Origin of the sequence: Streptomyces sp. B1I3 (genome assembly GCF_030816615.1) — a bacterium.
In the GTDB taxonomy this organism is placed as follows: domain Bacteria; phylum Actinomycetota; class Actinomycetes; order Streptomycetales; family Streptomycetaceae; genus Streptomyces.
Genome location: NZ_JAUSYD010000001.1, coordinates 225833 through 341175 on the forward strand (window position 1 = coordinate 225833; position 115343 = coordinate 341175).

General features: G+C 69.7%; 92 protein-coding genes and 4 pseudogenes (1 of these 96 cut by a window edge). 46 read left to right on the forward strand and 50 right to left on the reverse strand.

Going from position 1 to position 115343, the window contains the following annotated elements; genetic code table 11:
• Positions 1–593: 593 nt before the first annotated feature.
• A complete protein-coding gene (locus QFZ58_RS01170) occupies positions 594–1847 on the reverse strand; it encodes a PQQ-binding-like beta-propeller repeat protein (RefSeq protein ID WP_307122978.1) in 1254 nt (417 codons plus the stop codon).
• Positions 1848–2290: 443 nt separating this feature from the next.
• On the opposite strand from QFZ58_RS01170, the gene QFZ58_RS01175 reads away from it, so the two are divergent.
• Positions 2291–2698 carry a YciI family protein gene (locus QFZ58_RS01175; protein WP_307122979.1) on the forward strand — a complete coding sequence of 136 codons (408 nt, stop codon included), beginning with the start codon at positions 2291–2293 and terminating at the stop codon, positions 2696–2698.
• An 8-nt stretch (positions 2699–2706) separates the two neighbouring features.
• A pseudogene (locus tag QFZ58_RS01180) lies at positions 2707–2838 on the forward strand (RNA polymerase subunit sigma-24); the annotation flags it as partial.
• 212 nt (positions 2839–3050) lie between these two features.
• Here the strand turns inward: QFZ58_RS01180 and QFZ58_RS01185 are convergent.
• Entirely contained in the window at positions 3051–4538 is a 1488-nt protein-coding gene (locus tag QFZ58_RS01185) for a serine/threonine-protein kinase (RefSeq protein ID WP_307122980.1), read from the reverse strand.
• A 1696-nt stretch (positions 4539–6234) separates the two neighbouring features.
• Between QFZ58_RS01185 and QFZ58_RS01190 the strand changes: the two genes are divergently transcribed.
• A complete protein-coding gene (locus QFZ58_RS01190; protein WP_307122981.1) occupies positions 6235–7167 on the forward strand; it encodes a hypothetical protein in 933 nt (310 codons plus the stop codon).
• 423 nt (positions 7168–7590) lie between these two features.
• Here QFZ58_RS01190 and QFZ58_RS01195 read toward each other — a convergent pair whose 3' ends face one another.
• The 4 genes from QFZ58_RS01195 to QFZ58_RS01210 all read right to left on the reverse strand — a co-directional run bounded on the left by QFZ58_RS01195 (position 7591) and on the right by QFZ58_RS01210 (position 12536).
• Positions 7591–7956, reverse strand: coding sequence for a hypothetical protein (locus tag QFZ58_RS01195; RefSeq protein ID WP_307122982.1), 366 nt, complete (start codon positions 7954–7956; stop codon positions 7591–7593).
• Between the two features lie 1017 nt (positions 7957–8973).
• The gene (locus QFZ58_RS01200; protein ID WP_307122983.1) at positions 8974–9309 is read right to left on the reverse strand and encodes a MerR family transcriptional regulator; all 336 of its coding nucleotides are present in this window, start codon (positions 9307–9309) and stop codon (positions 8974–8976) included.
• Positions 9310–10617: 1308 nt separating this feature from the next.
• Positions 10618–11055, reverse strand: coding sequence for an SPW repeat protein (locus tag QFZ58_RS01205; RefSeq protein WP_307122984.1), 438 nt, complete (start codon positions 11053–11055; stop codon positions 10618–10620).
• 722 nt (positions 11056–11777) lie between these two features.
• Complete coding sequence (locus QFZ58_RS01210) at positions 11778–12536, reverse strand: DeoR/GlpR family DNA-binding transcription regulator (RefSeq protein WP_307128740.1); 759 nt, start codon at positions 12534–12536, stop codon at positions 11778–11780.
• Positions 12537–12585: 49 nt separating this feature from the next.
• Between QFZ58_RS01210 and QFZ58_RS01215 the strand changes: the two genes are divergently transcribed.
• Both QFZ58_RS01215 and QFZ58_RS01220 read left to right on the forward strand, forming a co-directional pair.
• On the forward strand, positions 12586–12954 hold the full coding sequence (locus QFZ58_RS01215) for a DUF4406 domain-containing protein (RefSeq protein ID WP_307122985.1): 369 nt from the start codon (positions 12586–12588) through the stop codon (positions 12952–12954).
• Positions 12951–13745 carry an NUDIX domain-containing protein gene (locus tag QFZ58_RS01220; RefSeq protein ID WP_307122986.1) on the forward strand — a complete coding sequence of 265 codons (795 nt, stop codon included), beginning with the start codon at positions 12951–12953 and terminating at the stop codon, positions 13743–13745. The genes QFZ58_RS01215 and QFZ58_RS01220 overlap by 4 nt, the downstream gene beginning before the upstream one ends.
• Before the next feature lie 891 nt (positions 13746–14636).
• Here the strand turns inward: QFZ58_RS01220 and QFZ58_RS01225 are convergent.
• Positions 14637–15761 carry a hypothetical protein gene (locus QFZ58_RS01225; protein ID WP_307122987.1) on the reverse strand — a complete coding sequence of 375 codons (1125 nt, stop codon included), beginning with the start codon at positions 15759–15761 and terminating at the stop codon, positions 14637–14639.
• Between the two features lie 126 nt (positions 15762–15887).
• Positions 15888–16265 (reverse strand): hypothetical protein, encoded by a 378-nt coding sequence (locus tag QFZ58_RS01230; protein WP_307122988.1) that lies wholly within the window; start codon positions 16263–16265, stop codon positions 15888–15890.
• 749 nt (positions 16266–17014) lie between these two features.
• On the opposite strand from QFZ58_RS01230, the gene QFZ58_RS01235 reads away from it, so the two are divergent.
• Both QFZ58_RS01235 and QFZ58_RS01240 read left to right on the forward strand, forming a co-directional pair.
• Positions 17015–18616 carry a hypothetical protein gene (locus QFZ58_RS01235; RefSeq protein WP_307122989.1) on the forward strand — a complete coding sequence of 534 codons (1602 nt, stop codon included), beginning with the start codon at positions 17015–17017 and terminating at the stop codon, positions 18614–18616.
• 267 nt (positions 18617–18883) lie between these two features.
• The gene (locus tag QFZ58_RS01240; RefSeq protein ID WP_307122990.1) at positions 18884–19570 is read left to right on the forward strand and encodes a GNAT family N-acetyltransferase; all 687 of its coding nucleotides are present in this window, start codon (positions 18884–18886) and stop codon (positions 19568–19570) included.
• Positions 19571–19796: 226 nt separating this feature from the next.
• Here the strand turns inward: QFZ58_RS01240 and QFZ58_RS01245 are convergent, their stop codons facing one another.
• The 3 genes from QFZ58_RS01245 to QFZ58_RS01255 all read right to left on the reverse strand — a co-directional run bounded on the left by QFZ58_RS01245 (position 19797) and on the right by QFZ58_RS01255 (position 21343).
• The gene (locus QFZ58_RS01245; RefSeq protein WP_307122991.1) at positions 19797–20084 is read right to left on the reverse strand and encodes a hypothetical protein; all 288 of its coding nucleotides are present in this window, start codon (positions 20082–20084) and stop codon (positions 19797–19799) included.
• A 39-nt stretch (positions 20085–20123) separates the two neighbouring features.
• Positions 20124–20858: a translation initiation factor IF-2 gene (locus tag QFZ58_RS01250; protein WP_307122992.1), complete on the reverse strand. Its 735-nt coding sequence runs from the start codon at positions 20856–20858 to the stop codon at positions 20124–20126.
• A 251-nt stretch (positions 20859–21109) separates the two neighbouring features.
• Complete coding sequence (locus QFZ58_RS01255; RefSeq protein ID WP_307122993.1) at positions 21110–21343, reverse strand: hypothetical protein; 234 nt, start codon at positions 21341–21343, stop codon at positions 21110–21112.
• 339 nt (positions 21344–21682) lie between these two features.
• Here QFZ58_RS01255 and QFZ58_RS01260 point away from each other — a divergent pair, with 339 nt between their 5' ends.
• Complete coding sequence (locus QFZ58_RS01260; RefSeq protein ID WP_307122994.1) at positions 21683–23515, forward strand: cholesterol oxidase substrate-binding domain-containing protein; 1833 nt, start codon at positions 21683–21685, stop codon at positions 23513–23515.
• A gap of 484 nt (positions 23516–23999) precedes the next feature.
• Here the strand turns inward: QFZ58_RS01260 and QFZ58_RS01265 are convergent, their stop codons facing one another.
• A complete protein-coding gene (locus QFZ58_RS01265) occupies positions 24000–25010 on the reverse strand; it encodes a MerR family transcriptional regulator (protein WP_307122995.1) in 1011 nt (336 codons plus the stop codon).
• A 94-nt stretch (positions 25011–25104) separates the two neighbouring features.
• Between QFZ58_RS01265 and QFZ58_RS01270 the strand changes: the two genes are divergently transcribed.
• Positions 25105–26628 carry an alpha/beta hydrolase gene (locus QFZ58_RS01270; protein WP_307122996.1) on the forward strand — a complete coding sequence of 508 codons (1524 nt, stop codon included), beginning with the start codon at positions 25105–25107 and terminating at the stop codon, positions 26626–26628.
• Positions 26629–26952: 324 nt separating this feature from the next.
• Here the strand turns inward: QFZ58_RS01270 and QFZ58_RS01275 are convergent, their stop codons facing one another.
• The 4 genes from QFZ58_RS01275 to QFZ58_RS01290 form a co-directional block, all read right to left on the reverse strand.
• A complete protein-coding gene (locus tag QFZ58_RS01275) occupies positions 26953–27471 on the reverse strand; it encodes a cupin domain-containing protein (protein ID WP_307122997.1) in 519 nt (172 codons plus the stop codon).
• Positions 27472–28836: 1365 nt separating this feature from the next.
• Positions 28837–29133, reverse strand: coding sequence for a hypothetical protein (locus QFZ58_RS01280; protein ID WP_307122998.1), 297 nt, complete (start codon positions 29131–29133; stop codon positions 28837–28839).
• Between the two features lie 18 nt (positions 29134–29151).
• On the reverse strand, positions 29152–30387 hold the full coding sequence (locus QFZ58_RS01285; protein ID WP_307122999.1) for a hypothetical protein: 1236 nt from the start codon (positions 30385–30387) through the stop codon (positions 29152–29154).
• Positions 30387–31094 (reverse strand): YwqG family protein, encoded by a 708-nt coding sequence (locus tag QFZ58_RS01290; protein ID WP_307123000.1) that lies wholly within the window; start codon positions 31092–31094, stop codon positions 30387–30389. Before QFZ58_RS01290 ends, QFZ58_RS01285 begins: the two co-directional genes overlap by 1 nt.
• Before the next feature lie 411 nt (positions 31095–31505).
• Between QFZ58_RS01290 and QFZ58_RS01295 the strand changes: the two genes are divergently transcribed.
• The 5 genes and pseudogenes from QFZ58_RS01295 (at position 31506) to QFZ58_RS01315 (ending at position 36638) form a co-directional block, all read left to right on the forward strand.
• The gene (locus tag QFZ58_RS01295; protein ID WP_307123001.1) at positions 31506–31727 is read left to right on the forward strand and encodes a DUF6000 family protein; all 222 of its coding nucleotides are present in this window, start codon (positions 31506–31508) and stop codon (positions 31725–31727) included.
• 388 nt (positions 31728–32115) lie between these two features.
• Complete coding sequence (locus QFZ58_RS01300; protein WP_307123002.1) at positions 32116–34626, forward strand: hypothetical protein; 2511 nt, start codon at positions 32116–32118, stop codon at positions 34624–34626.
• Between the two features lie 103 nt (positions 34627–34729).
• Positions 34730–35085 (forward strand): annotated as a pseudogene (locus QFZ58_RS01305) (transposase); the annotation flags it as partial.
• Between the two features lie 26 nt (positions 35086–35111).
• A complete protein-coding gene (locus tag QFZ58_RS01310) occupies positions 35112–35672 on the forward strand; it encodes a histidine phosphatase family protein (protein WP_307123003.1) in 561 nt (186 codons plus the stop codon).
• Between the two features lie 234 nt (positions 35673–35906).
• Positions 35907–36638 carry a maleylpyruvate isomerase family mycothiol-dependent enzyme gene (locus tag QFZ58_RS01315; protein ID WP_307123004.1) on the forward strand — a complete coding sequence of 244 codons (732 nt, stop codon included), beginning with the start codon at positions 35907–35909 and terminating at the stop codon, positions 36636–36638.
• A 411-nt stretch (positions 36639–37049) separates the two neighbouring features.
• Here the strand turns inward: QFZ58_RS01315 and QFZ58_RS01320 are convergent, their stop codons facing one another.
• The 3 genes from QFZ58_RS01320 to QFZ58_RS01330 all read right to left on the reverse strand — a co-directional run bounded on the left by QFZ58_RS01320 (position 37050) and on the right by QFZ58_RS01330 (position 39510).
• The gene (locus tag QFZ58_RS01320) at positions 37050–37778 is read right to left on the reverse strand and encodes a hypothetical protein (protein WP_307123005.1); all 729 of its coding nucleotides are present in this window, start codon (positions 37776–37778) and stop codon (positions 37050–37052) included.
• A gap of 524 nt (positions 37779–38302) precedes the next feature.
• On the reverse strand, positions 38303–38803 hold the full coding sequence (locus QFZ58_RS01325; protein WP_307123006.1) for a helix-turn-helix transcriptional regulator: 501 nt from the start codon (positions 38801–38803) through the stop codon (positions 38303–38305).
• Positions 38804–39099: 296 nt separating this feature from the next.
• Positions 39100–39510 (reverse strand): VOC family protein, encoded by a 411-nt coding sequence (locus tag QFZ58_RS01330; RefSeq protein ID WP_307123007.1) that lies wholly within the window; start codon positions 39508–39510, stop codon positions 39100–39102.
• 318 nt (positions 39511–39828) lie between these two features.
• Between QFZ58_RS01330 and QFZ58_RS01335 the strand changes: the two genes are divergently transcribed.
• A complete protein-coding gene (locus QFZ58_RS01335; RefSeq protein ID WP_307123008.1) occupies positions 39829–40038 on the forward strand; it encodes a hypothetical protein in 210 nt (69 codons plus the stop codon).
• A 387-nt stretch (positions 40039–40425) separates the two neighbouring features.
• Here QFZ58_RS01335 and QFZ58_RS01340 read toward each other — a convergent pair whose 3' ends face one another.
• From QFZ58_RS01340 to QFZ58_RS01365, 6 genes are all read right to left on the reverse strand, one after another.
• Entirely contained in the window at positions 40426–41565 is a 1140-nt protein-coding gene (locus QFZ58_RS01340) for an SGNH/GDSL hydrolase family protein (RefSeq protein WP_307123009.1), read from the reverse strand.
• A gap of 330 nt (positions 41566–41895) precedes the next feature.
• On the reverse strand, positions 41896–42156 hold the full coding sequence (locus QFZ58_RS01345; protein ID WP_307123010.1) for a hypothetical protein: 261 nt from the start codon (positions 42154–42156) through the stop codon (positions 41896–41898).
• Between the two features lie 279 nt (positions 42157–42435).
• The gene (locus QFZ58_RS01350) at positions 42436–43350 is read right to left on the reverse strand and encodes a poly-gamma-glutamate hydrolase family protein (protein WP_307123011.1); all 915 of its coding nucleotides are present in this window, start codon (positions 43348–43350) and stop codon (positions 42436–42438) included.
• A 154-nt stretch (positions 43351–43504) separates the two neighbouring features.
• Positions 43505–44080 (reverse strand): dihydrofolate reductase family protein, encoded by a 576-nt coding sequence (locus QFZ58_RS01355; RefSeq protein ID WP_307123012.1) that lies wholly within the window; start codon positions 44078–44080, stop codon positions 43505–43507.
• 1393 nt (positions 44081–45473) lie between these two features.
• Complete coding sequence (locus QFZ58_RS01360) at positions 45474–45701, reverse strand: DUF5133 domain-containing protein (RefSeq protein ID WP_307123013.1); 228 nt, start codon at positions 45699–45701, stop codon at positions 45474–45476.
• A 296-nt stretch (positions 45702–45997) separates the two neighbouring features.
• Positions 45998–46588, reverse strand: coding sequence for a DUF6328 family protein (locus tag QFZ58_RS01365; RefSeq protein WP_307123014.1), 591 nt, complete (start codon positions 46586–46588; stop codon positions 45998–46000).
• A gap of 320 nt (positions 46589–46908) precedes the next feature.
• Between QFZ58_RS01365 and QFZ58_RS01370 the strand changes: the two genes are divergently transcribed.
• A complete protein-coding gene (locus QFZ58_RS01370) occupies positions 46909–47511 on the forward strand; it encodes a GPP34 family phosphoprotein (protein WP_307123015.1) in 603 nt (200 codons plus the stop codon).
• A 788-nt stretch (positions 47512–48299) separates the two neighbouring features.
• On the opposite strand, the gene QFZ58_RS01375 is transcribed toward QFZ58_RS01370, so the two are convergent.
• On the reverse strand, positions 48300–48572 hold the full coding sequence (locus QFZ58_RS01375) for a DUF4873 domain-containing protein (RefSeq protein WP_307123016.1): 273 nt from the start codon (positions 48570–48572) through the stop codon (positions 48300–48302).
• 462 nt (positions 48573–49034) lie between these two features.
• Between QFZ58_RS01375 and QFZ58_RS01380 the strand changes: the two genes are divergently transcribed.
• Positions 49035–49304 carry a response regulator transcription factor gene (locus QFZ58_RS01380; RefSeq protein WP_307123017.1) on the forward strand — a complete coding sequence of 90 codons (270 nt, stop codon included), beginning with the start codon at positions 49035–49037 and terminating at the stop codon, positions 49302–49304.
• On the opposite strand, the gene QFZ58_RS01385 is transcribed toward QFZ58_RS01380, so the two are convergent.
• Complete coding sequence (locus QFZ58_RS01385; RefSeq protein WP_307123018.1) at positions 49283–50224, reverse strand: GNAT family N-acetyltransferase; 942 nt, start codon at positions 50222–50224, stop codon at positions 49283–49285. The two genes, QFZ58_RS01380 and QFZ58_RS01385, sit on opposite strands and share 22 nt — an antisense overlap.
• Before the next feature lie 590 nt (positions 50225–50814).
• Here QFZ58_RS01385 and QFZ58_RS01390 point away from each other — a divergent pair.
• The 3 genes from QFZ58_RS01390 (at position 50815) to QFZ58_RS01400 (ending at position 54152) form a co-directional block, all read left to right on the forward strand.
• Positions 50815–51330: a DinB family protein gene (locus QFZ58_RS01390; protein WP_307123019.1), complete on the forward strand. Its 516-nt coding sequence runs from the start codon at positions 50815–50817 to the stop codon at positions 51328–51330.
• Positions 51331–51645: 315 nt separating this feature from the next.
• Entirely contained in the window at positions 51646–53097 is a 1452-nt protein-coding gene (locus QFZ58_RS01395; protein ID WP_307123020.1) for a glycoside hydrolase family 76 protein, read from the forward strand.
• A 401-nt stretch (positions 53098–53498) separates the two neighbouring features.
• Positions 53499–54152, forward strand: a complete 654-nt coding sequence (locus QFZ58_RS01400; protein WP_307123021.1) for a LysE family translocator — start codon at positions 53499–53501, stop codon at positions 54150–54152.
• A 363-nt stretch (positions 54153–54515) separates the two neighbouring features.
• Here QFZ58_RS01400 and QFZ58_RS01405 read toward each other — a convergent pair whose 3' ends face one another.
• Entirely contained in the window at positions 54516–55172 is a 657-nt protein-coding gene (locus QFZ58_RS01405; RefSeq protein WP_307123022.1) for a TetR/AcrR family transcriptional regulator, read from the reverse strand.
• 262 nt (positions 55173–55434) lie between these two features.
• Here QFZ58_RS01405 and QFZ58_RS01410 point away from each other — a divergent pair, with 262 nt between their 5' ends.
• Genes QFZ58_RS01410 through QFZ58_RS01420 form a run of 3 tightly spaced genes read left to right on the forward strand, consistent with a single transcriptional unit; the run spans position 55435 to position 57692 of the window.
• On the forward strand, positions 55435–55779 hold the full coding sequence (locus tag QFZ58_RS01410) for a hypothetical protein (protein ID WP_307123023.1): 345 nt from the start codon (positions 55435–55437) through the stop codon (positions 55777–55779).
• 27 nt (positions 55780–55806) lie between these two features.
• Positions 55807–56460: a CatB-related O-acetyltransferase gene (locus QFZ58_RS01415; RefSeq protein WP_307123024.1), complete on the forward strand. Its 654-nt coding sequence runs from the start codon at positions 55807–55809 to the stop codon at positions 56458–56460.
• Positions 56461–56516: 56 nt separating this feature from the next.
• Complete coding sequence (locus QFZ58_RS01420; protein WP_307123025.1) at positions 56517–57692, forward strand: macrolide family glycosyltransferase; 1176 nt, start codon at positions 56517–56519, stop codon at positions 57690–57692.
• Between the two features lie 468 nt (positions 57693–58160).
• Here QFZ58_RS01420 and QFZ58_RS01425 read toward each other — a convergent pair whose 3' ends face one another.
• The gene (locus QFZ58_RS01425; protein WP_307128741.1) at positions 58161–59105 is read right to left on the reverse strand and encodes an NADP-dependent oxidoreductase; all 945 of its coding nucleotides are present in this window, start codon (positions 59103–59105) and stop codon (positions 58161–58163) included.
• Between the two features lie 105 nt (positions 59106–59210).
• On the opposite strand from QFZ58_RS01425, the gene QFZ58_RS01430 reads away from it, so the two are divergent.
• Positions 59211–60224 (forward strand): GlxA family transcriptional regulator, encoded by a 1014-nt coding sequence (locus QFZ58_RS01430; protein ID WP_307123026.1) that lies wholly within the window; start codon positions 59211–59213, stop codon positions 60222–60224.
• Between the two features lie 357 nt (positions 60225–60581).
• Positions 60582–62144 carry an FAD-dependent monooxygenase gene (locus QFZ58_RS01435; protein ID WP_307123027.1) on the forward strand — a complete coding sequence of 521 codons (1563 nt, stop codon included), beginning with the start codon at positions 60582–60584 and terminating at the stop codon, positions 62142–62144.
• Between the two features lie 445 nt (positions 62145–62589).
• Here QFZ58_RS01435 and QFZ58_RS01440 read toward each other — a convergent pair whose 3' ends face one another.
• Both QFZ58_RS01440 and QFZ58_RS01445 read right to left on the reverse strand, forming a co-directional pair.
• On the reverse strand, positions 62590–63438 hold the full coding sequence (locus QFZ58_RS01440; protein ID WP_307123028.1) for an aldo/keto reductase: 849 nt from the start codon (positions 63436–63438) through the stop codon (positions 62590–62592).
• Positions 63439–64075: 637 nt separating this feature from the next.
• Positions 64076–64405 carry a helix-turn-helix domain-containing protein gene (locus tag QFZ58_RS01445; RefSeq protein ID WP_307123029.1) on the reverse strand — a complete coding sequence of 110 codons (330 nt, stop codon included), beginning with the start codon at positions 64403–64405 and terminating at the stop codon, positions 64076–64078.
• Between the two features lie 202 nt (positions 64406–64607).
• Here QFZ58_RS01445 and QFZ58_RS01450 point away from each other — a divergent pair, with 202 nt between their 5' ends.
• Positions 64608–64916, forward strand: coding sequence for an STAS domain-containing protein (locus QFZ58_RS01450; RefSeq protein ID WP_373428502.1), 309 nt, complete (start codon positions 64608–64610; stop codon positions 64914–64916).
• A gap of 330 nt (positions 64917–65246) precedes the next feature.
• Here QFZ58_RS01450 and QFZ58_RS01455 read toward each other — a convergent pair whose 3' ends face one another.
• Entirely contained in the window at positions 65247–65516 is a 270-nt protein-coding gene (locus QFZ58_RS01455) for a nuclear transport factor 2 family protein (RefSeq protein ID WP_373428503.1), read from the reverse strand.
• Between the two features lie 377 nt (positions 65517–65893).
• Here QFZ58_RS01455 and QFZ58_RS01460 point away from each other — a divergent pair, with 377 nt between their 5' ends.
• The 3 genes and pseudogenes from QFZ58_RS01460 to QFZ58_RS01470 form a co-directional block, all read left to right on the forward strand.
• Positions 65894–66910, forward strand: a complete 1017-nt coding sequence (locus QFZ58_RS01460; RefSeq protein WP_307123031.1) for a zinc-dependent alcohol dehydrogenase family protein — start codon at positions 65894–65896, stop codon at positions 66908–66910.
• Between the two features lie 260 nt (positions 66911–67170).
• Positions 67171–67584, forward strand: coding sequence for a cupin domain-containing protein (locus tag QFZ58_RS01465; protein WP_307123032.1), 414 nt, complete (start codon positions 67171–67173; stop codon positions 67582–67584).
• Positions 67585–67646: 62 nt separating this feature from the next.
• Positions 67647–67886 (forward strand): annotated as a pseudogene (locus tag QFZ58_RS01470) (hypothetical protein); the annotation flags it as partial.
• A 102-nt stretch (positions 67887–67988) separates the two neighbouring features.
• On the opposite strand, the gene QFZ58_RS01475 reads toward QFZ58_RS01470, so the two are convergent.
• Positions 67989–68921, reverse strand: a complete 933-nt coding sequence (locus QFZ58_RS01475) for a LysR family transcriptional regulator (protein WP_307123033.1) — start codon at positions 68919–68921, stop codon at positions 67989–67991.
• Positions 68922–69049: 128 nt separating this feature from the next.
• Here QFZ58_RS01475 and QFZ58_RS01480 point away from each other — a divergent pair, with 128 nt between their 5' ends.
• From QFZ58_RS01480 to QFZ58_RS01520, 9 genes are all read left to right on the forward strand, one after another.
• A complete protein-coding gene (locus tag QFZ58_RS01480) occupies positions 69050–70048 on the forward strand; it encodes a fumarylacetoacetate hydrolase family protein (RefSeq protein WP_307123034.1) in 999 nt (332 codons plus the stop codon).
• Entirely contained in the window at positions 70045–71007 is a 963-nt protein-coding gene (locus tag QFZ58_RS01485; protein WP_307123035.1) for a cyclase family protein, read from the forward strand. The genes QFZ58_RS01480 and QFZ58_RS01485 overlap by 4 nt, the downstream gene beginning before the upstream one ends.
• A 24-nt stretch (positions 71008–71031) precedes the next feature.
• A complete protein-coding gene (locus QFZ58_RS01490) occupies positions 71032–72162 on the forward strand; it encodes an FAD-dependent oxidoreductase (protein ID WP_307123036.1) in 1131 nt (376 codons plus the stop codon).
• A complete protein-coding gene (locus tag QFZ58_RS01495) occupies positions 72159–73163 on the forward strand; it encodes an amidohydrolase family protein (protein ID WP_307123037.1) in 1005 nt (334 codons plus the stop codon). The genes QFZ58_RS01490 and QFZ58_RS01495 overlap by 4 nt, the downstream gene beginning before the upstream one ends.
• 13 nt (positions 73164–73176) lie before the next feature.
• Positions 73177–74115: a VOC family protein gene (locus QFZ58_RS01500; protein WP_307123038.1), complete on the forward strand. Its 939-nt coding sequence runs from the start codon at positions 73177–73179 to the stop codon at positions 74113–74115.
• Between the two features lie 281 nt (positions 74116–74396).
• Positions 74397–75368, forward strand: a complete 972-nt coding sequence (locus tag QFZ58_RS01505) for a fumarylacetoacetate hydrolase family protein (protein WP_307123039.1) — start codon at positions 74397–74399, stop codon at positions 75366–75368.
• Positions 75365–76141 (forward strand): SDR family NAD(P)-dependent oxidoreductase, encoded by a 777-nt coding sequence (locus QFZ58_RS01510; protein ID WP_307123040.1) that lies wholly within the window; start codon positions 75365–75367, stop codon positions 76139–76141. Before QFZ58_RS01505 ends, QFZ58_RS01510 begins: the two co-directional genes overlap by 4 nt.
• Positions 76142–76224: 83 nt before the next feature.
• A complete protein-coding gene (locus tag QFZ58_RS01515; protein WP_307123041.1) occupies positions 76225–77007 on the forward strand; it encodes a CoA transferase subunit A in 783 nt (260 codons plus the stop codon).
• On the forward strand, positions 77007–77672 hold the full coding sequence (locus tag QFZ58_RS01520) for a CoA transferase subunit B (RefSeq protein WP_307123042.1): 666 nt from the start codon (positions 77007–77009) through the stop codon (positions 77670–77672). Before QFZ58_RS01515 ends, QFZ58_RS01520 begins: the two co-directional genes overlap by 1 nt.
• A gap of 53 nt (positions 77673–77725) precedes the next feature.
• Here the strand turns inward: QFZ58_RS01520 and QFZ58_RS01525 are convergent, their stop codons facing one another.
• Positions 77726–78994 carry an MFS transporter gene (locus tag QFZ58_RS01525; RefSeq protein WP_307123043.1) on the reverse strand — a complete coding sequence of 423 codons (1269 nt, stop codon included), beginning with the start codon at positions 78992–78994 and terminating at the stop codon, positions 77726–77728.
• A 133-nt stretch (positions 78995–79127) separates the two neighbouring features.
• Here QFZ58_RS01525 and QFZ58_RS01530 point away from each other — a divergent pair, with 133 nt between their 5' ends.
• Positions 79128–80063, forward strand: coding sequence for a LysR family transcriptional regulator (locus QFZ58_RS01530; protein WP_307123044.1), 936 nt, complete (start codon positions 79128–79130; stop codon positions 80061–80063).
• Complete coding sequence (locus tag QFZ58_RS01535; RefSeq protein WP_307123045.1) at positions 80033–80224, forward strand: hypothetical protein; 192 nt, start codon at positions 80033–80035, stop codon at positions 80222–80224. Before QFZ58_RS01530 ends, QFZ58_RS01535 begins: the two co-directional genes overlap by 31 nt.
• Positions 80225–80315: 91 nt before the next feature.
• Here QFZ58_RS01535 and QFZ58_RS01540 read toward each other — a convergent pair whose 3' ends face one another.
• Positions 80316–81062: a DUF1838 family protein gene (locus tag QFZ58_RS01540; protein WP_307123046.1), complete on the reverse strand. Its 747-nt coding sequence runs from the start codon at positions 81060–81062 to the stop codon at positions 80316–80318.
• A 604-nt stretch (positions 81063–81666) separates the two neighbouring features.
• Positions 81667–82494, reverse strand: a complete 828-nt coding sequence (locus tag QFZ58_RS01545) for a glycoside hydrolase domain-containing protein (RefSeq protein WP_307123047.1) — start codon at positions 82492–82494, stop codon at positions 81667–81669.
• 475 nt (positions 82495–82969) lie between these two features.
• Between QFZ58_RS01545 and QFZ58_RS01550 the strand changes: the two genes are divergently transcribed.
• Complete coding sequence (locus QFZ58_RS01550) at positions 82970–84220, forward strand: hypothetical protein (protein ID WP_307123048.1); 1251 nt, start codon at positions 82970–82972, stop codon at positions 84218–84220.
• Between the two features lie 134 nt (positions 84221–84354).
• On the opposite strand, the gene QFZ58_RS01555 is transcribed toward QFZ58_RS01550, so the two are convergent.
• Together QFZ58_RS01555 and QFZ58_RS01560 are read right to left on the reverse strand one after the other, a co-directional pair.
• A complete protein-coding gene (locus tag QFZ58_RS01555) occupies positions 84355–85290 on the reverse strand; it encodes a hypothetical protein (protein ID WP_307123049.1) in 936 nt (311 codons plus the stop codon).
• On the reverse strand, positions 85287–86162 hold the full coding sequence (locus QFZ58_RS01560) for a hypothetical protein (protein ID WP_307123050.1): 876 nt from the start codon (positions 86160–86162) through the stop codon (positions 85287–85289). Before QFZ58_RS01560 ends, QFZ58_RS01555 begins: the two co-directional genes overlap by 4 nt.
• A 403-nt stretch (positions 86163–86565) precedes the next feature.
• On the opposite strand from QFZ58_RS01560, the gene QFZ58_RS01565 reads away from it, so the two are divergent.
• Positions 86566–87750, forward strand: a complete 1185-nt coding sequence (locus QFZ58_RS01565; RefSeq protein ID WP_307123051.1) for an MFS transporter — start codon at positions 86566–86568, stop codon at positions 87748–87750.
• A gap of 313 nt (positions 87751–88063) precedes the next feature.
• On the opposite strand, the gene QFZ58_RS01570 is transcribed toward QFZ58_RS01565, so the two are convergent.
• Entirely contained in the window at positions 88064–88438 is a 375-nt protein-coding gene (locus QFZ58_RS01570) for a VOC family protein (RefSeq protein ID WP_307123052.1), read from the reverse strand.
• A gap of 344 nt (positions 88439–88782) precedes the next feature.
• Between QFZ58_RS01570 and QFZ58_RS01575 the strand changes: the two genes are divergently transcribed.
• The 4 genes from QFZ58_RS01575 to QFZ58_RS01590 all read left to right on the forward strand — a co-directional run bounded on the left by QFZ58_RS01575 (position 88783) and on the right by QFZ58_RS01590 (position 92555).
• On the forward strand, positions 88783–90243 hold the full coding sequence (locus QFZ58_RS01575) for an amino acid permease (protein ID WP_307123053.1): 1461 nt from the start codon (positions 88783–88785) through the stop codon (positions 90241–90243).
• Positions 90244–90410: 167 nt separating this feature from the next.
• Positions 90411–91058, forward strand: a complete 648-nt coding sequence (locus tag QFZ58_RS01580; protein WP_307123054.1) for a class I SAM-dependent methyltransferase — start codon at positions 90411–90413, stop codon at positions 91056–91058.
• A 329-nt stretch (positions 91059–91387) separates the two neighbouring features.
• Entirely contained in the window at positions 91388–91771 is a 384-nt protein-coding gene (locus QFZ58_RS01585) for a VOC family protein (RefSeq protein WP_307123055.1), read from the forward strand.
• Positions 91772–91976: 205 nt separating this feature from the next.
• Entirely contained in the window at positions 91977–92555 is a 579-nt protein-coding gene (locus QFZ58_RS01590) for a TetR/AcrR family transcriptional regulator (RefSeq protein ID WP_307123056.1), read from the forward strand.
• 306 nt (positions 92556–92861) lie between these two features.
• On the opposite strand, the gene QFZ58_RS01595 is transcribed toward QFZ58_RS01590, so the two are convergent.
• From QFZ58_RS01595 to QFZ58_RS01645, 11 genes and pseudogenes are all read right to left on the reverse strand, one after another.
• Positions 92862–93200: an STAS domain-containing protein gene (locus QFZ58_RS01595; RefSeq protein ID WP_307123057.1), complete on the reverse strand. Its 339-nt coding sequence runs from the start codon at positions 93198–93200 to the stop codon at positions 92862–92864.
• The gene (locus QFZ58_RS01600; protein ID WP_307123058.1) at positions 93197–94474 is read right to left on the reverse strand and encodes a PP2C family protein-serine/threonine phosphatase; all 1278 of its coding nucleotides are present in this window, start codon (positions 94472–94474) and stop codon (positions 93197–93199) included. The genes QFZ58_RS01595 and QFZ58_RS01600 overlap by 4 nt, the downstream gene beginning before the upstream one ends.
• Positions 94474–95277, reverse strand: coding sequence for an alpha/beta fold hydrolase (locus tag QFZ58_RS01605; protein ID WP_307123059.1), 804 nt, complete (start codon positions 95275–95277; stop codon positions 94474–94476). Before QFZ58_RS01605 ends, QFZ58_RS01600 begins: the two co-directional genes overlap by 1 nt.
• Before the next feature lie 281 nt (positions 95278–95558).
• Positions 95559–96209, reverse strand: a pseudogene (locus tag QFZ58_RS01610) (alpha/beta fold hydrolase); the annotation flags it as partial.
• Positions 96206–96799: a TetR/AcrR family transcriptional regulator gene (locus tag QFZ58_RS01615; RefSeq protein ID WP_307123060.1), complete on the reverse strand. Its 594-nt coding sequence runs from the start codon at positions 96797–96799 to the stop codon at positions 96206–96208. The gene QFZ58_RS01615 and the pseudogene QFZ58_RS01610, both read right to left, overlap by 4 nt.
• Before the next feature lie 167 nt (positions 96800–96966).
• Positions 96967–98709, reverse strand: a complete 1743-nt coding sequence (gene ctaD / locus QFZ58_RS01620) for a cytochrome c oxidase subunit I (protein WP_307123061.1) — start codon at positions 98707–98709, stop codon at positions 96967–96969.
• Positions 98710–99014: 305 nt separating this feature from the next.
• Complete coding sequence (locus QFZ58_RS01625; RefSeq protein ID WP_307123062.1) at positions 99015–99821, reverse strand: alpha/beta fold hydrolase; 807 nt, start codon at positions 99819–99821, stop codon at positions 99015–99017.
• 280 nt (positions 99822–100101) lie between these two features.
• A complete protein-coding gene (locus QFZ58_RS01630) occupies positions 100102–101304 on the reverse strand; it encodes a cytochrome P450 (protein WP_307128742.1) in 1203 nt (400 codons plus the stop codon).
• 322 nt (positions 101305–101626) lie between these two features.
• On the reverse strand, positions 101627–103627 hold the full coding sequence (locus QFZ58_RS01635) for an NAD-binding lipoprotein (RefSeq protein ID WP_307123063.1): 2001 nt from the start codon (positions 103625–103627) through the stop codon (positions 101627–101629).
• A gap of 248 nt (positions 103628–103875) precedes the next feature.
• The gene (locus QFZ58_RS01640) at positions 103876–111462 is read right to left on the reverse strand and encodes a non-ribosomal peptide synthetase (RefSeq protein WP_307123064.1); all 7587 of its coding nucleotides are present in this window, start codon (positions 111460–111462) and stop codon (positions 103876–103878) included.
• Positions 111459–115343: the 3' end of a non-ribosomal peptide synthetase gene (locus tag QFZ58_RS01645; protein WP_307123065.1), read on the reverse strand. 10683 nt of this gene lie beyond the right edge of the window; the window shows 3885 of its 14568 coding nt (coding positions 10684–14568); the start codon falls outside the window, past its right edge; it ends in the stop codon at positions 111459–111461. The genes QFZ58_RS01640 and QFZ58_RS01645 overlap by 4 nt, the downstream gene beginning before the upstream one ends.

The following is a 115343-nucleotide window of genomic DNA, read 5'->3' on the forward strand; positions in this document are numbered from 1 at the left end:
GCGAGGGCGCGCCTGGTCGGCCTCCTGCGACACGGCGTCGCTGTTTTTCCGAGCGGTCGCGGCGAGCGGCCAAGGGAAAGCCCCGGCAGGTCCAGGTGGGCCGGCCGGGGTAGCACCAGGTGTGTTGTGGTCCAGGGCGGTCGCCCTTCGACGGAAGGCTCCACCGGGCTTGAGCCGAACCATCTTCCCCATGGGCGATAGGCAAGGCCCGGGACGCTGTCCGCCTCAGACGAAGATGAACGATCGCCTGCTCATGTCCATTCCCCGGGCCCGTCGGGCGACGGACCGCTCGAAGAACGGCTGCGAACCTCGCCGCTAACCACGCCGACCCTCCGGGGCACCGTGCGAGCTTGTAGGCGTTGACGCCTCCCGGCGGATGACCGGGCACGACGACCGGGCCGATGCCGACATGATCGAGAACGGCGACAGCCGTGTTCACTGCGCTGTCCCGCCTCTGATGGCCGTCGTTGAGCAGCACCTGTACCTTTCGCGCCTGGCACCACCGGTTCAGCAGTTCATCGACCCCGCTGAGCGCCAGGCTCGGAGGGAACAGCACCACGCACCCCGCGGACACCGCCGGGAAGCGCGCCGCCCTATCCCTTACCGAAGGCGATCAGGGCGCCCTCGGCGCCAGGAACGAACAACCGGGCCTTGGACGTGGCGATGCCAGGGACGACGAAACCGCGCCAGTCGTCCTCGGCGATGATGTTCGACGTCGGAAGGGGCGCGGGGTAACGCCGGTACGACCAGGCGGCCTTGCCGGTCTTCTGGTCGAGTACCACGAGACGTCCGTCGGCGTCCTCCACGTACACGTAGCCGTTGGCCACGAGGCGTACGGTGGCCGCATTCACAGAGCTGGTGTAGGTCCAAGCAGCCTTGTACGTGCTGGTGCTCAGTGCCCTGACCTTGCCGTGGTAAGCGACGTACACGCGGCCCGGGCCGAAGACCGGAGTCGCGTCCGCATGCAGCGTCCGCACGGCCGCACCAGTCTTCTGGTCATAGGCGGTGACCGTCTCGTCGTCGCTGTCACTGTTGCGCATCCAGGCCGCGCCCGCTCCCAGCACAACCGGGTTGCCGTAGGCGCCCGAGAGGTTGGGCACCTCGAAGCGGCCCAGTTCGGCACCGGTCTTGAGGTCGAGGCGGTGCCAGGCGATGTCGTCGAAGCCGATCCACACACCCGAGGCGTCGACGACGGTCGGGGCCCAGGCGTATTCCGAGAGGGAGGCAGCCCACACCTGGGCGCCTGTGTCGGCCCGCAGCGCCAGTGCCGTGCCACGGCCGTCCTGCAGGTAGAGCAGTCCGTCGTACCAGACGGGCGGGTACTGCATGGACGCCGAGCCAACGCCTACCGACCATTTCTGCCGTCCGGTGGCCGGGTCCCACGCGGCGATCGTGCCGCGCGACGTCTGCGTGTAGAGCAGACCGCCCCCGTACGACACACCGGCCTGGGGTTCGTTCTGCTCCAGGGAGACGGCTGGCCACAGGTCCTTGCCGGTGGCGGCCTGGAGCCCGACGAGCATCATGCGAGGGCCGCCCTCGGTGCCGTCGTCCGCGTTGACGACGGCGTACACCTTGTCGCCGACCGCGACGGGCGCCGAGACGACCGTCCCGAAATCCCGGGACCACAGCTTCTTGTAGGGCGGGGCCGCCGTGGCCCCCGCGACGAAGCTGTCCGCCCGGCTGTCGGCGCGGTAGCCGAGCGTCGCGTCCGCCAACTCGGCCACCGTGGCGGCCCGCCCGGGCACCGGATCCGCCGCCTGTGGCGAACCGGTGAAGGCCAGCAGCGTGACGGCGGCGACACAGACGACGCCAAGTCTCGTACGTGATAAGCGTGTTGTTGCCCGCAACGTGGTACCCCCAGTCGGAAGTCATCCGGTCAGGACGACCACGACCCACTACCCCCGCAGAATCGTCACATGCGTCGGAAACGGCCACGCGGAGCGCGCGCCCGGCGCAGCAGTCGGGGTTCACGCAGCCGGCGTCTTCGGGATGGGCGCAAGAGCCCGGCGCAGGGCAGGTCACCGGTTGTGTTCGAGGCCGCTGGGCGGCCGGGCGTGTGCCCGGAGCGGGCCCTGGATGCGAGGGGCGCTGCTGGGTTGTCTCGGCGTGATCGTCGGCCCCTTGGAACACCTCGTTCTGTCTGGCCCTCGCCACGCTGTGGGCCCGGATACAGGCTCGTCGACAAGAGAGAGCCAAAAAGACTGGCGGAGATGTCGAGAAACCGTGGCCGGCTCCGTCCCTGCTGTGAACGCGACCACAAGGGGTCGCGCCACCACCGAGGAGAACCACGATGGCCAAGTACTTGCTGCTCAAGCACTACCGTGGGGCCCCGGCTGCGGTGAACGACGTGCGGATGGACCGGTGGACGCCGCAGGAGATCTCGGCGCACATGCAGTACATGCACGACTTCGCGGCCCGGCTCGAGGGCACCGGCGAGTTCGTCGACGCTCAGGCGCTCGCCCCCGAGGGGGCGTGGGTGAGGTACGACGGTGAGGGGCGCCCGCCGGTCACCGACGGCCCGTTCGCCGAGACCAAGGACCTCATCGCCGGCTGGATGGTGATCGACGTCGACGACTACGAGCGCGCCGTCGAGCTGGCCGGAGAGCTCTCGGCCGCCCCCGGAGCAGGCGGGAAGCCGATCCACGAGTGGCTCGAGGTGCGCCCGTTCCTGTCCGCGCCGCCCACCGTCACGGAGTGAAGTCCGAGGTGAACGAGGTTCTGCTGAGGAGACTCACGCCGAGCGTCCTCGCCATCCTCGTCCGCCGCGGAGCCGACTTCGCGGCGGCCGAGGACGCGGTGCAGGACGCGCTGGTCGAGGCGGTCCACATCCGGCCCGCAGTCCAGGACGCGGAGTCCGCCGCCCTCTGCCGACCTCCCCACAGGGGTGGACATCCTGCTCGGACCGGCTTCGGCTGCCCCTGCAGAGAAGTCGCGACGACAGTCTCGGGCGCGGAGGCGAGATGAACCGCCTGTCACCGCCCGCCCGAATCGGCGTCGATGGTGGTGGCCGCCGCCTCTCCGTGTGGATCGTCGGTCAGAGACATGAGCGATCACCGTTCCCCGGTCGTCGGCCTCGCCTTCTTGTGCTCTGCCTTATCTTCGGCCACTTCTGTCTTTTTTGCCTGGCCGGGCGGTTGGTGGGGCTGCTGGGTCGCCGTGGTGCCCTGTGTTGCCGCTGCTGATGTACTCGTGCCGCTAGGTGGTGTTGGCGATGCTGAAGTGCTCGTGCCCCTAGGTGCGGTTTGCGCTGTCATGGCTGCTGAGTTGTGGACGCCTGGGCCGTCAGCGGATTCGGCGTCAGGACCAGGGGAAGCGGAGCGGACGCTCTGCCCGGGCGCATCGTCGGGAAGTGCGGCAGAAGTGCTGTGGTCAGAGGATCGCGCGGCCGACGATGTCGTGGCTGGTTTCGTCTGTCCTGCGTTGCCAGGAGTGTTCGTCTTTGCGGTGGGGGCACTGGTAGCCCTGATCGCGTTCCGGTCGCTGTCCTGGGGGGTGGAGTTGCCGGTTACGACAAACGCGCTTGCCATGACAGCGGCGAGTGCGACGGTCGTGCCGGCTATGAGGGTGCGCCCGCGCGCGGGCGTGCTTCGGTCAGCGTACTGTTTCCTGCCGCCCACCGGATTCACGTGCGTGTGGTCGGCTGTCTGCGGTGGCTCCTGGCTGACGACAGGGCGTGTGGTGAGCGCCGGCGGGCCGGCCTCGGCGCGGATTGTGTCGGCCAATGCCGTGAGCGTACGGGCGCAGTCGCGGGCCGTTGGGCGGTCCTGCTCGTCCAGGGCGGTCATGTCGCGCAGTAGACGACTCAGTGGTTGCGGCAGCCCGTCAGGCAGGACGGGCTGACGGTGCAGTCGTGCGATGGCGACTTCGAGTGGGCCGCCGTCGTACTCGAGCCTGCCCGTGAGGCATTCGAGGAGTACCAGGCCGAGGGCATAGATGTCGGTGGGCCGGCCGACGGGCTGGCCGAGGACCTGCTCGGGGGACAGGTAGGCGGCGGTGCCGATGAGTGTGCCGGTGGCGGTGCAGGTGGTGGCGTCCAGCAGCCGGGAGATGCCGAAGTCGGCCAGATGAGGCCGGTGGGCGGCATCCAGGAGAATGTTGGACGGCTTGACGTCTCGGTGGACAATGCCTGCGTCGTGAGCGTGAGTCAGTGCGTGGGCGAGGTCGGCCCCGAGTGCGACTGTCTCTTGCGGCGGCAGCGGGCCACTGGCGATGCGTTCCCTCAGCGTGGAGCCTTCGATCAGTTGCATGACCAGGAAGGCGCGTCCGTTGTGCTGTCCGGCGTCGAAGGCAGTGACGAGTCCGGAGTGGTGCAGCCGAGCCAAGATCACTGCTTCGTTGCTCAAGCTCTGCTCGGTGTCGATGCGGGCATCGGGCCGAAAGACCTTGACCGCAACCGGTCGCCGCAACCGCAGATCGAAGCCTCGGTGGACATCCGCGGCACCGCCGGAACCGAGCAGCCCATCCAGCCGGTACCGGCCGCTCAACACCTCGGCGGAACACCAGGGAGCTGTGGCCTGGGTGAAGTCGCGAAGCCTCATTCCATCTCCCACTGCATCAGAGGGCTTGAACCCTTGGCGAGCCGGGGCCGACGCGCCTTCAAACGCGGGTACCCACGAGAAGCTGGAGTAGCCCTGCGTTTTCGCAGGCAGAGGTGCTCCCAGGAGCGCGGTGCGTAGTCCGTCGTCGAGTTCGCCCGCCTGGGCGGAACCGCTTGCGGAACCTGGTCCCGGCGATCGTCCGCGGCGAATTCCGCCCTCTCAAGGACGTAGCACCTCCGCGTCGGCGGGGAAAACACTTCGCGCATGATCTGCGGTTCGGCCTCAGCCGGAGCACCCCCGCATCGGCGGAACATCAAGGTCACCGACCAGTCCATCTGCCTGCAGGAGGGTTCATGCAGCCGCTGTGCGAGAACCGCGTGACAACCATCCCCATCGCCTTGCTGGTCACGCCGATGAGGGCCGTCGCATGTGCAAGGCCTCGGTATCGCCGTTGCACACACCCCGAGCCCACTCCCCCGCTCCTTGTCCCCGGCGGAGAAGGGCCGGATCGATCAGGTGATCATTACCTCCCGTCCGACCGCGAGGATCCAAGGGATACCGAAGAGATCCAGCCGCTGTTGGACAGCGTGTACGTCCGATGTAATCGGGACTGCGTCCCAGTCTTGTGATGGGCGGGTCGGCTGAAAGCCCCCCGGTCCGGGCAACCCACACCTGACCGAGGAGGTCAGCTTCAAGTACGAGCGGCGGCCATGAAGGCGCTCTCGCGATCTTCGAGGTACTCATTGGCTTCCGTGCCGCCGATCTCCCGCCATACCGCCTGATTGAGCGCGCGCCCGTACGCACGTGCAGGGGCCTCCAGGGCTGGGTCGCAGAGCAGGACGATCCTGCGGGGCTTGCGACTGCGGACCCTCCCTCATGTGACCGCCCCGCCCCGCCCCGTTCCCGGATCGGCATCCGGTGACAAACCAGGCCGTCCGGCCTGCACCGAGCCCAGCTACACGGAAGGGCGCGCCGTCGACCTCCCCAGGTTTCAGGCGCGCCCTCTCACCCCTGCTCAGAGGAGTGATCGTCATGGTTCCTGCCCCGCGAAAGCCCGCACACACCTGCCGCCCACCCCCGACCTTCCCCGGTGCCCGCCGCCCTTTCCCGCCACGCCACCGGCCCGGCCCGACCCGGCCCGTAGAGCGCGTCATGAACGGCCAGGGGACGACCGCCGTCGACGTGTACGCAAAGGCGTCGTCTGCGACTGTCGAAACCTATGATCGACAGCCTCCCCGGGGGACCTGGCCACGCGCCACCAGCTACGGGCGCGGGCGCTCGGCGTTGTGGCACGGTGACCACGAGCCCGTCGCACAGCTGCGGTGCTACTCCTGCCGGACGAAGCCGACCCACACCTGTACACGGGTGCCCCGCCTCGGAAGCCGAGCTGGACCCGGGGATGGCGAAGCGGTCCGCGTGCCCGCAGAGTGTCGGCGTAGATATCGCTTCTCTTTGCCGCTCCGGACGATCGGCTCGTGCCGTATCCGAACTACTGGGATCGGTGACGGTGTCCTAGGGATCTCTGCCATCGACCAGGGCCGCCTGGCGCCTCACCCGGTCCTCCGTTGAAGCGAGCGGGGAACCTCAACGGGCACCGCGAGTGTCTCCGGCCGGGGCCACCCACTTACGGCGTGTGCGGATCGAGTCGACCGCCCAGTGGCATCGGTGCGCTGTAGCCGCCGTCTACGCTTTTGCCATGCAGCGCAGCGATGTCACGCGGGACGACGGCACGTGGGTGGGTCTGTCCTTGGATGTACAGGGCCGCCACCAGCCGGAACTGTGCGTTCTCAGTGCCGGGCCGCGGCTGCTGGTCTCCCAGTTGTCGCGGCCTGTGCTGCTCGCCGTTGTCGCAGAGCCCTTCCAGGGCGTGGACTTCTGGCGTACTGACGCGTACCGCTCCTTCGTCCCACCGCTGCGCGCCGAGATGGGGCGTGCCCTGTCGGGCAGCCCGGAACGGTGGGCTCACCGCTTCGCACAATACCTAAGCGACTCGCCGGGCAGCCCTTTGCACGAGGGCCGATGGCTACTCTCGTGCGAGAGCCCGCTCCAGCGCTGGCGCCACACTGCCACTTCCCATGCCGAGTACTGGAGCTCGATGCTCGTTGAGGGCCACCCGGACGGATACATCGAGTGGTTCGTCCATTCCGATTCGTGGGAGGTTCTGCCGCTGCGGCCGATGCCCGGTCCGGGCGACAGCCGGGTCAAGGCGTACCGCAAGCAGGCCCGTGAGGGGACCCTCCCACCCGTTCTGTTGTGGTGGGTCAGTGGCCTGGACTGTCATCTGATCCTGGACGGTCACGCGCGACTCGCCGCGGCGATCGCTGAGTCCATCGAGCCTCCGCTGCTGCAGTTGCAGCGCACGGTGGCGCGCGACGACCTGGCCGCACGTATCGATGACGCCGTGGGCTTCTACGAGTACGAACTGGCGCGCTTCGCCGAACTCCGTGCCGTCCACGGTCCCAGCGTTCCGGACGGCGCCGCCACCGCCGGCCCACAGCTCGTCCGCCTCCTTCACGACCTGAACACCGCGGGACAGCCCACCTGGGCCTGGCCTCTGCCCGGAGGGGAAGACCAGTGGCGTCGCATCGCACGCGAGGTGACCGTCGACCGGAGCTGGCTCCATACCTGACCCCTAACCCCGCCAGCCATCACCTCCGGACGTACCGCCAGGAACGCTCACCTCGCGATGAAGGGCCGCTTCTCCCCGGCGCGAACTCGTCTCCGGAGCGACGTCGGACGTCGGTAAGGCCCCGCTGGCGTTGGTGTCATGATCCGTTCCAGGAGCCGACGCCGGCAGGCCCGGTACAGACCGGCTTTCGCTGCGGACCCCAGGTCCTCATCGAGGGCGAGAGCAGCGAACAGCCCTTGCCTTGGCCGAAATTCCGTCCGTTCTCCTGAGCACAGCTGCATCCTCTGCAGCGTTCGCATCGTGTCCGAGCGATGCACAACCTGGTTGAAGGAGGAGGTGCGCCGGTCGGCGGCGCTGGGGTCGGGCCGGGGCCCGACCGGGCGTGCAAGCCGCTGCCTGCCCTTGCCGCCTGCAGAGACCGCACTACCCCAGCTGGCTCTTGACGTGAGCGAGCACTTCGTCGAATTCCCGAATCGGTGAGAAGTCCACGTAGTCGCAGTCCTCCAGAGCCTCCGGGGCGTGGCCAGGTGCCCAGTAGAAGGCGTCACCGGCCTCGTAGATCGCTTCCCCACCCTTCGTGTGCATCTTCAGCCGCCCCTTGAGGAGGTATCCCCAGTGAGGACACGGGCACAGATCGTCGGGCATGCCTTGGAAGGCCGGCGTCATGTCTGTGCCCTTGGCGAACCGCACGAACGAGACGCTCATGTTCCCTCCGAGCTCCTGTTTCCGCAGCTCCGCACCGGCACTGTGGATTTCGACGGGTGCGTCGTTCCTGTTCGTCGCCGTCATGACTTCTCCAACGGTTTTCGCGAAGTGGGGGCCACGCGACCAGTTTCCGCCCTCTCGGTGGGCTTCGCGACCGGTGGCGGAGGCGCAGCAGGCCCCAGCAACGGGCTGCGGGTTGGCGAGATCCCGTGCGTTCTCATGAGTTCCGCCGAGTCACTGTGCTCTGTGCCCGTAGCCACTGGCTTGTTCCTCGTCGACGCCGCCCGGAGGGTTGCCGGTGTGAGGCTGTGCGCCGTCTGCGCAACGGCAGCCCCCGTCACGCTGACCGGAGGCACTTTCTCCGCTTCACTGGTGGCAAGTACGCCCCGGTATACGCCCTTTGGCGAGCTGAAGGCCACAAGGTCCACGGCGAGCGGGGCGGCAGCTGAGTGTTGATCGAGATCCGCCCGTCAACCCGCCACTGTCAGGGCAGCCTGTGGCTGCCACCCGCTGATCACCCTGTCGGGGTCTGGACCGCAGAACTCTTCGGGGTGAGTCCGGCCGTCGCGGCGGCGGCGAGGTCATGGAACAGGTGGAGGGCGCAAGGCCAAATGTCCATCATCCCGCGGTGCGCTCGTTCTCGCCAGGGGCCGCGGGATGGCGGGGCCCGTCGGGCACCTGCCGCGCCGTTGGCGGTCAAGGCAGAGCCAAAAGCGGCGTCGTACAGCTCAAGCTCGGCGTCCGGGTCGTCCACCAGCAGTCGCCGGGACGCGACGCTGAGCCAGAGAACGAGTCGAGCAACTGCCGGCGTTCGGGATGCGCTGGACGAAAGCGCTGACGTGCTGGTAGCTGTGCGAGCCGAGCGCAATCTCCTGCCCGGCTCTTCGCTGTCCCGCCCGGCTTTCGAGGCCGTGCAGATGAGGAGAAGTCCGCGTCCTTGCGAAGAATCGCCGCGAGCCTGTGGAAAGCGGATTCGTGTGCATCTCGTGGCAGAGCCGCCGCCATGCTCGCTCGAGTGATTGTAGAGGTGAGAGTCGCACACCGGACGACGGATGATCCGGCACGCGGCGCCCACCCCCATGTGGCGGGTGCCGTGTGGTGTCAGGCTGCGGTGGGCGGGATGGAGGAGTAAGTGGCGCGATGCTCGGCGTTGATGCGCTGGGCTTCCTCGAGTTGGTCCTCGAGGATCACGATGCGGCAGGCAGCCTCGATCGGGGTTCCCGCGTCGACGAGTTCCCGGGCCCGGGCCGCGATACGCAACTGGTAGCGGGAGTAGCGGCGGTGTCCGCCTTTTGAACGCAGCGGGGTGATGAGGCGGGCGTCGCCGATGGCGCGCAGGAAGTTCTGGCTGGTGCCGAGGATGTCGGCGGCGCGGCCCATGGTGTAGGCGGGGTAGTCGTCGTCTTCCAGACGGCCGAAGGAATCGTCTGCTGTCATTTCGCCTCTCTGTGAAACACGCTGGAGGGGCCCTGGTGCCGTACCGGCACCAGGGCCCCGAAGGAACTGCTACACCATCTGCCGGCCCTCGTGCTGCGCCGGCCTACTTGATCCGTAGACCCGAACTGAACGGCGTCGGGGGTACGGGGATCGCTGTTGCTCGACCGGAGACCACCTCACTATCGATGTCCTGCGGTACCCGGACTCAGTTCTTCCATCCGGGCGATCCTGATGGCGCCTCGCTCCTCCGTTCTTTCCCTCTGAACCAACTACTTACTACCAGTACTGCGAATTGCTGGAACTGCTCCTACTGCTGCATTGCAGGTAGCGCTGATGTAACGCGCTACTCAGTGGCCTGCGGTAGCGCCACTCTTCGGCAGCCAGCCCCGTTGCCCGTCCTGCATCAGCTCTGGCTTGGAACCCCACTGCCGAACGTCCCGGTACGCGCGCCCCGCAGCCGGCGCCTTTACCGAGGAACCACTTGGTACTGCACTACGGGCACTGGATTTTGCGTGTGGCGGCCCCTGATCACTGCGGGCCACCCGGTCCGGCCGTCAGTCCCGTCGCCATCCTGCACAACCCCGGCTTCGGAACTCCACCACCGCACCGACCTGCGAACTACGCGTACTACTGCCCGGCAGTTCATCCCTGCCGGGCCCTGCTGTCCTTCTGACTACGAGAGAAACCATAACCACACCCCCACTCAATGTCTACTTCATCGGGCATAGATTTTGAGTTGCCTGAGGCGAAGGAAACCTCTGGAGAGCGGACGAGCAGTACGCACAGGCGCTGCCGCGGCCGGCGAAGCCAGTGGGCCCGAAGTTCACGGCAGGTCAACGCACGCTGAGCCGGCGAGTTGCCGCTCTACCTGCACGCCCCTTCCGCAGGCGGGCACGACCGGCCCCACGGGGCTGCCTGCCTGGGGGCGAGCCCGGTCGTGGTGGCGGACGGGGGCGGGCGGCGGCCGTCTGGACCTGCGGGCTGTCCGGGACGGGCGCGCCGAACGAAGTGGTCAGGACGGTCAGGGTCGCGCCGACCAGACGGAGGCCTGAGCCGAGTTTCCGGCGGTGGCGGACTCGGTGCCCGGCACGCGCCCCTGTCCGGGTTCACGGAGACAGAAAATGAGTGACGCCAGATGGAGTCCGGCCTGACAGTGGGCGGCGGCCAGTTCGTCGAACCGGGTGGCATGGCACGGAACTGCTCGAGCCGGTCCGACGTTCGACGACATCGCGGGCCGCGCAGAGATTGCGATCGGGTCGGTGACTGACGCCGGGCCGTCCGCGCCGGGCCCAAGGCGCGGTTGACCTTCTATCTTCGGGTTCGGCGCTCCGCGCGGTGCAGCACAGCTCGCAAGAACATCGACGACGCTGCCAGAGCGAGGAGCACCGCACCCGCAGCGACATCAAAGACGTGAGCGCCGTCGAAAACCTCGGTGTTCTGCAGCGCCAGTAGCCATGGTGAGGCGACGAGCCACGCGCCGGCTAGGAGCATGGTCCAGTCTGACCATTTGCCGGTGTGCCCGCTCAGCCGAGAAATTGCGACCAGGAGCACGAGGATCGCGATGCCCACTTCGCTGCGGTGGATGTCCTTTGCAGCGTCGAGGGTGTCGCCACCGACCCACGGCGCGACGCACAAGGCGATGCCGACAAGAAACATCAGAAAACTGATGATCTGTTCGCGCCATCCATGAAGGAGCACGTGCTGACCTGCTGAGTCAGGAGGTGTGGATACCGCGCCACTGGCCATAGGTTCGCCTCTCCGCACGTTGCACCGAAAGCCCTGAGGGCGGAACTTCTCCGATTATCCGCCCTCAGATACATTCGAGCGATATGGCACGGATGATCTAGTCGTAAGCCCTGTGGGACCAGCCTCGGTGGTCCCGCGGCGGTCTCCTGCCTACGCAGAGGCGCCCCTCACTGCTCCACTGCTCCGTATGCAGCGGGTCAGGAAGCTCCGGAAGGCGAAGACCGCGTTGTCGGCGCACACCGCATCAATGAGGAACACGACGGTCACGAACCGGCCGCAGATCGCGGGACGCGTGGGCGGCAGGTGGGCGGGTCAGTTCGGCGCGTAGGCGGCGGGACGGCTGCGAGGTGCTCACGTGCACAGAGACGTACGAGCTGTCGCCGTTCGACGGTGATCAGTTGCGGCATGCGGTCGGCGAGAGCCTTTGTTGTCTGATGGGTTCGTGCACGTTCGGGTTCCGCCGCACGGAAGGGCGCGATCGCGTGAATGCCGGGTGGGCGCTTCCTTCACGCAGACGAATTCGGTGCGCTCGCGCACGAGGGACTCAACCAGCAACTGACCGGTCGGCGCCGAGCGCGACTGACGCCCAGGCGGCGGGTCGCCTCCGACCGTAACCCCTGGGGTCGATGACAGATCCGGCGGTTCCCGTGGCTTGCTGGGTGGCGGCGGGGTGGAGCCCTGCAACGCCTGCCCGCCAGTAGCGAGCGTTCGGCCCGGCGGTGTCATCCAGCCATCAGGATCTCCACGCCGCGCGCTGTGAGCTGCTCGACGACTGTGTCATGGGGGTCGGCGTCAGTGATCAGTCCGCTGATCTCTTCCCAGGGCATGACGCGGTATCGCGAAGCTGTGCCGATCTTCTCGGAGGAGGCGAGGACGTAGGTGTCCGCCGCGCGTGCGGCCAGGGCACGCTTCATCGCGGCCTCCTCGGCGTCGCCAGTAGTCAGTCCCGCCTCGGGATGCACGCCGGTGACGCCGAGCAGGCACAGGTCGGCGGAGACATTCTGTGCAGCCCCGACCGCAGCGGCCCCGCAGGCGACCGCCGAATGCTTGAAGATCCGGCCACCGAGCAGGAAGAGCTCCACCTGGGGATGGTGGAGCAGGGCGGCGGCGATTGTCGGGCTATGCGTGATCACAGTGCAGGCCAGGGCCTGCGGGAGTGCGCGGGCGACAGCGAGGGCGGTGGTGCCGCCGTCGAGAATGAGCGCGCTCCCCGGCCGCACCAGCCGGGCGGCCACCGAGGCGACCTTCCGCTTGCCGTCCGGGGCCACGGCCTGCCGGGCGGAGTAGTCCACAGTGGCCGGCGAGACGGGAAGCGCCCCGCCGTAGACCCGCTGGCACAATCCCTCGGCTGCGAGGTCGCGCAGGTCCCGCCGCACGCTGTCCTCGGAAATCCCCAACTCGGCGGCGGCGTCCTTGGCAACGATCTTGCCCTCGCGGGCAAGCACGCCCAGCAGGTGGTCACGCCGTTCAGCAGCCAGCATCCGTATTCTCTCCCGTTCATGCATGTTTCTGCATGTATTGTAGCGCCCCATGACCGATGCCGAACCCATGCTCATCCCTATCGCAGGGCCCTACCGCTCCGGCACCGGCAGCCACCCGCAGGCCGCGGCCGCCGACCTCGCCCGCCTAGAAGCGGCAGCGTGGCCCGTCATCGACGCCTGTCACCTCTGGGTCCCTATGTCCGACGTACGCGCAGTCGGCGCCGGCCCAACCGACCCCCTCGCCGACCAGGATCTCCACCAGACCGTCGAGCACCTCGCTCACCGCGAGGCCGTACTACGGCTCCCTGGCGACTGCGCCGGGGACGACCAGGACGTCGCCGCCGCCCGCCGCCGAGCCCTGCCCGTCCACCATGACCTCACACAGATCCCGCCCCGCACCCCGCAGGAGGCCGCATGAATCCCCGCCCGGGCATCGACACCCCCGACCATCGCGGCCGCACCGGCCTCGACCGCGCAGGCCGCGACCTGGACCGCAACCCTGATGTCGTGGTCCGCAACGTCGAGCTCACCTCCCAGGGCTGGCACGTGTTGCGCCGCACCACCTTCGACTACCGCCGCCGCGACGGACGCTGGGTCACCCAGCAGCACGAGACCTACGACCGCGGCAACGGCGCGGTCGTCCTGCCCTACGACGCCGAACGCCGCTGTGTCCTGCTCACCCGCCAATTCCGCTACCCGGCCTACGTCAACGGCCATCCCGACGGCATGCTCATCGAAGCCGCCGCCGGCCTGCTCGACTCGGACGACCCGCCCACGGCCGTCCGGCGTGAAAGTGACGAGGAACTCGGCGTCACGCTGGGCCCGCTCACCCACGTCCTCGATGCCTATATGAGCCCCGGCTCCGTCACCGAGCGCCTCCACTTCTTCGCGGCCCCCTACACTGCGGCTGACCGGACCGGGACCGGCGGCGGACTCGCGGAAGACGGCGAAGACATCGAGGTCTGTGAACTGCCTTTCGACGAAGCCCTCGCCATGACCCGTGACGGACGCATCGCCGATGGCAAGACCATCCTGCTCCTGCAGTGGGCGGCCCTGGACGGGCCCCTCGCCGCCGCAGCGGACGGGAGCAGGGGTCAGGAGTTCGAGGCGGGTGACGCGACACCCCGCAGCGGTGGGCCGCTCGCGGCCGCCTCCGCATGTACCTGCACTGTCACGCCTGCTTCAGGGGAGAACGACAGCCGCCCGTGATCTGGCAATCGCCACCATCGAAGACATGGAGCAGAACGCGCAAGGCCTGTCGACCGAAGTGGAACTCGACATCGCTGCGGAAGCCAGGGACCGGCCAGCCCGTGCGCGGCAGGCCTGACGCGCACAATCACACACACGCGGCAGGCGTGACGCACGCGATCACACACCAGCCCGGGCACCATCTGCGCCCGTCCACCCCCGGCACGACTTCCGACAGCGCCCGGCTGACGGCATCCGTTGTCCTGGTCGGACCTGCCCGGCGGCAGCGTGTCCGGGCAGGTCGCACCGTTGGGAGGGGAGCTGACACTGCCGTTCCTGGCTGGGCTCGCCGCCCGGTAGCACCTCGGCGTGCATGACCGGCTCACCGCCGTCGCCGAGACCGACGGCCGGCAGAATCGTGCCGGAACGCTCGGCCCGGACAGCGAAATGCACCGGGCGGTACCCGACCCGCCCAGGTATCGGCCCTACGGCTTCGCGGCCACAGCCTGCAGGCCGAGCCTGCTCACGTTTTCGGCATCGATGAGAAGAGCGTCACCGCTACGCGGCTCAGCACGCGCGCTTCTGTAACGAGCTCCCGAGCAGGCGTCGCAGTGAAACCCACTCGACCTGCTCCGCCCACTGACGAGATCATGGACGCATGCCGTCGACCGAATCAGCAGCCCGCGAACTTCAGGACCGCGCAGTTCTCTGGAGCATGGGCGAGATCCCCGCAACCGGTGTGGTCACCGCTGTCTGTGACGCACTCGTTGCCGGCCTCGACAGTCCTGCTCTGCGGATCCTGGCCGCGTGCACACGCGCGGAACCCACGGGTACACGAACCTGGAGCACACCGATGGGACCGTGAGCGCAGACAGAAGGGCCTTGCAAGGTCAAGGCTCGAGCGAAAGCCCGTTAACCATCCTCCTGCGGTACCGCAGGCACGGACCTACCGTCAGCGGAATCATGAGGTGGCGCCGACTGCGGTGTGCTTGGGCCGCCGCCAACAGCATCGAGGACAGCCTGTCCCTGTCGGTCGACGAGTCGTGTGAAGAGTTGCTGCGAATAGCCGAAGATGATCGCCCACCCAATAATCTGTGCTGATGAATCAAGGGCCGACAGGCCGGGGACGAACGCACCCCGCACCAAGAGCAGTCCGAGTACGGCAGTCAGCGCGCCGGTCGGCAATTTGAGAAGCGCAAGAGCTACGGGCACGTTGTAGGGCATCGCTGTTCCATTAATTCGGCGAAGCGTCACGGCGGCAGCAACCGCAGCGGCCCCTAGCCCGGCAAGTTCGACGACGAGATAGTCCCGCGATTTCGCGACGTCGGCGTAAGCGCTGTCCAGGTCCGCCACCCCGGGGTCGAAGTGGAATACCGAATCATCCCCGGTGGGGCAGACAATGCCGACGTCCATGGGGCCAAAACAGAGAGGTACCACGTCAGGATATCGAGCTCCCAACACCGCAACTACGATCGCAATAGAAGTAAGTGCAGCGAACACGCCGTACACGATGCTGACGAAGCTACGCACGCGAAGCGTCTCCCGAAGCAGTGCTTGGCGGGCGACACCTACTGCATCGATCAGCAACTCTCGTTGCCTGTTGTTCAGGGCGCCCTCCGGGCCAATATGCTGCTCCATCTTCTCGACTTCGGACCGTCGGAGGTCTGTCACGCTGAGGTGTTCACGAACGACGGAGAGCAGCCCAGGCAAAAGTGCTCTCACTTCTACCGAGCTAGCCAATCGCAGCATCAGTGAATGCGCCATGTCGAGATGCGCCTGCGCGACAGCCAAGCTCGACCCAGGAATTCTCCAACTATTCGTACTGTGATTGAGCGCGTCATCGGCCTGGTCCAACTCACCTAGCGCCGCTTCCTTGATTTTTTGCCCAGCAGCACGATCACCGCCTGGATCCACACGAGTAGATACGAGGACACGCATTTCCGCTACTCGGGAGCGAAGCACCTCTCTCAGTTCCCACCGCCCTTTTCCCCAGGCGAGCTTGTATTGACGCGATGGAAAGGATTCGCGATCTTCCATGCCTTGCAATGTAGCCACAAGCGATCAGCAGTAGCTGACGGCACGCCAGAATTGGACTGATTGGCCCACTTTCCCTGCCCATTGCCGCCGACTGCCATGACTGTGCAAAGGTGCGTCCGGGCCGGCTCAGCTCGATGAGTACGACTTGTCGTTCCTGCGTGACCTCCACCAGTGCACGGTCCGCAATTTCGCCACCCTCTCGGAATGGGTACCGGTGTTCGGCGAAGAAGCCCGCGCCGCCACCATCTTCGACCAACTGGTCGGCGTGGTTGTCACCGGCGACGCATGCACACCCAGCGCGACCACGCCGACTACTTCCTTGGCCGCACAGCCCATGCACTTCTGGGTCGGCTTCAGCGGGGGTATCTGGGTGATCGTCGCGGCCTCACCGGGCCAGGATGACCAGTTCAAGGAGGCCGGCTTCACGGGTGAACCGCAGCCATTTTTCCCGCATGCGCACTCGGCAATGAGGGTGCCGATCAGGGCCGGCCAGGAGATCAGCACGTGTTCGCGGAGGCGGTGCTCCAGTCGGCGGAGAACCCGGTCGAAATGTCAGTTCGAGCCGTCATGCCGCGGAACCGCACCCCAAGGTTTGGCAGATGCGGATGTACCACGCATAGCGGATACTGGGTGACACGCGGCCTCAACTCGGCCGCCTCCGCTGGAGGTTCCGTATCGCGGCCGGCATACGCGGAGGCTCGACTTTTTGGCTCTCTTGCACCGATTGTGGCCTTGATCGGCGACGCGGCGGCATTCGCCAGCAGGCAACGCCACTTACGACGTGCTCAGCGATGCTGGAACCATGAACCTCTACGTCGAAAACCATGCGGGTGAACGACTCGTATGCATGTCGAACGACGAGGGGGTTTCATAACCCAACAACGATGGCATGGAGTGATTTTTCCTCTCAATAACTCATTGAGAGGAACCAACTTCGCATCAGCGGGCGTCACAATCGCGGGATCTGAAGTGGATCTCGGCCGCTGGCTGAAGTGCGCTTACCAGAGCAGCCTCCGCCTTTTCTTCTTCGGCGGCCTAGTCGACACCGGGTGTGATTCGGAATTCCTTCATAAAAGGCCCCCTAGCCGGACACCGTCACCACCTATGTGGCTTCGGACATGCGGGACCCGATCCGCATCGAACAGGCACTGTAATGCGAGTGCTTCCTTCCACAGGTCCTGCAGTACTGAAGCACGCCGCCAATCGCTTCAGAGGTATCGCGGCGTCGATCGAACTAGATAGGGTGAATGGCCATGATCTACGACCTGCTCGCTGGCAGTTGGACCTACCGCAGCTTCATCAATCGACCCGACCCCCTACCCGACCTCGACCCCGATCACATCGTGAAGGACGACGTCGACAAGTGGTCCCGCTACCTCTTCGGCCAGGGAGTGATGACGTTTCACCCAACGGCTACGGGCGGACTCACAGGGCTGTTCGAGATGGGCACCGACGAAAGTCCGCTCGATATGCACCTGAATGGCAAGATCGAGGATCGCGACGAAGCCACCTGGATCAAGTGGAACGCCCATGGCGTGCCCGAAACGCCGAGCGACGGTTGGTTGTACGAGTACGACGGGCACTACACCGCCAAGTGGCCGAACGGTCGCCGACAGATCGATGCGATCGTCGGCTCGGTCGTGCGCAGCCAGCCGCACGACGACCTCGCACCGAACCAGACGTTCGATCGTGCGGTCCGGGCCGGCAGCGTCGCCTCGTTCATCATGGTGCGCCCTGCGTTCGTCGAGGCGCGCGAGGCGGTCCCGCTTCCGCCCGAGATGCTCGAAGTGGTCGGTTCGCGGTCCCATCGCCTGCACCACGCGATCTGGCACGGGCTGCGGGACAACTGGGTCAACCCGGGCGACGGTGACATCTCGGACAGCGACAAGGTGGAGATCACCGAGCTCGGTTGGGCCCCTCCTCACCCCAACCAAGTCCCCACGCGCGGCACCGTCGACCTGCGCGAGCCGGACAACGGCGCCGGTGAGGATTTTCTCTACATGCATCGCCAGATGATCCAGAAGGTCCGCGAGCTGCTGAGCGGACACGGCCTGCCCATGATCCAGGCATGGACGTCCATTCCCTCCCCGAGCCGGCAGTCACGGAATCGCGACGGATTTTCAGTGCCGCAGGCCTGGGACCAGGGGCAGGGTGATGCCGCCTTCAAGGGGCTGGCGACCATCAAGAGCGATGAGTACTGGCAATCACGGATGACGTTCCTTCAGCGACAATTCAAGGATGCGGAATACCTAGCGACACTGTCCCTCGACCAGCTCGGCGCGAAGATCGAATGGTTGATCCACAATCTGATGCATATCCGGTGGTGCTCGCTTCCGACGGAGCCCGAAAATCCGCTCACGCCGCTGCCGGGCGGCCGGCCGCTCACCGATACGTCCGACAAGTGGATCAAGGCGACACGCAGCGGTAAGCCGTTCCACTACGACGATCTCAACGACACGTTCTCGTCACACGTGCACCCCGTCTTCTGGCTCCTGCACGGCTGGGTCGATGACCGCGTCGAGGATTGGTTCGCGGCTCACGCCGCCGCGCATCCGGGACAGGTCACTCGAAAGACCGTGGGAACCACCTCGTGGTTCGCCGAGGGGCCATGGGTCAGCGTCGAGACACCGTGGGTGGGGCCAGCCATCGCGGGGCATGGGCCGGGTGGCCACGCCGGGGATCACGAAGACGGAGGGGAGCGTCACTCCGGACACGATGTCGCCGTCATGCAACGGGTTTACGACCTGATCTTCAAGCCCGCCACGACGACAGCGGTCGCGGAGTCGGGAACGATGGCACAGCGCAGCGTCCAGTTCACGGGCAAACTCTTCGGAGGGGGAGTCTCGCATGGATAGTGGTACCCCTGAGGCCGCCGACATGGGCGCGGTCATGATCGAGGCGCCGCGGCGCCTCTCCCCTCCCTTGAGACCCGGGGGTCTACCTGCTGGGAGCAGGACTCGTTCCCCGACGCCGCCGGTGCGGCACGCGAGGTCCTCCAAGGCTCACCCCTGGCGACCAACGTGAACTGCAGTGGCAAGGTGAATCAGCTGAGACCGGCCGGCCATGGAGCGCGGCGTCGTTCGGCGGGGACCCACCGGTTGTGGTCATGCTGTAATCGCCGGATGACGAAGATCGAATCAGGGCTGATACGCCGTTGGCTGGACGGCTGGACCGTCGCCCGAGGCCTGCCCGAGGCTGAGCCCCTCGAGCCCGCCGGGGACGGCCTGCGGTCCACGTGCGACCAACCCGGCCGAGAGGTCGAGGTGTTCGCGCTGCGGGCGGACGATGAGCCCGAGTCCGTGGCACGGCTGGCGGCAACCGTAGCAGCCGCGCGGCGGACCACCTGGCTCACTGTGCCTACGCTGCGCCCAACCACAGTCGAAGCCGTCGTCGGTGCCGCCGGACTGGACTTGCTCCACCGGTCCGAGTGGTTCATGACGACCGACCTGACCGAGCACCCGCAGCACGAGCCTGCCGCGCCGTACCAGTGCGAGGTGCGCACGGAAGGGCCCGTCACGATCGTCTCCCTCCATGCCCCCTCGGGAGAGGTGGCAGCGCGCGGCTCCATAGCCGTGGTCGGCGGTGACGCGATCGCCGATCGCATCGAGACGGACCCAGCGCACCGCCGACGCGGCCTGGGCCGCGCCGTGATGAGCGCTCTGGCGGAGGCCGCAGTGTCCCAGGGTGCCCGCACCGGTCTTCTCATTGCCAGCGAGGAAGGCCAGCGCCTCTACTCCTCCCTCGGCTGGCAGCACAGAGCCGACGTCCTGATCGCACGGCGGCCGGAGGATGTCCGGCCTGCGAAGTAGTCGATCAGGCTGTCCTGCCGGGTGGCCTGGTCGCCGAGCCGGACGGAGAAGTCACAGCTGGGAAAGTGAGGTGCCGACTGGGTGAAGACGGCCGCCCGGCCGGTGGCCGAGCTTACTGCCGTCGGCCTGCGCGTACTGCTGGAACTCGCCCAGCGCGGTACCGTCCGGCGCGAAGATCAGGACACTGCCGTCCAGGTGGCCGGGCGGGACCAGCCGCAGACCGGCGTCACGTCCGGGGCCTGCTCGCGACCTTGCTGTCGTCGGTCGCGTCGAGCAGCCGGGCGTGCAGCAGCAGCCGGGGTGGCAGTTGCAGCACGGAGGCCACGTCGGGGACCAGGTGCTCGTCCGGCACCAGCGCCGCGTCGATCCGCACGGGGAAGTGGCCGGCCGCTGAGGGCTGGTGCGGGGAGACTCCGGGGTAGTTCGCCGGGTCGTGCGTGGTCATCACCACGGTCGCCTCGGCCCGCAGCCGGTCGGCGGCCCTCGCGACGGGCGCCGCGTCGTCCGGGTCCACCAGTTGCGGACGGCCTTTCGCCCGAGTCGGGCACCCCGTTCAGTGCGGTGGCGGTAGCGGTTCCAGGGCGTTGCCGACGGTGCAGCCGCCCTCCCCGGGCATCCGCTGAATCCGGGGCGGCACCCACACTGTGGTCGCGCCGGGGCTCACGCGGGCAAGAAGGCAGTCCTGCGCGTCGAAGCCGTTGCCCTTCACCGACAGGAGAACACCGACACGGCCGCCGGCCGCCTTCACCTCTGTGCGGATCGCCGGATGCAGATCGAGGGCAGCGAGCGTACGGCGCACCTCGGCCTCGTCGACCCGGCCGCCCTCCGGCACCCGGGGAAGATTCGCGCGGAGCTCGTCGTACGGCAGCTGGGGCGGTTCGGGTGGCGGGGCGAAGGTCAGCGGAGGGCCGTCCGGGCAGCCCACGTCACGGGGGTCCTCGCGCCACTCCGACTCGGTTGACACCCGCACAGCGAAACAGCGCCGCACGGTGACCTCGTTGACGTCGAGCCATCCGTGGTACGCCGAGCCGGACGTGCGGACGATCAGGTCGATGCCGTCTCCGTCGTGTGTCGAGGCACCCGTCACGCGCAGTACCTCCACCCCGTCGATGCCGGAAGCAGAGCGCCCGACCTCCGCCGCCGTGCGCGGGCGCTGGCCGTAGAGACGCTCGCCCACCTTCGTGGCCACCTGCCGTGCGGCGTCCGTCGCCTCGTCCTCGGAGGACTGCACCACGCCGCAACCGGCGGTGAGCAGCAACAGCGGGGCGAGCAGCAGAAGTCGGCGCATGTGCTCACCCTCTCTGTGCCGCGGGCGGCAGGTCACCGCTCGCGTACTCAGACCGGCGTAGGTGATCGTACTCAGCCGGTGCGGCGATCAGACGTGGGGCCACCTGTCAGGTTCCAGCGGCGGGCGTTCACCTCGATATCGTTCCTCATCCAGGGTCGGCGAGGCCGCGGACCCTCGTCTTGGCGGCGGGCCGAACGTCCCCCGAAGCGGCCGCAGAGAGCAGGGGCCGGCACCACTCGCCGTCTTCGCGGTCACGCTGCAGAAGTCATCTCACGTCGTCTGGCGCGGTCGGCGTGAATATGGGCGCGGGTGAGTACGAGGGGACCGGTCAGGTGGGAGCGGGACAGAACCAGGCGGCCGTCGATCTGGGCCGTATCGGCGGCGAGACCTGGCAGGGTGAAGCCGGTGACGGTCAGGTCTCGGATCTTGGCGCCCTGGAGCAAAGGCACTTCGTCGAAGCGGCACTCGTCCAGGATGATCGGCACCACGATCTCCGGTACGGGCCAACCCAGGACAAGGCCCGAAATGGAACACGAGAAGCTGTGGCTTCCGCTGGCCTTGAGCCTGATGGCTTGTGCCGACCTCCCTCCGGCTGCTCCAACTCGGCTGCTGCCTCATCTGCTTGAGACGACTCCGGGCCTCACTCTCGAACGATCAGGTATAAGGCAGCACCTCCGTGGAGAGTCCGGTTTCGCGGGACATTCACTCGTTCACGTGAATCAATCGAACAAGTGACCGCGAGGTCCTGGTTGAAAGGTAATGTGCGTGCTCGACCGGGCCCGGCAGGACCGGTTGGGAGCGAGTCAGGGGGAGGGGTTGCGGGGATGACGGACGATCTTGCGAACCAGGGCGGTGGGCTGTCGCGACGCAGGTTGCTCGCGTCGTCGGCCGCCGCGGGTGGCGCAGTCTGGCTGCTGCGCGGACTGGTCCGGCCCGGCAGCGCCTACGCGGCGTCGCCACCGCCGCCGGGCTTCCCCGCCGGACTCGACGTCTACCGGCGCGTCTACGAGAACTGGGCCGGCGAGATCCATACCGACCAGTTGTGGACGTGTGCTCCACGCAGCCCTCAGGAGGTGCTCGACGTCGTCAACTGGGCCTACGGCGCCGGCTGGACGGCGCGTGCGCAGGGGCAACGGCATGGCTGGGCCCCTCTCACGGTGGCCGACGGCACACCCGCCGCGACCCGGGTCATTCTGTTGGACACCACCGCACACCTCACCGCCATGTCGCTGGAGCAGCAGGCCGTCGACGGTTCAGCCGTGGTCCGGGTCCAGGCCGGCGCCTCGCTGGAGACGCTGCTCGCATTCGCCGGCGCCGGCGGATACGGGGTCACCTCCGCGCCGGCACCTGGCGACCTTTCGGTCGGCGGCGCACTTGCCATCGGCGCGCACGGCACGGCCACCCCCGCCGTCGGTGAAAGCCCGTCACCCGGCCACGGCTACGGCTCGCTGAGCAACCTGGTCACCGAGCTGACCGCAGTAGTCTGGGACGACGGCGCCGGCAGCTACGTCCTGCGGACCGTCAGCCGAGCCGAGCCCGACTGCGACGCGCTCCTCACCCACGTCGGCCGCTCGCTCGTCACCGAGGCCGTCCTACGGATGGGCACCGACCACAACCTGCGCTGCCAGTCCTTCCTCGACATCCCAGCCACCGAACTGTTCGCCGCCCCCGGTGCTCCGGCGGGCACGCGGACCCTGGCGCGCTTCGTGGACCGCACCGGTCGGGTGGAGGCGATCTGGTTCGCCTTCACCGACAGCCCCTGGCTCAAGACCTGGAGCGTCACCCCCAACAGGCCACTCGCCGCGCGTGCGGTCGCAGAGCCGTACAACTACCCGTTCTCCGACTCCATCCCCGAGCCGGTGGCCCGGCTGGCCGGGGACCTGGTCTCAGGGGCATGGGCGAGCGCGCCGCTCTTCGGGCAGGTCCAGTACCTGCTGGCCAAGGTCGCGTTGACCGGCGACATCACCGACGTCCTGCTCTCGGGAACCCTCGTGAGGGACGTGCTGACCGGCGATGTCCTCACCCATCTGCTGGCAGGCGGCTTGCGCTCGGACCTGTGGGGCGCCTCCCGCAACCTGCTGGAGTACGTGCGGCCCACCACGCTGCGCGAGACCGCCAACGGCTACGCCGTCCTGACCCGCCGCGCCGATCTGCAATGGGTGGTCAGCCAGTTCGCCGACTTCTACCGCACGCTGCTCGCGCAGTACGCGGCACGCGGTGAGTACCCGGTCAACGGCCAGGTGGAGATCCGGGTGACCGGCCTGGAGGACCCGTCAGTGTGCGGTGTCCCCGGCGCGCGGCCACCGCTGCTGTCCGCCCTGCGGCCACGTCCCGACCAGCCGGACGTCGACACCGCCGTGTGGATCGACGTCCTCTCCCTGCCGACCACACCCGCCCTGCACCGCTTCTATCGCGACATCGAGCAATTCCTCCTGACCCTGGACGGGGACCGGGCGACGGTCCGCGTGGAGTGGTCCAAGGGCTGGGCCTACAGCGACACCGCCGCGTGGTCCGACCCGGACGTCCTCACCCGAGCCATCCCCGCCAGCCAGCGCGCCGGGGGCGGTCCGGGCTGGGACGAGGCGGTCGAGATTCTCGACCGCCTCGACCCCCACCACGTCCTGTCCAGCCCGTTCCTCGACACACTGCTGCGCTGAGCCGAGCAGGCAGACACCCCGGCTCCCGGGGCGAGTCATCGTTTCCCGCATGATGACGGCCGCCGGTGCCAGGCCTTTGCACCAGGCAGCCGTCCGGTTGCGCATCGGACGTCGACAACCGGATGTCCGCCCGCCCCGCCACAGCGGTTGGGCGGGCGGGTCGCGGAACTCGGCAGGAGGGGGGTGGTGTCGCCGCTGAGCGCGACACGTCGCCCCATGCTCTCGGTCATGCTCGTCCGCCACATGCGAGCGCCGCTGCCGTACAGTCGGTCCCCCTCACCTCGGCGGTGATCACCGCAGGCGCACACCGACGAGGGTGGCACCGTGACGACGCCCTTGGCCAGGGCCCGTGAGTCCCGCGCGAACACCGACTGTCCCTGAAACTGCCGAGGACAATCTCACCCAGCGACGGCAAGGTCGGCCCGAAAACAATGGGCCGACTGGACACCGAGGATGTGCCGAGCCTCGACGACCAACAGCCGCACTACTCGGACCGGCGCTCGTTCTGCAACCGCGCGCTGCAAGCGCCCCGGGCGGCCGCCGCACGTCCCGGGTCGGAGTTCAGCGCGGCCAGTAGCCAGTCGTGTGACGTGCCCGGATTCGGCGCGGGCCGGTCGCCGTGCCTGCTGACGAGCTCGGCCGTCAGCTCCCAGTACCGGTCGAGGCGCGGGTCCGCCGCGAGCCGCCGTGCGAGCGCACGGCGGAAGTCGGGGGTGTCGGGGGCGTTGGCGGCACGTGCGTAGGCGTCCACGAACCCGTCCAGCGCCTCCCCCGCGTGCGGCTCTGCGCCTTGGCGCATCTGAGCGGCCGCCAGGTCGTACGCCTCGGCAAGGCCCGCGTACAGCACGGCCGACCCGCGCGCCCCCACCGATCGGTGCGCGTGGGGCTGGGTGGGCGCGTCGCCGTCACAGGGTCCGGTCACCATGGCGTACAGCCGGGCGAATGCGAGCACTTGGGCCGGTTCGGGGCACTGCGGCGGCTGCGGGACAGCGGCCTCGAGGAAGGCGCTGACGGACCGGGGTGGCATCCGCGGTGGCAGCCACGCACGCCAGAACCTCGCCAGAGGGGCGGTGTTCGGGGGCGCGGTCACGGCTCCTATCAGGAGCAGACGGCCGGGGCGATCGGACTTCGGACTCTCCTGTACGGCGCGGAGCGCGGCCTCTCTCCAGCGCAAGGCAGCGAGCTGTGTCCCGAGCTCGGCCAGTTGTCCCGCGACGGCGTCCTCCAGAGCCCCGCCCGTCCGGCCGGCGGCGTTCTCGTCCTCGTCGTCGAGGACGCGGTGCACCGTGGAGACCGGCAGGTCCAGGGTGCGCAGGGCGCGGATCAGCCGCAACCGCTCCAAGGCGTCGGGGCCGTAGCGGCGGTGTCCGCCGGAACTCCGGGACGCTTCGGGCAGCAGGGCGCGGTCGGAGTAGAAGCGGACCGTCTTGACGCTGACCTCCGCTCGCCGGGCGAGTTCGCCGATGCCGCACATGCCGTCCCATGACGAGAACACTTGAACCTCCCTCCGGGGGAGTTTCTACGGTACCGGCGAGGGGTCGGCCGGAGCTCGTGCCGGTCCGCGGACGACGGCGTATCGAGGAGAGACCATGACCGCATTCATCCTGGTGTCCGGCATGTTCACCGGACCGCACGTGTGGCACGACACGGCGGCCCGGCTGACAGCGGCGGGTTCCGACGTCCGTACGGTGCCGCTCGGCGGGCTCGGCGGGGTCCCCGCCGCCCCGGGTGCGGTCATCGACCTCGAGTCGCACATCGCGGATGTCGTCGCGGTGATCGACTCGGTCGCGCGTACGACGCCCGCGGAGATCGTCCTGGTCGGTCATGACTACGGCATCCATCCGGTGCTGGGTGCCGCCGACCGTCGCGCCGAGTCGATCGCCCGGATCGTCTACCTGGACTCGGGACTGCCTCAGGACGGCGTCCCCGCTCTGGCCTCCGTCGCCGACCGGCATTTGCGTGAAGAGGTGATGCGGCGTGCGGCCGAGGACGGGTCCCGGTCGGCCGAGCTGCCGCCTCCGGCGCGTGAGGACTGGCAGCTCTGGGGCAGCGTCGCAGGTGTACCGGACTCGGCGCTGGACCGGCTCACCGAGCTCGCCGAGCCTCAGCCGCTGGGCACGCTGCTCCAGCCGCTGAGCCTGACCGGGGCGGTCTCCTCGGTCCCCTTCGCCGGAGTGCTGTGCACCCACAACGGGGCGGGGATCGCGATGGTCCAGGCCCGGGTGGACCTCGGGGAGCCCTCACTCCAGGCACTGGCCGATCCCCGGGTGACGTTCTTCGAACTGGCCACGGGGCATTGGCCGATGCTGTCCAGCCCGGATGAGCTGGCACAGACCCTGTTGCAGGCCGCAGCCGGCGAAGGGCACCGGCTCGCTCCCGCGAACGCCGCAGAGCCTCCGGCCCATCTGCGCCCGTTCCTGCTGGACCTGCCCGCGGCACCCGTCGAGCGGATCGCACACGTCGATCTTCACCTCCCGTCCGCGCGCGGCCCCCGGCCGGCGGTCCTGATCATGCACGGAGGCCCCGTCCCCGCAGGGGCCCGCCCGACTCCCAGGGAGTGGCCGGGCATGGTGGGGTACGCCCGTTACGCCGCCGCACGGGGGGTGGTGGGCGTGACGGTCGACCACCGCCTGCACGACGTGACGGACTACGAGCGTGCCGCCGACGACGTGGCCGCCGCGGTGGAGCTGGTCCGGTCGGATCCGCGGGTGGACGCGGACCGGATCGCCCTCTGGTTCTTCTCGGGCAGCGGCCTGATCAGTGCCGAGTGGCTGGCGGCGCCTCCGCCGTGGCTGCGCTGCCTGGCGGCGAACTACCCGGTCATGGCGCCGCTGCCGAACTGGGGGCGCGTCGGGAGCCGCTTCAGCCCGGCGGACGCGATCGCCCACGCCGGCGACCTGCCCGTCGTGCTCGTGCGCGTCGGGCTGGAGACCGCCGAGATCGCCGTCACCGTGGAGGCGTTCCTGGGCGCTGCGAAGGAGAGCGGGGCGAACATCGAGGTGGTTGACGTACCGGACGGCCACCACAGTTTCGAGGCAGTCGATCCCACCGACGCGTCCCGCGCTGCCGTACACCAGGTCATGCGCAGCGTAATGGGGCATCTCACGGCCTGATCCGCCCGATCGATACCGACCTGGCCTCGACAGGCGGTGGGAGCAAGGAGCCTGCTGATGCCCGCTCTCACGCACGGACGCCACGGCTCCCGGCCGGGCACCTGGCATGGATGGGTCCCGACGCGGGCGACAGTGGCGCTGATCCGCCACTCAACTGCAAGCCGCTTGCGAGCGCGGGCAGGTACGACTTCCGAAGCCCTGCAGCAGAGCTCCGGTTCATGCTGCCGGGGTGGGCGGATGACGTACGGCAGGCCTGCTGCGAGCTGCACCCGGGCATCGCCGGCGCAGCCCGTAACCCGCCGGTAGTTGGCTCGGAAGCTCAGCTCACGGCTCGCCGAGAAGCTTGAGTCCGTATTGTTCTTTGAGCTCGTCAGCCCAGTCGGGGACGAACTCGAGGTTGTAACCAGCTGCCAACTCGGCGCGGCGCGCTTCGAATTCCTCCGGACTGCCCGCCGTCTGCGCCAACTTCCCCAGCGACTCGAAAAACCGCTCGAAGCCGGCAGGCCAGATGACCTCCAGCAACCTCCCCGGCTCGCTGCCCGCATTCCAGAACGTGTGCGGGACTCCACGTGGCTTGAACACGTAGGTGCCCACACCGGCGGTGGCGACCCGGTCGCCGACTCTCACCCCGAAGGTTCCCTCCAGGACGTACGACAGTTCGTCCTCGCTCTCGTGCACATGGGGAGGCACCAGACGCCCGGGCTCCATCGGGTGCTCCACGATGGCGAGACTCTCACGGGTGGCGTCGCCCGAGACCTTGAAGTCGACGCCCAGGCCGCCGAGGTCGGTGTTCTCCCCCTCGCCGGGGTTGATCACGAGGAGACCATTGGGATCGGTGATCATGGTTCCGGCTCCCTTCGCTCACTTACCAGCTTGCGCTCGTGGAGAAGGGCACGCCAGGCCGATCGTGCCGGCTGCGCTTTCAGCCCTGACCGCGGGTGGGGACCTCCGCTTCCATCCGTCTCAGGCCGCGGAGGGAGTCGGACGCCGAGACCATCGCGACGCGCGCAGGACTCCGAGCACTGGGGGGCGCGCTTCACGTCCGCGCTGAAGGTCTCCGGGCCGATCGCCGTGGCGAGCCATGACATCGGCGGCGCCGTCGCCCGGCATCTCCTTACCCACGACTGGTTACAGGCGTCCCGGCTTGCCTTGGTCAACTCGATCCTCCACGACTCGTGGCCGGCGCCCCACGTGGCCCGGTTCCGTGGCTCGGGGCCACCGCCGAGGTCGTATTCGCCGCCCGCCGGAAGGCGGTGACGGCGTCGCTGTCGGGGGATGAGGGGCGACGAGTATCAGCCGGCCGAGGCCTCCCGTGCGCCGTCCAGGTCGGGCACGCGCGTGCGCGGTGGCGTCCGCGACGGCCTGCGGTGTCCAAGTAGGCACAGAGGCGAAGCGTGCAGCGCTGTGCCGCCGCGGCGCCGGGCGTTCAGACGGGCTCGGAGACGACCAGGACCGCCTTTTTGGTCCGCACGGCCGTACTAATGGTCTGCATGAGGGCGACTAGCTCACTGGGAGGCACGCAGAAATCTGTCCTCGCTGGAGTAGACATTGAGGCGCGGAGTGGTTATGGTTTCTCTCGTAACGGAGATCAACGGGGCCTGGCTGAGACGAACAGCCGGTCAAAAGTACGCAGTTGCAGTACGCAGGGCGGTGCGGTGGTGGAGTTCTGAAGCCAGAGCGGTTGCAGGATGGCGACGGGACTGACGACCGGACCGGGTGGCCCGCAGTGATCAGGGGCCGCCGCAAGCAGTACGGCAGTACCAGCAGTGGTTGTCAGCAGTACCTCGGCAAAGGCGCCTGACTGCGGCGCGCGTGCCGGGAAGTTCGGCAGCGGGGTTCCAAGCCAGAGCGCATGCATGACGGGCGACGGGGCTGGCTGCCGGAACGTGGCGCTGATCAAGGCCACAGGCAGTATGCAGTTGCAGTTCGGTAAGTGATTGGTTCAGAGGGAAAGAACGGAGGAGCAAGGCGCCATCAGGATCGCCCGGACGGAAGCACTGAGTCCGGGTACCGCAGGACATCGATAGTGAGGTGGTCTCCGGTCAAGCAACCGCGATCCCCGCGCCCCCGACGCCGTTCAGGTCGGGTCTGCGGAAACAGAAGGCCGGCGCAGCACGAAGGCCGGCAGATGGTGTAGCAGTTCCTTCGGGGCCCTGGTGCCGTACGGCACCAGGGCCCCTCCAGCGTGTCCTACGGGGAAGCGGTGACTCAGAGGTCCGCGAGTTCTGCCTTGAGCTCCGAAATCCGCGACAGCGTCCGATCAGTCTTGCCGGAGAAGATCCCGACAGCTGTCCGCAACCCGGGAGCCGCGTGCATCTCGCCCGCCCCTGTGAAGTCCATCTGCCTCTTCTCGGTTCTCCCGTACGACAGGACAACGCAGTCATCGTAGGGAGTGCCAGTCACGCCCAGCAGCCAGATGACCAACGTGTCCGGCTGTTGGGGCGCGCCGGAGTAAGCCTGGAGTCGGGCGCCCCAGACCTGCGTGTCTGCGACACCAGTCGTCATGCATGACATCGTCAGCAGTTACGGCAGATCACGCTCTGCCACGATTCCCGACGCCACGTCTTCGAGGACGAGGCCCGGAAGGATGGCCAGTCCCAGACTCTGAAGATCCACGTTCGGGCCGGCTGCCTTCTCTGCAGCGCTGGGCAGCCAGGAGGCCAGCCGGTCCAATGCAGGTTCCAAGCCTTCTCGGTCGTTGCTCAGCAGGGATGCCACGAGCGACACGACATCGGCGCGGGAGCTGCCTGCTGGAGCCGGCAGAGTAGCCAGTCCTGCGAGTGCGCGCTCGTCACGAGTGCCACAGAGCGCGGTGAGGGCGGCAAGCGCGAATCGGACGGCATCGCTCTCGTCCTCCCATCGGGACAGCAGCCTGGGCAGCTCGCCGCCGATGGCCCGTCGTGTCAGGTAGTCAGCTGCAGACTTCTCCCAGGCGCCCCCGAACGCGGTGATGCGATCGGCCAGGGAGACTTCTGCCGCAGGCCCCGAAGCAGCGAACCGCAGCAGGTCGCCGAGCAGAACCAACCGGCTGCCGGGCGCGATGTTGTCGTCGCAGACCAGCTCGACGAGGAACGGGACGGCCTCGACGGTGGTGTCGGTACAAGTGCCCTGGTGGGCCACGGCATCCGCGAGATCGCCGAGAAAATCACCCGTGGACCCATAGGGCTCGCCGAACGCGAACTCCTCGTCGAGCAGCCATCCCACGGCGTCCGGAACGCTCTCCACGTTGCCGTACATGCGCTCTGCGACCGCCACTACGGCCTGGACCACCGCTGCGGGCTCACCAACCTCACTGCACTTCCACGGCGGACCGGCCGGAGGCCGCGAGGGGTCCTTGGGCAGAGGACTCGGAAGGGCGACATCGGCGCCGGCCTGCTCATGGACCAGGCCGTCCCGTGTGAAGACTCCTTCGAGAGTCGCAGCATGCCCCTCGCTGTACCCCTGCTGAAAACCGCCGTGTGCTCGGGCCACATGGGCCACCCGAATCCGTTCACTCCGAAAGAACGGGTCGAGAGCCCTGCGCTCCTGCCCGCAGTAGACGGCCAGCGAGAAAACCTGCCACCACCCCTCCAGCTCCGGGTCCATCGACGGCTGGCCGTACCAGAAGCTCGACGGAACGAACCGGAAGTGATCGTGGACGCGCACCGCCGTCAGACGGTGCCCCATCCCGGACAACTCGGCCGCGGCGGCGCGGGCAGCGCCCTCGCTCGGCAGGCTCAGCGTGTACTGGACTCCCCAAGCGGGAGGTACCGCGGCCATCAGCTGCACTGCCAGGTGAACATCGCCCGCTCGAAGCGCCGCTCGGCCAGATCCTCCGGGCGGATCAGCCAGTACAGGGCTCCGGCGTCGCCCCACATCATGTCCGCGGCGTCCTCGCTGTCGAACTGGGCCAGCAGCACCCAATTGCCCGCCTCCTCGGACAGCCGTGGGTCGGCCCAGGACACCTCGCTGTCCAGTACCGCCTCCGCGATCTCGATCTCCACCGGGTTCTGCACCGACTGAGCATGGCCGCCGATCTGATGCCCGACCTCGTCGTCGAACTCCCACAGCGCGTTCAGGAACTCCTGCGAGCAGACCGGATGGTCGTACCGGTTGCCAAGAGAAGCTCCCGGAGCGAAGGCGGCCCGGACGGAGGGATGCCAGGGCTCGGTCGCCGTCATCTCCACCCGAGCGGCCAGCGGCACCACCAGATACCGCTTCAGCCCGGCAGGCGCCACACGCTCCGCCACCTCCTCCTCGGCCCTCACGTAGAGCACACGGGCACCCGCCCAGCTCTCCGGGTCGTCGGCCAGAACGAGGGCCTCGCCGTCGTCCAACTGCCCGTCGAAGTAGAAGAACAGCAGCGTTCCCGCCTCTGGCAGATCGATGTCCAGCGCGGCCGTCGGCAGACGCGCGCAGTCGATCGAGGCGACGAAGGAGAGCGGACCATGCCCCTCCCACACCGGCCACTCCGCGCTGGCAGGCAAGGCGGGAAGACCACCGAGGCGCCCCACAGCGTCGTCAGTGCCAGTTGCGACCTCAAGACGCATACCAGGGCGAAGCAGACCGAGCCACTTCGCAGCATCGTCGGGCGACAGGTGCTGCGAGGCGAGGGATCGAAGGGCTTCTCGGGAACCATGTGTCATGCGCCCGATCATCCACGATGCCGCTGACAGAGATTTCGGCGGCCTTCCCGCTGCACACGCGGCCGCTCGGTCCGTGGCCGTGGACCTCCAAGCAGCGGTGACGCACCCTTCTTCCCAATGCCACCAGCCCTCCGCCGGCCCCGTACGCAGGACACGCGTACTGCATCGCCCTGGCCCCCTTCGGGCCCCCATCCGACGCCGACCTCTTGACCACCTACCTCGACCGCTACCTGGCCCGCCCCGACCTGGGCTATGACCAGGCATCCCGCCCTTGGCGCCCTGTTCCACCTCGACACCGCCCAAGGCACCGACCATGCAGCCTGCTTCCTCACGCCGGACGGCCCCTGGCAGCGGTGGGCACGCGAGCGGCCCTCAGGGCGTGAGCTGGAGCCCGCAGAATGCCGGGAGACCATGGCCCAGTACTGCTCCTTCGTCCAGAAGAGCGCCCGACACCGTGCAGTGCACAGGTGGTGAAGTTTTCCCTTCCTATGGGGCGTCCCTGATGCTTCCCGTCGCTGCGTGACTGCGCATGCACCGCCGCGACGTCGCCCGATCAGTGGCCACGCGGTAAGCGCTCAATGTGCCGATACTCTGTCCGGCGCTCCACCAAATCACCTACAACACGAAGCCGGACAACAGAATATGGGCGCGGACGCGAAATTTTGCGGCACTTTGAAACCAATTTCGATCACCGAGGCACGGGCTTAGTCAGATCGGATGACGCGTTTGCTAATCGTCTCTACGGTGAATCCGGCGGCGCTCATCCATAAATCCTGTGGTGCGCCGCAGCCTGATCTTCTGAGACGAAGGTGGGAATTCTGTGGCCCGATCGCACCATTGTGGAAGAATATTACGGCCGTCCGTGCGCCGGGCAGCCGTAGCTCTGAGTGCGGCCCTGCTGGCGGCGGCCGTCGGTTCCGTCCAGCCTGTGCTCGCACACGCGTCCACCCTGGTGGCAGCCACCGCGGACGTGCCGGGGGACTCCACTCTGACCAAGACCGTCCAGAACGTGACGCACTCCGGCCAGGTCACGGCCGAGCACGGCGACACCGTCAACTGGGCGATCGGGTACCACGACGCAGGATCCGGCGACCCGGCGACCACCACGATCACCGACCCGATCACGGGTGCCGGAACGTCCCAGACCTACGTACCCGATTCGCTGCGGGTGCCGCCCGGCTGGACGCCCTCGTGGTCCACCGACGGCACCACCTTCACCCCCACCGACCAGGGGGCGGCCACCCGTGCCGTCCGGGCGACCAGACCCGACGCCGCTCCCCCGAACACCTCCACGCGGAGCGAACTGCTGCCGCCGGTGCAGGCCGGTAGCCGCTCGACCGGCGGTGACGGCTTCACCCCCATCCTGTACCGCACCGCGTCCGGCGACGTCGAAGCATGGAACATCTACCACCACTCCGGCCCGGCCGCCCGCATGGTCGTCTGCAACAACCTGTCCACCGGCCAGCCGTGCGTCGGCGGCCCTTGGCCGCGTCCGCTCAACACCACGTCCGCCCCACTGGGCAGCGGCGACACGGGCAACGTCTTCACCACTCTGTCACCGCAGTACGTGCTGGACCCCGGACGGCCGGGCGTCGTCTACTACCCGGCCGTCGCCGCCGGTTCGGTCGGCGCGGGCTGTCTGGACATGGGCACGCGCGCCAACTGCGGTTTCGTGCCGCTGCTTGCTTCGAACGGAGCGTCCTCCGGCGCCAACGGCCTGGCGGGACTCGTCGCGAGTGGCGGCAACGTGTACGGCGTGGCCAGCACCGGCCAGGTCCTGTGCATGAGTCTCACCACCCGCACCCCCTGTACCGGGCAACCGTTCGCGGCCGTCGTGCCGCCCAACCACGATGTGCCGGGTGCCACGAACTCCCTCTACATGGGTGCCATGGTGGTGGCGGACGGCAAGGTCTTCGCCTCCTCATCGCCGCAGACCTCGGGCTCGACAATCACCGGGCCACCCGCCCTCGGCTGCTTCGACCCCGAGACCGGTGCGACATGCGCCGGCTGGACGACGCCGCACCCGGCCGGCCCGGGCGCGGGTTCCTACTCGTACAACGCCTTCACCTCCTACGACACCACCGGGGATGTTGACGGCGTGTGCGCCGCGGCCTCCAGCGGCGCGGCTCCGGCAATCACCTGCTACACCCTCGACGGCGCCCCTGCGACATCCTCCGCGACCGGTTTGGCCGGTCTTCCCGGCGGCACGCTGGTCTTCAACCCCGAAGTGGTCACGGCCGCAGGAGAGACCCGCAGCTATTTCCCCGTCTGGGGCGGCCCGCTGCCCGGCAACACCGTCTGCTACAGCTGGACACACGCCCAGCCGTGCGCCGGATTCCCAGCCGTGGCCGGTCACCCCGGCGTCAACGGCGGCGCGACCCGCGACTACGGCTATGCCTATGACAGCACCACCCGTTGCCTCATCGGCCTCGGTGACGCCGGGATCCTGTTTTCGATCGACCCCGCCACCGGCGCCTCGCCGTGCGTGCACACCGGCGCCTCGGTCGAGCTGAAGCCGGCGGCCTTCTACTGCGACGGCGCGCCTGGCCACGTCCAGGGTTACACGCAGGCCCGGCTGGAGGACTTCGACCTCTCCCACGCCGATCTGGACGCCTCGACCGTGTCGGTGACCGACCCCGACGGCAGCGTCATCGCCTCACCGGCGCTGACTTCGACCGGCATCGTCGACCTCTCCGGGATCTCCGCAGTTGATCACCCGGCCATCACCGTCACCGTCCAGCTCGTCCTCACCGACACCACCGACTTCACCGCCACCAACCACCCCGCGCTGACCGTCTCCTTCGAGGGCGACGACCCGCAGATGTGCCTGCGCACCGTCGTCTCGTCCGACTGTGCGACCACGTCGGTCAGTGACACCGCGACCGGCTCGGACAGCACCGGCGCACTGACCTCCGACACCGTCTCCCTCGATGTCGCCCCCGGAGAGCAGTGCCGTCCCGAGGTCAAGGTCGACAAGGAGATCTGCACCGTCTCCTCGCCGCACGCCTGCGGTCCCGGAGGCGCAGGCCCCTGGGCCAAGAAGAGCCCGGTCGGTCTTCTGCAATTGCTCGGCACGGCCCGCTGGCGCATCACCGTCACGAACACCGGCCCGGTGGACGCCGTCGACGTCAGTGTCAACGACCCCACCACACCTTCCTGCCGGACCGCCGCCGGCACCTTCACCCTGGCGGCGGGGGCGAGCCGTCAGATCTACTGCTCCTCGTTCCTCCTCGCCCTCCCCATGAAGAACACCGCGAGCGCCACCTTCAGCGTCGGCCATGCCCCGCACGGCACACCGCCGACCACCAGCGCGCCGTCGTCGGCCGTCGCCTGCTCGCTGCTGTGCATCCTGGCGAAGGAGGACCACGCCTGAGCGGTAGCCCGCACACCGGGCGAGATTCAGATCCTCGCTGACGCGACATCTTGAAGGGGCCTTGTGGAAAGGCCCCTTCAGGAATCCTTCAGGAATCCAAGGGCGCCCCGACGGCGCCCCGATTTACGTGATCACGGACAACCTCTCCACCCACAAGGGCGCCCAAGATCCGCCAGTGGGCCCGAAAGGAACCGGGTCGAGCTGTGCTATACCCCGACCAAAGTGTCCTGGGCGAACCCGATCGAGGCACATGTCGGACCGCTGCGGCAGTTCACCCAGGCCCACTCGAACTACTCCGACCACACCGTCCAGACCCGCGCGCCGCACCGCTACCTGCGGTGGCGCGACGCCAACACCTGCCGCCCCGGGGTCCTGGCCGCCCAACGCCGCGAACGATCGCGCATCCGCAGCGAGAAAGGACTCCGCCGGGGAGGCCGCCCGCTCGCCCATGCCGCCTGACTTGTCGAGGACATCCAGGAGCCCTGATGGCAGTAGAGATCGTCTACGAGACACACGCCACCACCACGGACAACGAAGCCGGCATCGCCACCGGCTGGCTCCCGGGCCGACTCTCGGACCTGGGCTGCCGCCAGGCCCGGGAATTGGGCGAACGTCGACCCGGCGACGGCTTCGCGGCCGTGTTCGCCTCCGACCTGCACCGCGCTGTCCAGACAGCCCGGACCGCGTTCCCCGACGGCCGTCCCCCGATCCACCAGGACATCCGCCTGCGTGAGTGCAACTACGGAGACCTCAACGGACACCCGGTCTCCCTCATCGCCGCCCAACGAGCCCAGCACATCGACGAACCATTTCCGGGAGGCCAGAGCTACCGCCAGGTCGTCACGGCCACCCGTGCCTTCCTTCACGACCTCGCCACCGGATGGGACGGCAGCAGAGTCCTGGTGATCGCCCATTCGGCCAACCGATGGGCACTCGACCATCTGCTCACCGGAACACCGCTGGAAGAACTGCTCCAAGCGCCGCCTACCTGGCGCCCGGGCCGGCACTACACGCTATCCACCGACTGGCCCGCCTCAATCCGGTGAACCTATGCGGTCAGAGCAACTATGGCCTGGTGCGAAAGCCACGGACGGGCGCCAACACAGCGGTGGGCAGCTGCCGTACCGAGTTCCGACTGCGGCCGCATCATGTGTTCAGGTCCTCGCCCCATGCGTCCGGCACCGCACCATGCCTGGACTGCCGGGGCACGTCCTCGACATGCGCCAAGAGCCGGCGCTGGGTGGATCAGGTGACGCGCGGATGGGGGTAGGAGAAGACCCATGACTTACGACGAGACGCAGTCTCCTACCGCTCTGCTGCCTCTGCTGGGTACATCTGTGGAGCGGTTGCTCGCCTCCGCGATCACCCTGTCCGATGACGACGTGCGAGCCCCTTCGCGACTACCCGGCTGGAGCCGTGCACACGTACTTACCCACGTCGCACGTAGCGCGGACTCGCGAACACGGCTGCTCACTGCGGCCCGCACGGGCACGGACCTGCCGCAATACAGCGACGAGGCCCAGCGACAACGGGAGATCGAGGAAGGTGCTGGACGTCCGGCCGCCGTGCTGGCCGACGATCTGGAGAATGCGCTGCACCGATTTCTTCGGGCCGCCCATGACCAGCCGGAGGACACCTGGGATGTACCGGTGCGCTGGCTTGGCGGAGGTCTGCGACCGGTGCGCGGCGCCATCGGCAGCATGCTGCGTGAGGTGGAGGTGCACCACACCGATCTGGGGACGGGCCACAGGCCGACGGACTGGCCCCCTTACTTCGTGATGCGGGAACTTGCCACCACGGCAGAGGCACTCAGCGACCGTCCCGACGCCCCTGCCGTGGTGCTGCTCGCCGACGAAGACAAGGCGCTGCGCCAGGTCGGTGACGGCAAGGGACCACAGGTGTCGGGGCCGGCGGCAGAACTCCTGGGCTGGCTGACCGGCCGCACGGACGGGACCGTACTGACGGTCGATCCGCCCGTACCGCTGCCGGCCGTGCCCGCCTGGCGAAGCTGACCAGAACAGCACGTCCGCCAGGCGCAAGGCACGGCGGCTGGTCTTCGTCGGCGCGGTCCCACATGCTTCGACGATCCCGTTGACAGCGGGACTGCTCGACGACCTGCGTGTCCGGCAGCTTCCGTACGGCAACGCGACGCCAACGAGGCGTCGGACAGTTGATACGACGCCGCAGGCCACACAACGCCATCCAGAACCAGGACAAGGTCCGGCGGCAACCGCTTGGACGCCGGCTCTTACGGGCTGGGTGTCACCGCTATTCGCACGCCCACGGAGCCGAAGCACGCTGAGTGGCGTAAAGGCAGGCTGGTGGGGCCGCCGGGCGTCATCGATGCGACCGTGTAGGGCCATCGGCCAGACAGATGGCCTTCCGACCGGCGTCAACTCGCCCGGGACCACACGCGGCAGGGCCTAACCCTTGAGGCCGAGACCGTGCGGTGCCGGGCCGAACAGCATGTCGCCCATCAGGCCGGTCGTGTCGATGACGACCTTGCCGTCGGCGTCCGGGTACGCGATGCGCTGAGCCCGGCGGTCGGGGGCGACGAAGTACACGTCGGGGCTGACGCCCCGGTTGTCCTCCGCAGTCTGGAACCAGTGCCCTGCCGCCAGCGCCATGGTCTCGACGGCCGTCAGGACCCCCGTGCCCCGCACCACATGCAGGATCAGCGTGTGCCACGAGGGCACGGCGACCATGACGCCGTATCCGGGCGGGGCTCCGTGCACCTGCCCGACCAACCAGTCCAGTACAGCCACCCGGGAGGCGACAAAAGGGTCGTCACCCATGAGAGTCACCAACTCGGTGTCCTCACGGGTCGCGTCGCACAGCTCGCGCACCACGCGCAGGCTGTCGAGGTTCTCCACGTTGCGCATCGCCCGTACCCACACCGCCTCGGTACCGCCGAGTTCGCTCATGGACGACACGGGCACGAAGTCGAGCCGACCTCCGGCGAACAGGGCCGTCGCCATGACCAGACCAGGCAGGGCGACGGGCGCGCCCTCGGCGACACCGGGCGGGAGACGGTCGGGTGGCATGACGAACGGCCTCAACGAGTCCAGTTCACCGCGACCGAAGCTCATCCCCCGCTGCTCGCCCAGCTCGGGCTCCTTGCGCTTCTTGGGCTTCTTGCTGAAAAGACCCATGGGCCGCAGCATAGCCAAGAGAGTCGCGGCCGGTGCCGATATGACGAAGCCCGGCCGTCCGTCACAGGCAGAACACGCTCCTCGCGTGTGTCAACGCTCAACCGGCGAAGTCAAGCGCTCAGTACCTGCCGCCCTCTCACGAAAGCCAACAAACGGTAAGTCGCTTCGTGATGTCGTATGTGAGACTCTGACCCGGATCGGTCCCCTGCACCCCACTCGGGTGCATCGGCTGCCCGTTGTTTCTGAGATATAGATTTTCGGACTGAAATATTCGCTCATCATCTACAGCGCGGACCGTGCGGGTGTTTATGGAGCCCTTCGGCGATATGCGAGGAGCGCCCGCGTTGGTCATGGTCGCCGACGTGACGTCAATTGTCCTCCTGGTCAAGGCGCTTCCTCCCTACGCCCTCCGTAATGCACGGCTCGGACGTCAGTTGAGTAATATGGGAGAGTTCTACGCCGGCAGCAACCGTTCTCCCTGCTCCCCCGAACCGCTGTAGCGACCATTCGCCATAACCGCCGCATCACCTGACCTCGACCGGCGGAGTGTGCGTTATTTCATAGGGCACTGGTTGCGCTCGCATTTCCGCCGGCGTGGACGCAGGGCCCGCAGCGTGGACTGCACTCGCAGCATCAGCTCGGCCGTCCGCCACACCCGCCGCCGGGCGCCGGAAGGCCCCGGGCGGCACGCCTGTCAGCTCGGTGAAGCGGGTGGTGAACGTGCCCAGCGACGCGCAGCCGACCGCGAAACACACCTCGGGGACGCTGAGGTCACCCCGCAGCAGCAGCGCCGTCGCACGCTCTATGCGACGCGCCGTCAGGTATGTGTACGGCGACTCATCGTAGGCGGCCCGGAACTGCCGATTCAGGTGTGCGGCGGACATGTTCACGTCGCGGGCGAGCGCCTCCACGTTCAGCGGCTGCGCGTATTGCCTGTCGATCCGGTCGCGCACGTGGCGCAGTCGCGCGAGGTCAGTCAGGCGCTGCGCCTGGACACGAGCATGCCTCCACTCGGGTTGGCACATGAAACGCTCCCCTTGTCTCGTCTTCCATCGACGTCTACACGCGCCTGGGGTGCCTACCGGGGGCAGGTACCCCAGGCGCTCGGTGGTGCTGACCAGCCGCCGCAGTTGTCGAGCAGCCGGCCGGGCAACTGCTGGACAGCAGCGGGACGGAGTCGGGACCCTGATTCGGTGCAACAGGTACCCGTGCGCGGTCCCGGTGAGGTCGGCAGGGCGGGCACCTCTGCGTTGGTGCCACGCCGCGTCCCTTCCAGGTCATCGCGATTCCGCCCTCACGGCCGTAGCGGTACCCGCAAGGCTCAGCGAAGCTCCTGGATGCGGATCAGGTTGCCCGCCGGGTCGCGGAAGGCGCAGTCGCGAATGCCGTACGGCTGCTCGGTCGGCTCCTGCACGACCTCGGAATCACCGGCCTGCACCTTCTCGAACGTGGCGTCGAGGTCCGGGGTGGCCAGCAGGATCCAGCCGTAGGTGCCCTTGGCCATCATCTCGGTGATGGTGCGGCGCTCGTCTTCGGTGACTCCCGGGTCGGCAGCCGGCGGCGCGAGAAGGATCGACGTATCGGGCTGACCGGCCGGACCAACGGTGATCCAGCGCATCCTGCCTTGTCCGACGTCGCTGCGGACCTCGAAGCCGAGAACGTCGCGGTAGAAGGCGAGCGACGCATCCGGGTCGTCGTGCGGGAGAGAACTCATGTGAATGGTGATGTCCATAACGCCAGGTTAGAGGCGGCTTCGCACACAGCGCTTCTCGATTCCTGATCGATCCGGCTGCACTCGCACGTGCACGGGCATGTCACGCGGGTCAACCCGTTCCTCCCGCGTTCAGCTGCCGCCCGTCAGCGTCCGCCAAGGCAAACGGTGCGGGACCGTACTCGCCGACGAGATGAGCGTGCGCCCGGACCCGCATTGCCTGACGCAGACCCTGGCCACTGTCAGCACGAGACGTGGCTGGTGCTGACAGGTGTTTCACCACTGTCGGGACGGTGTGCTCGGAGTGCTGTGCCGAGGCCGGCGCTGCACGCTGGGAGTATGAGCGCGCCGATAGTCATTCACCGGCCCTCCCCCACCCGCGGCCGCCGGGTCACCATCCGAGGGCAGATCGCCGGCCTCGCCTACGACGACCGCGACGTCGAGGAATTCCTCCGGCGTGCCGGGCTCCCGGATGCCGACCAGTTGCTCGATGACCCCGCGTGGGTGGAGTGGCGCGGTGGCCGGGCGCACCAGTACCAGGCTGCCTGAGGAGTTCGCCGATCGCCCACCTGCTGGAACAGGCTCTCGCAGATGGGGACGCGAGAGGCTACAGGGCGCTACGGGCACGCCCTCGGCATCTTCAGGATCTGCCGGCACGATGACATTCTCTCGGCACCAGCACCCTGTCCGCGGGTCGCCACGGGGTGCGGCGGAGCGGAGCCCGACGGACATGTGTCCTGAACCCGGGTCGCCATCTCGCGCCGACGGTTCAGCAGTGCAGGTCGTCGGGAGCATGAGGGCGACAAAGGCGGGACGAGGGCCGACGGTGCCGGGCGCACCGGGAGGCTGATTCCCTCCTGGCATCACGAGGTCAGGCCGCTCGCAGTCGTCGTGGGCACCCGGTCCGGGCCCGGAGGGCCCGGACCGGGTGCCCGGTTACCAGTGCAGCGGAAGAGTGGCGAGGTACTGGTCGAGCAGGCCGGAGATGATCTGGTGGTCGTGGAGTGAGGGGTGCCAGTCGCAGCCGAGGCGGTCCAGGCCCGGATCGTCGTAGTACCAGTAGCCGATCCGGTTGTCGCCCTGCGTCTTGCGGTCCCGGACGATGTTTTGGGCGGTGTCGGCGAAGGCGGTGGTTCCGGACACGGGGGTGGCGCTGACCACCAGGAAGGTCCGGGTGCCGTAGCGGGCACGCAGCTTGTCGAGGAAGCCGTGGTAGGCACTCGCGTAGGCGGTGACCAGGTCGTTCTGGGTGGCCCACGGCTCGCCCGGGTTGAGCGGGGTCGAGAAGTCGTTGATGCCCAGGCCTATGACGACGACCTGCGGCTGCCAGGTGCCCGGTTTCTGCCAGACGTCGCCGGGGACGTTCAGCAGGGCCCTGTCGTAGTAGGTGCGGTAGTCGGTGCCTGGCTCGCCGCCGTTGTAGTTGCGGACCATGCCACGACCGGAGAACGCGTTCTGCTGGTAGTCGGCCTTGAGCTTCTTGGCGGTGAGGGCGGCGAAGGCGAGATCCGCGTTGCTGTTGCGGTCGACTCCTCCGTGGGCGGAGCAGTCGCGCGTGCCCGAGGCATTGCCGTACCCGGCGGTGAAGGAATCGCCGATGAACTCGATCTGCCTGGTCCGCGCCGCGGGGGCGTGGAGGATAGCGCCTCCGGCAGCGGCGACGAATCCGCCGAACCGGCCCACGCCCCACGGGCTCTCCGTCCGCTTGACGAGCCGCACGCTGTGCTCGGCAGCGGTGAGGTCGTTGATCCAGGACGTGGTCCGTCCGGGAGTCACCAGTGTGCTGACGGTCTTTCCGTCTATCTGGACGTCGTAGTCGTTGGCAGAGTCGTCGAGCACGATCCCGACGCCGGTGCCACTGAACCGGCCTTCGAAGGCGATGCCTGGCCAGGTGTACTGCACGGAGCCGTCGGCAGCTTTCTTGACCCGGCCTGACGTCCGGAAGGTGGCCGCGGGGGCGGTCGGCCGGCAGTGGTGGGTGACGGACGCCTGGGATGGAGAGGCCACGGCGGTGACGGCGCTCGCGGCAGCGGCCGTGAGCAGCGCCCGCCTGGAGAGGTGACGAGTGGTTCGCATGAGCGGTCCTTCCGTTGTCGTGACATATGCGCGCGTGCGTGCGGGAGCGCTCCCACGGCGCTTGCGCCGGCCCGGCGGGTAGGGACGGGGGTCGGGTTGCGCCAACAAGGCCTTTCCGGTCAGGAGACGCGGGGCGGGTGGCAGTGACTTCCTGCGCCTCGTACGACAATGGGGGGCCGACACCCTCTTCGGCAACGGTCGCGTCGCCGTCGGTTGCGTACCTGAAGGCGTCGAGGCGGACGGTGTCGCCGAGAGCGTGACGCCGAGGACCCGCCCGTTGATTCCGCCGGCCACCTCGGTGGACCGACAGCGGCCGTCGAACCGGGGCAATCACCTGCGGGGATCCTCTGTGGCGACACCGGGTTCGATGTCGTCCGGACCGTCACAGGTGGCCTCCACCGAGCTGATGAGCAGCACGGTCGCGGGCGGCAGGTCGTCCGGCAGGTCGTCGTACTCGGCTGAGCAGATCTCCGACTCGACCGGGCCCGTGCGCAGCACAGCGCAGGTCGCACCGTGTTCGATGTGCACGGCGCACCGGTGCCGGTCGTCCGGCCACAGGCGTAGGGCGCACGTCCTGTCACCTTGCGTCACCTCGGCGTCCTCGGTCCACCGCTCGTCCGTCGAACCAGTCGGTGAACGAAAGGCCGGAAGGCCGTGCGCTGAACCGGTGTACGTCAAAGACCGCTCACGACGGCCAGGGGCTACGGCCGCCGCTGTCGACCGTTTCCGATGGCGCGTACCTCATACCTGCCCTGCACCTGGCGTGGGACCAGCGGCCGCGGTGCACTTCCAGGTCCCACCGCCCTGCTCGGCCGTGCGCAGTCCTACCCGGACACCGAGGTCGCGTTCGAGGAGCCAGCCGGTAAACGCCTAAAGATCAGGAAGGGAGTCGATGCCGAGTTCGTGGTTCTTGATCGCCTCGCGGACTGCGCTCACGACGCTGTTCCAGAAGTGATCGGCGTAAGGACTGTCGGTGCTCGGCACGCCGGCCGTCGTCCTGCGCTTGGCCGCACCTGAGAAATCACCGAACATCGCCTTGCGTAGCGCCGTGGACAGCTCCAGCTGGGCGCCGGCGCCGGTGCGTGTGCGGTTGACGATGTTGGCCGGGTCGTCACCGTTGATGGGGTCGGTGGCGCCCGCGAAAACCACGGTCACGTCCCGACCGGGGTCGGCCGTGGGGGAGGTCAGACCGTACTTCGTGAAGGCTGCCAGTAGGTTGCGCTTGAGCCGCTCGTCCCGGCCGCCGATGATGATCTTCCTCGCGGCCGGGTCGTCGAAGCCGTGCAGGGCGACGGCGTACAGGTTGCCGGTGCAGACGGCGAGGGCGGCCGGATCGTCGCAGTGGGTGGAGGTGACGTGCTGCGCGGCGGAGTTGGCCAGGGCCTCGAACATCCAGTAGTCCCGCTGCGGCTCTCCCGGTACCGCCGCGCTCGCCGGGTCGGTACCGGTGTCGAAGGGCGTGTATCCGGCGATGGCCATGCACAGCTCGCTCGTACCCGCCTCGATCCCACCGCCGTGCGGTGCTATCACCGCTGTGTTGTTGACGGGGCCGCTCGTGCTGCGGGCATTGTCCGTGAAGTGCACCGGCTCACCTATGCGGAACCGGCGCATCCAGTCGGTGCCCTCCCCCGCCGCGGTACGGGTGTACAACTCGGTATTGGACCCGTACCGGTCGACTGCCGCGGCCGGGGTGGCGCCATTACCCATCACGGCATTGAGGGTGGGCAGACCGGCGGCGACGGCGGCGACGGAAGCGAGGACGGTGCGTCTGCTGGTGTTGTTCACGAGGGCGATCCTGCATCATGCCCTGACGGCTCCCCACGGCGGGTGGCGGCTCGGGGCAGCCGGCGCCCTCGACGGATGTGCCCGCATCGACGAGTTCCCGGGCGCGGAGGGTGATATCCGGACGGCATGCCGCTCAGCCTCGAAGTTCCACAGGTCAGTGGAGAGTGGGTCGGTAGATCAGCTCTTGGATGCGACCGTCGAGTGTCCGGTTCTCGATAAGCTCCAGATCGAAGTCGGCCGCACCTTGGAAAATCGGGTCCAGCCCGGTCTGACCGGTGATGACGGGGAAAAGCGTCACCTGCACGCGGTCGACCAGGCCGGCGGCCATCAGGGCCCGGTTCAACGACAGGCTGCCGTGCGAGCGCAACGGAACCTCGGACTCCTCCTTGAGCCGGGCGACGACGTCGACGGCGTCACCGCTCACGAGGGTCGCGTTCGGCCAGTCGAGGGGCCCTTCCAGCGTCGTCGACACCACCGTTGCCGGCAGGCTCCTCATCCGAGTGACCCATGGGTCACGCACTTCGGGCTCCTGGGCGCTCGATGCAAGCATCCGCGCGAATGCCCGATAGGTGTTGGCCCCGAAAATCATCCGCTGTTCCACGTCGTACAAGGCCAGGCGGTGGTCGAGCAACTCGGGACCTTGCTTACCCCAATAGCCGGTCCAGTTGGCGCTGGCAGCTCCATAGCCGTCGAGGCTGGAGAAGACGTCGAAGGTGTAAGTGGCGGTCATGCCGTTCTCCTCGGGTGCGGTTGATCGGTACAGGCAATGACTGGTGCAGTCTGCGCAACTCATCGCGACAGAACCGGCCGCAGTGTTGTCGCCCGGTACCACTTCGCCACTCCTCCACCGTCCTGGCTCCGGAGCTTCGCCGCTGCCACGCCTCGGCTCACTCCACCGGCTGAGCGGCGAGGTCATCGCCCTGCTTGTGGTTACGCTTTCCCAGCACGACCGGGAGCGTGTCGTTCCGATCTCCGCCGAGCCCTTATGGGCGTCGCGCACATCGTCCGTCGACAGAGCCCGGCGAGAAGCCGATCCATCGCTCAGCCGTCATGGCCCGCACGGAAGGCCCCTGGCCCGAGCCCACCATCCCGCCCAGTCCGACGGTGGCCTCGCTCTCGTGCCTGCGAGCTCCTCCGTCCGGCGCAACTGCCCGCCGGAGCCGGTTCTACCGCCAGGGGCGCCGGTGACGGCCGCGAAGTCCATCCGGGGCATACTCCGACGCGCCACGTGCGAACGCAGCCCGTCCTGGCATGCTCTCGGTGCTCGTTCTCCGTCACAGCACTGTCGAGACCGAGGCGGTTCACCCCCTCGGAGTTTCTGTTCGGGCGGGGGGGGTGGTGGTGCGCTTGCACCCCATTTCGGGGTGACGCCCTTCGCCCGAACCTGATCCAGGGCTGCGCCGCGCGGCCCCTCGCTCCGCGCTCTCCTCCCTCATGCGGTCGTAGCAGGGTGGTGCGACCGGAATGTGCACACGGCGACTTCGGTGAGGGACTCCGACTCGGTTACGGGCGTGGAGAGTCGGCCTACCGTCAGGAAGCCGAGGACGCGGCTGATCGCGGTGGCGACCTTGCCGAGAGCTGAGGCGATCAGGCCCCGCCGGCTGAAGCCGGTGACGGTGAGGGGTGTTGCCCAGCAGGCGTCCGGCGGGCGGCAAGGCGCCCGACGCGGCGCCGCCGACGATACCGAAGAGGACTGTCCGTCCGCCTGGCGTCGCCACGTCGAGGTCGAGTGCGAGGGCCGTGGTACCGAGCGGGTCCAGGACAAGATCGCCGCCTCGGCTCTCGGTCACGGCTCGGACCACCGCAGCGAAAACGTCTTCTCGGGGTATGTGGCCAGGTCGTAGCCGCCCCTCCCGGCACCGCGGAGCCCGCTCCCCGCTCCCCCACAGAGAACCCGGTGACACCGGACCCGGGTTCACGGACGGACGGCCGTCGCCTGTGGACGCCGTGAACGCCGGAGGACGGTGTCGGCCGGTAGGGGGGCGCCCTTGTGTCGCACGCGGGCGCTGTCGCCCGAAGAGTGACAGCCGCGCATCTGCGCCTCAGCGCCTCACGTGCGGGGTGTGTCGGCCCAACAGTTCGGCGCATAGGGGGCGATGGCGGCTGCCGGGTGTCCGGTCCTCTCAGATGGTGAGGAGAGAGTCGTCGTGAGGGCGCGCGCCGGGCAGCTGATGCCGTGCGGCGACAAGAGCCACGTCGATGTCTCGAGTCCCGGTGGCCACGCAGAGTGTGTAGGCGATGTCGTCCATCCGCTGCCGCACCTCCGCGTCACCGTTGTCCGCCTGCAGGATGCGCAGGGTGTCGTACTGCTCGACGAGGTTCTGCAGCACGGCGGGGTGGGCCATCAGCACCGGAGTCTCCTTCTCACTGTCACCTACTAGTGGTTCGGCGGCTCGACTACCCCGGGTCTTCACCGCTACACCACTTCCTTGCCGGGTGCTGACTGCGATGCGTGACCAGGGAGTCCTCGCCCGATCCACCGCTGCGGGAGACCTTGACGGGACGGCCCGTGCCAAGTCTGCGGACTCGAACGGGCTCTGTCACCCCGCGCCTCCACGGTGCCTGATCGGATGTGTTCTCACATCCGACCGGCCCAGCGCCTGCCGACGCGACCAGCAACCCCCGGTGCACCATCCCGGTCACAGCACTAGGCAGAAGCGTCTGACCTCTTCATTCCGTGCCGGCACTGGGGGCGCCGGGTGGCTCGGCGGCGCAGTCGCAGTGGCAAAACGTACCAGCAGAGGCAGAACCACAACATGACGCTGCCTACCAGAACGACCGCGAGCGGCCCCGGGACCACCACGTAAAGGATGAGCAGAAGGGTGCATCCGATGGTCAGGGCGAGCAGCACCATTCCGCAGATCATCAGCCGGCCGGCGGCCTCGACCACTTCGTCCTTCATCCGCTGGCCGGACAGGAAGCGGTGAATGGAAACGGGGGCTATCAGCGACGCAGTGGCCGCGGCCCCCAGCACGACCGTCGTGACGTAGACGGCGCGCTCAAATGTGCCCAGGTCGTGGAACATAGGTGTAAAGGCCACACTCAGCAGGAAGCCGAACAGGATCTGCACGCCCGTCTGGGCCACCCTCGTCTCTTGGAGAAGCTCGTTCCATCGGCGGTTGACCCGCTCACGGGCGGTTTCGGCTCGTTCCGGTTCGGTGCTCACCTCATTCGTTCCGCAGGAAACGCAGAGTTTCTCGTCCGCCCCCGCTTCGGTCCCCTGCTCCGTCATGGTCATGTATCGCCTCCCAGTGGTGGAATCTCCGAATTCCCGCGATGACGACCTTCATGCGGTCTCGCGGAAGGCCGAGTCTTCCGGCGCCCTGCCACTCGATGGTGCCCACGCATGAGCGGCCGGGCCGTTGCCGGCCGGGAAGGGGCCCCGGCGACGACCGGCCGCCCCGACGCCGACGGCAGGACATCCGCCTCGCAACGGCTTGGGCCGCCCGGGCGGAGGTCATACTGATCGTGACAGTCGCCTCGCCGCCGAACCAGCTCCGTAAGCGAGCCGGACCGGTGAGGACGCGCCCTTGTCGATGTCTCCGAGGGGAGCCGTTCATGAACACGGCGAAAGACCTGTTCATCATCGCCATGGACCCGAGGCCGGAGTTCGCCGTGGGACAAGGCGACCTGTCGCTGGCGCTCGCGGGAGCCGAGCTGATCGATCTCATCGGTGCGGGGGCCGTCACCGTGGACGACGACCTCATCGTGCCGGGCGGGCCGCCGACGCCGGACGATCAGCTCCTCGGTGAGGCTGTGGCTCGACTCACCCGGCAACCGCCTTACGAGCGGATCGAGGACTGGTTGTGGCGCCGGGGCCGCGACCTCTCGGCCGCGTACCAGACTGCACTGGAACAGGACGGCGAACTGACCCGGAAGCGAAGCGGCCGGTTGTCGCTGGGCTCGGAACGCATGGAGCCGGCTGATACGCCCAGCCGCCGCCGGGCAGTCGACCGCTGGAAGGAGAGGGAACCCGTCCTGACCGCACTCGCCTCGGTCGTGGGCATCGACGGCGGACGGTCCGACATCGAGGGCGACCTCGACGAGGCGGTGACGACCGTGGTGGCCGCGGTCCACGACGCGGTGATGGAGCTGGAGGCCGTACGCCAGAGGCGGACCATCGAGAACGCCGCCTTCGCCAATCTGTGGCGCGGACCGTGAGCCGAGTGCGCGGTCGAGGCCGACGACGGGCGTGAGGGACACGTGTGCTCCCTTGGGCCGGCACACCGTTCGGGTGGGGCTTCTTCGTCGCCCTGGTCGTGGAACCTGCGGTGGTGCAGGCCTAGAGCACGGCATCGGGGCCGTACGGGCGAGAGTTCGTGGTTCCCTCGCAACGCTGGTCGCCGCCGACGGTCTTCGCTTCGCGAAGCCGGCGTGCGGCGATGGCCCGAGCCTCGACGGGGTGCCGGCGTCTCCGTCGCTGTCCTTGCCCTGATCACCACACCTTCGCGGCCCCCGGGAGAAGGTGGGCCGGGCACGGGCCCTCGTGCCGTCCACCTGTTCGGTGCGGCACGAGCACGTTCCGAGACCTCGTCAGCCGGCCTGTCCCAACTCGGCGGCCCGCTGCATGTACTAGCGGGTGATCGGCTCGTTCGGGGCGATCGCGGCTGCCACCCGGTACGCCTCCGCTGCCCCACGGGTGCGAGCGAGGCGGCGCGCAGTGCGTCCGCGCGGACGGCGGCGCGGTTGAGGGCCACGACCGGGTTCGTCCGTAGGGTGAGGAGACTGTCGAACAACGCCACGATCGCCGCCCGGTCGGTCGCGGCCGCGACCGGGGCGACGGCGTGTTGCGCAGCGATCGCCGCCTGGAGTGCGTACGGGCCGCCCCCACGGCCGCCTCGCGGGCGAGAGTCATGCCCTCGGTGATGACCGTGCGGTCCCACCGCATGCGGTCCTGCCGTGTGTGGCGCATGGTCCGCCCGCGACGTTGCACGGGCGGGCAGCGTGATTCAGAAGGGCGCCGGGCCGTCGCCCCTGACCATGGCGCTCCCGCTTTCCGCGTCCATGTCGACTTGGGCCGACCCCTGGCTGCCGTCGGGCATGCGGATTACGACACCACTGCTCTGCACAGCCGCCCAGAACGATGCTTGGAGCCCGTCGGCGTGAACCGTGCCCGACCAGCCCCCGGCCGCGCCGCGGTCGACGGCTTGGAGAGCAGCCATCACCTCCGTCTCCTCTCCTGCGATGACGAGCGTGGCAGGGCCTTCGTATATCGCGGTCATACCTCCAGCGTGCCCGGTGATCCCGCGAGAACGCCACCTTCCTCGGACGGAAGCGGAGAGGGAGGCGGTCGGCGGTGGACGGGACGGTACCTGCCCCTGAGAGGCGTACGGGCATCGGCGCCAGTCGCAGAACGAGCACGAGCATGTCCCAGGTCGGACGCCTGCTTGCGGCAGCAGATGTGTCCCTCGGCCGAATCGACCGGGCACGGGCGCAACGGCGCTCATGGGGCATCCGGCCGTCAGCGCAGCGGCTCACCGTTGCACGGCCCTGACCGGTCCGGACGACCGGGCCGAGGAGCACGTCGTGGCCGCCCTGCATTTCCCACGCGGGCAAGAGCGACTTCGAGCGAGCCCGCACCGGACTGCTGTACGGGGCATGGCTGCGCCGCAACCGGCGTCTCATAGACGCCCGCAGCACCTTCGTGAGGCACTGGAGACCTTCGGCAGGCTGGGCGCCCAGCCGTGGGCCCGTCGGGCCGGCGCCGAGCTGCAGGCCGCAGGCGAGGCACCCCCTCCGGCACCACGGACACGCGGCTCGGCCGGCTGAGCCCGCAGGAGCGAGAGGTCGTCAGGTTGGCCGCGACAGGAGCGACCAACCGGGAGATCGCCACGCAGCTCTTCCTGAGTCCGCGCACGGTGGGACACCAGCTCTACCGGGCCTTCCCCAAGCTCGGCATAGGTTCCCGAGCCGAACTGGCTCCACGCTCATCTCATGACACAGGCACCGAGTAGATCATCCGGATCTCGGAGACCTGGTAGCCGGCCCGGGCGAATGCCGCGGCCATCGGTGCATTCCCCGTGTCCGTGGTGGCGGTGATCAGATCGGCACCGGACTCCGCCTGCACCCGCGTGATCTCGGCGAGGACATCATCGACGTAGCCGAGACCGCGGAATTCCGGAACCACACCCAGATAACCGACGTTGCGGTGGTACGGAGTCGCCGAGGGGATCGCGAGGCCGGCGGCCTCTCCTTCGGCGGTGTACGCCAGCCGCCACCACTCCCGCTTGCCGGGACAGCCGAGGTAGAAGTCCATTTCCTCCCGAGCGGTGGCTTCCGGGCCGCGGGACGCCACGTTCCTTCGTGTCTCGCCGTCCAGGCTGCCTTCAGCTATGCGCCGGAACATGTCCAGGAACTCGTCATCCGATGCCTCGGAAAAAATAAGCCGGCCGCTCGGGCGAGGAATTCCCACCTCGGGACGCCACTCCAGGCGCAGGCGTTCCACCTCGTCAGTCAGGCCGGCGTCCATCGCCGCCGCGCGTCGCCAGGCCGTGGCGGCGGCTACGGCCGGGTCCGCACGCCAACCGGGCCGCAATGTCAGGTTGTACAGCGGCAGTTTGGCTGCGCCCTGTTCGGCGAATGACCGCAGGCCGGCGCTCAGCAGTCGGCCCGCGAGCGCCGATCGGTCCGTGACGGTGCTGTCGACGTGCAGGCAGTCCAAGGCAATCGGGTGCGCGCTGGTGGACTGCCCCCACCACAGCGCCCGGGCCACGATCCGGTCGCCCTCCTCGGCGACCCAGGTCCACTCCGGCCGGTACATGCTCTGGCGGAGTTCATCGGTGTAGCGATCGGCATCGATCCAGCCGACAGGCTCGTCGACCGTGAAGGCGACGACGCGCTCGAGGTCGGCTTCGGTCGTGGGACGAATGATCATGTGTTTCCCTACTGCTAGCTGTACATGGTGATTGACGCACCGTTATTGAAGACCGGTAGTCGTCGAGGGCGAATACGGCGATCCGAAAGCGGCTGCCCGGAACCGCACGGTGACGGGAGCGCGCGCGGAAGCCGGCCGTGATGCAGGGGCATCGGGGGTGACGAGGTGACGGCATGAGCACCAGGCAGATCCGTTGCGTGCGGCATCAGTTGTCACGACTTGACGTGGCCCGTCGCTCGCGGACGGCCGGCGGTGCACGGATGCCCAGCAAGATCGCGGGGGCCTGCCCTTGGGGTGGCGGCCCACCGTACACGAGCCCAGCAGGCAGCGCAGGTGTCACCAGGTGACGTGGGGCCCACCGTGCTGGAAAAGCCGTTCGCGGTCGAGGGCGTCGGGCCGGACACGCATGAGCCGGCTTCACGCATCGGAAGGTCCCACCGTCGGTCCCGAAGCAAGCGCCGTGCTCGACGCCCTCAAGGCGTGTCCGGCAGGCCGCGCAAAAGCACGCGACAAGGCGGTGGTTGCGCGCCCGCGTGCGCAGATCCTAAATCACACGACACCGCCTCCGAGATGTGGAAGCCTCATCCGCGATGACACGACGAAGCGATACACCCCCCACATGGGACGAACGTACACAGCTGGCCACCTTCCTGGATTACGCCCGTGACACGGCGCTCGCCAAGTGTGAGGGCGTGTCCGAGGAGGACGCCCGTAAGGCGCCGCTCCCGCGTTCACCGTTGATGACGATCAGCGGGCTGATCAGCCACCTACGATGGGTCGAGCATCACTGGGTGCAGGTGATGTTCCTCGGCGAGGAGCCCGAGGGGCCGCTCACCGAGGCAACCGACGACGACCCCGACCCCGAGATGCGGACAGCGATCGACATCCCGTTGCCCCAGCTTCTCGCCGAGTACGAGGACCAAGGGGTGCGCTACCGCCTGCTGTTGGCCGACCGCGACCTGCACTCGACGGCCGAGCGTCCTATAGGCGACGGCCGGCACGTGAACCTGCGCTGGGTGATCCTCCACCTCATCGAAGAGATCTCCCGGCACAACGGTCACCTCGACATCGTGCGTGAACTCGTCGACGGAAAGACCGGCGTCTAGCTCCTTGTTCTTCGGCCGCCGCAGTCCACGGGCCGGTGTGATCGGCAGCTCGTACTGCCCACCGCGATCCCGCCCGACCCGCCGTGAGGAAGGATCGGCCTGCCTCGCCTCTGCCCAGCAGGTCCGCCGCCCAGGCCGGGGGCCGACCACCTCCTGACGGCGCGTACCCCGGCCGGTAGCAGGCCCCGACACCAGTACGGGGAGTACGGCTCGATGCGTTGACGTGACCATGCCGTGTGGTTACCTTCAGAGAGCGTTCTCCTGCAGTCGGTAGGGCGTTTCTCCCCGTGCCCATACGTTTCGGGAGCCTTCTCCATGAAGCCAGCCAGTTCCACGTCGGCCGTTCTCTGCGCTGTTCTGACAACGTTGTCCGCCCTTGCCTTCGGCGGCCTGTCGTCAGCTCCCGCCGCCGCTGCGCCGTCGGTCGTGTGCAACAAGTACTGCGATGCGCGGGATCCGGCGCTGAGCCCTCAGGACCGTGTCCCCGTCACCACCACGGTCTCCTCGCGGTCGATCGCTCTGCACTTCGACGACTCCGACGCGATGGGGTGGGCGTCCATCGACAACGGCGGATCCAACGACCGCGTGTGGCTGGACCGCTCCATGGACGGCGGCCGAACCTGGCCCGAAGGCAGTCGTCTGGGCGACACAGCGGTGCCTTCCGGAGGGCGAGGATGGCGCACGCAGATGTACAACGTCGATGACTGGAACACCCAGGGCGTCGGAGCCCTTCGGGCTTGCGGGCAGCCTGCCGGAGGCTCCATCGCGTGTACGCCCTGGGCGCGTACCACCTGGAACGCGGGGAGCAGGAGCACCGCGGCGGCCACCGCCCTGATGATGTCGTTCGACCGGGGCAGCAAGCTCTTCGGTGGCAACGGCTGGTGGACCGGTGCCAACGCGCTGACCGCGGTCATCGACAACATCCGGATCAGTGGCATGGGCAGCTATACCTACGCCATCGCCGACATGTACGAGAAGAACCTCAACGCGCAGGGTGGGCAGTTCCGGAACGAGTACCTCGATGACACCGGTTGGTGGGGGCTGGCCTGGATCGACGCGTACGACCTGACCGGCGACCGCCGATACCTGGACACCGCGCGGGCCGACGCGGACCACATGTACGCCAACTGGAACAACACCTGTGGTGGCGGGGTCCGGTGGAGCACGAACGGCAACTACAAGAACGCCATCACCAACGAGCTCTTCCTCCAGCTCACTTCGGCCCTGCACAACCGCATCCCCGGCGACACGGTCTACCTGGAGCGGGCGAGGAATGAATGGAACTGGTTCCAGCGCAGCGGCATGATCAACGGTGACCGCATGATCAACGACGGTCTCAGCGACACCTGCGCCAACAACGGTCAGACAGCATGGACGTACAACCAGGGCGTCATTCTGGGCGCGTTGACCGAATTCCACGAAGCCACCGGCGACTCCGGCCTCCTGACGACCGCACGCGGCCTGGCCGACGCCTCCACCGTCCGGCTCCAGACGGACGGCGTCCTGCGCGAACCCGGCGAGGGCGACAGCTGCACGGGAGACGGGCCGAGCTTCAAGGGCGCCTACGTGCGCGGCCTCGGGACCCTCAACCGCCACCTGGCCGATCGCCCCTATGCGCCCGCCCTCACCCGATGGGCGAACAGCGCTTACGACCGCGACCGCAACCCGCTCGACCAGTACGGTCCGCACTGGAACGGGGGCAGCGGGACGACCGGCTACGGCTGCCAGCAGAGCGTGCTCGACCTCCTCAACGCCGCCACGGGCTGAGGAGGCGAGGGCGGGTTCCGTCCTCCGCCGTCCACACCGATCGCGAGCAGAGCAACACGGGGCGGGGCCACAGATCGATCGCCGGGCCGACCCGCCGGTGGGGACGACGGGCTCCGCGCCCTGCGCCGGATCCGGAGCCGCCGGGCTCCGTCCTGCAGCAACCGGACTCCCGGTTCCGTCTGCCGGTACGTCCGGCAGACAGGGCGGCGCAGTCGGGAGCGACACCCGCGACCATGAGGGCGGCTTCGGGGGGAAGATGCATCCGGTCCACGTGCTCCCCAGGTGCCGGAGCGGCGACCGCTCCGGCGGGGCGTCCCGCGCGTTCGCCCGCATGGGGAGCGGAATCGGTGGAACCCGCTCAGGCAGGAGGCGTCCGGCGGTCGGGCGCAGGACGGAGCAACATGATGTCGGTCGATCTCGCCGGCTTCCTCGGGGTCGTGCTGCTGGCTTATCTGGTGCCCGGACCGGACTTCCTCGTGATCGTGCGGGCGGCCGCGCGTCGTGCCTCGCTGGGCCGTGCGGCGGCACTGGGGGCGCAGTCGGGACTGTGCGTGCACATGTGCGCTGCGGCGCTGGGCCTTTCGGTGATCGCCACCCGGTCCGCTGTCGCGTTCACCGTCATCAAGCTGGCGGGCGCCGCGTATCTGGTTCATCTGGGGGTGCGTGCCCTGCTCAACGCCAGGAAGCAGCGCGAGACGGCGGGGCGCGAGCACGAGCGCCAGGACTGCGTGCCACCTGGGCGGGAGGCGACGTCCGGCAGCCGCCGGAGCAGTTTCGCCGAGGGCTTCCTCACCAACGTGCTCAATCCGAAAGCCGCGTTGTTCTTTCTGAGCGTCCTGCCGCAGTTCATCGACCGAGGTGGCTCGACCACTGAGCAAATCTTTCTCCTCGGCACGCTCGACGTCGTCATCGGCCTCGTCTACTGGCTGGTCCTGGCAGGCGTCGCCGCCCGCCTGCGCCCGGCGTTCGACCGTCCCACCTGGCGTCGGCGCTGGGAACAGATCAGCGGCGGCCTCTTCATCGCAATCGGCGTCGGGGTAGCCGTCGTGGACTGACCTGGGGCGGGGCCATCCGTGTGCACAGTCCTGCGTTGCCGTGTGCTCTCGCCGCTTCCGCCATGTCGTCCCCGTCGATCGTCGGCATGCTCGCCCGAGGTCATCAGTTCTGGTGTGCCTTTTCGGCGGCCGTGGGTAGCTCCAGGCGAGACCCGCGGAAGCGGTCACGCAGAAGCCGGGCTGAGCCTGGTACCTGGGACGTGTTACCCGGAAGGCCGACAAGACGGACCGTATCGTCCAGCACAACTATGTCGGCCGGCACCCGAACCTTGCTCCTCCTGCTTGCCGCACCGCCCTGTCCGCCCGGCAAAGGACTGCTCGCGCACCCTGCTCCCGCCCGCATGGGCCGCGCGTGCCCGCCCGTCAGGATTCCGTGTCCGCAGTTGTACGGGTGAACGCTCCGGCGGTGGCGGCCAGAGCGGCTGTCGTGGCGGCGTAGCCGGGCAACTGGGGATCAGGGGCGGTCCGCAGGAGCACCAGTTGGTGGTAGAGCGGTGCGGTGGAGGCGATCAGCAGGCCCCGCGCATCCGTGTGCGGTGGCAGTTCTCCGCGTCTGACCGCGCGCTCCACGAGGGCCTCGCAGCGCGTATACCGGTCCTCCCACAGCCGCTGCTGCGCGCGGGCGGCTCGGTCGGAGCGGAACGAGGCCGCCATCAGGGCTTCTGCGAGGGACGGTTGTACGGACAAGGATTCCTGGATCTCCTCGTTCAATGCCGTCAGGTCGCCACGCAGGGAGCCGGTGTCCGGGGGCTGCCAGTCGTCCTCACCGGTGGCGACGAGCACATCGGCGATCAGGCCTCCGATGTCCTGCCAGCGCCGGTAGACCGTGGCGCGGTGCACTCCCGCGCGTGCTGCGACACCCTCCACCGTGAGCCCTTCGTAGCCGTGTTCGCCGAGTTCGGCGCGCACCGCGTCGAGTACTTGGGTGCGGATGCGGGAGGTACGGCCGCCCGGTCGGCGGGCGGGCGGTGCGGCACCAGGGCGGGCGTGTTCCGGCGGATGGTCCGGTGAGTCGGCCATGGGGAATCCGGTTGCTGGGCGCGGCTGGACCATGGCAGCATCTTAATGCAACGACCGTCGCACTAGTGGAGTGATCGGTGTTCCCCCGAAGCCATCGTCCGGCTCGCGGTCCAGGGTGACCGTCCCGTTCCCCACTCCTCCGGAGTCCCCCACGTGCCTACCCACATCACTGCGCCCGCTGCCGGCAGGCCCTTCCACGGCAAGCCCGTTCTCGACTCGGTGACCTGCTCGCTCGCCAGGGGCGAGCGAGCCGAAATCGTCGGTGGTAACCGATTTTCCGTCCACGCCGAAGCACTCTGTCCTCCAACAGTTCGCACGTGCCCGGTTCGTACGGCCGACCGCCCGGCTCTCCGCCGGGCAGCTGCAGCGGCTCGCCCTGGCGCGACTGGTCAGCCGGCCTGTGGACGTTCTGCTGCGCGACGAGCGCACCAACCACTTCTCCCCCTCCCCTACCGAGGATCCGGAGGCCACCTCTGCCGGTTTCGCGGGCGCCCTCGCCCTCGCCGGCCTCGACCGGTTGCTCGGGCGGCTGGAGGGAAACTCACCTGATCCTGCACGCCCCGCGCCCCCGCAGCCGGATACCGAGGTCACCGGTCCGGCCCTCTGACCCGTTCCCGAAAGGAATCGACTCACGATGCCAGCTGTTCCCCCCGACCCCACCGTGCTGCACCCGATGCCCGGCCAAGCCCGGGTTGTACTGCTCAAACCCCTGGTGCGGTCCCCGCTGATCGAAGTCGGCGAGTACTCCTACTACGACGATCCCGACGACGCGACCGCGTTCGAGACGCGCAACGTCCTGTACCACTACGGCCCCGAAAGGCTCGTCATCGGCAGATTCTGCGCGCTGGGCACCGGAGTGCGCTTCATCATGAACGGCGCCAACCACCGCATGGACGGCCCATCGACCTTCCCCTTCCCCACGATGGGAGGCTCGTGGTCGGAACACTTCGACCTGCTCACGAACCTGCCCAGCCGAGGGGACACCGTCGTGGGCAACGACGTCTGGTTCGGCCACAGTGCGACGGTCATGCCCGGCGTACGCATCGGACACGGCGCGATCATCGCCTCCGGCGCCGTGGTCACGAGCGACGTACCCGACTACGGCATCGTGGGCGGCAACCCGGCCCGGCTCATCCGCACCCGCTACGACGACCAGGAAGTCGGCCGGCTCCTCGAGGTGGCCTGGTGGGACTGGCCCGCAGAACACCTCACTGAACACGTACGGACGATCATGTCGGGCTCGATCGCCGAACTGGAAGCAGCCGCCCCGGACGACCTTCGGCCGTGACACCGACGCACACACCTCTGTTGCGCCCACCCCGCACCCGACACGAGAGGTCGCTCATGCCCAGCCGCCGTGCCCACATCGCGATGGTCGGCATCCCCGCCGTCAGTCACGTCCTGCCGAGCCTCGAGATCATCCGCGAGCTGGTGGCCCGCGGCCATCGGGTGACCTACGCCAACGACCCGGCCGTGACGGAACTGATCGCGGCCACCGGCGCCGAACTCATCCCCTGCGATTCCGTGTTGCCGGTCGCCGACAACGACTGGCCCGCCGACCCCATCGCAGCGATGGGGCTTTTCCTCGACGATGCCGTGCAGGCCCTCCCGCAGCTGCGGAACGCCTATGAGCACGACCCGGCGGACCTGTACCTGTACGACATCGGCGCCTATGCTGCGCGCGCCCTCGCTGAATCACAGAAGCGGCCCGTCGTTCAGCTCTCCCCGACGTTCGTGGCCTGGGACGGTTACGACAAGGACGTCGCGGCACACCTCCGGGCACTGCCCGGCGCCGACGCCTACCGGGCCAGGTTCACACAGTGGCTGGCCGGCTCGGGGGCATCCACCACCGACGTCGATACCTTCTCCGGGCGCCCGGAGAAGGCCCTCGCCCTGATCACCCGGGCCATGCAACCGCACGCCGACCAGGTCGACACCGACACAGTGACCTTCGTCGGGCCGTGCTTCGGCACAACTGCGGACACGGGCAGCTGGACCCGGCCGGCGGACGCGGAGAACGTGCTCCTGATCTCCCTGGGCTCCGCGTACACCCGCCGACCGGAGTTCTACCGTCAGTGTGTGGCTGCCTACGGCGACCTGCCCGGCTGGCACGTCGTCCTCCAGATCGGCAGGTACACCGACCCGCACGAACTCGGCTCCATCCCGCCCAACGTGGAGGTACACCCCTGGGTCCCGCAGCGGGCGATCCTGGAACAGGCGGACGCCTTCGTCACCCACGCCGGCATGGGCGGCTGCGGCGAAGGACTCCTTGCGGGCGTCCCGATGATCGCCGTGCCACAGGGTGCCGAGCAGTTCATGAACGCCGACCGGCTCGTGGAACTGGGCGTAGCACGCCGTATCGACACCTCCCAGGCCACCGCCGATACCCTGCGTGCGGCCTTGCACGACCTGACCACCGACCCGGAGGTCGCCCGTCGCTCCGCGCTGCTGCGCGCCGACGCGCAGGCAGCGGGTGGGACAGCGCGCGCCGCAGACCTCATCGAGACCATGCTGCCCTGAGTCGCCGGCCACAGGCAGGGGCAGCACGACGTCGCCGTCGTCGCCGGCGGAGCGGCGGCGCGCCGTCGCTCGCTGCGGGACATACTCCGGTCGCCACCCTTGTGCCGACATCTGCGGCTGCCTCGTCATCGAGCGCCGATGACCAGCCGCGGGCACGCGCGGCCCGACCGGGGGGCACGCCGCCGAACTCGCGGGCACACTCGCCGCATTCAGGAGCGACTCGAGCCGCCCCGCTCATGCTCGCCTCAGATCGACATCGAACGCAGGAGACGCACTCGACCACCCGTAGGCATCGTCCTCGGCACCACCCGCGTCGGACCGCAGATCGCGGGAGGCCGGACCGAAAGCGCCGGTGCCGGTCGTCACCATGCCGCAGTGGGTACCTACGGCCTCCCCGTGACAGGAAGCGCGCACCCTGTCACGGCAGGAGGGCTCGGGCCGGCCGGCCCGAGCCCTCCTGCCGGCCTCTCACTCGGCTCCGGCCGCCACGACCAGAACGATCTTGCCGGTCGTACGGCCCGTCTCACCGAGGGAATGCGCCTTGGCCGCCTCCACCAGTGGGAACGTGGCATCGATGTGGGCGCGCAGCGAGCCCGCTTCGACGAGGTCGGCAACGGCGCGCATACCCGCGTGGTCGGCCTCGACGAGCAGTGTCCGCACGCGTACGCCGAGTTCAGCGGCCCTCGCCGCTTCGTCGGGCGTGGCGCCGCCCAGCAGGGACACGACGACGCCACCAGGACGAAGAACCTCCAGGGACCGGGTCCGGGTGTCCCCGGCGAGCGGGTCGAGGACCATGTCGACGTCGCTCACGGCACGAGCGAAGTCGGTGGTGTGGTAGTCGATCACCTCGTCAGCGCCGAGGGCGCGGACGAAGTCGTGCTTCGGCGCGCTGGCGGTGCCGATGACGTACGCGCCGCGGGACTTGGCGATCTGCACGGCAAGGTGCCCGACACCACCGGCTGCCGCGTGGATGAGTACGCGCTGTCCGGTTCGGACGTCGGCGGTGTCGACGATCGCCTGGTAAGCCGTGAGCGCGGCCAGCGGAAGGGCCCCCGCCTGGACATGGTCGATTCCGGCCGGCTTGTGGGTGAAGGCGCGAGCCGGCCCGGTCACGAACTCCGCGTGGGAACCTACGCCGAACGGGTAGGGGAGCATCCCGAAGACCTCGTCGCCCGGCTCGAACAGGGTCACGCCGTACCCGACCGCCTCGACGACACCGGAGACGTCCCAGCCGAGGACGAGCGGGAGGCGGTCCAGGAAGAGCCCTTGGGACCGGTGCTTCCAGTCGGTGGGGTTGATGCCGGCCGCGCGGACGGCGACCAGGATCTGGCTCGGTCCGGGTACGGGCCTCGGGAGCCGGGTCGGCTTGAGGACCTCGGGGCTCCCGTGCGTGTCCTGGCTGATGGCCAGCATGGTGGTGGGTGCGTCGGAGTTCGTGTCGTTCGTCATGGGACCAGCCTCCCGGTTCCCCGCCGCACGTACCATGGCATGATTGCCACCTTTCGACAGGATCCTGCCATGGGAAGCGTTCACCGCGTCGTCGTACTCGCCCTCGACGGGGTCTATCCGTTCGAGCTGGGCATCCCGAGCCGCGTCTTCGGCGCGGCCGGGGGCAGGTATGAGGTTTTGACCTGCGGAATCGACGGGGCGCAGGTGCGGACCAACTCCGACTTCTCGATCACTGTCGAGCACGGCCCGCAGGTTCTGTCCACCGCCGATACCGTCGTCATCCCTCCGTTCGACATGGACCGTCTGGCGCGGGAGATCCCGCGGAGCGTCGTGGACGCTCTCGCATCGGTGAAGCCCGGCACACGCATCGTGTCTATCTGCACGGGTGCGTTCGTCCTCGCCGCGGCCGGGCTCCTGGACGGCCGGGCCGCCACGACGCACTGGGCGCTCGCCGACACCTTCCGCGACTGGTTCCCGGATGTGGCCCTGGATCCGGATGTCCTGTTCGTCGACGACGGCGACATCCTCACGTCGGCGGGTGCGTCGTCCGGGGTGGACGTCTGCCTGCACCTCGTGCGCGAGGACTGCGGTACGCAGGTCGCCAACCACGTGGCACGCGTCTGCGTCGTACCGCCGTGGCGGGACGGCGGCCAGGCACAGTACATCGAACAGCCGGTGCCCGCGGCGCCCGCCGGTGGGACGGCCGCGACCCGCCAGTGGGCCCTGGAGCACCTCGACGAACCCCTCAGCCTGGCCGAGTTGGCGGGTCACGCCCGTATGAGCCTGCGGACCTTCGCCCGGCGCTTCAAGGACGAGGTGGGGATGAGCCCGGGCAGGTGGCTGGCGCAGCAGCGCGTGGCACAGGCGCGCCATCTGCTCGAGTCGAGCGATCTGCCGGTGGATGACATCGCCGGCCGGGTCGGCTTCGCCACCGGCACGTCCCTGCGCCAGCACCTCCACGCCGCGATCGGCGTGTCGCCGCTGAGGTACCGACGCACGTTCCGCGGCACACTGCCGGCGTCGGAGGATGCGCCCGGTGCGGATCCCGGACAGCGACCGAAGCTGAACGCCGCGCAGCCGTAAGGGGCCTGACGGCGCACACCGGCACGGCACTGCGTCACGTTCCGGTTCGGGGGATGGAGGACCGACCGGACCGGCACGGCGGACCGGCCCGGCGGCCCGCTCGGCGCGACGGCCGTGTGCCGAGTGGTGGCCGTATCTCTCCGGTCACCGTGTCCCGGGGCATCCGCGCACGTCATGCCCGTACCGGCGCCGCTCAGCGGTGGCCGCCACGACCACTTCCGTGCACGTGGCCGAGCGGGGCACGGACGGCTCGCTCCCCGCCATTCCCGCGAGGCCGGCACCTTGACATCGCGGCACCTGTTGTGGCTGGTCAGGGCGGTTACAGGGGCTTTTCGGCCCTCGGTCATAGTGGGCGCCATGGACTATGACGTAGTGGTGGCCGGAGGCGGCCCGGTCGGACTGATGCTGGCCTGCGAGCTCCGGCTCGGGGGCGCGCGGGTGGCCGTCCTGGAGCGCCTCACCGAAGTGGACCCGACAATCAAGGGCGGAGCGATCACCACGCCCAGCGCCGAGGCGCTCTACCGCCGGGGGATGTTGCCCGCGCTGGCCGAGGTGCAGCGACAGGCCATGGACCGCTTCCGGGCGTTCATGCGCGAGCGCAACGGCGGGAGCGAAGGCAGGGCTGCAGGCCAAGGACTCGGTTTCGTCGGGCACTTCGGCGGGATCATGCTGCGCGCCGACCTGGTGGACCGTACGGACCCCGGCTTCGGCGACGCCGGGCCCGCCGCCGACGTCAGCCTCGTGGCGCAGCAGGACATCGAGCGGCTGCTCGGCAGGCGGGCGGACGACCTGGGCGTCGATGTGCGCCGGGGAGTGGAGCTGACCGGCTTCGAGGCGGACGACGGGGCAGTCACCGTACGGACGAACAGGGGGGCGATACGCGCCGGCTGGCTCGTCGGCTGCGACGGCGGCCGCAGCACGGTGCGCAAGCTCGCGGGGTTCGAATTCCCCGGTACGGAACCGGAGATCACCTGTCACCAGGCGATCGTGGAGATGACCGGCTCCGAGGATCTGACGGTCGGCTGGACCGCCACGGACACCGGGGTGTACGCCCACGGGCCGATGCCGGGCCGTATCGTCACCGTCGAGTTCGACGGCCCGCCGGCCGACCGGGACGCGCCGGTGACCACCGAGGACCTGCAGGCGCGGCTGCGACGCGTATCCGGCGTGGACGTCACCATCACCCGGGTGCGGACGGTGACCCGTTTCACCGACCACGCCCGCCAGGTCACCGAGTACCGCAGGGGCCGGGTGCTGCTGGCGGGCGACGCGGCACACGTGCATTCCGCGTTCGGGAGCCAGGGACTGAGCCTGGGTATCGGGGACGCGATGAACCTCGGCTGGAAGCTCGCTGCGGTGATCCGCGGCCGGGCGAGGGAAGGGCTGCTCGACACGTACACCTCCGAGCGGCACCCGGTCGGCGCGTGGGTCCTGGACTGGACCCGGTCCCAGGTCGCGGCCATGCGCCCGGACCCGCAGTCCCGGGCCCTGCGCGAGATCGTCAGTGACCTGGCCGGGACGGTCGTGGGCACCACGTACCTCGCGGCGCGGCTCAACGGAGCAGGAGTGCGGTACGAGCTGCCCGGCGAGCACCCGCTGACCGGTCGCAGCACCCCGGACCTCCGGCTCACCGACGGCGGCCGCGTCGCGGACCACCTCCAGGGCGGTCGGGCGATCCTGCTCGACCTCACCGGCGACCCGGAACTCCAGGCTCTTGCCTCGGGGTACGCCGACTGCGTCGACACCGTCACGACCGGCTGCCCGTCCCACCCGGACCTGGCGGCGGTCCTCGTCCGGCCGGACGGCTTCACGGCCTGGGCGGCCGACACGGGCGCGCAGGCGCCGACATCTACGGCCGGGCTGGCGGAGGCGCTGGAGGAGTGGTTCGGAGTGCCGGAGGGCGCGGTGACGCCGGGCTGATCCGCCGGACCTGGGTGGGGCCGCGCACCGCGGTCCGCCCACGGCGGCAGGATGTGGGTCAGGCGTGTCGTACGCGGGTGCGCGGTGGTGTCTCGGAATGTGCAGCGAGGCAGGCGGAGGCCCGGGCAGAAATGGAGAGAAGGCGGCCGATTGCGAGGCCGACCGCGTCCCGGCAGGCCTGTGGGCGTCCATAGCCGCCCCCGCGGGTGAACGGCACAGATCGAAGGTGTCGGACGCGGGCCGGTGCGTGCCCTACGAGAACGGGGCGCGGTGTGTGCCGGCCATGAACCCTGAAGAAGGCGTTCACCGCCGTCGCCGAGGCCGGCTCCGGCCGGGTGGACGCAACCGCCGGCGCGTTCCGACTCGGTGCCCAGCCCCTCGGCGGCGCGCCGGCCTCCGCCAGGTCCGAGTCGATCCACGCTGCCGTGGTCTCCACGATGGTGGTTCAGGGGGTGAGGGTGACGTTGCCGAGCCGGCTGACCATGGCCGGGTCGCGGTGGTCGAAGAAGAGCGAGACCCCCGTGTCCAGGGCGGCGACGGTCGCCATCTGGTCGTCGGTGAGCTCGAAGTCGAAGATGTCGAGGTTCTCCGCCATGCGCTCGGCGCGCACCGACTTCGGGATGACGACGACACCGCGCTGAACGAGCCAGCGCAACACGACCTGCGCCACTGACTTGCCGTGCGCGGTGGCGATCGCGCTCAGACGCGGGTCGGTGAACAGGTTGTTGCGTCCCTCGGCGAAGGGGCCCCACGACTCGATCTGCACCCCGCGCTCACGCATCAGCTCCTGGTCCGCGGTGCGCTGGAAGAACGGATGGGTCTCGACCTGGTTCACCGCCGGGGTGATCTCGTTGTGGTCGATGAGGTCGACGAGCCGGTCCGGGTAGAAGTTCGAAACCCCGATCGCCCGGATGAGACCTTCGCGGTGCAGGGCTTCCATGGCCCGCCAGGAGCCGTAGACATCGCCGTAGGGCTGGTGGATCAGATACAGGTCGAGGTGATCCAGCCCCAGCTTGCGCAGGGAGGTGTCGAACGCGCGCTTCGCCCTGTCGTCACCGGCATCCGAAATCCACAGCTTGGTCGTGACGAACAGGTCCTCACGGGGGATGCCGCTGCTCCTGATCGCGCGGCCGACGGCCTCCTCGTTACCGTAAGCCGCGGCCGTGTCCAGGGACCGGTATCCGGCCGCGAGGGCGTCACTGACGGCTCGCTCGGTCTGCTCGGGCGGAATCTGGTAGACGCCGAAGCCGAGGATCGGCATTTCGACGCCGTTGTTCAGGGTGCGGGTCTGCATGACAGCTCCTTACGGACGAGTGTGTTGTGCGGGCCGGGGCAGCGTGCACGCATCTGCGGGGCGCCCTTCTGGTGCGTCTCTCCGGCAGCCGGAGGCAGGCCGGAGACCCGCCGAGCGCTCCTGGGGTCAGCCGGATGTCGGCGGCGGCGTCTTCCTCGACCTGGGCCACCCGCCTGGCCGGGTACGGGGCGATATCCTCACTGTGGGCCAGCAGTCAGACCGGCGCGACCTGCGCCGCGCGGCGCCCACCTCGGCTGCGCCGGCCCGCTCCTTGTCGGCGGGTGCCAGGTGCACCGGACATCCGCACTCCTCCGGGCCGCGCGTCCACAGCGCGCACCGGCCGGACGGCGGCGACGCGGCGGACGACGTGGGCACCGCGGAACGTGTCCGGCGCCCGGCTTCGGACAGGCCGAAGAAACGGCCCCTGCCCCTCGCCCTCGGCTCCGCCACCGCCCGGTCTCCTCGACCGGCGTGTTCGGATGGCCACGGTGCTGGGTGGCGGTACAGGTCGAGGTGGTCGGTCCGCTTCAGGCGGCGTGCGGCCCGGCTGGGGCCCGTTTACGGCCTCCGACGGAACGGCCCCGCGGCGGCACGTGTCCATCGGCCCGCTGCGCGCACGTCGTCGGCTCGAGCCCGGCTACTGAGAGTCCGGCTTTCGGCTGCGGTCGCTCTCGTCCTGCACGAGAAGAGAGAGCAGGGAGGCCACGGAGAGGCCGGCTTCTGCGGGGTGGCGCAGTACCTTGTCCGGCTGGATGCGGTAGGTGTTCGCACGCCCCTCGCGGGTGTGGGAGAGGTAACCGTCCCGCTCGAGGTCGGAAATGATCCGCTGGACCGCGCGCTCCGTGAGCCGGCAGTGCGCGGCGATGTCGCGGATCCTGGCGTTCGGGTCGTCTGCGATGGCTGCCAGCACGCGCGCGTGATTGGTGATGAACGTCCATCCGGTGTGGGCTTCAGGTACTCCGAGCATGCACTCCATTTTAGGGGTACGCAGTTGCCGGAACTCGACTACATGACATACTTTTCGTGTAATCGCCGACAGGAAAGAAGTGCAGGAGGCCCCGGCAGTGCGGTGCAGCGAGACCGGCACATCAACGCGCGTCAGCGACGCCGACGAAAGCGGCCCACACACGCCTGCCCAGGCCGGGCCGGAGCCGGCGCGGGAGCGTGTGGTGCAGTACGAACGGCAAGGCGCCTGGGTCGTCGCCGCATACGGCTCCTACGACGTGGACTCGATCCGGCCCCTGGCCGAGGCGTTGACAGCCGCGACCCGCAAGCACCCGAACGTGGTCCTGGACGCCTCCGGTGTCACCTTCGCGGATTCGTCGTTGCTCAACCTGCTGCTTGTCACCCACCGAGCCGTCCCCCTGTGCGTGGCCGCCCCTGGGCCCCAGCTGCGGCGCCTCCTGGAGATCACCGGAGTCGACACAGTCCTGGAGGTGAGGGCCACGGTGGAGGAAGCCGTCGCGCTCCAGGTGTAGTGACCACGGGCGCTGTCGACGTGGGTCCTGGTCGGAGGCAAGACCTGCGGTGCGGTGGGGGTGCCGGGTCTCCAGCACACCGGAGGTCTTGGTGCCTCACCGTGGTGCCCGGTTCATCGCTGGACACGGTTGCGTTTCTTGTACGCCTCGCGGTCGAAGGCCGACCGGGAACAGGTCGATCCGCGCCCTCTGCGCGCCAGTCAACGGCACTCCCGGACCGGCGATCGGAGGTCCCGGACGGGAAGGGCCGAGGGTCTTGCCCCACGGGTCGCATGTATCGCGTGGGTCGCACGCGAGAACACACCGGCCCCTCCTCGACGAGTGGCTGTGTCAGCGGATGTGCAGCCGGTCTCGGCTCGCGGACCCGGCGCATGGGTCGGCGATCGCCTGGGTGTCCCAGCAGAACGGCCGGACCTCGGTGATCTGCCCGTTCCTGACCGTGCCCGTTTGCAGGACGGGGAGCCTGAGGTCACGTCCGGTCGCACGAGCGCGAGCACGGACCCGGGTGACAACGACCGCAGTCTCACCGGTGGCCTCGCCGTTCGTCGTGCGCCGGGTCCCGGAACGGCGCATCGTGTTGACGACGGTGTGCGTCGTCACGGAGGTCGGGCAGTTCGCAACAGGGGCGGTGCAGGTGCCGGTCCGGCATCTGACCGGGTACGTGGAAGTCCGGACGGTCCGGCCTCCTCAGGGGTGATATCGGCTCGTCCGGAGGCGAGAGACTCTCGCGGGCCTCTCGCTCGCTGCCCCCTCGACCGTACGTGCCGCGCGCTGCGGCAGGGGTGCATTGGCGGTACACCCCTTGACAGTGACTGGCTGCCCCGGGCCGATGCCGGTTACCTGGATGAAGTGGCCCTCTCCCCCGCCGACGGCGGGGGAAGCCGTGAGGTCGCGCCCCGGCGGACAGCACCGCCCCTGTCCCAGGCGCACCCGTGAGCGGCACCGCAGGGCCCGTGACCTACTACGGAAGGATTTCCATGCGCGGAGCAGTGATCCACGCCCCCGGTGATGTGCGCTTCGAGTCTCTCGACGACCCGAAGATCCTCCGGCCGACCGATGCGGTCATCCGTACAGCCGTCACGTGTGTGTGCGGTTCCGACCTGTGGCCCTACCGGGGCCTGGAGCCGATCGGCGATCCGCACCCGATGGGGCACGAGTACGTCGGTTTCGTGGAGGAGGTCGGCAGCGAGGTCACCTCGGTCAGGCCGGGCCAGTTCGTCGTCGGCTCGTTCGCCACCTCGGACAACACCTGCGCGAACTGCCGGAACGGTTTCCAGTCGAACTGTCTGCACCGGGAGTTCATGAGCACCTGCCAGGCCGACTACGTGCGCATCCCCAACGCCCAGGGCACCCTGGTCGCCACCGATGAGCACCCTGACGAGGAGGTCTGGCCCGGTCTGCTGGCCGTCTCCGATGTCATGGGCACCGGGTGGTGGGCCGCCGACGCCGCCGAGGTCAAGCCCGGCTCCACCGCCGTGGTGGTCGGTGACGGCGCAGTCGGTCTGTGCGGGGTGATCGCGGCGAAGGAACTCGGTGCGGCTCGGATCATCGCGATGAGCCGCCACGAGCCCAGGCAGAAGCTCGCGCGCGAGTTCGGCGCCACCGACATCGTCACCGAGCGCGGCGACGAGGGCGTGGCCCGGGTCAAGGAGCTGACCGGTGGGATCGGCGCCGACAGTGTGCTGGAGTGCGTCGGGACCGCCGAGGCCATGCGGCAGGCCCTGCACTCGGCGCGGCCCGGCGGCAGCGTCGGCTTCGTCGGTGTTCCCCACGAGGTCGCCGTCGACGGGCAGGAGCTGTTCTTCTCCCACGTCGGTCTGCGAGGCGGTCCCGCCCCCGTGCGCCGTTACCTGCCCGACCTGATCGACCGGGTCCTGTCGGGCCGGATCGACCCGGGCAAGGTCTTCGACCTCACCCTGCCCTTGGAGCAGGTCGCCGAAGGCTACGAAGCCATGGACGAGCGCCGTGCCGTCAAGGCCCTCCTCAAGCCCTGACCCAGCGCCCGGGGCCGGATACCGGCCGCCGGCCCGCACACACCTGCACCGACGCCCCGACGGTCGGCGAGATGATCGCGAAGTGGGGACGCGACGGCACCGGGGCCGACCGGCCCATCACCCGGCTCGGCATCGCCGACGAGGTCGTCCCGACGGCCCTGGAGCCGGCTTCGTCACCGGCGTCGCCGTACTGTCGACCGGCGGCCGCGTCACCCGGTGACCAGCCTCATCCCCGTACCGCAGCACCTGAAGGACACCACATGGAATTCATCAAGCCCCAGTCGACCAGCAAGGCACCGACCGACTGGTTCACCGGCGACGTCTGGTGGGACGTCATCGTCGCCGGCCAGGAACCCTCCCGCATGCGTGCCAACCTGGTCCGCTTCTCACCCGGCGCCCGCACCAACTGGCACAGCCATGCCGTCGGGCAGACCTTGCACGTCGTCTCCGGTGTCGCTCTGATCGGCACCCGGGACGGCACCGTCTTCGAAGCCCACCCCGGCGAGACCGTCAACTGCCCGCCCGGCGAGGAGCACTGGCACGGCGCTGCCCCCGACCGGTTCATGGAACACATCGCCATGTGGGAGAACACCGGGGACGGCACCCCCGAGACGACCTGGGCCGAACCTGTTTCCGACCAGCAGTACGGCGGCCCCCGCACGCGCGGCCGGTAGCCCAGGGCCCGCCGCCGCAGTACCTGCCCTTGCTGCTTCGACGCCTGTTCCCGGCTCGACCTCACGCGACGTACCGGCCGAACCCGGCCCCCGCGGCCCTGCGCCGCGCCCGCGGCTGGGCGGTGCTGCGTGCCCTCGGCGGCATGCACATCGGTGACGCCGGTGTCCACGGCCGCCCGGGAGGCAAGCCCACCTGGGGCCCTGCCGCCCACGCCGTACTGCGACGCCTCACTGCGACAGCCGCCCGGCGCCCCGGACGAAGGTGCCACGGGAGCGGACCGGCGAGGGCGGCCGGATCGTGAGGTACGCGCCTGCCGAATGCTGCGAGGACTCGCCCGTCGTTGCTTCCGGTGGTTGCCGTCCCCGGCGCCGGCGGAAGCCACCGAGGGGCGGGCGCACGTCCGTCAGGGTCCGACGGGAGCCGCCGCGGGCGCATCGGCCATCCGCCTGCCCACGCGGGCCGCGGTCTCACGCAGCCAGATGTGGGCCGCGTCGTGCGTGTGTACGGGGTGCCACCACAGTGCCTCCCGCAAGGGGACCGCTTCGTAGGGCGGCTCGACGACGTGGACAGCGGCGAGCGGCGCGAGAAGCCGGGCGAGGCGCGCCTGCACCAGGGTGATGCGCCGGGTACCCGCCACCAGCAGCGGCAGCAGCTGGAAGCTGTCGACGGAGACTTCCACCTGCGGTTCGATGCCGAGCATGCCCAGTTGGCGTACGGCCGGAGCGTCGTAGGTGCGCTGGTAGGTGACCCACGGCAGCCGTCCCAGATCATTGCGGGTGAGGCGGTCGTCCACAGTCGGATGGCCGTCGGCGACGAGGAAGACCCAGCGGTCCTCGTAGAGGTCGGTGGCGGGGAAGTCGCTGATGACGCCGTGCGGCATGAGCAGTCCGTCGGTGGTGCTCAGCAGGGTGGCCGTGTCGTCGACCACGGTGGGCGGGGTCTGGCTGAAGCGCAACCGGATGCCGGGGGCCTCCTCGTGCACCACCCGGGCGAGTTCGGTCCCGAACACGGCGACCGCGTAGTCGGACGCCACGAGCTTGAACTCACGCGTCTCACTGCCCGGGTCGAAGTCTGCCTGACTCGCGAAGAGGCGTTCCATCACTTCGTACGCGGCCGAAGTGCGGGCAAGGAGGACCTGGCCGAGGGCGGTGAGCTCGTAGTGGCCGCCTACGCGGGCGAGCAGGTCGTCGTCGAAGTGGCGGCGCAACCGGGCAAGGGCAGCGCTCATCGCGGGCTGGCTGAGCCCGATGCGCTGCCCGGCGCGGGTGACGTTGCGTTCCTCCAGCAGAGCGCGCAGGGCGACGACGAGGTTGAGGTCGAGGCGGGCCAGATTCACGGGGCTTCCCTTTGCGGTAAGGCGCTGACCAGGGAGAAATAAATGTCGTGGATGGCAATCATCCACAGAATCGATTTCCCTGATTGCAGGTGACGGGTCCAGATTAGTCACACCGCAATCAGGAGGACATGTTCGTGATACCTGCATCCGCGTCCGCACTCTTCGCCGGACCGTTCGCTCTCGCCACGCTCTCGGTACCAGGGGGACCGGCCTTCCCCGCACTCGTCACCGCGGACGGGCAGGTGCTCGACCTGCGCGTCGCCTTCGGCGACGACCGTCTGTCCATCCGTGATCTCCTGGACGAGTGGGACACGGCTGCGGTGCGGCTCACGGCGCTGGCCGCCGACGGGAGCCTGGAGCGGAGGCCGTTGGCGGACTTCCGGGTGCACGCTCCGGTCGAGCCGCGCCAGGTGTTCCAGTCGGGCGCCAACTACCGGCAGCACGTCATCGACCTGCACGTCGCGCACCGGGATCCGGCCGATGAGCGGTCCGAAGAGGAGCGGCGCGCCGAGGCCGCAGAGATCATGGACCGTCGGGCAGCGGAGGACCTGCCCTACGTCTTCATCGGTCTGCCCAGCGCGATCACCGGCCCCTACGATGACGTCACACTTCCCGCATGGGCCGAAAAGCCCGACTGGGAACTGGAGTTGGCTGTGGTCATCGGCCGTCCGGCCCACCGGGTGTCCGCCGGGGAGGCGCTGGAGTACGTCGCCGGTTACACGATCGCCAACGACCTCACCGATCGCGCCACGGTCTTCCGCCGGGACATGCCGCAGATCGGTACGGACTGGCTGCGCAGCAAGAACGCCCCCGGGTTCACGCCGCTCGGCCCCTGGATCGTGCCCGCCTCGTCGATCGCCGACCCGGACGACCTGCAGGTGACGCTGAAGCTGAACGGCGAGACCATGCAGGACGAGTCCACCAAGGACATGCTCTTCGACACGGCGCGCGTGGTGGCGTACGCCTCGCAGACCGCACGACTCCTCCCCGGCGACCTCGTGCTGACGGGCAGCCCGGCCGGCAACGGCATGCACTGGGGCCGGCTGCTGCGCGACGGGGACGTCATGGAGGGCTCGGTCACCGGGCTCGGCGTCCAGCGCACCCGCTGTGTGACGGAGGCGTCGTGAGCCTCGACCGCACCGACCCCGAGGGCTCGATCGCGGAGGCCGCCGAGGCGTACTCCAACTGGGGTCGCTGGGGCGAGGACGACGTCCTGGGCACCCTCAACTTCCTGGACGAGGGCAAGCGCCGTGAGGGCGCGGCCCTGATCCGGCGGGGTGTCAGCTTCTCCCTCTCCCAGCGCTTCGACATGCACGGCCCGCAGAAGGGATGGCGCCGGCGTACCAACCCGGTGCACACCATGCTCGACACGGGCACCGACGCGGTTGCCGGAGGGCAGGGCTTCCCGCACGGCCTCGGCGGCGCCGACGACGTCATCGCCATGCCGTTGCAGTGCTCCACCCAATGGGACGGGCTCGGGCACATCTTCGACCACGGCAGGGCGTGGAACGGAAGGCCGGCCGAAAAGGTCGTCACCTCCGAAGGTGACCTGGTCACCGGGATCGAGCACATGGCCCCGCACGTCGCCGGGCGCGGCGTCCTCCTGGACGTGGGCCGTGCCATCGGTGAGGACGGCGAGCTGCCCGACGGTTTCGCCATCACCGGGGAACACCTGGCAACGACTGCCGAGACCCAGGGCACGGCCGTCGGCCGCGGCGACCTCGTCCTGGTGCGCACGGGACAGCTCACCCGGGCCCGGCGTGACGGCTGGGGCGACTACGCGGGCGGTGCGGCTCCCGGTCTGTCCTTCACCGCAGCCGGCTGGCTGCACGGCACGGAGATCGCCGCGATCGCCACCGACACCTGGGGCTTCGAGGTGCGGCCCAACGAGTTCGCGGACGCCTTCCAGCCGTTGCACCAGGTCGCGATACCCAACATCGGACTGCTGATCGGCGAGATGTGGGATCTGGACGCCCTCGCCGAGGACTGCGCCGCCGACGGCGTGTACGAGTTCTGGCTCACCGCCGCGCCCCTCCCCATCACCGGCGCAGTCGGCTCTCCCGTCAACCCGATCGCCGTCAAGTAGTGCCAGGAACAAGGAAGTCCCACCATGAATGAGCATCGTACGGTCCTGGTGATCGGTGGCGGCGCGGCCGGCAACGCGGTGACGCTCCTGCTGTCTCGCGCCGGTCTCGACGTGCACCTGATCGAAGCCAAGGACGACTGGAACGCCACCGCCGGCTCGGGCATCACCCTGCAGGGGAACGCCCTGCGCGTGCTGCGGGAGCTGGGCGTGTGGGAGCAGGTCGAAGCCTCGGGCTTCGGCTTCGGATCGGTCGGCATCACCTCCCCTGACGGGACCGTCCTGCACGTGCAGGACGACATCCGCAGCGGTGGCGACGACCTGCCCGCCACCGTCGGCATGCAGCGGCCACAGCTCCAGCGCATCCTGATCGAGGCCGTGCGCGCCACCGGCGCGTCCGTCCGTCTGGGCATCACCGCCGAGATCCTCGGGCAGGACGCCGACGGGGTCTCCGTGCGCTTCAGCGACGGCTCCGAGGGCCGTTACGACCTGGTGGTCGCCGCCGACGGGCTGGGATCCACCACGCGCACGGCGCTCGGCATGACGGCGAAGCCCGAGCCGACCGGCATGGCGATCTGGCGTATCGCCGCCCCCCGGCCGGCCGGCGTGACCCGCACCGACCTCGCCTACGGCGGCCCGGCCTACATCGCCGGCTACTGCCCCACCAGCGACACCACCCTGTACGCCTACGTGGTCGAGGCCAATCGCGATCGCGCCTCGATCCCGGCCGGGTCCTACGCCGACGAGATGCGCAGCCTGGCTTCTGCGTACGGCGGCTTCTGGCCGGAGATCACCGCTCACATCACCGACCCGGAGCAGGTCAACTACACCTGGTTCGACCGGATGCTGGTGGAGGGCTGCTGGCACCGCGGCCGGGTCGTGCTGATCGGCGACGCCGCGCACTGCTGCCCGCCGACCCTCGCCCAGGGCGCCGCGCTGTCCCTGGAGGACGCGTGGGTCCTCGCACAGATGCTGACCGAATCGGACACCTGGGACGACGCACTGTTCCAGGCGTACTACGAGCGGCGGATCTCCCGGGTCCGGCCGGTGGTGGAGGCGTCCGTCCGGATCGGGCAGTGGCAGCTGGACGGCGTGCGGGACGCCGACGTACCCGGCCTGATGGCCCGCACCATGACGATGCTCCGGGAGCTGCCGTGACCGTGTCCACCGTCGACGTGCACGCCCATGTCCTGCTGCCCGAGGTCGAGGCACTGGTGGCAGGCCTGCCGGGCCACGACGCCGCCAGGGCGCTGGACGCCAGGCGCAACGGCGCCGAGGCCCTCGCAGTGAGCGGACCCATGGTCCGTGAACGCATCCCGAAACTGACGGACGTCGCCGAGCGCCTGGCGGCGATGGACGGGCAGGGCGTCGACGTACAGCTGGTCAGCCCCTCCCCCTCGCACTACCACTACTGGGCGGACGAGGAGACGGCAGAGAAGGTGTACCGCCTCGCCAACGAGGCCACCGCGGCACATTGCGCGGCGGCTCCGAAGCGCTTGCGCGGGCTGGGACTCGTACCGCTCCAGCACCCGGAGCAGGCCGTGGAAGCCCTCGACGACGCCCTGGGGCACGGGCTCCTCGGCGTGGAGATCTCCAGCCACGCACCGGGCCGGGAACTGTCCGATCCGGCGTACGAGCCCCTGTGGGCCCGGGCGGAGGAAAGCGGCGCGGTGCTCTTCCTGCACCCCTTCGGGTGCACGCTCGACGAGCGCCTGGACCGGTGGTACCTGTCCAACACCGTCGGCCAGCCCACCGAGAACGCCGTCGCGCTCTCCCATCTCATCTTCTCGGGCGTCCTGGACCGCCATCCCGCTCTGAAGGTGATCGCCGCACACGGCGGCGGCTACCTGCCCACCCACATCGGCCGCAGCGACCACGCCTGGACCACACGCGCGGACGCGGGGGCGGGCTGCGCGCACCTGCCCAGCAGCTACCTGAAGCGGCTGTACTTCGACTCTCTCGTCCACGACCCGCACGTCCTGCGCGAGCTGGTCCGCGTGGCCGGCGCCGACCGGGTCCTGCTCGGCTCCGACTTCCCCTTCGACATGGGCACGGACGATCCGGTCGCCGCCCTCCGCACGGCCCGGCTGTCCGGGACCGACCTCGACGCCGTACGCGGCCGGAACGCCGCCGCCCTGCTCGACCTCGCCCTCGCCTGAGGAGGCACCCACCATGAGCACACGTCTGCTCACCCACCTGCGGCACGTCGACCTGGCGGTGCCGGACTACGACAAGCAACTCGACTTCTACGGCGGGGTCTGGGGCCTCACCAAAGCCGCCGAGGACTCCGGGATCTCCTTCCTGGCCGCCGAGGGATCCCCCGAGCAGTACGTCGTGCGGCTCCGCAGGGCCGAGGAGAAGCGGCTCGACCTCGTCTCCTACGGCGCCGCGAACCCTGCCGACGTGGACACCCTCGCCGAACGGCTCCTGGCCGCCGGTGTGCAGCTGATCTCCCAGCCAGGCGTCGTGGACACCCCGGGCGGCGGGTACGGCTTCCGCTTCTTCGACGTCGACGGCCGCACCATCGAGGTCTCCGCCGATGTCGAGGTCCGGCAGCACAGGAAGATCGAGGAGAAGGAGGCCATCCCGGTCAAGCTCTCCCACGTCGTCCTCAACTCCCCCGACCTCAACCGCACCCGGGAGTGGTACGAGCGCCACCTCGGCTTCGCCCTCTCGGACACTCTCAGCTCGCCGCACATGGGCGAGGTGATGCACTTCATGCGGATCAGCAACCAGCACCACTCCATGGCCATCGCGCAGGGACCGCACACCGCCCTGCACCACGTCTCGTTCGAGATGCGCGGGATCGACGAGTACATGCGGGGCTCCGGCCGGGTCATGCGGGCCGGATTCCGGAAGATCTGGGGCCCCGGCCGGCACATGGCGGGCGACAACACCTTCACCTACTTCCTCGACCCCCATGGCAACACCGTCGAGTACACGACCGAACTGGAGAACCTCGACGAGGACACCTGGCACCCGCACGTCTACGACTTCTCCCGGCCCGAGGTCACCGACCAGTGGGGAACGGCCAACGCGATGAACGAGATCGTCGCCAAGGAGTCGTTCAACGACCCCGACCGCGGGTGCTTCGTCGCCCCGCCCGTCTGACCCGCCCTGCTCCGGGGGCACGGCGCAGGGCGCGCAACCCGCTTCTGCCCGCGCCGCCGCCCCCGGTCGACGGCGCGGGCGCCCACCGGCGGCCTCCGCGCCTCCGCGCCTCCCGCCCTTGGCGCCTCCCGGAGCCCCGCCTCCCGAACATCCCCGCGAGGAAAGTCCGTTCAAGGAGGTCGCCGGGGCCGCGGCGCCCGTGCGGCAGCCACCGCAGCCCCGCCGCGGTCGCCACGTCCTTGCGCGCTTCCCCTTGCCCCCGCCCCACCAGGAGTCCCACCATGCGTTTCGCCGCCTACGAGCACCAGCACCGCCGCAGAGTGGCCGTCGTGGAAGAGGACGGCACCCTCCTTCCGCTGCCCGGTGTCTCCTCGCTCACCACTCTTCTGGCGGAGTCCGACGGTCTGCCCGGACTGCTCGCCGCGGGTGCGGCGGCACTCGATGTGCCGGCCGGTCCCCACATCTCCGGCGTTCGCCTGCTCCCTCCTCTTCAGCCCTCCTCCATAAGGGACTTCGTCACCTTCGAGGAACACGTCGAGGGTGTACGCCGATCCGTCGACGGCGCCGCGGGCGTGCCCGAGCAGTGGTACGCGGCACCGACCTTCTACTTCACCAATCCCCACGCGGTCTACGGCCCCGATCAGGGTGTACCCGTGCCACCCGGCTCCTCCGCCCTGGACTTCGAACTCGAGGTGGGCGCCGTCATCGGCCGCGAGGGCCGCGACCTCACACCCGAACAGGCCCGCGCCCACATCGTCGGCTACACCGTCTTCAACGACTGGTCCGCCCGCGACCTCCAGTCGGCGGAGATGAAGGTCGGTCTCGGCCCCTGCAAGGGCAAGGACACCGCCACCACCCTGGGCCCCTACCTGGTCACCGCGGACGAACTGGAGCCCTACCGGGACGCCGACGGCTTCCTGCGCCTGGCGCTCACCGCCGAGGTCAACGGTGAGGCGGTCGGGAGGGACCTGCTGTCCAACATGAGCTGGACCTTCGAGGAGATGACCGCCTACGCGTCCCGTGGCACGCGCGTCATGCCGGGCGATGTCCTCGGCTCGGGAACCTGCGGCAACGGAGGATGCCTCGCGGAGCTGTGGGGCCTGCGCGGCGAACAGAGCCCGCCGCCCTTGCGGCCGGGCGACACCGTCAGCCTGACCGTCGAGGGCATCGGCACGCTCACCAGCACCGTGGTCCCCGGTACCGAACCCCGTCCCCTGCCGGCGGGCCGGCGCCGGCGCCGGGAGCGGCCGTGACCCGCCGGGACCCCACAGGGCTCTTCGGCAAGGTCGTCGTCGTCACCGGTGCGGCCCGTGGCCAAGGCGCCGCCGAGGCTGCCGCCCTCGCCCGCGAGGGCGCCCACGTCGTCGCGACGGACGTCGAACCCGTGGACGGCTGCCGCGGCCTGGACGTCACCAGTGAGAAGGACTGGGCCGAACTCGCCGCCGAACTCCGCGAGACGTACGGGCAGGTGCACGGCCTGGTCAACAACGCCGGCATCACCTGGCGCGCCCGTGTCGGCGACGTACGCCCGGAGGACATGGCACGCGTGCACGCGGTCAACGTCACCGGTCCGCTTCTCGGCATCCAGCACCTCGCGCCCCTCATGCCTCCTGGCTCCTCAATCGTGAACGTCGGCTCCTCGGCGGCCCTCACCGCTCACTACCCGGTCGCCTACACGACCAGCAAGTGGGCTCTGCGGGGACTGTCGAAGACGGCGGCTCTGGAGCTCGGTCCCCGCGGAATCCGTGTCAACACGATCCATCCCGGCTACATCGAGACCGATATGACCGCCTCCGCCGCCCCGGCTTTCCGGGAAGCCAATATCCGCGAGACACCGCTGGGGCGCACCGGAAGCGCCGACGAAGTGGCTCCGGTGGTGGTCTTCCTGCTGTCCGACCGGGCCTCCTTCATCTCGGGGGCGGAGATCCCTGTCGACGGCGGCCTCACCGCACACGGCGGCGTGAAGTCCGTGTCGGACGCCCTGCGCCTGGAGGCCGTGGAACGAAACGGCGCGACGGCACGGTGACACCGATCTCCGACGCCCCGGACGCGGCCGGCACGCCTCGCCTTCGACGTGCCCCCCTTGCCTCTCGTGAAAGGAACGCGTACATGAACAAAGTCAGCGTGAGCGCCGCCGCGGCGGTCGCCGACATCCCGGACGGTGCCTCTCTCGCCGTCGGCGGCTTCGGCCTCTCCGGAGTTCCCGAGGTCCTCGTCAACGCCCTGTACGACCAGGGGGCGACCGGTCTGAAGGTCGTGTCCAACAACTGCGGGGTGGACGGCCGCGGCCTCGGCGTGCTGCTCGCCTCGGGGCGCATCGCCCGGGTCACCGGCTCCTACGTCGGTGAGAACAAGGAGTTCGCCCGGCAGTACCTCGGCGGAGAGCTGGAGGTGGAGCTCACCCCACAGGGCACGCTCGCCGAGCGCCTGCGGGCCGGCGGCGCGGGCATCCCCGCGTTCTACACCCCGGCCGGTGTCGGGACCCAGGTGGAGCAGGGCGGCCTGCCGTGGCGGTACGCATCTGCGGACGCCTCCCGGCAGGCGGGCGGGACAGAGCCGGTCGCGCTCGCCTCACCGCCCAAGGAGACACGGATCTTCTCGGGGCGTCCGTACCTCCTGGAACACGCCATCACCACCGACTTCGCTCTCGTCCGGGCCTGGCGTGGCGACCGCCACGGCAACCTCGTCTTCCGGCGGGCCGCCGCCAACTTCAACCCGCTCGCGGCCATGGCCGGCCGCGTCACCGTCGCCGAAGTCGAGGAACTCGTCGAACCCGGCGAGCTGAGCCCCGAGACGATCCACCTGCCCGGCGTCTACGTACAGCGGGTCGTACGTCTGAGCACCGAGCAGGCCACCGACAAGCACATCGAGAAGAGGACGGTGCGTACCTGATGGCCTGGACCCGTGATCAGATGGCGGCCCGCGCGGCCGCAGAACTCACCGACGGCTCCTACGTCAACCTCGGTATCGGCCTGCCCACCCTCATACCCGGCCACATCCCGCCCGGTGTCCACGTCGTCCTCCATTCCGAGAACGGCATCCTCGGCACCGGCCCCTACCCCACCGAGGACCAGGTCGACCCGGACCTCATCAATGCCGGCAAGGAGACCGTGACCGTCCTGCCCGGCGCCGCCTTCTTCGACTCGGCTCTCTCCTTCGGCATGATCCGCGGCGGTCACATCGACACCGCCGTCCTGGGTGCCATGCAGGTGTCGGCGCAGGGCGACCTCGCCAACTGGATGATCCCCGGCAAGATGGTCAAGGGCATGGGCGGAGCCATGGACCTGGTGCACGGCGCACGCCGCGTCGTCGTCCTCATGGAGCACACCGCCAGGGACGGCAGCCCCAAGATCGTTTCCGAGTGCACGCTGCCCCTCACCGGCCGGCGGTGCGTTCACCGCATCGTCACCGACCTCGGGGTACTGGACGTGACCGATCAGGGCCTCGTGCTGGTGGAAGCCGCCCCTGGCGTCACACTCGCGGACATCACCGCTCGCACCGACGCACCCGTACGCGCGGACAGCGGTACGGCAGTCGGGCTCCCCTCGGTCGCCTGAGTCAGCAAGGTGGGGCGGCTCGGCCCCGTCGCGGTGACGGCCGTTGCGGCCTGTCAGGCACGGCCCGGTCCCGGCTCCGGCTCGGGGAGAGGCGCTGCCGCGCGGCGGGGTAGCAGCAGCGGGGTCGCCAGCAGGAGTACGCCGGCCAGGCCGATGGCCGTACGCGGGCCGAGGAGGCTGCCCAGGGCGCCCCAGCCGGCAGTCAGGAGCGCGGTCGAGGCCTTGGTCGTCACCGCCCAGGCGGACAGCGTGCGGGCGACCCTGTCGCCCTCGGTGCGCTCGAGGCGGTAGGTGGCGTAGACGGGATTGAAGACCCCGCAACAGAAGATGAGCCCCAGTTCGACGCCCGTCACCAGCAGCAGCCCACCGGTACCCGGCGTCAGGAAGGCCAGGCCGACGGGCCAGATCGCGCGGAGCGTGCCGGCCACGACCAGGACCTGGTGCTGCCCGAACCGGGTGACGAGCGGTCGGGCCATCCGGGAGCCGAGGAGCCCGCCGATCGAGGGTGCGGCGAAGGCGAGGCCGTACTGCCACGGTGTGAACCCGAGGTGGCCGAGCATCAGTACGGCCAGCAGCGGCGAGGTGGCCATCACCAGGCCGTTGAACAGGGTGGTGTTGAAGAACAGGGGGCGCAGCGTCGCGTCGGCGAGGATGTACCGCCAGCCGTCCAGCAGGTCCCCGGCCCGCACGCGTGCCTCCTTGGGGCGCTCGGGCCTCGGCTCGTGACCGCCCGTGGCGCGGATGCCCAGGGCGGAGAGCAGGTAGCTGACCGCGTCGGCCAGCACCGTCGCCACCGGACCGAGGAGCCCGATCGCCGCGCCGCCGAGCGGCGGTCCGATGATCGTGGTCGTCCAGGCCGTGGACTCGAATCGGGCGTTGGCGACGAGTAGGTCCCCGGCCGGCAGGAGCGCTTTCAGGTACGCGCCGGAGGCGGCGCGGAAGGTGATGTCGGCCGCGGCGACGACGACCGTCACGAGCAGGAGCTGAAGGAAGGTGAGCACGCCCAGCGCGAACGCGAGGGGAATCGTCAGCAGCGCCGCGCACCGCGCCAGGTCCGTCGCGATCAGCACCGGGCGCTTGCGGCGGAACTCCACCCACGGGCCGAGCGGCACCGCCACTGCGGCGCCCACCGCAGCCCCCACCGAGGAGAGCGCCGCGACCTCGGCCGGTCCGGCGTGCAGCACCCGGACGGCGATCAGCGGGAACGCGCCGAAGGCGAGCCACGTGCCGAGGGCACTGGTCCCGTACGCCGCCCAGAGCCACCCGAACCGGCGCCCGAGCCGATGTCGGAGCAGATGTGCCGGCCGGTGCCCGCTCCCCATGCCCGATGCTCCTCTCCGCTCACCACACAACCGATCCGCGACCGGATGCATCAAAGCGGGCCCCACAGCCAGGGAGCAAACAACCGCAAGGCCGTCCGGCCACAACCAACCGTTGTGGCCTTAGGGTGAGGGCGTGGACCTCGACACCGTCCGGACCTTCGTCGCCGCTGCCGACGCGGGGCAGTTCCAGGAGGCCGCCGCCGAACTGGCGGTCAGCCAGCAGGCCGTTTCCAAGCGCATCGCCGCGCTGGAGCGCGACCTCGGCGTGCGGCTGTTCAACCGCACCGCGCGCGGCGCCGGGCTCACCATCGACGGGCAGGCGTTCCTACCGCACGCGCGCGAGCTGCTGCGCGTAGCCGAGCGTGCGGTCGGGTCCGTACGCGCCGACCGCCGTCCCCTGCGCGTCGACGTGATCGCCTCGCGCAGCGCGGCGTCGGGGCTGATGCGCGGCTTCCACCGCGCGCACCCTGAGATCGAACTCGACGTGGTGTGGCTGTTCGACATCGAGGCGGCCGTCGCCGCCGTCCGGTCCGGTGCGATCGACGCGTCCTTCCGCGCCGTCGCCGCACCCGGCCGGCCCCTTGCCGAGGACATCGCGTCCGTCCGGGTGATCGACGAACCGCTCCAGCTCCTCACCGGCCCCGCCCACGCGCTGGCAGGCGCCCGCTCGGTGACCGTGGCACAGCTCGCCGGACACCGGATCTGGATGCCCGGCATCGTCCCCGGGACCGAGTGGGCGGCCTACTACGACGACCTCGTCGCCGAGTTCGGTCTCACCATCGAGGCGACCGGGCCGAACTTCGGTTCCGACGCACTGCTCGACACCGTCGCAGACACCCCTGCCCTGGCCACGTTCATGGGCGGGCTGACCCGGCTCGTCTGGCCCGCCGACCACGGCTTGCGCCGCATCCCGGTGACCGACCCGGTGCCCGTGTACCCGCATTCGCTCCTCTGGCGCCGCGACAACCCGCACCCGGCGCTGGCCACCCTCCGCGCCCACCTCGCCGCCACGGCGGCCGGTCACGACGCGGCCGGGACGTGGGTGCCGAGCTGGGTGATGCCGCACTGAGCGCCGTCGCGTCCGCGATCATCGGGACCCGCTCGACGGACTGCGGCCAGGGGACCGTCATGGCCGTCGGCACGCTCCGGCCCTCCCCCGGCCTGTCCGGCCGGCTTCACCAGATCGCCGGCGTCTTCCGCCGCCGTCGCACGCACCCCACCCCGCCGTAGGGCGCCTGCGGGCATGCCTCACGGCCGAGGGTGCCGGCCATGCCTCACGGCCGGGGCCCGGGGCGGCCGGGCTGCGGGGGAAGCCCGGTGGTCACTTCGGCGGGTTGAGTGTGCGGAAGTAAGTCCAGCTGGTCTCGTTCGGCTCGCTCCACTTCTCCGGGGCCTGGGCGAACTCCGGGTGGCGGTCGGCGATGTAGGCACGGGTCCGCCCGGGGACTTCCGCGTACGAGCCGAGCTTGCGGCCCCGGCAGTGGAAGGTGAGCCCGCCGGGCCGTTGGCCGCGGGCCATCCACGGGAGCCACGGGGACATGCGGGTCCACGACATGGTGGCCGGCACGCTGGGAGCCGGACCGGCCAGATCGGCGCGGTCGGCGAAGAACTGGAACAGCTCAAGGGCCTTGTACGTGTCGCCGGCCGAGTGATCGGGGTAATCGGCGACCGGTAGCGGTGAGGGGTAGGCGAGCGGGATCTCCAGGCTGAAGCAGACCTGTCCGCCGAGTTCGGTCGTCGGAATCGGGAAGGGGCGCCACTTCTGGTTCGCCGGGTCGTTCCAGACGTGCACCACCGGTAGGCCCTGCCAGGTCTCCAGAATCTCGCGGGTGGCGGGGTCCAGGTAGAAGGCGGCCTCGCGGGTCAGTAAGCGGTAGGTGTCCGGACCGGCTTCGGCGTCCTGGACCAGGCGGGCGACGTTGAGCCCCTCGAACCCGAACAGGCGCTGGTACGGCTCGTCAGGGCCCCAGGAGTACACGTCTCCGGACCACCAGTACGTGACCTCCTCGCCGTCGAGCGATGCACGGGTGCGGGCGAAGGAGCGGAACAGATCCGCGGGTGTCGTCATACGGCCTATTCTGCGCAGCCGCCGCCGTGGCGCGTAGCCCCGGCGCGAAACCCGGGCGCGAAGCTTCGGCCAGCCCCGGCACCGCCCCGGGCGAGCTCGTCCGCGAGCTGAACGAGGCACGGCCGGTAGGGGCGGCCGGTGCGGCGCGATCGGTCCTCCGGCCATGCCGGTCAGGTCGGTGGCTCCGGCCCTCGCCAGGGGCAGGGGCCGGCGTGGCGGGTCGGCGCCGGGACCGCCTCCGCCGACCGCGGAAGCCGGCGGCCCGGCGCCGCAGCGAGTCCTTCCTTTCGCGCCCGATGCCGTCCGGCCGGGCACCGCGTCGGTCAACGGTCGGCATCCACGCCTGCCGCCTCGCGGCCCCCGCCCGGGCGGCCTGGCGGCCCCGCAGGGTTGGCCGGCGCCCCTCCGGACCCGGGACGCCGGCCCGCGCCGCCGCCCGGGCTCAGCAGGTCAGCACGCGCCTCTGGTGTGGGCCCTGCGCCTGCGTGCCAGAATCACGATCGCACCACCCGTGATCAGCGCCGGCGCACCGGCTGCCGCCAGTCGCGCGGGGCTCCCGGCCGGCCTCCCCGACCGGCCGGGACCTCGCTCGGCTCGGGCCCTCTCAGCCGATGATGGCTACAGGAGCGTCCCAGGCGTTGCGGTCGACCGTGATGGTGTACCCGCCCCGGGTCTCCTTGCTGTTGACCATGTACTGATGGCCCCGGCTGTGGCCTGTGAACAGAGCGGGATTCCACGGCCAGTCCGTGGTGGTCGTGTTCTTCTTGTCCCACAGCGCGTACCAGAGGTTACCCGGCAGGTCCGTCTTGTTCTTCGCCGTGGCGATGGCCTTCGCGCTGGAACTGCTGAAGCCGTAGAAACCGCCGCGGTAGGTCGCATTACGCAACGTCTTGGTGAAGGAGCGCACGTACGCCAGTACGGCGTCGTTGCACGCCGTGTTGGTGACGTCGTACGGCTCCATGTCCAGGTAGATGGGGCTGCCGGCCTTCATCCCGAGCGCGGATGCCTTGGCCACCGCGTCCTTGGCGTTCCTCGCGCCGACGGCGGCAGCCGTGGACGCGGTGAACTTCTCCGGGTTCGCGCTCTTCTGGCAAGGTGGCTGAGCACCGACGTACAGCGGAATGAGCTTCCAGCCGGTGGAGTTGACCGACTTCACCCAGGACGCCGTCAGGTTGGGCTGGGCACACCCGCGGTTCTTGCCGCCGATGTAGACAGCAGCGGCACCGTAGAACTTCGTGTTCCACGCCTTCATGGCGTTGAGCGAGGGCGCTGTACACGCATCGAACGCCCGGCCGGTGAAGGTCTTCTGCGCAGGCCACGGCGTAGCCGCCATGGAGGTCTGCGCCGCGATTCCGGCGCCCGCGGCGACGACGACACCTGTCGTCGCCCAGACGATGTAGCGGCCCTTTTTGGACAGCCGATGACTGGACAATCCCCACCCCACTCATAATGCGGCCGATGCCGCGTGCATACACCGCCCCTGCGGAGGACACTCCGCGCTGGACACCACGGACCGCAGTACAGGGTGCAGTGCCTGCACATGTGGGAGCGGCGGTATCTCAGTGCGGAATGTCCGGAGCGCATCGCAGAATAGCCCACGACCGTGCGGTGACAGACGGACAGGTGTAGGTGTAGGTGGAGCTGATCGGCCCGGCGCAGGACGAGAAGTCGCTGTTTCACAGCGCGATGGGCACCCGTTCGACAGGCCCCGCTGCAGGCGCGTTTGGCCGGGAAGCACGCCGGTCGTCGGGGACACCGGTGATTTCGCTGATTCCCCTCTCACGCTCAGCAGCTTCAATCGGCACAGGCCGATCCCGGAGCCACTTCGGTGATCGGCAGCAGGCACGACTCACCGACGAGCGGCGCGCCGACGCGATCGACCGGCGTGGCCAGAAGGGATTCCAGACATGTCTCGCATCAGCGGGCGCCTGCGAGTGTTCGGCACTGCGGCCATCAGCCTCATGGCCGTGGGTGTCACCGGCGCCATGACGACCCCCGCCTCCGCAGCGACCTCGGTCTACAGCGAGGACTTCTCCGACGGGTTCGGCACCTTCACTCCTACCGGTTCCGTCAGGACCGGCACCTACGGCGCCCGGCTCAGTGGGTCCCTGTCAGCCGCCCCTTCCCTGACGTCCGCGCCGATCGACCTGACCGGGTACGGCGACGTGACGGTGTCCTACACCCGTGCGGCGTCAGGCCTGGACCTCGGTGAGACCTTCACCGTGGCCTACTCGGTCGACGGCGGCCCGTTCATCACGCTCGAATCGACGCGCGCCGCGACCGGTGCGGTGTCGTTCCGCCTGCCGGCGGCGGCCGACGGCGGCGACCTGCGGTTGCGGTTCTCGCTGGGCGCCAACAGCGTCCTGGAGACGCTGACCGTCGACGACGTCCTCGTCGAGGCCGCGAGTGGCGGACACCCCACCGACCCTCCGACCGGGTCGCTGCCCCCCGTGGACGACGTCACCGAGCCCGGGCCGTACACGGTGACTGTCGACAACTCCGCCGGCCCCGACGACAGCGGGTGGCTCGTGTACCCGACAGACGCCGGGCGGAACGGTGTGGACCACCCGATCTTCGTCTGGGGCCCCGGGGCGGGTTCCGATCCCGCCGACTACGAGGACATGCTGCGCCAGTGGGCCTCGCACGGGTTCGTCGTCTACAGCGAGGTCTCGTCCAGCAGCGGCGACTACATGGTCGACGCCCTCGACTGGCTGGAGGACCAGAACGCCAGTCCGAGCAGTCCGCTGTACCAGGACCTCGACACCTCCGAAGTAGCCTTCGGCGGCCATTCCCGCGGGTCCGTCGGAACGTTCGACGTGGCCGACGACCCACGGCTGGAGACCACCGTCCACGTGGCCGGTGGCTCCTTCGACGGCAACGGCCCGGACAACCTCCGCAACCCGGCCCTCTACATCGGCGGAGACGAGGACTTCGCCACCGCGAACGTGGAACGCGACTACACCGGTACGGACGTGCCGGTGTGGTTCGGCATCCTCGACGGCACCGACCACATCCTCGCCACCCGCAACGGCCAGCACATCATTACCGCCTGGCTGCGATGGCACCTGGCTGACGAGGATTTTCGCCGCACGGAGGACTTCCTCGCCCCCGACTGCTCGTTCTGCGACCTCGGTGACGTCGAGTACAAGAACTGGTGACTCCGCGGTGACCGGCCGAAGCCGCCCCGCCGTCATACGGAAGGGACGGCGGGGCGGCAGGGCGGCGGGGCGCGCAGACCGCTACGGTCGAAGGACGGTGTCCTCGCCAGGGCCGGCCGGCTCGTGGGCGCGGCCTATCCGCGGTGCCCGGAGGTGAGCGGGTCTCCGGCCTTGCGGACGGCCTCGGCGATCCATGCCATGGCCTCGGGCACGTCGTAGTTGCCGGCGTGGGGCTGGTTCCAGGCGAGCTGGTAGTCGACCTCCTTGACCTGCTTGTCCGCTTCGAGGGCCCGATCGAGGTTGATGGAGACGATGAACGAGGTGTCCCGGTCGCGGGTTCCGTTGCGGACGTACCAGTTCGGCGCGGTATCGGCGCCGGTACCGATGAAGTCCATCGGGTTGATCAGGTGGATCTGGTCGTCGACGGTCGTGCTGCGCCTGCTGGTGTACTGATCCCAGGTCAGGCCGGTGTCGTCGAGCCCGCTGCCGTCACCTGCGACGTCGTTGTGGTCCCAGCTGTACTCGGTGTAGTTCATGTACTTCTGGTTCGGAGGGCCGAAGAGGTTGGTCTCGGTGCCGCTGGTGGTGTCCCCGTTGACGCCCACGGCGTCGAAGGCGGGTGTCGTCTTGAGCCTGGCCTGGGTGACCACGAACGCGAGGTACTTCTTCATGTCGAGCGACCGCACCTTGTCGGTGCTGTTGTCGACGTCGATCCAGTCGTTGACGTACGACTTGGTGGTCGGCGGGCTTCCGAAGCCGCCGGACTGGATGTCGAAGGTGCTGCCGATCGCCGGGATCGTGTGGGCGGCGTCGCCCTTCATGTACGTTTCCGCGGAGTTGATGACCTCCTGCTCGATGGTGTCGATCATGTTCGCCGCGGTGAGCCGGGAGCCGTCGGGGTTGTGCAACCCGAGGCTGTTCTCGTACACCGGGAACTGGGCTGCGATCGCGGCCGCGTCCTCGGGCGAGGTGTTCTCGCCGGTCTCGTCGCGGGTGCCGAGTATGTTGTACAGCCACTCGTAAGCCCTGTCGGCGTTGCCGAGGTCGGTGATCGGGCAGTATGCGTTCACGGCGAAGACGTCGTCGCGGAGGGTGCTGTGCCCCTTGCCGTCGACGCCGGCGGCACCGATCCGGGCGAGGTAGGGTCGTACTCGCCGCTGTTGCCGGAGGCCCCCAGGATCGACACCAGAGCACCGCCGCCGCTGGTGCCGTTGACGGCGATGCGCTCGGCGCTACCAGGCATAGTGGTGTCGTTGAGGCGTAGATAGCGGACGGCGGCCTTGGCGTCGACCACCGCCGCAGGGGCCTTGCCGGGGGACGAGCCATCGGCACCCACCAGTCCACGGCTTCGGTCGGCGACGTCGACGAAGACGTAGCCGGCCTTCAGCGCAGCGCCGACGGTGCTCGTCGAGCTGTTGTAGGACGCACCTCCGGTCACGCTCGCCTTGATGTAACTGGCCATCCAGCCGCTGTTGTTCACCGCGAAGTAGATCGGTGCCCGCTGGTTGCCGAAGGCGCTCTCGGGCACGAACACGTTCATGCTCTGGTAGCCGCAGGCGGTGTTGGAGATCGTGGTGCTGCCGCCGCCGGGACCGCCGGGCTGCTGTGCCGCCGCCGCGACCGGCTTGGCGACGTAACAGATCTCCTTGTACGCACGCACGTTCATCGGCTGACCGTCGACGGTCACGCTGATCGTCGTGTACGCGGCGGAGTCGAAGGCCAGCGCGGCGTCCTCCGGGTCCGCGGCATGGATGTGGCTCCGTGGCGGGGCCGCCCCGGAAGCCGCCGCGACGGAAGCCGGGAACGCGAGCGAGGTGAGGGCGAGTGAGCCCGCGACCGCCATGCCTCTCAGGAGGCGCTTGCGGATCACAGGACGCCCGGCCCGAACACCCGCGGGGTGTTCGCGTGCGTCGCGCCCGAAGAACACCGAGAGCCGCTGCATAGGGTCTCCCCTCGTTGAGCACCAAGTGCTTCACCGAAACCTCAGAACCGAGGCGAGACGCACGCTACAAGATTGTTAACAATATGCACAGAGATCTTACAAACATTTCCGTTGAACACCTGAGCCAGGTGAGCGGTGCCCCCCGGAACGGAGCGCCGACCACACGGTCCGTCACGGCCGCCCAACCATCTGGACGACCTCCGGCCCGGGGCCTACACTCACCGTGTTCGCAGACCCCGAGACGAACTCGAGAGATTTCTGCCCGGTGACGGAGTCGGCGTGGGGTGCGCGCCCCTGTTCCACGCCAGCACTGGACGATTCCAGGCGATGACCACGGGTCGGCACATGAGGACGCCGGCGACCCCGTGCGGTCCGCCCCGCCGGGCAGCGGAAGTGACGCGCCGTGTCTTCGGCGACCTATCACACCCTGCTGCGCACCCCTGGTGCCGCAGCCTTCTTCCTCACCGCCACGGCAGGCCGCCTCGGCATCGCCATGACCGGCCTCGGCATCATCTGGCTGGTACACGGCCGAACCGGCTCCTACGCCGTGGCCGGCCTGGTGACCGGCGGCTTCTCCGTCACCGAGGCACTGGTCGGGCCGCAACTCGCCCGGCTGGTCGACCACTTCGGCCAGACCCGCGTGCTGCCACCCGTCCTCCTCGCCCACAGCGCCGCCGTGCTTTCGCTCCTGACCCTGGTCGCCGACGCCCGTCCGATCTGGTTGATGACGGCAGCCGGAGCGTCGGTGGGCGCGACGATCCCGCAGCTCGGCGCACTGTCGGCCGCCCGTTGGTCGGCTCTGCTGCAAGGCGAGCGGGCCCCTGCGCTGCCCACCGCCTTCGCGCTGGAATCGCTCGGCAACGGGCTGTGCTTCCTGGTCGGTCCGGCGTTGGTCACCGCGGTCGGAGCGAGCAGCGACCCGGCACACGGCATGACGCTGGCCACCGTTCTGGTGGTGGGCGGCGGGATGGCCTTCGCCGCTCAGCGCCGCACATCGCCTGCGACGGCCGGCGCTGCTGAGCGTAGGCACGCAGGCCGCTCGCTGCGTCGCCCGGGTTTCGTGGCGCAGGTCGGCGTCAACCTCACCCTGGGCCTGTACTTCGGCGCCATGCAGGTCTCGGTGACGGCCTTCGCGGTGGAGCACGGCGCGGCGGACTCGGCCGCGCCGCTGTACGCGGTGTCGAACTGCGCCGGCCTGCTGGCCGGATGGCTGTACGGCCTGCGTCGGTGGCGTGGCGCTCCTGCGGTACAACTGGCGTGTGCGACGGCCGGGTTGGCGCTCAGCTGTCTGCCACTGCTCGCTGCCGGATCAGGCCCGGAACTGGGGCTCGCGCTCGCTGCCACCGGCCTGGCCATCCCCCCGATCCTCATCCTCTCCTCGGTACTCACTACGGCGTCCGTGAAACCAGCAGCTCTCACCCAGGCGTTCACCTGGCTCAACTCGGCGAGCGCCGCGGGTTCGGCCGGTGCGGCAGCGGTGTCCGGCCGCGCGGTGGACGCGTACGGCGCACACGGCGGCTTCGTGATCGCCGTGGCGGCCACCTCCACCATGGCCGCACTGGCCGCAGCCCATGCGCGCGCCGCGTGAGGCCGCCGCCCGGAGTGGCATCGTGAACGATCCGTGCGACCCCGAGGATCGGGCACCCGAGTTGCCGTGGCTGACGCCGTCGATCGCAGTGGCGCCCTCAGGGCCGAGTGGAGAGGTGACCTGCCGGAGACAGCAGGTGACCCACTGGTGGCAGCAGGTGATCTACGCGAGATATCAGAAGATGTACCGGTGACAGTCGGTGCCGATCCGATGCGCCGGCGCGGCCGGCCGCCGGACGTCGTGACGCCGCCTTCGTGACGTCCGGATGACCTGATGTCCGTCATCCGCGCGAAGGCGACCGGGCCCGGGTCGGTCAGGCACCGGGGAGAAAGAGACAGAACGGGTGGCCGTGCGGGTCGCGGAGGACCCGTAAGTCCTTCTGAGGCTGGTGCTCCTCCAGCGTCGCGCCCAGGGCGCACGCTCGCTGGGTCTCCGCGTCCAGGTCGTCGACCAGCAGGTCCAGGTGCGCTTGCATCTGCTGAGCACCCGCACGTTGGGGCCACACCGGGGGCGTGTGGTCGGCCTCCAGCTGGAAGCTGAGGCTGGGGCGTTCCTCCTCGGGCGCCCGCAGGCGGACCCAATCGGGCTCGCGCTCGATTTCCTGCCAGCCCAGCAGTGCCCGGTAGAAGTCGGCGAGCGCGGGCGGATCAGGAGTCCCAAGCACAAAGGCACCGAGTGTCGTCGTCATGCCCCCACCTTGCCCCCTGCTCCCGCATCCATGCATCTGCCTGGACACGGGGAGCCGGGTGCGAAGGGGCGGGCATGGGTCAGGGGCGGAGCGCCCTCTCCCCATGCACGGCTGTGCACTGCCGAGCGCTGCCTGATCATGCTCGCACCTCATGCTCGGCCACCAGCACCCCTATTTTACTGTGCCGAAACCTCTGAAATACCTCAGATTTGTTTTCGCCAGGCACAGCGCACTGCCAGAATCACAGGGTTCCTGATGATGCGCCTTCGAGCCATAGCCAGGCCCCTCCCCCACGGGCCAGGCCGGGACCGACCATCTTCCCCTCACAAAGGCGAACCCCCTCCATGAGTGACGGCAGCATCACAGCAGCCGATCAGCCCGCCGCTGCCACACCGGCGGCGAGCTCCCCCCACGTGGACGCCGGCGACGCCGGTTACAGCAAGGACCTCAAGTCCCGTCACATCAACATGATCGCCATCGGCGGTGCGATCGGCACCGGGCTGTTCCTGGGTGCGGGCGGGCGCCTCGCCGACGCCGGGCCCTCCCTCGCGATTGCCTACGCCGTCTGCGGTGTCTTCGCGTTCTTCGTCGTGCGCGCGCTGGGTGAGCTGATCCTGTACCGCCCGTCGTCCGGTGCCTTCGTCTCCTACGCCCGTGAATTCATGGGCGAGAAGGGTGCCTTCGCGGCCGGCTGGCTGTACTTCCTGAACTGGTCGACCACTGCGATCGCGGACATCACCGCGGCGGCGACCTACGCCCACTTCTGGGGCATGTTCAGTGACATTCCGCAGTGGATCCTCGCGTTGATCGCCTTGGCCGTGGTGCTCACGGCCAACCTCATCTCGGTGAAGTACTTCGGCGAGATGGAGTTCTGGTTCGCGATCATCAAGGTGGCGGCCCTTGTCGCCTTCATGCTGATCGGCGTGTTCCTCGTGGTGACCCAGCATCCGGTGGACGGCCACACGCCCGGACTGTCCACCGTCTCGGACACCGGCGTCTTCCCCGTCGGCACACTTCCGATGCTGCTCGTGATCCAGGGCGTCGTCTTCGCCTACGCGTCCGTCGAACTGTGCGGCGTCGCCGCCGGCGAGACCGAGAACCCCGAGAAGATCATGCCGCGTGCGATCAACTCCATCATGTGGCGGGTCGGACTGTTCTACGTCGGGTCGGTGGTGCTGCTCGCCCTGCTGCTTCCCTACACCGCCTACTCCGGGGACCAGAGCCCGTTCGTCACCGTCATGGACAAGCTCGGCGTACCGGGCGCGGCCGGCGTGATGAATCTGGTCGTGCTGACCGCCGCCCTGTCCAGCCTGAACTCCGGCCTCTACTCCACCGGCCGCATCCTGCGCTCCATGGCCCTTTCAGGTTCCGCACCCCGCTTCACGGGCCTGATGAACAAGGGGCAGGTCCCCTACGGCGGCATTCTGCTGACCGCGGGTTTCGGGGTGCTGGGTGTCGGGCTGAACTACGTCGTGCCCGGCCAGGCATTCGAGATCGTGCTGAACGTCGCGTCGATCGGAATCCTCGGGACCTGGGGCATGATCATGCTCTGTTCCCTGGTGTTCTGGAACCGCTCGCAGGACGGGCGGGTGACCCGGCCCGCCTACCGCCTGCCGTGGGCCCCGTACACGCAGATCGTCACACTCCTGTTCCTCGTCGGTGTGGTCTTCCTGATGTGGTGGGGCGGCGGTGTCGGCCGGACGACCGTGATGCTCCTGCCGGTGATCGCGGCGGCGCTGGTCGGCGGCTGGTTCCTCGTCCGCGGCCGGGTGCGCGAGATGGCACGGGCCAGGCAGGACGTCTGAATTTCTCTCGCACCGGACCGGAGACGGTCCCGACGGCCGGTCGAACGGTGTGTGGCCACCACCCGCGGGTGGTGGCCACACACCGTTCGACCGGCGGCAGGCAGCTGCGCCCCACCAGACGCCAGGGAAAATCGTGATTGTCTGCGCCGGCCACTACTGTCGCCGGCATGGTTGAACACGATGCCCTCGACATCACCCGCGAGGCGTACGACGCCGTGGCCCCCACATACGCGCAGCTGTTCCGCGACACGCTGAATGACAGCCCTCTGGACCGCGCGATGCTGGGTGCCTTCGCCGAGGCCGTACGTGCCGGCGGGGACGGTCAGGTCGCGGACCTCGGGTGCGGGCCTGGTCATGTCACCGCACATCTGGACGCGCTGGGGCTGACCGCGTTCGGTGTCGATGCCTCTCCTGCGATGATCGAGCTGGCTCGACAGGCCTATCCGGACCTACGGTTCCAGGTGGGCTCGATGGCCGCGTTGGACATCGCTGACGGCACGCTGGGCGGCGCACTCTCCCGTTGGTCCGTCATCCACACCCCACCGCGAGCACTCCCTGCCGTTCTGGCGGAGTTCCACCGTGTGCTGACACCTGGAGGCCACCTCCTTGTCGGCTTCTCGGCGAGCGATGGCCCGTCTCACCCGACGCAGGCCTTCGATCACGCAGTCGCGCCAGCCTATCGGTGGTCGCCTGACCACCTCGCCGCGATGCTGCGCGAGTCCGGGTTGGCCGAGGTGGCCCGGTTGGTGCGCGAACCTCAGCCCACCGACCGACGGCAGTTTCAGGAGGTTCACCTACTCGTCCGCAAGGCCTAGGCGGGTCGACCGACCGAGTTCGGCGTGCCGGCGCATCAGCAGATCGGTCGGATCGGCAGCCCGGGCAATCACGACGGTTCGCCATGGCTTCGGAGAGACCACGGTGAACAGCGCGTGGGGACGCCTTGTCTGCCAGGACCATGCGTGAGGTGGCGCCTGGCCGAGGACGGCGGGACTGCCCGTCAGGGCCGCCGGCCACCCACTTCCGCAGCCAGTTCTGCGCCCCCTCCACGAACCGGACGAACCGAACGAATCGAGCTGCGAACCTCCTGGCAGTAGGGCCTGCCGGCCGATATCCGCCTGGTGTGGCCTCCACGTACAGTGGCGGCATGGCATGCCGCATCAGTGAGCTGGTCATCGAAGCCGCCGACCCGGAGCGGCTCGCCGCGTTCTGGAGCGAGGTCCTGGGCTACGTGGAACTCGGCCGGGAGGACGACGGAAGCATCGAGATCGGGCCACCCGACGCCGGTTTCGGCGGCCCGCAGCCCACGCTCGTCCTCAGCCCCAACAGCGCTCCGCAAGCCGGCAAACTCCGGTTGCACATCGACGTCAGCGCCACCGACCGCAGCCAGGACGCCGAGCTGGAGCGGCTGCTCGCGCTCGGCGCCAGGCCCGCCGACGTAGGCCAGACCGGCACCGAGAGCTGGCACGTCCTGGCCGACCCGGAAGGCAACGAGTTCTGCCTCCTGCACACCCGGCTCCAGCCCCTCTGACCGCACGCTGGCCACCCCCGTACTCCGGCAGGGATGGGCCCGCCTCTCGTGGCCTGGTGGGGGGAGCCGGACTCGCCACCGGGCCGGTGGTGCGACCGTCGAGCGTCGCGGCGACGTGGTCCACGAGCTTTCCTGTCCATGATGACTCCAGGTGCAGTACTCTCGCTGTAGTGGTCTGGCGTCATATGCGGCTGGAGTGGTGTCCATGGTGAGGCGGAACGACCAGCGGCGCGCCGCCCTCGTCGATGCTGCGATCGAGGTGCTGGCCAGGGAAGGCGCCCGGGGCCTGACGTTCCGGGCGGTGGATGTGGAGGCCGCCGTGCCCGTCGGCACCGCGTCCAACTACTTCGCCAGCCGCGACAGCCTGCTCACCCAGGCAGGCGCCCGTGTCTATGAGCGGCTCCAGCCCGACGAGGCCATGATCGCCCGCCAGCAGTCGGCCGGCCGCGACCGCGACACCTACGCGGAGCTGATGCGTGAACTGGTCAGCCGCGTCGCCTCCTTCCGCACCGGCTATCTCGCGCTGCTCGAACTCCGCCTCGAGGCCACGCGCCGCCCCGAGCTGCGCACGGTACTCACCGAGCGTGTCCGGGCCGATGTCGACGCCAACGTCGCCTACCACGAGGCCTCCGGCCTTCCGGGCGACGCCCTGGCCGTCAAGCTGCTCATGCTGACTCTGAACTGGCTGATCGTCGAGCAGCTCACCCTGCCGGACGTCTTCACCGAGGCAGAGCGTGAACAACTGGTGACGGCGGCGGTCGAGCGGCTCGTGGCGGCGGAATAGGCCGTCGGCCCGTCGACGGTGACTGGGTGGCACTCATGCCACGCCGTACCGGCGGGCGCGCTCCACCCTTCACCGGTCCGCGCACGGACGACCGGAAGCCGCGATGGACGATCCTCGTCGGCCGAGGCCCCTTCGGGAGCGGGTTCCGCGGGCTCGTCGAGGAACAGGGAAGCCGGCACGCTCGTCCGAGACCTCGGTCTCGCATCGCAACTCCCGCCACCAGGGCCGTTTCAGCCGGCCGTGTGCTCAATCAGCCGAGCGAGCAGACGGGTGCGGAACATCGATTGGTGAGGCTCGCTCCACGGGTCAGGCGCCGGTGGCGGCCTCGCTGTCAGGGTGGAGGGCGAATATCTGGTCGAGGCCGACCACGCGCAGGATGCGCAGTGTATGGGCAGGGACGGCAGCGAGTGCGATGTCCGCATGGAAGGCTTGGGCGTGGTTGCGCGCTGCGATCAGGGCGGCGATGCCGCTGGAGTCGCAGAACTGCATGCCCGCGAGGTCCAGGATGAGGCGCTGGCCTGCCTGGAGCGGCAGCGTGGGGAGCAGGTCGCGCAGCTCCGTGGCATGGGCGTAGTCGAGTTCGCCGATGATCTCCAGTACGGGACCGGTCAGGACGTCTCGGGTGGTGATCTTCAGCGGGCTCATTCGATGTATTCCCTTCTGGGGCCGGTGGCGGGAACGCCGAGGGCGAGCAGGGCGGTGTCGTCGTCGAGGCCGTCACCGAAGTCGTCCAGCAGGCCGGTCAGTGCCTGGATGACGGCCTCGGGGGGCTTGCCGGCGTGGCCGGTGACGAAGGTGCGCAGCGCTTCGTCTCCGTACAGGGCGGCTCGGTCCTGTCCCGTGCGGGCTTCGGTGAGGCCGTCGGTGTAGAGCAGGAGGGTGTCGCCCGGGGCGAGGGTGGTGGTGGCGGTGGTGAAGCGCGCGGCAGGCAGGATGCCGACGAGGAGACCGCCCGGAGTGGGCAGGAAGTCGGCGGTGCCGTCTGCCCGCAGGACGAGGGCCGGGGGGTGGCCGCCCGAGGCGATTCGGACGGCGGCATGTCCGGTCACGGGGTCGGGTTCGAGTATGCCGAAGACGGCGGTGCAGTAACGCGGATCGTCGCCGGTGAAACGCTCGTGGAGCACCTTGTTGAGGGTGGACAGGGCGGAGACGGGGTCGGGGTCGTGGATGGCCGCGGCGCGCAGGGTGTAGCGGGTCAGGGAGGTGACCGCGGCCGCCTGGGGGCCTTTGCCGCACACGTCGCCGAGGAAGAAGGCGAAGCGTTTGCCGTCGATGGGGAAGAGGTCGTAGAAGTCCCCGCCGAGGCGGTCGGGTGAGGCGGTGCGGTAGTGGGCGGCCGTCTCCACGCCGGGCACGAGCGGCAGGGTGGCGGGCAGCAGTGACTGCTGGAGCACGGCCAGGGCGTCCTGCAGCCGGGCCCGGTCCGCCTCCGCCTGTTTGTGTGCTTCCTCGGCCGCTTTACGGGCCCGCAGGAGTTCCTCTTCGTAGGCGCGGCGGTCCCGGGCGTCGAAGACCGTGGTACGGATCAGCAGCGGCTCCCCGTTGCTGCCGTGCTTGACGACGGAGGAGACCAGCACCGGAATCCGGCCGCCACCGGCCTGTTTGATCTCCAGGGCTATTCCGCTGATCTTGCCCCGCATCCGGAGCAGAGGTGCGAAGTGTGTCTCGTGGTACAGCTTGCCGCCCACGGTCAGCAGGTCCGTGAAGCGCAGGCGCCCCACGACCGTCTCCGGATCCAGGCCGAGCCAGTCCAGCAGCGTCGTGTTGATCTTGGCAATGGTGCCGTCCATCAACGTGGACAGATATCCGCACGGTGCGCTCTCGTAGAGTTCCTCGGCGCTGTCCTCCAGGAGCCCGGCGAATGCCGCGAACGACGTCTTCTCGTCGCCGGCGCCGGACTGCTGTCCTGAGCGGCACATCACCGCAGTTCCGCCAGGAACCCTGTGATCGCCTCGTTGGTGGCCTCCGGCGCCGACAGGTGCGGGCAGTGCCCCGTGGCATCGAGAGTGACCAGCTTGGAGCCGGGGATCGCCTGGTGGACGAAGACGCCGACCTGCCGCGGGGCGATGGCGTCCTGGGTGCACTCCAGTACCAGCGTCGGCACTGTCACACCCTTCAGATCATCCCGTGAATCCGACAGGAACGTGGTCCGGGCGAAAACGCGCGCCATATCCGGATCGGTGGCGCAGAAACTGTTCGTCAGCTCCTCGCCCAGTTCGGGCCGGTCGTCGTTCCCCATGATCACCGGTGCCATCGCCGCCGACCATCCCAGATAGTTCGCCTCCAGGGACGCCAGCAACTCGTCGATGTCCTGAGCGCTGAACCCGCCGTGGTAGCCGTCGTCGTCGATGTACCGCGGAGAGGGAGCGACCATCACCAGCGCCCCGATACGCTCCGGAGCCGTCGCGGCCGCCAGGACCCCGATCATCGCGCTGACGGAATGGCCCACGAACACCGCGTCGCGCAGGTCGAGCGCTTCGCAGATCTCCACCACGTCTTTGGCGTAACCCTGCAAAGAGGTATAACGCTCTGCCGAGAAAGCCGACAGGTCCGAGCGGCCCGACCCCACGTAGTCGAAAAGCACCACGCGGTAATCGTTCACCAGGGCAGGCAGCGTCAGCCGCCACATGTTCTGGTCACACCCGAACCCATGAGCGAGCACCACCGTCGGCCCCTGCGGGTTGCCCGTCACAGTAACGTTGTTCCTGCGCTCGATATCCATACCGCCCATTCTCTCAGGCCCGACGCGCCTCTCCGGCGCAGCCCTGAGTCACGCGCACGCTCCGCCCCTCATCTCCACGAGCTGCACAAATGACGCGACGCCGCCGGCACTGCGGGGAGTCGAGGCCGCGTCTGAACGGGGGATCCGGTTCACGAGAGGCGGGGGGATCCGGTTCGCGAAGTAGGGCGGGGGCGGGGTGGTCGCCGAGCGAAACGACACGGCTGAAGGGCCACGCTGTTCCTTCCTCACCTTCTCCATCCACCGCGGACGGCGGCCGGTGGGTCCAGCCGGTCGACGTCCTGAGTGTGGGCCATGAAGGCGGGAACGATCCTTCCGAGGAAGTACGGCAGGTTGGCCATCGTCCGCTCAGCCCGCGCTGCCGCCTGCGGCGGAATCCTGATCCCGGCCTTCGGCTCGCTCGCACCACCCTGCTTTGCGAGCCCCGCCGCGAACTCGGTCATCGCCGGCATGAGCCCCTGGGTGCGGAACGTCTCCTGCACGCGTGCGAGGAGCAAGCGGTGTCCGGCCGCGTCCGGCAGAAGCTCCACCACGGGAGGCTCGTGGGCCACGACACGCGCGACGCGGTCGGGATGCGCGGTGAGGAGGTGGAGGGCGGTGATCGCTCCCGAGCTGGCGCCGAACACCGAAGCGGGCTCACCGGGCGACAGGAGTTCCAGAATCCGGAACGCGTCGTCGGCGTGTTCCGCCACTCGCTGTACGGCCTCGGGGTCGTCCAGCGTGCTTCTGGACATTCCACGCGGGTCGTAGGTAGCGACGCTGTACTCGGTGCCCAGGGCCCCGGCAATGCCGTCGAAGGAGGCCGAGTCGCCCGCGCCGCCGGGAATCAGCAGCAGGAGCGGGCCCTGACCGCGGACTTCGTAGTGCAGGGTCGCGCCGTTCACGCGCAGGGAGCCGACAGTCGGAACGGTCATGCCGGGTCTCCTTCTCGGCACGGGGGCCACTGCTCCAGGAGGGCGTGCAGGGCGTCGAGGGCGCGGACCCAGGAGCGCTGCGAGGAACGCTCGTGCGCGAAGCCGCCTGCGGCCTCCAGTGCGACGAACCCGTGGAACGTGCTGCGCAGCAGCCGGACGGCGTCGGTCAGGTCGGGCTCTGCCAGCTCATACCCGCGCAGCATCCCGTAGGTGAGCTCGACCGCGCGCCGTGGACCTTGCGCCTGTGCGGCCAGCTCGGGGCTGATCTCGATCCGTGCCTGCGTCGCGGCGTAGCGGCCCGGCCTCTTGTGGGCGTACTCCCGCCAGGTGTTCGCGAACGCCACCAGTGCGTCCTTGCCCGCCAGCCCGGCGGTCGCCTCCGCGATGCGGATGGTCTTCTCGTCCGCCGCCAGGAGCGCGATGCGTCCGCGCAGATCGTCCAGGCTGCGCACGTGTGCGTAGAGGCTCGCATCTCTCACACCGAGCCGCCTGGCCACGTGGGCCATGCTCACCCGTTCGAACCCGATCTCGTCCGCCAGCTCGGCGCCTGCGATCGTCACCCGTTCAGCCGTCAACCCGGCCCGCACCATGTGCCCTCCCCGAGAACCTAAGGGCCCTAGGTATACCCTAGGACCCCTAGGAAGGCCAGGCGCAGCCCAGCACTGCGGGGCTCGGCCCCGCTTCCCTTCCGGACACCGCACTGCGGCCGGTCGGGCGTTGCCCTCCCCCGCCCCTGACTGCCCCGGGAGGGCGGGCGTCAGGTGTCCTTGCGGTCCTTGCGGTCCTTGCCCAGCGGGTGTGCGACGCCTTCGCCAGGTTCGAAGACGTCTCGCCGGCCCGCCTGCCTGGCCTCCTCCATCTGCGCGATGGCCGGGTAGTGCAGGTCGAACGCGGGCGATTCGGAGCGGATCTTGGGCAGGGTGACGAAGTTGTGCCGCGGCGGCGGGCATGACGTGGCCCACTCCAGGGAGCGGCCGAAGCCCCAGGGGTCGTCGACGTCGATGCGCTTTCCGGTCTTTGAGGTTTTCCATACGTTGTAGAGGAACGGAAGCGTGGAAGCCCCCAGGAGGAAGGCACCGATGGAGGAAAGGGTGTTGAGTGCGGTGAAGCCGTCGGCGGCGAGATAGTCGGCATAGCGGCGTGGCATGCCTTCGGCGCCGAGCCAGTGCATCACGAGAAATGTGGTGTGGAATCCGACGAACAGTGTCCAGAAATGGATCTTGCCGAGGCGTTCGTCCAACATGGTGCCGGTCATCTTGGGCCACCAGAAATAGAATCCGGCGAACGTCGCGAATACCACGGTACCGAAGACGACATAGTGGAAGTGGGCCACGACGAAGTAGCTGTCATGGACGTGAAAGTCCAAGGGCGGTGAGGCAAGAATGATGCCGGTCAGGCCGCCGAAAAGGAACGTCACGAGAAAGCCGATCGACCACAGCATGGGTGTCTCGAAGGACAGCGAGCCTCTCCACATGGTGCCGATCCAGTTGAAGAACTTCACCCCCGTCGGAACGGCGATGAGGAACGTCATGAAGGAGAAGAAGGGCAGCAGCACCGCCCCGGTGGCGAACATGTGGTGTGCCCACACGGTCATGGAAAGGCCGGAGATCGCGATGGTGGCGCCGACCAGCCCCACGTAGCCGAAGACCGGCTTGCGGGAGAAGACCGGGAGGATCTCGGTGACGATCCCGAAGAACGGCAGGGCGATGATGTAGACCTCGGGATGGCCGAAGAACCAGAAGAGGTGCTGCCACAGGAGCGCGCCACCGTTTTCGGGGTTGAACACCTCAGCGCCGAAGCGCCGATCCGCCTCCAGCACCAGGAGCGCCGCGGCCAGGATGGGGAAGGCCATAAGGACCAGCACGGACGTCAGGAGGATGTTCCAGGTGAAGATCGGCATCCGGAACATGGTCATGCCCGGACCGCGCATGCAGATGATCGTGGTGATGAAGTTGACCGCTCCGAGAATGGTGCCGAACCCGGCCAGGGCCAGGCCCATGATCCACATGTCGCCGCCGACGTACGGGGTGCGCTCCCCGCCACTGAGCGGCGTGTAGGCGGTCCAGCCGAAATCGGCCGCACCTTGAGTGGTCATCAGGCTGCTGAGGACGATCAGCCCGCCGAAGAGGAACAGCCAGAACGACAACATGTTCAGCCGGGGGAAGGCCACGTCGGGGGCACCGATCTGCAACGGCATGATCGCGTTGGCGAACCCGGCGAACGTCGGCGTCGCGAAAAGAAGCAGCATGATCGTGCCGTGCAACGTGAAAGTCTGGTTGTACTGCTCACTGGACACGATCTGCAGCCCCGGGCGCGCCAACTCGGCACGCAGCAGGAGCGCCATGACGCCCCCGACAAGGAAGAAGAAGAACGACGCGCCCAGGTACAGGTGACCGATCTTCTTGTGATCCGTGGTGGTGAGCCAACTGATGACGACCGTGCCCGCCCCACGACCTTTGACGGGCACCAAGGTGGGTGGCTCGGTGGTGGACACGCTCATGGGAGGGCTCCCCCTACAGCACTACAGCAACGGAAAGGCCGTTCGAGCATGCACAATTCACGTACCCGGAACCGCCGACTCATGACGTTCCTGTCTACCGGCACGAGCATGCTTCCGCGTACCGCGCCACGCCGCGCATATGGGTGACGTCGGCCGGCCCGGAATTCACACCGGGAGCGACTCCGCAGGACGCCCGCCTCTTCCGTGACCAGGCCCACCGAGACGCGTACATGGGTCGAACGGCAGGGGCCCATGGGGCCTGATGTGGCGTCATAGGTGCAACGAACGCGCCGGACCGCGGATGCTCAGACCGCAGCGCCGTCCGCCGATCCGGTGTGCGCGCGCCGGATGGGCAGCATCGTCTCCACCGCGTCCTGCGCGAAGTGGTCGCAGATCAGCCGGTGGACCGTCGCCGGTCTCTCCAGCGGGACCAGGTGGGAGGCCCCGGGGACGACGGCCAACTGGGAATCCGGGATCGCGCGGTAGAGGGCGGCGGTGTGCTCCAGCGTCATCATGTCGTCATCGCCGACCATGATGAGGACGGATGCCTCGACACGGGCCAGGTCACCGGTGGTGAGCGTCGGCTGGGTGCGCCACATGTCGATCATCTTCGCCGCCACCACCGGCCAGTGGTCCGCGCCGTCCGGCGTGACGGCCTCGTACATCTCCCGGAAGAAGGCGAGATCGGCTCCGTCCGGTGTCATCGCGTCGAGCATCGCCGGTTCGGCGAAGCACTCGGGGGAGGGGCGGAAGTTGGCCCCGATCGCGACGACCTTGCGCACCAGGTCCGGCCGGGCGAGGGAAACGAGCAGCGCGACCACGCCCCCGTCGCTCCAGCCGACCAGGTGCGCCGGTCCCCCGACGACCGTCTCCAGGAAGGCCACCGTGTCGTCAGCCATGTCCTGGTACGAGAGTGGCCCTGTGACGTCGGGAGTGTGCCCGTGCGCGCGCCGCTCGGGCAGAAAGAGACGGTGTCCGGCCGCGAGGTCGGCGCGCAGCGGCCCCCATGTGTCGTTGGTGCAGAAGCCGCCGTGCAGCAGGACCAGTGGCTCGCCGGTCCCCTCGGCCTCGTACCACGTCCGTGCACCCGCAAGGTCGACGTATGCGCCCATCGCCCCTGGCCTTCCCTGTCTGCCGCTGCTCCCGGCCAGTCTGCGCCGTGACGCGGACGCCCGCCATACGGGGCTGCGGCGCCGGGCCGGCACAGGGACGGAAGGCCGCTCCCCCACGGACGCCGGACGCCCGCGGTCCGGCCGGCGACCGGACCTTCTCGCACGCTGCGGTCACTCCGGCCAGGCCGGGTTCCGGATGACCTCGACGAAGTCGGTGCGACGGAAGCGGGGGACGAAGCGGCCCCGGTGCGGCTTCCTCCGGCTGCCGAGGGACCCCTCCTCAGCCGTGCAGCCGCACCGGCAGCCTCCGTACGCTGTTGCCCACGAAGGAGGCGTGGCGCGGAAGTTCGGGCTCCGGGACGGCGAGATCGAGGTCGGGGAAGCGCGTGAACAACCGCTCGAGCGCGACAGTGCCTTCCATCCGGGCCAGCGGCGCGCCCATGCAGTAGTGCGCGCCGTGACCGAGCGAGAGGTGCCGGGTCTCGTTGTCGCGGGTGAGGTCGAAGCGCTCCGCATCGGGGCCGTGGGCCTTCGGGTCGCGGCCCGCCGCTGAGTAACCGGCGAGTACCGGGGTCCCCCCGGGAATCACGGTGCCGTCGAGTATCAGGTCACGGGTCGGGTAGCGGAACGGGAAATAGCTGACAGGGCTGTCCCAGCGCAGCGTCTCCTCTACCACGGCCGACCAGCTCGCCTGGCCCGACCGGACGAGGGCGAGCTGGTCGCGGTGGGTGCACAGCGCCCGTACGGCGTTGGTGATCAGATTCAGGGTCGTCTCGTGTCCGGCGATGATCATCAGCATCAGAGTGCCGATCAGCTCCTGCGGGCTCAGACCGTCACCGTTCTCCTCGCGAGCGGCGATCAGTGCGCTGGTGAGGTTCTCACCCGGCCCCGCGCTGCGCGCGGTGACGACCGCACCGAGCACCTCCACCATCTCCCGGTTGGCCGCCATCGCCTCCGCCGGGCCGATGTCGGTGGCGACGATGCGGTTGGACAGGCGGTGCAGACGGTCGTGCTCTGCGGCGTCCACGCCCAGCAGTTCACAGATGACGCCCATGGGCAGCGGCAACGCGAAGTGCGTACGCAGATCGACGACGCCGTCAGCGCCGACGGCCTCCTCCAGTCCGTCCAGGAGCAATTCGGTCAACGCCTCGACCCGCGGCCGTAGTTCCTCCACCCGGCGCGTGGTGAACGCCTTGCTCATCAGGGACCGCAGCCGCCGGTGGTCCGCGCCGTCGGCGGTGGTCATACCCTGAACGGTGGCGAACGTCTTCAGTGGCCATCCTTCGGGAATGCCACCGGCCCGGAGCGCCGAGAAGTGCCGCGCGTTCTTGGCGACGTCAGGGTGCGAGAGGAACTCCTTGAGCGCGTCGTGACCCAGGACGGCCATGCCCTCCACCTCGCCGGGGAGGATCACTGACGTGACGGCACCCTGGGCCAGAAGCCGGGCATTGGCCGCGTGCGGACAGCCGCCCGCAGGGTCCATGCGGTGCGGTCGGCCGTCGACGGGTTCCACCGGTGGCTGGTTCGGCACAGGGCTCTCCAGGTCGAGGAGCGAGTGGGTCGCGGAACGCACCGCGCAGCGCGGTGTGCGGTGACGGGCCGGCCCGGCACTGCCCGGCCCTACGGCTCCCGAGGGCCCGCCCGGCTTCGGGCAGTGAACCCCTTGGGGGCCAGGCAAGCACTGTCCCCCAAGGGAGCATGCAAAGCCTAGGCCAACGGGTCAGCTCTGCAAAGGTCGTGGTGACGTCTCGCCCCTCGGTGGACCGTACGGATGTCGCACGCGCGCACGCGGCCGCTGTGACGGATCAGTGATCGGTGATCACGATGACGTCGTCGTCCGCGCGCCAGAACCGGGCAGCGGTCTTCGGCGGGTTGACCCGTATGCCGTGGTCCGGCCCGACCGTCGCTCGCTCGCGGCTCCGGTAGCCGATGGCGCACTCCCCGCGGCGCGCGGCAGACTCGACGACGGTGGCGAAGGAGGCGAGGTGCCCTTCCCGGACGTAGTCACCGGCCGGCCTGAGGTGGATCCCGTTGCCGCCGGGGGCGAGGAGGTCCTCGAAGACGTCGGCCAGGCGCCAGTTCTGGGAGATCTGGGCCATCAGGAGGCCGATGAGCTCGCCGCTGACGACGAAGTCGGCGCCGGGCCCGACCGGTGCGATCGCCCTGTTGCGGTCGTCGGTCATCTCGGTGACCACCGAGACCGGTCTTCCCGAGGTCCGTTCCAGGTCACGCAGGAGCAGCAGCGTGACCAGTGCCCGGTCGTCCGGAGCCCCGCCACCGGCCGACCGGTCGGGCCCCAGGACGATGACACCGTCGTACGCACAGGCGTTCAGGCTGTTCACCGTCTCCGGCAGGGTGGGGTCTCCCTGGTGGAAGACGACCTCCAAGCCCGTGGCCCCGGTGGCCGCCTCCCGTACGGCCGCTGCGGTCGCCTCTCCGCCGTCGGCCACGACGTGGAGGACGGACTCGGCCGTGGCGTGGCCGGACAGGTGGTGGACGATGCGTCGTGCCCGGCGGTTCCACCCCAGCAGGAGCAGCCGTTCCGGGCATGGCGGCGTCGGTGGGCGGGAGACGATCACCGATTCGTCGAAGGCCGCGGGATCGTCGGCCGGTACAGCGGTGTCGTCGTCGTGTGCGATGACGACGAGCCGGTCCCCCGGGAGGACGGCCGAAGCGAACGGCGGATTCAGCCGCACGGCACCGTCCGCCCGCACGACGCCGACCACGCAGGCGGCCGGATAGGCCGACAGCACCTGGCCGAAGGTGCGGCCGGCCTGTTCCGGGGCGTCGATCACGTAGAACTCGTCCCCCGCGAAGTCGAGCAGCTCCTGGTAGACGAGCGAGAGGCCGGGCTGCCGGACGCACTGTGACACCAGGCGGGCGGTGATGTCGTCGACCTCGAGTACGACCGCGCCGGGTCCTGCCGCGAGACGGGCGGCGAGCCGGTAGCGCTCGTCGCGGACCACGGCCACGATCCGCACCGGGCAGTCGTCGTCGACCGCGGCCCGGAGGGACAGCAGGCTTTTGACGATGTCCGCGTCCTCGTCCGGCTCGTCGCGCGGAAGCACCAGGACGACGTCGGCCGAGCCCGGGCTCACGCGCACGAGTGCGGCCGGGTCGGCAGGCCGTCCGTTGCGGCAGATGAGGCGTGTGCGCCCGGTGTCGCCCACCTCGGCGCGCAGTTCCTCCTCCATCTCGGTCTTGTCCCGGTCGGCCAGCACCGCGATCGCGCTCCGGCGCTGGTTGGCGTTGGCGGCGACGAGCTCGGTCACCACCGTGTGGATCTGGGCGGACCAGCCGAGTACGACGGTGTGCCCCTCCTCCAGCACCGTGGAGTGACCGAGGCGCAGGGCGACGAGCTTCTCGGTGATAGCGGCGGTGATGAGACTGACGAGTGTGGAGACGTAGAACAGGGCGACGAGGGCGAGCAGAACCGTCAGCGCGATGCGCAGCGGTGATCCGACCTCGCCGCCCAGTCTGAGCGTCTGGCCGACGGTCCGCCACACCGCCGCGGCCTTCGCGCGGAGCGAGTCGGGGGCCTTGTCGTCCGTCCAGACCAGGACCGCGCTCACCGGGACCACGATGGCCAGGCAGGCCACGGCGAGCCAGCCGATGAGGGCGGCCACCCCTCCGGTCAGCGTGTTGTCGAACCAGTACCGCGCCTGTGCGTTCAGCGGGGCCCGGCGCGTGACCTCCGTCCCGCGGCTCCCCGGGCCCCGCGGAGCGTCCTGATGCTGCCTCTGCTTCCCCACCCGGGCGCTGCCGGCGCGGGAGCGCCGGGCCGTACCGCCACTTGTCTTCTGCACAGCAGCAGAGTGGTGAGTCTCCGCCCCCGGCGGAGGGGTATCCGGCCGGGGTTCATCCTTTCGAGATCAACATCTGCGAGCGCGTCCCGCCCGGTGCGTCCGTCCCGTGCGGTGTCCGGCCACGGTGCGGTCTCCCCTTCCGCCTGGGCGAGCGGGCTGTGGCCTGCCGGTCCGGAACATCCGCGTCTGCTCCCGGTACGGCCACCGTCACACCCCCAGGGGTCGTCGTCGCCGGGCGTGCCCGGCGGCTACGTCGTGGCCCGCACCCCCCGCGGAGCGGGCAGGAAGCCTGTCCCGTGGAAGTAGGTGAGGTAGCGGGTCAGGACGTCGTCCGTCAGGGGTGGCAGGTGGATGCCCAGAGCCCCGGTCTCCTTGGCCGTCCGGCTGGAGTCGAAGCCACGGTGCTCCGTCGCCTCGTGCCGGATCTCCCCCTCGTCGCCGAGGAACAGTTGCGCCGCGTTGTCGTGTTGTTCCGCGACGCGGGCCTGCCAGTCCGGCGCGGGAACGGTGCGCAGCTCGTGGCCCAGGCGGGCGGCCGCTTCGAAGACGCGGTCCAGACCGGGGGCGTCCGGGTTGGTGAGGTGATAGGTATCGGCGCCCGTCCGACCGGACGCGCAGAGCGCCACGACCGCAGCGCTGACGTAGTCCACGGGCACCCAGTCGGTCGTACCGTACGGCAGGTCCGGCACCGCGCCCGCCTGCAGGCATCCCTTGATGAGCTGCCAGAGCAGGTCGCGGTCCTGGCAGGCGCCGGTGGTGGTGTCGCCGCTGATGCGGCCGGGGCGGTAGACGGTGACCGGCAGGCCGCGCTCGCGGGCCTGGCCGACGAGTTGTTCGGCGGCCCACTTGCTCTGCGCGTACCCGTCGGGCAGGCCGGACGCCGGTCCCGTGGGACTCGACTCCGTGATGACGACGGGATCGGTGCCGGGCGCCGGGGCGTAGACGCTCGTGGTCGAGACGTGATGCATCCCGGGTGAGGCGGAGTCGGCGAGCAGGCGCAGCAGTTCCTCGGTGCCTGCCACGTTGGGGGCGCGCAGATCACCGTACCCGGCGGCGAAGTTGACGCGTGCGCCGTTGTGGATGACAGGGCCGAGGCGACGGGCCAGGGCGGCCCGGTCCTCGGGTGACAGACCCAGGCCGGGTGCCGCGAGGTCTCCGGGGACGGGGCGGATCAGGTCGGCGTACCGAGGGCTCCACAGGCCGTAGCGCTCCAGATTGGCCCGCAGCCGCTGCGCGGCGCGCTGTGCGTCCCCGGCCCGTACGAGGCAGTCGACCGGGCCGTCGGTGGTCTCGATGAGATCGCGCAGGAGGAAGGCGCCGAGGAAGCCGGAGGCACCGGTCAGGAAGGGCCGGGCGGACGGGCGGGAGGGCCTGCGGGCGGGGCCGGGCACCGGGGCCGCGGCGGTGCGGCCCGTGATGTCCGCCGCCAGGCGTTCGGCGGCCAGGTCCGGTACCCCGGCGTCCCCCGTGGCCTCCTCCCCCGCCTCGCTGTCCAGGAGGCGGGCGATGCCCTCCACGGTGGGTGTGGCGAACAGGGCGCGCAGAGAGGGGCGTCGGCCGCACCGTTCCGCGATGCGCTGGGCGAGGGTCACGGCGAGGAGCGAGTGGCCGCCCAGGGCGAAGAAGTCGTCCGTGACCCCCACTTCGGGCACGCCGAGCGTCTCCGCGAACGCCTCGCACAGGGCGCGCTCACGGGCGGTGCCCGGTGCCCGGCCACCGGCCGGCACGGCCGGGTCGGGTGCGGGCAGGGCGCGCCGGTCCGTCTTGCCGTTGGGGGTGACGGGCAGGGCTTCGAGCCGCACGTGGGCGGCGGGGATCATGTGGTCGGGCAGGGTGGTGGCGAGGTGCGCGCGCACCTCGTCGTCGTCCGGGCCGGCCGCTCCGTCCGCGGGCACGGTGTAGGCGACCAGCCGCCGGTCGCCGGGCCGGTCCTCGCGGACGACGGCGCAGGCCGCGGCGACGCCGGGCAGAGCGGTCAACGCGGCCTCGATCTCGCCGAGCTCGATGCGGAAGCCGCGGAGTTTGACCTGGTCGTCGGCGCGGGAGACGTAGACGAGTTCCCCGCCGGCCGTCCAGCGCACCAGGTCACCGGTGCGGTACATCCGGCCGCCCGCGCGGTCGAACGGGTCGGCCACGAAACGGGACGCGGTCAGGGCGGCACGGCCGTGGTACCCACGGGCCACTCCCTCGCCGGCGACGTAGAGGTCGCCCACGACGCCGGGCGGCACGGGCGCCATCCGGTCGTCGAGGACGTGGACGCGGGTGCCGTTGACGGGGACGCCGATGGGTACGGTGCGGTCGGGGGCGAGCGGCCCGTCCGCGTGCTGGAAGGTGCTCATGGTCGCGCAGACGGTGGTCTCCGTCGGACCGTAGGCGTTGACGAGGAACCGGTCGCCTGCCCAGGCACGCACCAGCGCCGGCGGGCACGCCTCGCCGGCGAGGACCATCGTGGTCCCTGAGGGGAGCGAGCCGGGCGGCATCACCGCGAGGGCGGCGGGCGGCATGGTGAGGTGGCTGACGCCCCGCTCACGGACCAGCGCGGCGAGGGAGGGGCCGGGCAGCAGGGCGTCGCGTTCGTCGATCTCCAGGCAGGCTCCGGAGAGCAGGCCCATGCACATCTCCCAGAACGCGGCGTCGAAGCTGACGGACGCCATGTGCAGGACCCGGCTGCCCGGACCGACGCGCAGCCGCTCGCTCTGGGTCCTGGCCATGGCGCCGGCGCCCTGGTGGGTGACCACGACGCCCTTGGGGCGGCCGGTGGAGCCGGACGTGTAGATGACGTACGCCGGGTGTGCCGGGAGCAGGGCCGGGACGGGCCGTGTACGGGCGGCGGCGGACGCGGTCGCCGAGGGGTGGTCCCCGCCCCCGAGGTCTCCGACGTACACGCAGGGCACCCGGGACTCCGGGAGGCGGCGGCGGACGGCGGGTGTGGTCAGGAGCAGGCGCGGCCGTGAGTCGTCGAGCATGTAGGACAGGCGCTGGGCCGGGTAGTCCGGGTCGAGCGGCACGTACGCCGCCCCGGCCTTGAGGACGCCGAGGAGCGCCACGACCAGGTCGTTGGTGCGGGGCAGGGCGACGGCCACCCTGTCCTCGGGGCCGATGTTCCGCGCCCTGAGGTGGTGGGCGAGGGCGTCGGCACGGGCGTCGAGCTCACCGTAGGTGAGTGTGGTGGCCGCGTCACGGACGGCCGGGGCGCCCGGGGTACGCCCGGCCCACTGCTCGAAGAGCGCGGGGACGGTGGACGCGGGCAGGTTCTCGACGGGGCCGGTCCCCCAGGCGGTGAGGCGGGCGCGTTCGGCGTCGGTGAGGACGTCGTACGCGCTCAGCGGGCGCTCCGGGTCGTCGGTGACGGCGGTGAGCAGCAGGACGAGGCGCCCGGCGAGATCGCGGACCGTGGCCGCGTCGAAGAGTTCCGTCGCGTAGTCGACGGCGGCGCGCATGCCGCCGGGTGCGCCGTCGTCGTCGTACAGCTCGGTGAAGGTGAACGACAGGTCGAACTTGCTGACTCCGGGGTCGACCGGTACGCCACCCGCGGTGAGGCCGGGCAGGTCGACCGGGGCGGCGGGGGTGTGGTTCTGGAGGATCAGCATGGTCTGGAAGAGCGGGTGGTGGTTCTGCGACCGTGCGGGGTTGAGCAGCTCCACCAGGCGCTCGAAGGGGACGTCCTGATGCGCGTAGGCGGAGAGGTCGGACTCCTTCACGCGGTCGAGGAGCTCGAGGAACGTGGGGTCACCCGTCAGATCCGTGCGCAGTACGAGTGTGTTGACGAAGAAGCCGACGAGGTCCGAGGCGGCCTCGTCGGTGCGTCCGGCGACGGCCGTGCCCAGCGGGATGTCTTCCCCCGCGCCGTGCCGGGAGAGAACGGCCGACAGGGCGGCCTGGAGCACCATGAAGACGCTGGATCCACGGGAGCGGGCGAGCTCCGAGACCTGCCGGGCGGTGATGGGGTCGAGGGCGAACTCGTGGGTGGCGCCGGTGTGCCGGGGTGTGGCGGGACGCGGCCGGTCCCAGGGCAGCTCGACCATCTCCGGCAGCCCGTCCAGCGCGCTCTTCCAGTAGGCCAGCTGTCGTGCGACGAGGCTCTCGGGGTCGTGCTCGGCGCCCAGCAGGCGGCGCTGCCAGAGGGTGTAGTCGGCGTAGTCGACGGGGAGCGCCGGCCATGCCGGTGCCTCGGCGCGGACGCGGGCGCGGTAGGCGGCGCCGAGGTCGTGGGCGAGGGTTGACAGCGACGAGCCGTCGGCGGCGATGTGATGGATCACGAGGACCAGGACGTGGGCGTCGACGGCCGGGCGCAGCAGGGTCGCCCGGAGCGGGAGACGGTGCTCGATGTCGATCGCTGTCTTCGCGGCGGCTTCGATCCGGGCGGTGAGCCCGTCCTCCTCGACGGCTTCGAGGGTGAACGGGAGGCGGACGTCGTCCGGGGCGGTGATGTGCTGGTGCGGCCGGCCGTCGCGCTCCGGGAAGACGGTGCGCAGGGCCGCGTGCCGGGTGACGACGTCGCGGAGCGCCTGGCGCAGGGCGTCCGTGTCGAGGGGGCCGTCGATGCGCAGGGCGAAGGGGATGTTGTACGTGGCGGAGGGGCCTTCGAGGCGGTGGAGGAACCACAGGCGCTGCTGTGCGTAGGAGAGCGGGAGCTCGGTGGGGCGTTCCTGCGGCACGAGGGCGGGCCTGGCGGGACGGTCCGCGTCCCGCAGGGCGGTGGCGAGCGTGGCGACGGTGGGGTTCTCGAAGAGGGTGCGGATGTCGGTCTCGGTGTCCAGGGCGGTGCGGATGCGGCCCACGAGCCGGGTGGCGAGCAGCGAGTGGCCGCCCAGGGCGAAGAAGCTGTCGTCCACGGAGACGCGGGGCACACCCAGTACGTCGGCGAACAGCCCTGCGAGGATCTCCTCGTGGGCGTCGCGCGGCGGCCGGCCCCCCGCGCCGGGCAGGGTGGTGGGCGCGGGCAGGGCGGCATGGTCGAGCTTGCCGTTCGCGGTCAGCGGCAGTGCGTCGAGTGGCTGGATGGTGGCCGGCACCATGTAGGCGGGCAGCTGACGGCCGACGTGCGCGGCGAGTAGTTCCGGGTCCGGGGTCCGCCCGGGGGCCGGGACGACGTAGGCGGTCAGGGTGCGGTCGCCGGGCAGGTCCTCGCGGACCAGGACGCAGGCCGCGCGCACGGAGGCGTCGGCACGGAGGACCGCCTCGATCTCGGCCGGCTCGATGCGGTGGCCGCGGAGTTTGATCTGCTGGTCGGCGCGTGCGACGTAGTGCAGGGTGCCGTCGGCGTCCCGGCGCACGAGGTCGCCGGTGCGGTACATCCGTGCCCCGGTCCCGGCGAACGGGTCGGCGACGAACCGGGTGGCGGTGAGGCCGGGACGTCCGAGGTAGCCGCGCGCGACACCCGGGCCGGCGACGTACAACTCGCCCTCGGCACCGGGCGGCACGGGCCGCACGGCCGCGTCGAGGACGTAGGCGCGCATGCCGTCGAGCGGTCGGCCGATCGGGGGCACGGCGCCGGGAGCGTCTCCGGGGCGGACGCGGTGGAGGGTCGCGAAGGTGGTGGTCTCGGTGGGTCCGTAGACGTTGAGGAAGGCGGTTCGGGGGTGGGCGGCGGCGAGGCGCTGGAGGACGCCGGGCGCTGCCGTCTCGCCTCCGGAGGCTGTCAGCCGCAGCAGGCCGAGGGCGCCGGGATCGGTCTCGGCGACGACGTTGAACAGGGCCGTGGTCAGGAACGCCGCCGTCACGCCGTCCCGGGCGACCAGCTCGCGGAGCACGGCGGGCTGGAGGGTGCCCTCGGGGGCCACGACGACGCGGCCCCCGTTGAGGAGGGGCGCCCACATCTCGAAGGTGGAGGCGTCGAAGACGTACGCCGAGTGCATCAGGACCGCGTCGGCCGCCCCGTCGCCCCATGTCCGGTCGGCCGCGAGGGCGGTGATGTCCGCATGGGTGACGCCGACGGCCTTGGGCAGGCCGGTGGAGCCGGAGGTGAACATCACGTACGCGAGCCGGGCGCCGCCCGTGACGGCGGGAAGGGGCCCGGGGGCGGCCGGGCCGCCGTGCAGCGCCCGGCCCGCCGCGTCGACGGTCACCACACGGACGTCGGGGCCTGGTCGGCGCGCCCAGGCGTGCGCGCGGGTGGTCTCGTCGACGATCAGGACGCGCGGTGCGGCCACGTCGGTGACGCGGGCGAGCCGTTCGACGGGCCAGCGCGGGTCCAGCGGTACGTAGACGGCTCCCGCGCGCAGGGCCGCAAGGGAGGCGGTGACCACGGCCGTCGAGCGGCCCAGGAGGATGCCGACGCCGTCCTCCACGCCCGTGCCGAGCCCGGTCAGGATGCCGGCCAGCGTTGCTGCGTGTTCTTCCAGTTGTGCGTAGGTCAGCTTCTCGCCCGCACCGGACACGGCCACCGCGTCCGGGTGCCGGGCGGCGTGCCTTGCGACGGCGGCCGGGATGCTCTCGTCCAGGGAGCCGCAGGCGAGCTCGGAGCCCCGTCCTTGCGCGAGCAGCGTCTCGCGCTCACCGTCCAGCAGGACGGGGGCCGCGTCGGCGCGGCCGCCGAGCCCGTCCGCCATCGCGGTCAGCAGGCGCCGCATGCGGGCGACCGTGCGGGCCACCTCGTCCCGGTGGAGCACGGCGGCCCGGTAGCCGAAGGTGATCTTCAGCGCGTCGCCCGGTGCGATGGTGAGGGTGAGCGGGTAGTGGGCCGCGTCCGTTCCGCTGAAGCCGGTCACTTCGAGACCGGGCAGTCCCTGCTGCGCGGTGCGCAGGGCCTCGGCGTCCATGGGGTAGTTCTCGAACACGACCAGGGTGTCGAAGAGTTCGTCCAGGTCCGTGACGCCGCGTATCTCGGTCAGACCCACGTACTGACTGCCCAGGAGGCGGCCCTGTTCCTCCTGGAGCCGGGTCAGGAGCGCGGCCAGGGTCTCGCCCGGTGCCGGGCGGAGCCGTACCGGCACGGTGTTGATGAACAGGCCGACCATCGACTCGATGCCCGGGATCTCCGGCGGCCGGCCGGAGACGGTGGTGCCGAAAACGACGTCCGGGCGCCCGGTGAGGTGGGCGAGCAGCAGACCCCAGGCGCCCTGTACGAGCGTGTTGAGGGTGAGCCGGTGGGCGCGGGCCGTCTCACGCAGCCGGCGCGTCGTGCCCGCGTCCAGATCGAGGACGAGGGTCTCGGGAAGGGCGCCGGGGCCCGGCACGTCCGCGCCGCCCCGCCCGGCGAGCAGGGTCGGCGCCTCGAGGCCGTCCAGGGCGGTGCGCCAGAGGTCGAGGGCGGCGGCACGGTCCTGCTGGGCCAGCCATGCGAGGTAGGTGCGGTACGGGGTGACGCGCGGCAGGGCGCTGTCGTCGCCCCGGCGTGCGTACAGCTCGAACAGCTCTCGTACGAGCAGGGGCATGGACCATCCGTCGAGCAGGATGTGATGGCTCGTCATGACGAGCCGGTGGCGCTCCGGCGCGGTGCGCACGAGGGTGAAGCGCATCAGAGGCGGGGCGTCGAGGTCGAAGCGACGGGTACGGTCGGCGGCGAGGAAAGCGGTGAGACGCTCCTGTGCCGTACCAGTTCCGTCAGGGCCGGTCAGGTCCAGTTCCTCCAGTGGCACCGGCACCTCGGCGGCGACTGCCTGCACGGGCTCGTCCAGGTCCTCGTGGAGGAAGCCGACCCGCAGGTTGGCGTGCCGCCGCAGCAGGCCGCCGACGGCGGCGTGCAGAGCGGGGACGCTGACAGGCCCTTCGAGGTCGAGGACGAACTGCGCGGTGTAGACGTCCACGGCGCGGGAGTCGTACAGCGCGTGGAAGAGCATGCCTGCCTGCAACGGCGTCAGCGGCAGTACGTCTTCCAGTTTGAACCCGGTCACTTGCGTCCACCCCACTTGTTCTGCAGTCGGTCGATCTGGGCCTGGTCGAGCGAGACCAGGGGAAGGTCGGAGGGCGTCCAGCCGCCCGCGTCGGGCCGTTCGGCATGCTCGGCGACGGCGCGCAGCGCGCGTACGAAGGCGTTGGCCAGTGCCTCGACGTCCTCCTCCTTGAGGAGGTCGCTGGGCCAGGTCCAGCGGGTGACCAGGCGCGGACCGTCCGGCAGGTCCTCGGTGTGCGCGTTGACGTCGAGTACGTGGTGGACGGGCATGTCGGGGTCCTGGGCGCGCGGCCCGCCACCGTCGAGCAGCACCTCCCAGTCGGCGCCCCCGTCCCCGTCGGCCCCCTCCTGCGCGGCGGCGTACCTGCCGAGGTAGTTGAAGCCGATCTGAGGGTCGGGCGCGGTGGCCAGTTGGGGGCGGGTGGCCGGGTTGAGGTGGCGCAGCATCCCGTAGCCGACGCCGTGGTCGGGGATGGTCCGCAGCTGTTCCTTGACGCGCTTGAGGGCGCGTTCGACCAGGGCGGCGTCGAAGCGGCCGGGCTCGCGGGCCTCGACGGGTCCCGGGTCGAGCCGGACCGGGTAGAGGCTGGTGAACCAGCCGACCGTGCGGGAGAGGTCGAGGTGGTCGGCGATCTGCTCGCGGCCGTGGCCCTCCAGGTCGAGGAGGACGGCGGTGCCGTCCGGGTGGGATCCGTCGGGGCCGGCGGTCCGTTCCGCACGCCAGGAGCAGACGGCAAGAGCGAGGCCCGTGAGCAGGACGTCCTCCACCCCGGCATGGAAGGCGGCGGGGACGGTGGTGAGCAGGGGCGTGGTCCAGGTGGCAGGCAGGTGCGTGGTCAGGGTGCGTGTCCGGTCCGCGGTGTCCCGGTCGGGGTCGAGCGGCCGGTATCCCAGCTGCGGGTCGGGTGTGCTCAGCACCGTCCGCCACAGGTCGAGTTCCGCCTCACGCGTGGCCTCACGTGCCTGGGAGTCGAGGAGAAGGGCCCAGTGCCGGTAGGACGTGCCGGCCGGGGGCAGTGCCACGGCCCCTTCGCCGGCGGCTGCGGCACGGGTGACCGACTGCCAGGCACCGGCCACGTCGGCGGCGAGGATGCGCCAGGAGACCGCGTCGACGGCCAGGTGGTGCACGACGAGGAGCAGCCGCCCGCGGACGTGGGGGCCTGCGTCGCACCAGACGGCCTCGATCACCTCTCCGTGCGCGGGCCGCAGCCGTCTGCGGGCCTGTTCACCTGCCTCGGTGACGGCAGCGCGTACGGCGCCGGCGTCGAGTCCCGCGACGTCGACCCGGGTGAAGCGGCGCCGGGCCGGCACGGAGCCGGGTGGCAGGGTCTCGAGGACGGGTGCGCCGTCGGCCGACCGGCCGGCGCGCAGGCGGAGTGTGTCGTGGTGGTCGATGAGGAGCTGGAGGGTGTCGACGAGGGAGTCCTCGTCGGCGCCCGCGGGCGTGCGCAGCACCCCGGACTGGTTGTATCCGTCCGCGGTGCCGGGCCGTTCCAGGAACCAGGCGGCGATGGGCGTCGGCGGCATCACGCCGGTGCCCAGCCCGGCCGGCGCGGCGGTCTTGCGGTCCAAGGTGGTGGCGACGGCCGCGATGGCCTCGGGCGTGCGGTGGACGAAGACGTCGCGCGGGGTAACACCGAGGCCGGCCTCCCTGACCCGGCTGACGAGCTGGATGGAGAGGATGCTGTCACCGCCGAGGGCGAAGAAGTCGTCGTCGGTGCGGACGGTGGGTGTGCGCAGTACGGAGGCGAACACGTCGCACAGGACGCCTTCCTGCGCGGTGCGCGGCCGTCCGCCCGGCCGGGTGGCGGTGGGGCGCTCCGGGGCGGGCAGGGCCCGCCGGTCGGCCTTGCCGTTGGGCAGCAGGGGCAGTGCGTCGAGCGGGACGAACACGGCGGGCACCATGTACGGCGGCAGGGCCGACATCAGCCGGGAGCGCAACTCGCTGTCGGTGAGGGGTTCGGCGCCGTCCCGCCCGCCGGTGACGGTGTAGGCGACCAGGCGACGCTCCCCCGGACGGTCCTCCCGTACGAGGGCGCATGCGGCGGTGATGCCGTCGAGGTCGGTGAGAGCGGCCTCGATCTCGCCGAGTTCGATGCGGAAGCCGTGCAGCTTGACCTGGTCGTCGGCGCGCGCGACATAGGTGAGCAGGCCGTCGATGTCCCGTCGGACGAGGTCGCCGGTGCGGTACATGCGGCTCCCTCCTGGACCGTACGGATCGGCGACGAACCGTGAGGCGGTCAGGCCCGGGCGCTCGAGGTAGCCGCGTGCGAGGCCGTCGCCCGCGACGTAGAGCTCGCCGGTGACACCCGGCGGCACCGGGCGGAGGCCGCCGTCCAGGACGTAGGCGCGGGTGTTGTCCACGGGGCGGCCGAGCGGGACGGTCTGCTCTCCCCCGTCCGCCTCACCGCCTCGGTAGTGGTGCGCCGCGGCGTCGATGGTCGTCTCGGTGGGCCCGTAGAGGTTGTGCACCTCGGCCGACCAGTCCGCCCGGACCCGCTCCGCCAGGTTCCGGGGCAGGGGTTCACCGCCGCAGAGGACGGCCCGCAGCGTCGTGGGCGCCTCGTCGGGGGTGGTCTCCGTGAGGACGAGTGCGAGGTGAGAGGGGACGAACTGGGCGAGGGTCGTGCCCGCGTCGCGCATCCGGGCCAGCAGCCCCGCCGGGTCGTGGTTGACGGTGGGAGGCACGGGGCAGGTGGCGCCGCCGTGCAGGAGGGGCAGCCAGGTCTCCCAGACCGAGGCGTCGAAACTGGGCGACGTGCGGGCCAGGACCCGGTCCTCGTCGGTGAGGCCCAGGTGGCCTGCCATCCACGCCATGTGGTTGGTCAGGGAGGCGTGGGTGACGACGACTCCCTTGGGGCGGCCGGTGGAGCCCGATGTGTAGATGACGTACGCCGCGTCGCGCGGGTCCGGTGCGGCGGCCGGCGGAGCCGCGCGCCCGGTGGACCAGGCAGCCCGGTCGTCGAGGGCGAGGCAGGGGACGGACGCGCCGTACCGCGCGGCGCGTGCGGTGCCGTGGGTGAGGAGCAGCGCCGGGCGGGCGTCGTCGAGCATGTGGGCGATACGCGCCTCGGGGTACTCCAGGTCGACCGGCAGGTACGCGGCCCCGGCCTTGGCGACCGCCAGCATCGCCACGACCTGGTCGGCGGTGCCTTCGAGGGCGAGTGCGACGAGGTCGCCGCGGCCGATGCCCCGGCTGTGCAGGTGGTGCGCGAGATCGTCGGAGAGCGCGTCGAGCTCGCCGAACGTGAGGCGGTGCGCGCCGTCGAGCACGGCGGTCGCCGCCGGGGTCCGGGCGCACTGGGCGCGGAACGCGTCGGGCGCCGTGCGGGCCTTCGCCAGCCGGACCGGGCCATGCGCGGCTCGGTCCAGGCTCCGCCGCTCGGCCGGGTCCAGGACGTCGGTGGCGTGGACGCGCCTGCCGGGGTCGGAGGCGAGTGTGGCGAGCAGGCGGGTCAGGCGGGCGGCGAGGGCGTGCGCGGTGGCCGGGGCGAAGAGTTCGGTGGAGAACTCCAGGACACCGTCGAGGCCGGCGGGCCGGCCCGTGCCGTCGCGTCTCTCGGAGAAGGTGAAGGTCAGGTCGAATTTGCTGATGCCGGTGCGCACGGGCTGTTCCGTGACCGTGAGCCCTGCCAGGTCGATCTGCGCGTCCTCATGGTTCTGCAGGACGAGCATGGTCTGGAACAGCGGGTGGTGGTTCTGGGCCCGGACCGGGCTGAGTGAGTCCACCAGCCGCTCGAACGGTATGTCCTGGTGGGCGTAGGCCGCCAGGTCGAACTCCCGCACCCGGTCGAGCACTTCGCCGAAGGTGGGATCCCCGCTGAGGTCGGTGCGCAGGACGAGGGTGTTGACGAAGAAGCCCACCAGATCGTCGAGGGCCTC

Excerpts from the sequence above, each read along its gene's own strand:
- QFZ58_RS01175 (WP_307122979.1), top strand. The coding sequence starts at position 2,291 with ATGGCCAAGTACTTGCTGCTCAAGCACTACCGTGGGGCCCCGGCTGCG.
- QFZ58_RS01185 (WP_307122980.1), bottom strand. The coding sequence starts at position 4,538 with ATGAGGCTTCGCGACTTCACCCAGGCCACAGCTCCCTGGTGTTCCGCC.
- QFZ58_RS01190 (WP_307122981.1), top strand. The coding sequence starts at position 6,235 with ATGCAGCGCAGCGATGTCACGCGGGACGACGGCACGTGGGTGGGTCTG.
- QFZ58_RS01195 (WP_307122982.1), bottom strand. The coding sequence starts at position 7,956 with ATGACGGCGACGAACAGGAACGACGCACCCGTCGAAATCCACAGTGCC.
- QFZ58_RS01200 (WP_307122983.1), bottom strand. The coding sequence starts at position 9,309 with ATGACAGCAGACGATTCCTTCGGCCGTCTGGAAGACGACGACTACCCC.
- QFZ58_RS01205 (WP_307122984.1), bottom strand. The coding sequence starts at position 11,055 with ATGGCCAGTGGCGCGGTATCCACACCTCCTGACTCAGCAGGTCAGCAC.
- QFZ58_RS01210 (WP_307128740.1), bottom strand. The coding sequence starts at position 12,536 with ATGCTGGCTGCTGAACGGCGTGACCACCTGCTGGGCGTGCTTGCCCGC.
- QFZ58_RS01215 (WP_307122985.1), top strand. The coding sequence starts at position 12,586 with ATGACCGATGCCGAACCCATGCTCATCCCTATCGCAGGGCCCTACCGC.
- QFZ58_RS01220 (WP_307122986.1), top strand. The coding sequence starts at position 12,951 with ATGAATCCCCGCCCGGGCATCGACACCCCCGACCATCGCGGCCGCACC.
- QFZ58_RS01225 (WP_307122987.1), bottom strand. The coding sequence starts at position 15,761 with ATGGAAGATCGCGAATCCTTTCCATCGCGTCAATACAAGCTCGCCTGG.
- QFZ58_RS01235 (WP_307122989.1), top strand. The coding sequence starts at position 17,015 with ATGATCTACGACCTGCTCGCTGGCAGTTGGACCTACCGCAGCTTCATC.
- QFZ58_RS01240 (WP_307122990.1), top strand. The coding sequence starts at position 18,884 with ATGACGAAGATCGAATCAGGGCTGATACGCCGTTGGCTGGACGGCTGG.
- QFZ58_RS01250 (WP_307122992.1), bottom strand. The coding sequence starts at position 20,858 with ATGCGCCGACTTCTGCTGCTCGCCCCGCTGTTGCTGCTCACCGCCGGT.
- QFZ58_RS01260 (WP_307122994.1), top strand. The coding sequence starts at position 21,683 with ATGACGGACGATCTTGCGAACCAGGGCGGTGGGCTGTCGCGACGCAGG.
- QFZ58_RS01270 (WP_307122996.1), top strand. The coding sequence starts at position 25,105 with ATGACCGCATTCATCCTGGTGTCCGGCATGTTCACCGGACCGCACGTG.
- QFZ58_RS01275 (WP_307122997.1), bottom strand. The coding sequence starts at position 27,471 with ATGATCACCGATCCCAATGGTCTCCTCGTGATCAACCCCGGCGAGGGG.
- QFZ58_RS01280 (WP_307122998.1), bottom strand. The coding sequence starts at position 29,133 with ATGACGACTGGTGTCGCAGACACGCAGGTCTGGGGCGCCCGACTCCAG.
- QFZ58_RS01285 (WP_307122999.1), bottom strand. The coding sequence starts at position 30,387 with ATGGCCGCGGTACCTCCCGCTTGGGGAGTCCAGTACACGCTGAGCCTG.
- QFZ58_RS01295 (WP_307123001.1), top strand. The coding sequence starts at position 31,506 with ATGACCAGGCATCCCGCCCTTGGCGCCCTGTTCCACCTCGACACCGCC.
- QFZ58_RS01310 (WP_307123003.1), top strand. The coding sequence starts at position 35,112 with ATGGCAGTAGAGATCGTCTACGAGACACACGCCACCACCACGGACAAC.
- QFZ58_RS01315 (WP_307123004.1), top strand. The coding sequence starts at position 35,907 with ATGACTTACGACGAGACGCAGTCTCCTACCGCTCTGCTGCCTCTGCTG.
- QFZ58_RS01320 (WP_307123005.1), bottom strand. The coding sequence starts at position 37,778 with ATGGGTCTTTTCAGCAAGAAGCCCAAGAAGCGCAAGGAGCCCGAGCTG.
- QFZ58_RS01325 (WP_307123006.1), bottom strand. The coding sequence starts at position 38,803 with ATGTGCCAACCCGAGTGGAGGCATGCTCGTGTCCAGGCGCAGCGCCTG.
- QFZ58_RS01330 (WP_307123007.1), bottom strand. The coding sequence starts at position 39,510 with ATGGACATCACCATTCACATGAGTTCTCTCCCGCACGACGACCCGGAT.
- QFZ58_RS01335 (WP_307123008.1), top strand. The coding sequence starts at position 39,829 with ATGAGCGCGCCGATAGTCATTCACCGGCCCTCCCCCACCCGCGGCCGC.
- QFZ58_RS01340 (WP_307123009.1), bottom strand. The coding sequence starts at position 41,565 with ATGCGAACCACTCGTCACCTCTCCAGGCGGGCGCTGCTCACGGCCGCT.
- QFZ58_RS01355 (WP_307123012.1), bottom strand. The coding sequence starts at position 44,080 with ATGACCGCCACTTACACCTTCGACGTCTTCTCCAGCCTCGACGGCTAT.
- QFZ58_RS01365 (WP_307123014.1), bottom strand. The coding sequence starts at position 46,588 with ATGACCATGACGGAGCAGGGGACCGAAGCGGGGGCGGACGAGAAACTC.
- QFZ58_RS01370 (WP_307123015.1), top strand. The coding sequence starts at position 46,909 with ATGAACACGGCGAAAGACCTGTTCATCATCGCCATGGACCCGAGGCCG.
- QFZ58_RS01375 (WP_307123016.1), bottom strand. The coding sequence starts at position 48,572 with ATGACCGCGATATACGAAGGCCCTGCCACGCTCGTCATCGCAGGAGAG.
- QFZ58_RS01385 (WP_307123018.1), bottom strand. The coding sequence starts at position 50,224 with ATGATCATTCGTCCCACGACCGAAGCCGACCTCGAGCGCGTCGTCGCC.
- QFZ58_RS01390 (WP_307123019.1), top strand. The coding sequence starts at position 50,815 with ATGACACGACGAAGCGATACACCCCCCACATGGGACGAACGTACACAG.
- QFZ58_RS01395 (WP_307123020.1), top strand. The coding sequence starts at position 51,646 with ATGAAGCCAGCCAGTTCCACGTCGGCCGTTCTCTGCGCTGTTCTGACA.
- QFZ58_RS01400 (WP_307123021.1), top strand. The coding sequence starts at position 53,499 with ATGATGTCGGTCGATCTCGCCGGCTTCCTCGGGGTCGTGCTGCTGGCT.
- QFZ58_RS01405 (WP_307123022.1), bottom strand. The coding sequence starts at position 55,172 with ATGGCCGACTCACCGGACCATCCGCCGGAACACGCCCGCCCTGGTGCC.
- QFZ58_RS01415 (WP_307123024.1), top strand. The coding sequence starts at position 55,807 with ATGCCAGCTGTTCCCCCCGACCCCACCGTGCTGCACCCGATGCCCGGC.
- QFZ58_RS01420 (WP_307123025.1), top strand. The coding sequence starts at position 56,517 with ATGCCCAGCCGCCGTGCCCACATCGCGATGGTCGGCATCCCCGCCGTC.
- QFZ58_RS01425 (WP_307128741.1), bottom strand. The coding sequence starts at position 59,105 with ATGCTGGCCATCAGCCAGGACACGCACGGGAGCCCCGAGGTCCTCAAG.
- QFZ58_RS01430 (WP_307123026.1), top strand. The coding sequence starts at position 59,211 with ATGGGAAGCGTTCACCGCGTCGTCGTACTCGCCCTCGACGGGGTCTAT.
- QFZ58_RS01435 (WP_307123027.1), top strand. The coding sequence starts at position 60,582 with ATGGACTATGACGTAGTGGTGGCCGGAGGCGGCCCGGTCGGACTGATG.
- QFZ58_RS01440 (WP_307123028.1), bottom strand. The coding sequence starts at position 63,438 with ATGCAGACCCGCACCCTGAACAACGGCGTCGAAATGCCGATCCTCGGC.
- QFZ58_RS01445 (WP_307123029.1), bottom strand. The coding sequence starts at position 64,405 with ATGCTCGGAGTACCTGAAGCCCACACCGGATGGACGTTCATCACCAAT.
- QFZ58_RS01460 (WP_307123031.1), top strand. The coding sequence starts at position 65,894 with ATGCGCGGAGCAGTGATCCACGCCCCCGGTGATGTGCGCTTCGAGTCT.
- QFZ58_RS01465 (WP_307123032.1), top strand. The coding sequence starts at position 67,171 with ATGGAATTCATCAAGCCCCAGTCGACCAGCAAGGCACCGACCGACTGG.
- QFZ58_RS01480 (WP_307123034.1), top strand. The coding sequence starts at position 69,050 with ATGTTCGTGATACCTGCATCCGCGTCCGCACTCTTCGCCGGACCGTTC.
- QFZ58_RS01490 (WP_307123036.1), top strand. The coding sequence starts at position 71,032 with ATGAATGAGCATCGTACGGTCCTGGTGATCGGTGGCGGCGCGGCCGGC.
- QFZ58_RS01500 (WP_307123038.1), top strand. The coding sequence starts at position 73,177 with ATGAGCACACGTCTGCTCACCCACCTGCGGCACGTCGACCTGGCGGTG.
- QFZ58_RS01505 (WP_307123039.1), top strand. The coding sequence starts at position 74,397 with ATGCGTTTCGCCGCCTACGAGCACCAGCACCGCCGCAGAGTGGCCGTC.
- QFZ58_RS01515 (WP_307123041.1), top strand. The coding sequence starts at position 76,225 with ATGAACAAAGTCAGCGTGAGCGCCGCCGCGGCGGTCGCCGACATCCCG.
- QFZ58_RS01520 (WP_307123042.1), top strand. The coding sequence starts at position 77,007 with ATGGCCTGGACCCGTGATCAGATGGCGGCCCGCGCGGCCGCAGAACTC.
- QFZ58_RS01525 (WP_307123043.1), bottom strand. The coding sequence starts at position 78,994 with ATGGGGAGCGGGCACCGGCCGGCACATCTGCTCCGACATCGGCTCGGG.
- QFZ58_RS01540 (WP_307123046.1), bottom strand. The coding sequence starts at position 81,062 with ATGACGACACCCGCGGATCTGTTCCGCTCCTTCGCCCGCACCCGTGCA.
- QFZ58_RS01550 (WP_307123048.1), top strand. The coding sequence starts at position 82,970 with ATGTCTCGCATCAGCGGGCGCCTGCGAGTGTTCGGCACTGCGGCCATC.
- QFZ58_RS01560 (WP_307123050.1), bottom strand. The coding sequence starts at position 86,162 with ATGCAGCGGCTCTCGGTGTTCTTCGGGCGCGACGCACGCGAACACCCC.
- QFZ58_RS01570 (WP_307123052.1), bottom strand. The coding sequence starts at position 88,438 with ATGACGACGACACTCGGTGCCTTTGTGCTTGGGACTCCTGATCCGCCC.
- QFZ58_RS01575 (WP_307123053.1), top strand. The coding sequence starts at position 88,783 with ATGAGTGACGGCAGCATCACAGCAGCCGATCAGCCCGCCGCTGCCACA.
- QFZ58_RS01580 (WP_307123054.1), top strand. The coding sequence starts at position 90,411 with ATGGTTGAACACGATGCCCTCGACATCACCCGCGAGGCGTACGACGCC.
- QFZ58_RS01585 (WP_307123055.1), top strand. The coding sequence starts at position 91,388 with ATGGCATGCCGCATCAGTGAGCTGGTCATCGAAGCCGCCGACCCGGAG.
- QFZ58_RS01590 (WP_307123056.1), top strand. The coding sequence starts at position 91,977 with ATGGTGAGGCGGAACGACCAGCGGCGCGCCGCCCTCGTCGATGCTGCG.
- QFZ58_RS01595 (WP_307123057.1), bottom strand. The coding sequence starts at position 93,200 with ATGAGCCCGCTGAAGATCACCACCCGAGACGTCCTGACCGGTCCCGTA.
- QFZ58_RS01600 (WP_307123058.1), bottom strand. The coding sequence starts at position 94,474 with ATGTGCCGCTCAGGACAGCAGTCCGGCGCCGGCGACGAGAAGACGTCG.
- QFZ58_RS01605 (WP_307123059.1), bottom strand. The coding sequence starts at position 95,277 with ATGGATATCGAGCGCAGGAACAACGTTACTGTGACGGGCAACCCGCAG.
- QFZ58_RS01615 (WP_307123060.1), bottom strand. The coding sequence starts at position 96,799 with ATGGTGCGGGCCGGGTTGACGGCTGAACGGGTGACGATCGCAGGCGCC.
- ctaD (WP_307123061.1), bottom strand. The coding sequence starts at position 98,709 with ATGAGCGTGTCCACCACCGAGCCACCCACCTTGGTGCCCGTCAAAGGT.
- QFZ58_RS01625 (WP_307123062.1), bottom strand. The coding sequence starts at position 99,821 with ATGGGCGCATACGTCGACCTTGCGGGTGCACGGACGTGGTACGAGGCC.
- QFZ58_RS01630 (WP_307128742.1), bottom strand. The coding sequence starts at position 101,304 with ATGGACCCTGCGGGCGGCTGTCCGCACGCGGCCAATGCCCGGCTTCTG.